We start from the raw sequence: 112,483 nt of genomic DNA on the forward strand, positions 1-112,483 counted from the left end.
AATGCCGGGTTTTTTTGTGCCGCTCCTGGCAACTTTGCGGCCGAACTGAACGCCCACAGCGCTCAAGCGGGACCAGACCGCAATCCATAAGCCTTGCCGTCGAAGAACACGTACTCGGCGCGCACCAGAGCCGCGCCTGCTTCATCGATGAAAGTGAAGCCGACCACAGACATTTCCGTGCCCACAGCCACCTCGGGCATTTTCCACTGGTTGATCCGGAACAGCGGCGCCAGCTCGATTTCCCAGCGCCGATCCCGGCGCGTCGGCAGCACTGCTTTACTCAACAGAGCCGTCCCATCGACGTTGGCGCTTTGGGCAGGCACCGGTCGCTGAGCGAGATCAGCAGGCAAAGCAAGCGATTCAGGCAGCTCAAGAATCAGTTCAACGTGCGGATTGCGCCATTTCACCTCGACGACCTTGCCTTCAAGATAGATGGGCCGGTTCTGGTCAAAACTGCTCCAGCCATGGTGAGCCCACGCTGTGCTGCCTGCAGCAGAAAGGCCAGCCAAGGCGCCAGCATGCAGAAATACTCGTCTTTTCACCTGTCTCTCCTGTTGAGTGTGACCTTTGGCTCACACGTAGGCAATCCAGCGCCCGCAGGTCAATACCAGCAACCAGATCACGGTGGAAGCAACCATCAGGGCTTTCGCCCCGCCGTCCAGCCGCTGCAGCGATCGACGCCCATGGAACCAGCCTGCGTTGCATCCGGCCAGCATCAGCAGCAGCATCTTCGCTGTGAATGCCCTGTTCGCCAACAGTTCCTCAGCCTGGGTCGCAAACATCAACAATCCCGATGCCGTAGCCATTGCGAAGCCCAGGCCTGCAATCGCCAGACTGAGTCGTGCCAGGCTCGCCACCGGCAGATCTGACGCAAAGCCAAACACCCGCAGCTCCAGCAAGACGAGATTCCCCAGCAACAGCCCGATGCCCAGTATGTGGACCACCTCCAGCATGGGATAGGCCCAGGGATGAGCGCCCAGTGCGGCAAACATGTCAGTTGCCCCACCGCGAAGCGCGCGACCGACCACGCATGAAACGGCCCACTCCAGGGGCACCGCCGGGCCGCCCGTCGACAAGCTCAGGACGGACGTCCAGTGCCGCTCCATTGAGGAGGTGACGCAAAGCGACGCGAGGGAGTCTCATTTCAACCCGGCAGCAGGTTCAGCATCAGGGCAAGACGGGCTTTGAGGGGGGGGAGCCCATCCGAATCCGGGATTCCGGTTGGATCGGTAGACACCCACCCCCGCGCGCAGCGCGTGCTTCTGACCACACGCACCCCCGCAGCCATGGCGTCTTCCAGTGCCGACAGCAGCGATCGATGGATCGTGCCATTGCCCGTCCCGGCCACGACGATTCCCTGAAGAGGTGCCGGGGACTGGTTGAGGCCATGATCCAGCAGGCAACGCACCATCAGGCCATCTGCGGCCGCATGGCTCAACACGATTTCGACCCGGGGGAGTCGGGTCGCCTTCAAAAATCGCTTCACGGACGATGCATCGAACACCCCCGTTTCCCGATCCGCTGTATCGGCGAATGCTGGCCACGCCCGAAACAGACGAACCTGCCCATGCTCGACAACTCCGATCGGCCCTGCGTCGCCTGAGTCAAACGCATCCACCTGATAGGTATGAGCCTTGACAACATCAAACGCGCTGTGCACCTTGGCCGCACACACTGCCACCACGCCTTTTGCGCCCGCGCGCCGGGCCAGCAACACCGCATCGCTCAGGTTCTGCGGACCATCGGGCACCAGCGCAGTGGCCGGACGCATGGCGCATGTCAGCACCACGGGCTTGCGGGGCTTGAGCACGGACTGAAGGAGGTAGGCGGTTTCTTCCAGCGTGTCGGTTCCATGGGTGACCACCACACCGACCACCTCAGGCCGCGCCAGATGATGGGCGACACGCGCGACCAACGCCTGCCACACAACCAGGTCCATGTCCTTGCTGTCGACCTGTGCCACCTGCTCCACCTCGAACAAGCCGCTGGCCAATGCAGGAATGTCCCTCACCAGATCGGCCACAGCCACCTGGCCAGCCACGTAACCGCTCAGGTCGTCGGGGCGGGAAGCCCTTCCCGCTATGGTGCCCCCTGTGCCCAGCACCACCACACATCCGTCCATCTTCGACAACAAATCTGCTTCGGTCACTTGCCAAATCCCAAAAACTGATAAAAAATACAGTTACTGGATAGGAAAACAGTGTTTCACCATCCACCCGGTTGCACACCGTCCATCTCCTGAGAACGCCATGATCGAGTCACAGCCCTTTGCGCCCAAGCTGACCGCCCGCCAGCAACAAATTCTGGAGCTCATCCAGTCCGCCATTGCGCGAACCGGGGCACCACCCACTCGGGCTGAAATTGCCAGTGAACTGGGCTTCAAGTCGGCGAACGCGGCAGAAGAACACTTGCAGGCCCTCGCTCGCAAAGGCGTCATCGAGCTGGTGAGCGGCACATCACGCGGCATCCGTTTGCGTAGCGAAGACCTTCAGTCCATCAATGCATCGCGGGGTCGCCAGCTTACACTGCCGCTGCCCAGCCTGACCCAGCTCATGCTGCCATTGATCGGTCGCGTGGCGGCCGGTTCACCCATCCTTGCGCAAGAGCATGTGGACCAGACCTATCAGGTCGAACGCAGCCTGTTTCAGCGCACGCCTGACTACCTGCTGAAGGTCAGAGGCATGTCCATGCGCGACATCGGCATCATGGACGGCGACCTGCTTGCGGTCCAGGCCAGCAAAGACGCCAAAAATGGCCAGATCGTCGTTGCGCGCCTGGGTGACGACGTCACCGTCAAGCGCTTCATGCGGCGCGAGCGTTCGATTGAATTGCACGCTGAAAACCCAGACTACAAAACCATCGTGGTCGAACCGGGTGAGCCTTTTGAGATTGAGGGCCTCGCAGTGGGCCTGATACGCAACAGTTTCCAGTTCTGACGAAACTGGCGTCGCCTCAGCAGGTGGCGGGCGTTTGGCCTGGGGGTCCGCAAGGCCTTCTGGCACATCCCTGCGTTGGCGACTTCATTTCAATCCTGCCTGTGTTCAACCCCTCCAAGGAGTTTCGCATGGGAATCCGCTTCAAATCCAGCACATGGCGCGCGCCATTGCGGCTGATCGACAACTTGCTGCCTTTGTGGTCAACGGCACAAACCGCCAGGCCTCTCCAACCCAACCGCGCGCTTCAACTGTTCGCCCGCGCGGGCTGGCTCAACCCGAGCTCAGGGTCTCGGGAGCGCCCTTCCCCTCCTGCGGCGGATCCAGTTTCAGGTCCCCTGGTCTGTGGTGTTCGCGTGCTGCGATCCACCCATGTGGGCGTTGGCGGCAGGCGCGACATGCGCATGGTGATATCTGGCCGAATTGGCGATGTCTGCGCGGAGCTGGACCGCATGGCCGCGCAGGAACAGGCTTCGCTGATGCGGCAGATGTAACAACCCGGAGGTTGCACGCCAGACGGCCTCGAGGCGATGCGCGTGTGAACAGCGTACGACCTGGTGCCCGATTTCAGATAGGGTTCTCTCGCTGCCGGCGAGAGGAAGTGGCCGGAGTGGCACTTGTCGCGCGGCACTGCTCTCCACGCATTGCAGCCGTTGTGGTTTCGTTTCGCATGGTCCCGGGGCGCTGTGCGGGTCAAGGGCGCGCTTCAGGTCACGAATCGAAACAAGTCGGGTCGGTTGTGCGCAAGCCCAGTGTCGTTATGGAATTTCGTGCGGGCACAATAGCGGCATGAATATTGTGATCCTCGATGACTATCAGGACGCCGTGCGCAAGCTGCGCTGCGCCGAAAAGCTGGAACCCTATCCGGCCAAGGTTTTCACCAACACCGTCAAAGGCGTGGGCCAGCTTGCTGTGCGCTTGAGGGATGCCGACGTGCTGGTGTTGATTCGAGAGCGCACCCACATCACCCGGCAATTGATCGAGAAGCTGCCAAAGCTCAAGCTCGTTGTCCAGACGGGTCGCGTGGGTGCCCATCTCGATGTGAATGCCTGCACGGAACGAGGCATTGCGGTGGCCGAAGGCGTGGGCGCCCCATTCTCGACGGCCGAGCTGACCTGGGCGCTGATCATGGCCTCCATGCGCCGCATCCCCCAATATGTGTCCAGTCTGAAGCACGGCGCCTGGCAGCAGTCCGGGCTCAAATCCTCGGCCATGCCCACCAACTTCGGTATTGGCATGGTGTTGCGGGGCAAGACACTGGGTGTCTGGAGCTACGGAAAGATCGGTCAGCTTGTGGCGGGCTACGGTCGGGCCTTCGGTATGCGCGTGGTCATCTGGGGCAGCGAAGCGTCTCGCGCCCGTGCGGCAGCCGATGGCTTCGATGTCGCAACCTGCAAAGAAGATTTTTTTGAATCTGCCGACGTGTTGTCGGTGCATCTCCGCCTGAGCGAAACCAGCGCTGGCTGCATCACGCTGGATGATCTTGGGCGCATGAAGCCCACCTCGCTGCTGGTGAACACCTCTCGCGCCGAACTGCTCGAGCCAGAGGCACTGCTGGCAGCGCTGAACCGGGGCAGACCGGGCATGGCCGCAGTGGACGTGTTTGAATCGGAGCCTATTCTTCAGGGGCATGCCCTGCTCAGGCTGGAGAACTGCATCTGCACGCCCCATATCGGCTACGTCGAGCAGGACAGCTACGAATCCTATTTCTCTGCGGCCTTTGACAACGTGGTGAACTTCATCAAGGGCACACCGACGAACATCGTGAACCCAGGCGCGCTTCAGGTTAGGCGCTGAGCCGGCAATGCGAGGAAAACCAACGCCAGATTTCACCTGGCGTTGGTTTTCGGAACAAATCAGTTCTTCCCACTGTTGCCGCGATCGGATGGCGCGTCGTCCTCCGACGGTGGCACGAAATCGAGCACCTCGAAATCAATCAGGTTGCTCGCTGGTCCTTGTGTCGATGATTCCCCGGGCTTGACGGGTTTTGACGTGGGCTCGACCGGCGCGGCCACTTCGGGCAGCGAAGCTTCAAACTCCGAATAGGCATCCAGCTCGGTGAGATCCAGGTCCAGACCCAGACGGGGGGAGGCTGGCGGCATGGACTCCATCGGTTCGGTGTGGCGCTCCATGGGTTCTGCCGCATCAGCGGCAGCGATGGTGGTTGCCGCCACCGATGTTCCAGCGACCCCGGCGGCTTTGAGAGGCTGTACCTTGGTGTGCTGAAAGTTGGTGAGCGCGTCGGGTGCGGCTTCGCGCTTGACGATGTCTTTGGCGATGGTGTGAAGAAGAAGCAATTCCCGATACGCTTCAAGATCAAACACCTCACCTTCGCCATCGCCAGCTTCGCGAAATATCGACTGTTCGATCACGTCCAGCACGCGAGCATCGCCCCACAGCGCTTGAATTCGTGTGAAGGCGGTCTCGTAGGATTCGAGTCCGCGGCTTTGATCGGAATAGTGCTCAAACGGTGGCGCGCCCGCATTGAACACCTCGTTGAACTCGGTGCGAAGGCGGTCGTAATCGTCGCGACGGTCCAGCCGGTGGTAGAGCTTGAACAAGTCAAGGTAGGCCAGAGGACTCGGCTCATGGCTGTCTGCCAGGTGGTTCACCAGCACCTGGATGGCTTGCTCATCTTCACCCAGCGAAACGAAAAAATCTGCCTGTTGCTGGACATCGAACAGTTCTTCCGTGGCCACGGAGCGTCCCCCCCCGATCGCGCTGGCAGAAAAGTCCCGCTTGTCGCGTGATGGGATGGAAGGGATGCTGTCGCTCTCCCGAGAGCTCAACCTGGAAGCCAATGCGTCGCCCTGCCGTGGTCCGCCGAAACCGGAGTCTTCCCCCAGATCAAAATCCAGATCCAGATCAACGTCACCGCCTTTTGCGGGGACAGATGGTTCCTTGGTCTTTTGGGCCAGTTCGGCCTTGGAGTCTTCGGACCACCATGCCTTCGATGCTTCGCCGTCCTGCGCCTCCCCTTTTCGGCGCCAGACCACGATCAATGCCAACAATGCCATCAGCAGCAAGGCCGCAAGCAGATAGACCAGCCAGCTCATGTAGCGCGAACGGTCCAGGCTTGACTTCATCTGGGCGATGGTGGCCTGGTTGCGCGCTTCTTCGCTCCTGAGGCCCTGGGCCTCCGCTTCCAGCACCGCGAGCTTTTGTGCGTCACGCAAGATGTCATCGGGCGACGCGTTGATGGCCGCCCACAGACGGGCGGCGGACGCACGAACTTCCTCTGAATCGGTTGGCTCACTGAGCATGGTCATGGACAACCTGAGCGTGGGATCGCGCTCTATGTTCAAGCTGAGATCGACGGGCTCCAGCTGCAGACGCGGCGCTGACGCGGGAGGTTGTGGGGCGGCAGGACGTCGCACCACGCTGGGTGGGGTGGAGGCCTGAGCAGGCGCTCGTACAGCAGAGGCCACGGGCGGCGTGGTACGCGGACGCGAGGCTTGCGTTCCCCCGGCTGCTGCGGAAGCATCAGGCGACGCCACCGCCGGGGCTGCCTGGGACGCGCCTGCCGTAGGCAAGGGAGCAACAGCGACGGGCAGGGGAGGTGCGGCGGGCTGCCGCGCCGACTGGGTTTCAGTAACCAGGTCGGCAAGGAACACATACTGCCGGGCGTGAGAGGCGTTGCACCCGGCTCGCAGGTCGACCATGACAATGGGTTCATCAATGACCCTGGCGGCCTGAACGCGAATGGAGGCCTCGGCGTCGGGGGCCGTCCTTTGAGGAATCAGGCTCACGACGGTGGAGGGCAACAGGGTGTCACCATAGCGCACGTCGGCAGACAGGCAAAGTGCATTCAATTCTTCGCCCGGCGCCAGCAAAACCTGGATCCGCACATCCAGTGGACGACCGATCACCGCAGCGCCACTCTGCCGCCCCAAAGACGCAGCGGCACTGCTCAGCACAGTTGATAGCAAAATACAGCCCAACCAGAACTGGCGCACGTCAGTTTTCCTTTGTTATTCGGTGAATCATTCTGTCATAGGTTCTCACCGAACTTCTTGAGTTAATACCTTGATATGCAAGCCATTTTTGAAACAACGGGAATAGTTGGCACAGGCGCCATGGGCAGAGGCATTGCACAGATGGCGGCACAGGCAGGAAGCCGGGTGATTCTGTTTGACGTTCAACCTGGTGCCGCGGAATCGGCTAGGGACGCGCTCCGTGCGACATGGCAGAAACTGGTGGAAAAAGGAAAGCTGGACGCTGACCGGATGCAGGCATGTGTGGAACGGCTGACGGTGGCTGAAGACCTCGCCGATCTGGCCCCCTGCTCCCTGGTCATTGAGGCCATCGTGGAAAAGCTGGATGTCAAACAACGTTTGTTCCGCGACCTGGAAGCCATCGTGGGCGCCGAAGCGGTGCTCGCAACCAATACGTCTTCCCTTTCGGTGACGGCAATTGGTGCGGGCCTTAGCCGTCCGGCGCAATTCGCGGGCTATCACTTTTTCAATCCTGTTCCGCTGATGCGTGTGGTCGAAGTCATCTCCGGGCTGAAAACCGACCCCGTTGTTTGCAAACAACTTTCCGATTTTGCACGTCAATTCGGACACACCCCGGTGTCGGCGCAAGATACACCGGGATTTATTGTCAACCATGCGGGGCGGGGCTACGGAACAGAGGCGTTGCGAGTGGTCGGCGAAAAGGTGGCCGACTTCGCAACCATCGATCGCATCCTGAAGGATCAGATGGGATTCAAGCTCGGCCCGTTCGAACTCATGGACCTGACCGCGCTGGATGTGTCGCACCCGGTGATGGAGTCCATCTACCACCAGTACTTTGAAGAACCCCGCTACCGCCCGAGTGTGATCACCGCGCAGCGCTTGGCCGGCGGCATGGTGGGCAAGAAGGTGGGCGCAGGCTTTTACGCCTATCAGAATGGCGTGGCGCAGGTGCCCGCAGACCCTCCCGCCCCTGCAGCAGATCCGTTGCCGCCCGTGTGGGTGTCGCCCAAAGCGGCTCGCCGGCCAGAGCTCTACCAGTTGCTCAAGGCGCTGGGTGCAGGCATCGAAACCGGCGCGACACCGTCCGAGGCTGCCCTGATTCTGGTCGCTCCGCTGGGCCTGGACGTCACCACACTCGCAGCAGTCGAGCGGCTTGACGCCACCCGCACCATGGGCATCGACATGATGCTGGAAGACACTGCAACCAAACGGCGTGTTCTGGCAACCAACCCGGCCACCCGTCCCGACATGCGCGACGCCGCACACGCCCTGTTTGCCCGGGATGGCAAAGCCGTGAGTGTGATACGCGACAGTGGTGGATTTGTCTCGCAGCGTGTGGTCGCCACCATCGTCAACATCGCGGCCGACATGTGCCAGCAAGGCATTTGCACGCCGGCCGATCTGGATGTGGCCGTTACTCTCGGGCTGGGGTACCCGATGGGGCCCCTGGCCATGGGCGACCGGATCGGCCCCACCAACTTGCTGGAAATTCTGTTCAACCTCCAGACGGTGTACGGCGATCCGCGCTACCGCCCCTCACCCTGGTTGCGCCGGCGTGGCGCATTGGGACTGAGCCTGACGCACGAAGAAATCTGAAGCCTGAGCCACTGAACGACTACACACATGACCGCCATCCTGAAAAGTCACAGCCATGGCCAGACCATGGTGCTTACGCTGAGCAACCCGGAACACCGCAATGCGCTGGGTCCGGAGATTTACGCTGCGGGGGTCGAGGCGCTGAATGTGGCCGAGGGCAACGCGGACATACGCAGCGTGGTCATCACGGGCGAGGGCAGCCATTTCTGCGCGGGCGGCAATCTTCAGCGCCTGCTGTCCAACCGACAACATGCACCCGAAGTGCAGGCCCAGAGCATCGAAGGCCTGCACAACTGGATCGAGACCATCCGCGCCTTCTCCAAGCCTGTGATCGCTGCCGTGGAAGGTTCGTGTGCCGGTGCGGGCTTTTCGCTGGCGCTGGCCTGTGACCTGATCGTCTCTGCGAACAACAGCGTGTTCGTGATGGCCTACTGCAACGTGGGCCTGTCGCCCGACGGTGGTGCCACCTGGAGCCTGATGCGCTCGATGCCCCGGGCAACCGCCATGCAACTGATGCTCGCAGGGGAACGCATCGATGCCCCACGCCTTCATGCGCTGGGGGTGATCACACAGGTGTGCAGTCAGGGAGATGCATTGAACGAAGCGTTGGCCATGGCCGACAAGCTCAATGCCAAGGCCCCCAATGCACTGGCCAGCATCAAAGAACTGGCCAACGAAGCCCCCACAGGTTCGCTGCATGCCCAGTTGGGTGCCGAGCGCGACCATTTCGTGCGCAACCTGCACCATGCCAATGCTGGTGAAGGGATTACCGCATTCCTGGAAAAGCGCCCTGCCCGCTACCGCTGACACCCGCTTGAGAGTGCTCAGGGGCCGTCAAGACCGCCATCACGACACCTGGGGGACAGTGGCTCGCGCATTCCCTGATGCGCGGCCCGGGTCCCTGTGGCGACAATCCCATCATTTCCAGTCACTCATAAGACAGCCAATGGACGAACCGATTCTGACAATGGAAGAACGCGAAGCGATCAACAGTGGTCGCTGGTTCAGTTCTCTTTCACCGTCCCTGCGACACGACATACTCCGATGCGCCCACGTCAAGCGATTCAAGGATGGCGACCTCATCGTCGCCAGAGGCGATCCGCCCACCGAATGGTCGGCAGTGGCCAAAGGCGCGGTGCGTGTCAGCTCCACTTCACTTTCGGGCAAGCAGATCACACTCACCTATGTGGAGCCAGGCGTATGGTTTGGCGACGTGGCGATGTTCGACGGCGATCAGCGCACACACGACGCATACGCACATGGACCCACCACCCTGCTCTGCGTGGCCCGTACCGATTTTCAGAAGATTCTCAACTCGCACGTGGAGCTGTACGAAGCCTTGATGCGACTGCAGGCGCGGCGCATTCGCACACTCTTCGGGCTGGTGGAAGATCTCAACACCCTGCCCCTGCGCGCTCGGCTGGCCAAGCAGCTTCTGCATCTGGCGCGCAGCTACGGCGTGCCGTGTCTGAGCGACGGCAACGAGACACGCATCGGTCTGCAACTGGCCCAGGAAGAACTGGCGCAATTGCTCGGCGCCTCACGGCAACGCGTGAATCAGGAACTCAAGTCGATGGAGCGCGAGGATGCGATCCGCATCGAACAAGGCGGGCTGGTGGTTCGCAACCGGGAAATGCTCATGCGCATCGCGGAAGCCGAATCCTGAGCTGTACAACGTGGGGCGCCAGGTGCCACGGCACTTGGGCCCGGTCAGGCGCTACCGACCTGTCCGTCATCTGCGGGTATCCAGAATGAGCATCAACAAAAATTTCGTGGGCACCCGGCCCGTTTCAGATCAGCACGCCTTCAATGAAGCCGCGTTGCAAGACTGGCTGACGCCACACTTGCCAGGCTTTGCAGGCCCCATGCAGGTGGAGATGTTCAAGGGCGGACAGTCGAACCCGACCTACAAACTCATCACACCCGGAAGCGCCTATGTGATGCGCGCCAAACCAGGGCCCGTGGCCAAACTGCTGCCTTCGGCACACGCCATCGAGCGCGAATTTCGGGTCATGAGCGCGCTGCAGGACACCGACGTTCCAGTGGCCAGGATGCATGTGCTCTGTGAAGACGAATCGATCATCGGGCGCGCTTTCTACATCATGGAGTGCGTTGACGGTCGGGTGATGTGGGATCAGTCGCTGCCGGAACTGGCCCGCGACCAGCGCGCTGCGATCTACGACGAAATGAACCGAGTGATGGCTGCGCTGCACACGGTGAAGCCATCCGCCGTCGGGCTGGACGGCTATGGCAAGCCGGGCAACTACTTCGAACGCCAGATCGGGCGCTGGAGCAAGCAGTACGTGGCATCCGTGACCCAGCCCATTCCCGAAATGGACCGACTCATGGAATGGCTGCCACAGAACATTCCGGCCATGGCGCGCGATGAAAACATGGTGTCGATCGTGCACGGCGACTACCGGCTCGACAACCTGATGTTTCACAAGACAGAGCCGCGCGTGCTGGCCGTGCTCGACTGGGAACTGTCCACGCTCGGGCACCCGCTGGCCGACTTCAGCTACCACTGCATGTCCTGGCACATTCCACCCGGCTCATTCAGAGGCATTGGCGGACTCGATGTGGATGCCCTGGGCATTCCCCGCGAAGACGCCTACATCTCCCGCTACTGTGAGCGCACCGGGTTTGCCACCCCTGATCAGCTCAAGGCCGACTGGAACTTTTATCTGGCCTACAACATGTTCCGCCTGGCGGCGATCCTGCAAGGCATTGCCAAGCGGGTCGAAACCGGCACCGCATCAAGCCCGCAGGCCGTCAGCTCTGCGGCTGGCGCCCGTCCCATGGCAGAGCTGGCCTGGCGCTTTGCAAGCGCCGCCTGACGGCCAATCCAAACATTGATACACACACCCACAGGAGACCCGATGAACTTCGATTACACCGACAAAGTCAAGGCCATGCGTGAACGCCTTCTCGCGTTCATGGATGAGCACGTCTACCCCAACGAAGCACGATTCTTCGCCGAAATCGCCGCCAACCGTGCCAATGGCAATGCCTGGGTGCCCACCACCCTGATCGAAGAACTCAAACCCAAGGCGCAAGCTGCCGGTTTGTGGAATCTGTTCTTGCCGCGCAGCGTGCGTGCGCCCCAGGGTTTGTCCAACCTGGAATACGCGCCCATGTGTGAAATCATGGGTCGTGTACCGTTTGCGGCCGAGGTGTTCAACTGCTCGGCTCCCGACACCGGCAACATGGAAACGTTCGAGCGCTACGCCAGCGAGGAACTGAAAGACCAGTGGCTGGAGCCGCTGCTGCGCGGCGAGATCCGTTCGGCTTTTCTGATGACGGAGCCTGAAGTGGCCTCCAGCGACGCCACCAACATCCAGTGCCGCATCGAACGCGACGGGGACGAATATGTGATCAACGGCCGCAAGTGGTGGTCGTCCGGCGCCGGCGATCCACGCTGCGCTGTCTACATCGTGATGGGCAAGAGCAACCCCGATGCACCCCGGCATTCACAACAATCGATGATCATCGTGCCGGCCAACAGCAAGGGCATCACCATCGTGCGCCCGCTGTCGGTGTTCGGCTACGACGATGCGCCCCACGGCCACATGGAGGTGATCCTGGAGGACGTGCGGGTGCCGGTGGGCAATCTGCTGCTCGGCGAAGGCCGTGGTTTCGAGATTGCACAAGGCCGGCTTGGCCCTGGTCGCATCCACCACTGCATGCGCTCCATTGGCTCAGCAGAACGCGCAATGGAACTCATGTGCCAGCGCCTCAACAGCCGTGTAGCCTTTGGCAAACCGGTGTCGGCCCAGTCGGTCTGGCATGAGCGCATTGCCGATGCGCGCTGTCGTATCGAAATGGCCCGCCTGCTCACGCTCAAGGCCGCCTACATGATGGACACCGTGGGCAACAAGGTGGCCAAGGCTGAGATCGCCATGATCAAGGTGGTGGCGCCCAACATGGCTTGTGATGTGATCGACATGGCCATCCAGGCCCATGGCGGCGGTGGTGTGAGCGACGATTTCCCGCTGGCCTACGCCTACGCCAATCAGCGCACCCTGCGCCTGGCCGACGGCCCGGACGAAGTGCATCGCCAGTCCATTGCCAAACTTGAACTGGCGCGGCACATGGTCGTGAAGACCGACGTGGACATGCCCGTCACCCGGGGCTGCTGAACCCGCAGCACCAGAGCTTCAGCGCTCGAGCTTCTTGATGGCCCGGGCGCTGAAGTGTTCAAAAACGTCCAGAGCGTGCAGCACGGCGTCGCTGTCTGCCGGGTGGTCAACCTGCAGTCGCAAATAGGTATTGCCCCGCGCCAGCATGAACAGCATGGGCGTGCGATCGCTCACGCCTTCTGGCCAGTCCATGAGCAACTCGATGATCGGCTCATCGAGGCAATCCCGTGCGATTTCCGGCGCATCGGTGAGCACAGCGTAGCGCGCCCAGAAGCTGTCGTCCGGTCCGGGCCAGCCGGCGTCGCGGTACATGGACAACCACCGCACCTCTTCCGGCAGTTGTTTCGCGCTGGTCTGCAACGCGTCGGTGACGTTTTCGTAAAGGCTGTTGGCCTGAGCTTCAAACGTGCGCTTGAGCGCCCGGTTCATCAGGATCAGATGCACCTCGTGCGTGAGTCCAAGTTCGGCCTTGGCCTTCAACTCGAAACCCTCGATGTAGCTGCGTGCTGAAGGAGCGCATTCGGCCCGGAACTGCCGATCCAGCCATTGGCCCGCAATGGCATATCCACCATGTTTGCGCGGCACGTGGGCCAGCATTCGTTCCATGGCCCAGTGGTTCATCCCCTCGTTGGCCGCTGGGGAGGACGGACGTGCTGACCAGGCGTTCTTCAGGCGTTCAAACATGTCTCAATGAAATCTCGTAGAGTTCGACCATTATGAACATTCCTACCCTTTTGAGCCGTTGCCACCATGATTGACGTCTACTCCTGGCCCACGCCCAACGGCCACAAAGTGCACATCATGCTTGAAGAATGCGGCTGGCGGCTGGGGCGCGACTGGCAAGTCCACGCCATCAACATCGGCCAGGGCGACCAGTTTCAACCGGCTTTTCTCAAGATCAGCCCGAACAACAAGATCCCTGCGCTGGTAGACCCCAACGGGCCCGATGGCAAGCCGATCAGCCTGTTCGAGTCGGGTGCGATCCTGCTGTACCTGGCGGCGAAGGCCGGCAGGTTTCTGCCAAAGTCTGATCGACAGAAGTTCGAGGTGCTGCAGTGGTTGATGTTCCAGATGGGCGGGGTCGGACCCATGCTCGGACAGGCGCACCATTTCCGCATTTATGCGCCAGAGAAAATCGAATACGCCTACAACCGCTACACCAACGAAGCCAGGCGTCTGTATGGCGTGATGAACGCACAGGTGGCCAAACAACCCTTCATTGCGGGCAAGCAGTATTCGATTGCCGACATCGCCATCTTCCCCTGGCTCAGAAGCTGGCAAAACCAGGGCATCGACTGGGCGGACTACCCGCACCTGAAAACCTGGTTCGACCGCATTGCGGCGCGCCCGGCGGTACAGCGGGGCGTGGCCGTGCTGGCCGATGCGCGTAAACCGCTGACCGACGACAAGGCCCGCGACACACTGTTTGGGCAAACCCAATACAAAAAACGCTAACCAAAATCTGACCTGCCCGGAACCGGGTGAATCACAGGGTACAATTCACAGCTTAGTCGGAGCGTAGCGCAGCCTGGTAGCGCATCTGCTTTGGGAGCAGAGGGTCGCGAGTTCGAATCCCGCCGCTCCGACCATTTATAAAAACAAAAAGGCCCACAGTGTGGGCCTTTTTTGTATCGATTTCACCCTGTCTGCCCGTAGCTCAACTGGATAGAGCAGCTGCCTTCTAAGCAGCAGGTCGGGGGTTCGAGTCCCTCCGGGCAGGCCAATCCGCTCCAAAGTTCAGGCTGTTTTGCTTGCCTGGGCGCAAAAATCACGGAAAACGCAACGCACAAGCCGATACCGGCGTGCAACACGGGTGACTTGACGCGCACGTGGTGGGCTTGAATTCCCGTGAGTGGTGTTTCGTCAACGCTTCACTGAGCGGTGTCGATGCGCAGCACGACGTTTCCCACGGTTTGACCGCTTTCCACTTTTTCATGTGCCTCCGCAATGTCTGACAAAGGCAACCGCTCGGCGATGTTGTGTTGCAGCACATCCCGACGCAAGAAGCGCGTGAGCGTGGCTTCTGTGCGAGCACGGTCGCTGGGGGTGAGGTGGTAGACGATGAAGAACTTGAGTTGCAGGTTCTTGCCGATGAGCGGGAAGAACGGCAACTGGATGGGGTTGGGGCCGCTGCCGTAGACCACGCACTCGCTGTTGGGCTTGAGCATCTCCAGATTGGCGGCGGCGTTGGTGGCAAAGTCGAGTTCGATGATGCGGTCCACGCCCTGTCCCTGGGTGATCTCGGCCACGCGTTCCACCAGGGGTTCCGTCTTGTAGTTCACCACGTCATCAGCGCCGGCGGCTCGGGCCAGTTCGGCTTTTTGCGTGGTGCTCACCGTGGTGATGACGCGCGCGGCTCCCATCAGGCTCGCCATCTGCACCGCGTAATGCCCCACGGCTCCCGCACCTCCGGCCACCAGCACGGTCTTGCCAGACACGCCACCATCCATGGACACGGCATGCAGCGCGGTGAGCGCCGGGATGCCCAGGCAGGCGCCCACCTCGCCACTCACGTTGTCGGGAAGCGGCACAGCCTGCTGCTGGGGCAGGCACACCAGCTCGCAGGCGGTGCCGTGGGGGCGGCCCCAGGCCGCGTTCCACAGCCACACGCGCTCGCCCACCCGGCTGGCGCTCACGCCCTCACCCACCGCATCGATCACGCCCATGCCGTCGCTGTGCGGGATGATGCGCGGGAACGGCATGAGCTTGCTGCGCAGGCCCATGCGCGACTTCACGTCCGACGGATTGACGCCCGACCACTGAACCCGCACGCGAACCTCGCCAGTGGTGGGTTGGGGATCTGGGAGTTCACCGATTTGCAGGACTTCGCGGGCGGGACCGAGGCTTTCGTAGTAGGCGGCTTTCATAGGGCTGGCGAATGTCCTGTCTGGTGTTGGTCTGTGGTCTCAAGCGGTTTGCGGAGCGCGTGAACACGCGAAATGACTCAGCACATCTCCAGGGTATTGCACCACGGTGCTGACCTCACATAAAAAGACCTTCGGCGCCAAGCCTACATTGCCCAGGGGCTTATGGAAGCACCTGATCGATGAGCACACGCAGTCCCTGCGTGTTGTGCGCAACCACCTGCGTACGACCGGACAGGTCGCCACCTTGCGGCAAGGCGTTGCCGCTGCGGCTGATGCGGGCTTCCACCACCACCTCGGGCTCGCCAGACAGTTTGTGCTGGTCCGACATGGCCTGTTGATCGGTGAGGGTGAATTCGGTGGGCTTGGCGCTGGCGGTCATGCGCAGCACCGCAAGTGGCAGTCGAGGACCCTGCGGCGTGCGTGCGGTGATGTAAAGGGTGTCGCCTTCGCGCAGTTGATCACGCAAGGCGGGTGCCACCTCTACCCTGCCCTGAATGCCTGCAAATGCGGGTGCAATGGTGCCAGTCTCTGCCCCACTGGCCTGCATCCCGCTGCGGGCCGCTTCCAGACTGCGGTCCAGGCCGTTTGCGAAGTCGCTGCCGGGTGTAGCGCGCTGACGGGCGCGTTGCCAGTAGGTCTGAGCGGCGGCAAAGTCTTCGCGGCCGTAGGCCGCGCTGCCGGCCAGCGCCAGGGCTTTGGGGTGGTTGGGGTCGATGGCCAGTGCCCGGGTGATCAGTTGCATGGGTTCGCCTTCGGCGTTTTGTCCCTGCAGCATGGTGAGCAGATCTGCGCGGTCGGCCAGCAGGCGCGGGTTGTCTGGGGCCAGTTCGATGGCGCGCTGGTAGGCGCGGTCGGCGTCGGCGTAGCGTTGCAGGCCTGCTTGTGAGCGCGCCAGCATTTCCCAGGCCGCGGCGTCGGCGGGTTGATCCGCCGGGCGGTTCTCCAGCTGCTGGGCCATCTGCCGCACCATGGCATCCACATCGGCAAGCGTGGCACCGGTGGTGGCTTGCCGGTTGTCTGCGGCCATGCGGATGGCGCCCGGCTCACCCAGGCGGGCGTACAGGCCCACGCTGAACGCGGGCACGATGAGCAACAGCAGGGTCAGCGTGGCTGTGCGGTGGGTGGACTGGCCCACGGGTTCGATGGCGGCGGATTCTTCCAGCACGCGCCGGGCAAGTTCGGTCTGCGCCTGCGCATGTTCGGCGGTACCGATGCGGCCGGCGGCCCGGTCGGCGTCGTTTTGCGCGCGCTGCGCATGCAGCAGGGTCAGGTTGCCGACGCTACCGTGGCCGGCTGTGGTACCCGGTGCAGGCTGGCGCAGCAGCACCCTCGCCAGAGGCCAGAGGGTGATCAGCACCAGTGACACTGCAAGTACAACGAACAACGTCATGAACGGCCTCCTGCTTCGTCCAGCAGCCGCTGGGCACGCTGCAGATCCGCAGCATTGAGTGGTGCAGGCGCTGCCTGCGGATCGCGCCGGCGGATGTTTTGCAAAAGCAGATAAAACGCCAGCAGCAGCAGGGCAAACGGCCCCAGCCACAGCGTCACCGTGCTGGCCTTGAGCGGTGGCCGGTAGAGCACAAAGTCGCCATATCGTTGCTTCATGAAATCGAGAATCTGGCTTTGGCTGCGACCTTCGCTGAGCTGCTCGCGGATCTGCTGGCGCAAGTCCACCGCCAGTTCGGCGTTGGATGCGGCGATGGTTTCGTTCTGGCAGACCAGGCAGCGCAGTTCGTGGGCAATGGCCAAGACGCGTTTTTCAAGCGCGGGATCGGCCGCGGTGGGTGTGGCACGATCCCCGGTGGCCATCTGCGCCGATACCACGAAGGGAAACAAGGCCAAAAGCAAGCCGAGCAGCATTTGACGGATGCCAGCAAAGTAAACGCATGGATACGAGGGGGAGCCCCGTCCAGGGCGCCGTCGGGCCAGCTCTGCCGGACGACCAGTGCCGCCCCCTGGGGGGTAGCGCAAGGCGTTGCGGGTTTGGCTGCGGGGGGTACTCATAGTCTGGCAATCATCGGCAACAAGGTGTCGCGCACCACCTCGGGCGTGACCGGCCCGGTGTGCTTGTGGCGAATCACGCCCTGTCGGTCGATCACATAGGTTTCAGGCACGCCATAGACGCCGAAATCGAGGCCAACCCGGCCATCCGTGTCCGAGAGCGTCGCCTGATAAGGGTCGCCGTGCTGGCGCAACCAGTTCAAGGCCAGGTCGCGCCGGTCCTTGTAGTTCAGGCCGATGACGGTGACAGCGCCCGTGCGGGCCAGATCCACCAGCACCGGATGTTCCAGCTGGCAGGCCACACACCACGAGGCCCACACATTGAGCATCCACACCTGGCCCTGCAGCTGCTCGGGTGCGATGCGCCGATCAGGTGCGGCCAGGGTGGGCAGGTTGAAGGCGGGCACCGGCTGGTTCACCAGCGGCGACGGCACATCGCGTGGGTCCAGCCGCAAGCCGGTGAACAGGAACCCCAGCATCACCACGAACACGCCCAGGGGCAACAGGTAGCGCTTCATGAGCGTAGCTTTCCCGTGGCCAGCGCGGGCAGCACCGCACCACTTGCCGGTGCGGCGGCGGCCGCCTCCTTGCGAGAGCGCCGAACACGATAGCGCCGGTCGGCCACGGCCAGCAAGCCGCCCAGCGACATGAGCAGACAGCCGCCCCAGATCCAGTTGACCAGCGGCTTGTGGTGCAGGCGCACGCTCCAGGCGATTTCGCTGACCGGTTCGCCCAGGGCCACGTACAGATCACGCATGACGCTGCGGTCGATGGCAACCTCGGTCATGGGCATACGGCTCACGGTGTAGATGCGCCGCTCGGGGTGAAGTGTGGCGACCGGCTTGCCGTTGCGGGTGACGCTGATGGTGGCGCGGGCCGAGGTGTAGTTCGGTCCCTGCACCAGGTCCATGTCGTCCAGGCGGAAGCTGTGGCCGCCCACTTCGGCACTCTGCCCCACTTCCATGCGCACATCGTTCTCGCTTTCGAAGCTGCTCACCACGGTGACGCCGGCAATGAACACCGCCACGCCAAAGTGCGCCAGCAGCATGCCAGCGTAGCTGCCCGGCTGCGCGCGCAGGGCCACCCACCACGGGGCCGGGTGTGCCCGCAAGCGCTGCACCAGGTTGAGCACCGCCGTGGCGCCCACCCACACAGCCAGCAGCAAGCCCAGACCCGTCAGTGGCGTCCAGGCCCGCAGCAACAGGGGAGCGATGAGGGCGCTGGCCACGCTCACGCCCACCGCCCAGCGCAACTGCCGGGCCAGATCGCCTGCCTCTGCCTTGCGCCAGCGCGCCAGCGGCCCCACGCCCATGAGGAACAGGGCCGGTGCAATCAAAGGAACGAAGACGGCGTTGAAATACGGTGGTCCTACCGAGAGCTTGCCCATGCCCAGCGCGTCGATCAGCAGCGGGTACAGCGTGCCCAGCAGCACCGCGGCAGCGGCCACCACCAGCAGCACGTTGTTGGCCAGGAGCAGACTCTCGCGCGAGAGCAGCTCGAACTGTCCACCGGCCCCAACCTTGGGAGCGCGCCACGCAAACAGCGTGAGCGAGCCGCCCACCACGATGGCAAAGAACACCAGGATGAACACCCCCCGCGCCGGGTCGGTGGCGAAGGCGTGCACCGAGCTCAGCACACCGGAGCGCACGATGAACGTGCCCAACAGCGATAGCGAGAACGCAAGGATCGCCAGCAGCGCGGTCCAGAGCTTGAATCCGCCGCGCTTTTCAGTGACTGCCAGCGAATGCATCAGCGCTGTGCCCACCAGCCAGGGCATGAACGAGGCGTTTTCCACCGGATCCCAGAACCACCAGCCGCCCCAGCCGAGTTCGTAGTAGGCCCAGAAACTTCCCAGCGCAATGCCGGCGGTGAGAAAGCACCAGGCCAGCGTGGTCCACGGGCGCGACCAGTGTGCCCAGGCGGCATCCAGCCGACCGGCCAGCAAGGCTGCCACCGCAAAGGCAAACGCCACCACGAAGCCCACATAGCCCATGTAGAGCATGGGCGGGTGAATCGCCATCCCCGGATCTTGCAACAGGGGGTTGAGGTCTTTGCCGTCCAGCGGCACCGGGAACACACGTTCGAACGGGTTGGACGTGAGCAGCGTGAACAGCAGGAAGCCGACACTGACCAGGCCCATCACACCCAGCACGCGGGCCAGCATGGGCCGGTCCAGCTGGCTCGAGAGATGCGCCACGGCAAAAGTCCACCCAGACAGGATGAGCGACCACAGCAGGATGGAACCTTCGTGGTTGCCCCACACCGCACTGAAGCGGTACAGCAGGGGCAGCGCGGTGTGTGAATGCTCGGCCGCCAGAAGCACCGAAAAATCGCTGGTGATGAAAGCGTGGGTGAGGCACACATAGGCGAACAGCAGCAGCGCAAACTGTGCGGTGGCGGCCGGCCTGGCCAGCGCCATCCAGTGGGTGCGGCCGGTCTGCGCGCCCGCCAGCGGCAGCACGCTCTGCACCAGCGCCATCACCAGTGCAAGCACGGTCGCAAAATGCCCGAGTTCAGGGATCATGGCCGGGCCACCTGGGATGTGGGTGCCATTGCTTGGCTCGCCCGGGCGCGCTCCAGCGCTTCGGCCGCTTCGGGCGCCATGTAGTTTTCGTCGTGTTTGGCAAGCACCTGGTCGGCACGGAACAGACCGTCCGCGCCAAGCTTGCCCTGCGCGACCACGCCCTTGCCTTCCTGGAACAGATCGGGCAGCAGGCCGGTGTAGCTCACCGGGATGGCCTGGGCGGTGTCGGTCACGCGAAAGTGCACGGTGAGGCTTTGCGGGTCGCGCTGCACGCTGCCCTCTTCCACCAGGCCACCCACCCGGAAGCTGCGCTCGCGCGGGGCTTCGTTGGCCATGACCTGCGTGGGGCTGAAAAAGAACACCAGGTTGCTGCGGAACGCATTGAGCACCAGGGCACTGGCGGCGCCCACGGTGAGCAGCCCCACCAGCAGGGCAACGGCGCGGCGGTTGCGTGCTTTCATGCGGCGTGCTCCCCGGCGTCGTGCGATGTCATGGCGCGTTCATCGCCCGCTTCCTGCACCAGCAGGCGCCGGCGCATGCGCACCATCCCCACTTCGGCCACCACCACGGCAGCGGTCATGCCCAGTGAGCCCCACACGTACAGGCCATAGCCGCCCATGGACAAAAAGTCTTGCAGGTCGATCCAGTTCATGAAGCCTCCAGTGCCTGCCGCGCCCAGGGCGTGTGGCGCTCGCGTTCCAGCATGATCACCCGCACCCGGGCCAGTGCGATGGCAATGCAATACATCCAGCACGCCAGCGCCATCACCAGCATGCCCATGAGCATGGGTGTGGCCATGCTGGGCGCCTTGGTGAGGCTGACCGACGCGCCCTGGTGCAGCGTGTTCCACCACTGCACAGAGAAATAGATGATGGGCAGGTTGACCACGCCCACGATGGCCAGCAGGCCGGCGGCGCGGTCGGCGCGGCGCGGGTCGTCAATGGCGGCGTGCAAGGCCATGAAGCCGATGTAGAGGAACAGCAACACCAGCTCGGACGTCAGCCGCGCGTCCCACACCCACCAGGTGCCCCAGGTGGGTTTGCCCCAGAGCGCGCCGGTCCACAGCGCCAGAAAGGTCATGAGCGCACCGGTGGGTGCCAGTGCGCAGGCCATCATGCTGGACAGGCGCGAGTTGAACACCAGCCCGGCCGCAGCCCACAGCGCCATGGCCAGGTACACCACCATCGACATCCAGGCTGTGGGCACGTGCACGAAGATGATGCGGTAGGCCTCGCCCTGTTGCGCGTCGGTGGGCGCCAACCACAGCCCCAGGTACAGGCCGTACACGGTGAGCACAACGGCCAGCGCACCAAACCACGGAATGAGGCGGCCGGCCAGTGGGTAGAAGCGCTGCGGGGCCGCGTAATGAAACCAGTTGATTTGCGGCATGGTCACTCCATGGGTCACTCAAGGGATATGCGCAAGGCGGCGCTGGTGAGCAGCGGCGCGGCGAAGAGGCTGAGCAACAGCAAGGCGCCCAGCAACGAAAAATGTCCAACCACGTCCAGCCCGGCGTCATGAGCCTGCACGGCACCCGCGCCAAAAATGAGCACCGGAATCACCAGCGGCAGCGTGAGCAATGACATCAGCACACCGCCGCCACGCAGGCCCAGCGTGAGCGCGGCGCCAATGGCACCCACCAGACTGAGCACCGGTGAGCCCACCAGCAGGGTGAGGAACAGCACGCCGGTGGCAGAAGCAGACAGGTCGAACTGCAAGGCCAGCAGCGGCGAGACCAGCACCAGCAGCAGCACCGAACCGCACCAATGCGCGGCGATTTTGCCCAACACCAGCACAGGCAATGGATGCGAAGAGAGCAGCAGTTGCTCCAGCGTGCCGTCGGCATGGTCATCGGAAAACAAGCGGGCCAGCGGCAGCGTGCAGGCCAGCAGCGCTGCGACCCACACCACGCCGGGCGCCATGGTGCGCAGCAGTGCGGGTTCCGGGCCCACGGCCAGCGGGAACAGGCTGACCACCATCACGAAAAACACCAGTGCGGCCAGCGAATCGGTGCGGCGGCGCAAGGCGATGCGCAGGTCGCGCTGGAAGATGCAGCGAAAACCGTCGAACCAGCCGGGGGACTTGCCCTGCAGCGGTGCGTGTGTGGCCACGGTGGTGTTCACAGCTGCAGCACCTGTTGAGGTGCGTCGTCCAGCGCCACGCCCTGGTGGCTGGTGAGCACCACCGAACCACCGCGCATCAGCTGCGAGCGGATCAGGCTTTCGAGCCAGGTGGTGGCGGCGGTGTCGAGCGAGTTGAAGGGTTCGTCGAGCACCCACAGCGGTGCGGCCCGTACGAGCACCAGCCGCGCCAGGCCACAGCGCCGGCGCTGACCCTGGGAGAGGCGGCGCACCGGGGTGCGTTCAAAACCCCGCAGTCCCGCATCGCCCAGCGCATGAAGCACGGCGGCGCGTGGTGCGTGTTGACCACCCAGGCTGCAGGCGACAAGCAGGTTGTCGGTGGGCGAGAGATCGTCTTTCAGCGCAGCGGAATGGCCCAGGTACACCAGTTCACGGCCCCAGCGCTCGCGCTGCTCCGCCAGCGGCTGGCCGCGCCAGCGTACTTCGCCGCTGCTGGGCGCCAGCAGGCCACACACCATGCGCAGCAGACTGGTTTTGCCCGCGCCATTGGCACCCGCCACGCGCAGCAAATGGCCACCAGGCAGCTGAAGGTCGAGTCCGCTGAACAGGGTGCGCTCGCCGCGCACGCAGCTCACGCCGTGGAGCGTGAGGGCGGCGGTCATGTCTTCTGGGCTCCGTCAAACAAACTGGGAGCGCTGTGGAGGGCATTCATGAAGTGCGGCGTCTGCGTATTCAAGGGCTGTGTCGAGGGAACATACGGGGCGGCTGTCAACTGCATATGTCAACTTACTGTGACACTTATATCACCAGACTTTGATTGACACAAACCGGGAAACCCGAACCCGGCGGTTGTCCACACACCACACAAGAGTCCTCCTGCTGACGGTCATACGGGAGCGGGCGTGTCAAGGCAGGGCCGCTTCCTCGTGCTGCAGCGCACAAGCAAATACCTTTTGACAAATTCATGTGTCATGTTAAATTGACACATGTTGATGTCACATTTTGATGACGTCAACGGGTTCACTGAGGGGCTTCCATGGACCTGATGTCACGCATCCAGAGCGCACTTGACCATCAACTGGCTCAAGCCCACCGTCCCAGCGCCCCGCCCCGCCTGCTGGCCGCCATGCGCCACGCCGTGTTCCCCGGTGGCGCACGCATCCGCCCCCAACTGTGTCTTGCCGTCGCCCATGCATGCGGAGAAGACGCCCCCGCCCTCACCGATGCGGTGGCCGTGGCGATCGAGTTGCTGCATTGTGCGTCGCTCGTCCACGACGACATGCCCTGCTTCGATGATGCCGACATCCGGCGTGGCCAGCCCACCGTGCACAAGGCGTACGGCGAACCACTGGCGCTGCTGACCGGCGATGCCTTGATCGTGATGGCCTATCACGCACTGGCACGGGCCGGCGTACACCACCCGGAAAGGTTGGCAGGCCTGATCGACACCGTATGCACCGGCACCGGCGCACCCGACGGCATCGTGGCAGGACAGGCCTGGGAATGCGAGACACACGCCGACCTGGGCCAGTACCAGCGCGCCAAAACCGGCGCGCTCTTCGTGGCATCCACCTGCGCCGGCGCACAGGCAGCGGGCGCCGACCCGGCAGGCTGGCGCTCCCTTGGTGAATGCCTGGGCGAGGCCTACCAGGTGGCCGACGACATTCGCGACGTGATGCTGCAGGCCGAAGAACTGGGCAAGCCCGCCGGTCAGGACGCCAGCCATGGCCGCCCCAGCGCCGCCGCCGACCTGGGCCTGGTGGGTGCCGTGCGGCATTTCCGCCGCTTGATGGACGCGGCCGTGGATTCGGTGCCCCCCTGCGCGAGCCGTGCTGCCATGCGACAGATCGTGCTGCACGAGTCAGAGCGACTCATTCCGCGAACCACCTGCGACCGCATCACCGGCGAACGCCACCTCTGGGCGCCCGCGCGCACCCCGGCTCACCGCGTGGTGGCCTGAACCAAAAAACGCTCATGACCACCCTGCACTCCAGCAAACCCTTGCTGCCTCTGGAAAGCAGCGCCTCGTGGCGTGATCGCCTTGCGACACGCATCGACCGCTGGATGACCAGCCCGGCGCTGTACCAGTGGGTATTGACCAACCCGCTGACGCGCTGGATGGTGCGGCGCCGCTCGAAGCAGTTGTTCGAGGTAATGGCGGGCTTTGTGCATTCGCAGGTGCTGCTGGCCTGTGTGCGTTTGCGTCTGCTGGAACTGGTGCTGGCGCAGCCGCGAACGCTGGTTGAACTCTCGTCCCTCACCCAACTGCCAGCGGCCGGTTTGCAGCGCCTGCTGGACTCGGCGGTTTCCATGCGGCTGCTGGCATTGCGTGGTGGCGACCGCTACGGCCTGGGCAGTCTGGGTGCGCCGGTGGTGGCGCACCCAGGCATTCGAGACATGGTGGAACACAACGCCACCCTGTACGAGGACCTGCGCGACCCGCTGGCTCTGCTGCGCGACCCGGACCAGGCCCGCATGCACGCTTACTGGCCTTACACAGACCACCAGGCCGGTGCGCCCCAACCCAAGGCACCTGAAGCGCAGTTCGCGCGCTACTCGGCGCTCATGGCCACATCGCAACGGTTCGTGATCGATGAACTGCTCGCCGCCTATCCGTTCTCTGAACACCGCTGTGTGCTGGATGTGGGCGGTGGCATGGGCGGCTGGGTCACGGCCCTGGCACGGCATCAGCCCGGCTTGCAGTTGCAGTTGTTTGACCTGCCACCCGTGGCGGACCTGGCGCGCGAACAAATACGACGCCAGGGACTGGCTGCACGCATCACTGCGTTTGGCGGCAGCTTCACCGAAGATCCACTGCCCACAGGCGCCGATCTGGTCACGCTGGTGCGCGTGGCGCACGATCACGACGACGCCACCGTGCTCGCCTTGCTGCGCGCGATCCAGACGGCGCTGCCGATGGGTGGGACCCTGCTGCTGGCCGAACCCATGGCGCAAGGCGACGGCCAGGCATCCAGCACCGACCCGTACTTCCATTTTTACCTGATGGCCATGGGCTCGGGGCGGCTGCGCACGCCGCAAGCCTTGGGCGCCCTGATGACCCGTGCCGGCTTCAACCACATCGAGCTCGCGCCCAACCCCATGCCGCTGCATGCGCAGCTCCTGGTGGGCCGGAAAACTAAGTGTTTTCCCTCAGATTCGACCCGATGCGTCCATTTAGATTGACACTTTAATCTGTCACGTTCTTAATACACATCATGAAAGCTTCAGCCATCGTTTTCAACAGCCCCTGCCAACTGGCGGTGCGGTCCCTGGACCTGCGGGACATGGCCGAAGGCGATGTCGAGGTGGACGTGGAATACAGCGGCATCAGCACCGGTACCGAACGCATGTTGTGGGACGGCAGCATGCCACCCTTCCCCGGCATGGGTTACCCCCTGGTGCCTGGCTACGAAACCGTGGGCCGCGTGGTGCGCACCCAGGGCCAGTGTGGCCTTGGCAAGCATGCGCTGGCGCTGGGCGACCGTGTGTTCGTGCCGGGCTCATACAGCTTCGAGGGCGTGCACAACCTCTTCGGTGGTGCCGGCTCGCAACTGGTGGTGCCCCATGGCCGTGTGGTCAAGCTCGACGAACAGCAAGGACCTGATGCGGTGCTGCTGGCGCTGGCCGCCACGGCCTACCACACCGTGTCTTGTGGCGGCACCCGCGAGCCAGCCACCCCACCCGAACTGATCATTGGCCACGGTGTGATGGGTCGCCTGCTGGCCCGCCTCACGGTCGCTGCAGGCGCACCTGCACCGGTGGTGTGGGAAACGCAGGAACAGCGTCGCACAGGTGGGATGGGCTACAGCGTGATTCACCCCGACGCCGACGAGCGCAAGGACTACCGGGCCATCTACGACGTGAGCGGCGATGCCGACATCCTGCACCGCGTGATTCCCCGCCTGGCCAAGGGCGGCGAAGTGGTGCTGGCCGGTTTCTACAAGAAAGACATTTCTTTCGCCTACACGCCGGCCTTCATGCGCGAAGCACAGATCCGCATCGCCGCCGAATGGAAGCACGCCGACCTGCTGGCCGTGACCGAGCTCATGAACACCGGCCGCCTGAACCTGGACGGCCTGATCACACACACCGAATCCCCCGCGCACGCCACACAGGCGTACGAAGCGGCGTTCGGCGACCCCCAATGTTTGAAGATGGTCCTGGACTGGAGAAACTGATGAGCGCACTACCTGTCAACGTGCAACCGGCCCAGTTCATGGCGCAATTGCGCGCCGAAGCGGCCATTGAACCCTCTCCGGTGCACACCGGCGAGGTGAAAAAGGAAACCCAGATCATCGCCATCTACGGCAAGGGTGGCATCGGCAAGAGCTTCACCCTGGCCAACCTGAGCTACATGATGGCCCAGCAGGGCAAGAAGGTGCTGCTGATCGGATGCGATCCCAAGAGCGACACCACCAGCCTGCTGTTCGGTGGCCGGGCCTGCCCCACCATCATCGAAACCTCATCGAAGAAAAAACTGGCCGGTGAAGCGGTGGCCATCGGCGACGTGTGCTTCAAGCGCGACGGTGTCTACGCCATGGAGCTGGGTGGCCCCGAAGTGGGTCGCGGCTGCGGCGGGCGCGGCATCATCCACGGCTTCGAGCTGCTGGAGAAGCTGGGCTTTCACGAGTGGGGCTTCGACTACGTGCTGCTCGACTTCCTGGGCGACGTGGTGTGCGGCGGCTTTGGCCTGCCGATTGCGCGCGACATGTGCCAGAAGGTCATCGTGGTGGCCAGCAACGACCTGCAATCGCTCTACGTGGCCAACAACGTGTGCAGCGCGGTGGAGTACTTCCGCAAGCTCGGCGGCAATGTGGGTGTGGCCGGCATGGTCATCAACCGCGACGACGGCACCGGCGAGGCCATGGCCTTCGCCGAAGCGGTGGGCATCCCGGTGCTCTCGGTCATCCCGGCCGACGACGACATCCGGCGCAAGAGCGCGAGCTACGAAATCATTGGCCGACCAGATTCCGTCTGGGGCCCCATGTTTGCCCAGCTGGCCGAAAACGTGGGTTCCTCCAGCCCAGTGCGTCCCAAGCCCATGACGCAAGACGGCCTGCTGGGTCTTTTTTCAGCCGCATCCGTCGGTCGCGACGTGGTGCTGGAACCCGCCACGCAGTTCGACATGTGCGGCAAGACCGAAAACACCAGGCCCACCCTGGAAGTCGTCTACGACGAGGTCTGACACCATGAGCAGCGGCACCATTCCCATCATCCCCATTCAGTCGAGCGGGGCCACCACCGCCATCGAGGGTGATGGCATGGGTTGCCACGGCGGCGGCGAAACGCTGCTGGCCGCCGCCAAGCAAGCTGGCAAAAGCGAAGTGCTGGCGCAGTACGCCGCCGACTATCCGAAACGCGACAACGCCGGTCCGCACGACCAGCCGCAGAGCATGTGCCCGGCCTTCGGCTCGCTGCGGGTGGGCCTGCGCATGCGCCGCACCGCCACCATCTTGAGCGGCTCGGCCTGCTGCGTGTACGGCCTCACCTTCACCAGCCACTTCTACGGCGCACGCCGCAGCGTGGGTTATGTGCCCTTCAACAGCGAATCGCTGGTGACCGGCAAGCTGTTCGAAGACATCAGCGAAGCGGTGCACGCCCAGGCCGATCCCGAGAAGCTCGACGCCATCGTCATCATCAACCTGTGCGTGCCCACCGCCAGCGGTGTGCCGCTGCAGATCCTGCCCAAGGCCATCAACGGCGTGCGCATCATCGGCATCGACGTGCCCGGCTTTGGCGTGCCCACCCATGCCGAAGCCAAGGACGTGCTCACCGGCGCCATGCTGAAGTACGCCCGCAGCGAGATCATGGCCGGCCCGGTGCCCGCGCCTCGCCAGGCGCGCAGCGACAAGCCCACCATCACGCTGCTGGGCGAGATGTTCCCGGCCGATCCGATGCTGATCGCCCAGATGATCGCGCCCATGGGCCTGGCTGTGGGCACCGTGGCCCCCACCCGAGAATGGCGCGAGCTGTACACCGCGCTCGACAGCGTGGCCGTGGCCGCCATCCACCCGTTCTACACCGCCAGCATTCGTGAGTTCGAAGCCGCTGGCCGCCCGATCGTCGGCTCGGCCCCGGTGGGCGTGGACGGCACGCACGACTGGCTCGGCGCCATCGGCCAGGCCACGGGTGTGGCCCAAGCGCAGATCGACGCAGCGCGCAACGCCACACTGGCGGCGATTCGCGGCGTGCTGTCGCAACAGAAGATCAACGGTCGCATCACCCTCAGTGGCTACGAAGGCTCCGAGCTGCTGGTGGGCCGCCTGCTGGTGGAATGCGGCGCCGACCTGCGCTACGTAGGCTCGGCCTGCCCGGCCACACCGTGGAATGCGCATGACGCCGCCTGGCTCAAGTCCAAAGGTGTGCAGGTGCAGTTCCGCGCCTCGCTGGAAAACGACCTTGACGCGATGCGTGAATACCAGCCGCAACTGGCCATCGGCACCACGCCAGTGGTGCAGGCAGCCAAGGAAGCCAGCATCCCGTCGCTGTACTACACCAACCTGATTTCCGCCCGGCCCCTGATGGGCGTGGCCGGTGCCGGCTCGCTGATCCAGGTGATCAACGCAGCCATGGGTAACCAGCACCGTTTTGACCAGATGAAGGACTTCTTCGGCAGCGTGGGCCACGGCGACAAGGCCGGGGTCTGGGAAGGCGTTCCGCAGGAATTCCCGAACTTCCGAAAGGAACAGCGGCGCCAGCTGGACAAGCAGGCGAAGAAGCGCAAAGCGGAAGAGATGGGGTGATTCAAATGCACGGCACACCACAAATCCCCGTTCGGACTGAGCCTGTCGAAGGGCTCACCAACACCTGGGTGAAGGCTTCGACAGGCTCAGCCCGAAAGGGTGGAGGCTCCGTCCGAACGGGTGGTGACTCAACCCGAACGGAGTTGGTGACACCCTCACACGACACACATCAGGCACACACATCCGTTCGCCCTGAGCTTGTCGAAGGGCTCACCCACACGTCGGCCTGGCTTCGACAAGCTCAGCCCGAACGGATGTGGGCTCAGCCTGAACGGATGTGGTCACAGTCAAAGCGCATGTGGTCTCCTCATCCCGAACGAGCTTCTCTGGGGAGCCGCACATGCTAGTCCTCGACCACGATCGCGCGGGCGGCTACTGGGGTGCCGTGTATGTCTTCACCGCCATCAAGGGCCTGCAGGTGGTGATCGACGGCCCGGTGGGCTGCGAGAACCTGCCGGTGACTTCGGTGCTGCATTACACCGACGCCCTGCCCCCGCATGAACTGCCGATCGTGGTGACCGGTCTGGCCGAGGAGCAACTGGGCCGCGAAGGCACAGAGGGCTCGATGAAGCGGGCGCACGCGGTGCTCGACCCCGAACTGCCTGCCGTGGTGGTCACGGGATCGATTGCCGAAATGATCGGCGGCGGCGTGACGCCCGAGGGCACCAACCTGATGCGCTTCCTGCCGCGCACCATCGACGAAGACCAGTGGCAGTGCGCCAACCGCGCGATGTTCTGGCTCTGGAGCGAGTTCGGCATGAAGAAGGTGCCGGCCCGCAAGCCGTTTGCCGATCGCCCGGCCGGCGAGAAACCTCGCGTGAACATCATCGGCCCCAGCTACGGCACCTTCAATTCGCCCAGCGACCTGGCCGAGATCCGCCGCCTGGTGCAGGGCATCGGTGCCGAGATCAACATGGTCTTCCCGCTGGGCAGCCACCTCTCGGAGGTGTCGCGACTGGTGGAAGCCGACGTGAACATCTGCATGTACCGCGAGTTCGGTCGCATGCTCTGCGAAGCACTCGACCGGCCCTACCTGCAGGCCCCCATCGGCCTGCACAGCACCACCAAGTTCCTGCGCACGCTGGGCGAACTGCTGGGCCTGGACCCGGAGCCCTTCATCGAGCGCGAGAAGCACACCACCATCAAGCCCGTGTGGGACCTGTGGCGCAGTGTGACCCAAGATTTCTTTGCCACCGCCAGCTTTGCGGTGGTGGCCGGCGAAACGTATGCGCGCGGCATCCAGCACTTCCTGGAAACCGAAATGGGCATGCCCTGCAAGTTCGCGGTGTCGCGCAAGGCGGGCGAAAAGACCGACAACGCCGCAGTACGCGAACTGGTGCGCACCCAGATGCCGCTGATTCTCTTCGGCAGCTACAACGAACGCATGTACCTTGCCGAAGCCGGAAGCCAGGGTCCGATGAAGGCGACCTATATCCCGGCGTCTTTTCCGGGCGCCATCATCCGCCGCCACACCGGCACCCCCTTCATGGGCTACAGCGGTGCCACCTACCTGATCCAGGAGGTGTGCAACTCGCTGTTCGACGCGCTGTTCCACATCCTGCCGCTGGGCACCGACATGGACAAGGTCGACCCCACGCTGGCACGCGGCGAAGTCGCCGGCCTGTCGACCCCTTGGGACGACAAGGCGCAGGCCCGGCTGCATGCGCTCATTTCCAGCCAGCCGGTGCTGGTTCAGATTTCGGCAGCCAAGCGGCTGCGCGACGAATCCGAACGGCATGCGCGCGAAAGCGGCGAGGCTGCCGTGAACGAAACCCATGTGAGCGCAGCAGGCCAGGGCCTGGGACTGGGAGAGCCGGCATGACCGCCGAGACCAACGCCCTTGCCCCCGTGCGACTCACACCCCTTCTCGGTTGCGGCCAGCTGGCCGGACCACCCCCATGTCGTGGCGTCTTGCTGCGGACACCCAGGTTGCGCGGGTCGGGCGCAACACAGGCCGACAGGCCTTACTGAAAAGGAGCATTCGTATGGCAACGCGGACATCGATTTCCGGACTGACCGACGAGGAAGCTCAGGAGTTCCACCAGTACTACATCCAAGGATTCATCGGGTTCACGGCAATCGCCGTGGTGGCCCACATCCTGGTTTGGTTCTGGCGGCCCTGGCTCTAAGTCACACCCGGCCCCCTGCTTTTTTTGATTGGAGAAACCGCCATGCATGACGCATCTTTTGAAGCCCACAAGCCTTCGAGCAAGGGCGACAAGCTTTCGTTTGTGCTGATTTTTGCACCGTGCTTCGTGCTGTTGCTGTCGCTTGCACTTCTTGGCCAGCTGGTCGGGATGCATTGGCAGGAGTGGCTTCCAGGCGCTGAGCACAAGACCAGCATCTTCGGTGGCGTGCACGCGGCGGTCTACACCTTCATGTCTCAACTCATCTAAGGAGAACACATCATGTGGAGAATTTGGCGACTTTTCGACCCCCTTCGGACCATGGTGGCCCAAGCGGTTTTTCTGTTCGCGATCGCTGTGATGATTCACCTCATCCTGCTCAGCACGAACAAGTTCAACTGGCTCGACGGCCCCGCAGCGGCCATGCCAACGGCAGCGATGCCGGCGGCCACGCCAGCAGCGAAGTCCTGACTTCGCAAGAGGCGTGCAGGTGCTGTTGATGAGCGCGGGCCCGCGCAGCATCTGCCTCCTTCAAGGCATTCAATAAATACACGCAGTCCATCCACCTGAGACAGGAGGGCCGATCCATGGCCATGCTCAACTTTGAAAAGAAATACCGGGTCCGAGGCGGCACCCTGGTTGGAGGCGACCTGTTCGATTTCTGGGTGGGTCCGTTCTACGTCGGTTTTTTTGGTGTCACGACGCTCTTCTTTGCGTTCCTGGGCACCGCCATGATTCTCTGGGGCGCCTCGCAAGGGCCGACCTGGAACCTCTGGCAGATCAGCATCGCGCCCCCTGACCTTGCCTACGGCCTGCGCTTTGCGCCGCTGATGGAAGGCGGCCTGTGGCAGCTCATCACGGTGTGCGCCATCGGCTCATTCGTGTCCTGGGCACTGCGAGAAGTGGAGATCTGCCGAAAACTGGGCATGGGCTACCACGTGCCTGCCGCATTCGCGGTGGCCATCCTGGCCTACGTGACGCTGGTGGTGATTCGCCCTGTGCTCATGGGGGCCTGGGGACACGGCTTCCCCTACGGCATCTTCAGCCACCTCGACTGGGTTTCCAACGTGGGCTACCAGTACCTGCACTTCCACTACAACCCCGCACACATGATTGCGGTGAGCTTCTTCTTTGCCACGGTGTTTGCGCTCTCGCTGCACGGCTCGCTCATCTTGTCGGCCACCAACCCCGCCAAGGGGGAAACGGTGAAGACACCCGAGCACGAAGACACCTTCTTCCGCGACACCATCGGCTACTCCATTGGCACCCTGGGCATCCACCGCCTGGGCCTGTTCCTGGCGCTGGCTGCGGTGCTGTTCAGCGCCCTGTGCATCGTGATCAGCGGTCCGTTCTGGAGCCGCGGCTGGCCCGAGTGGTGGGGCTGGTGGCTGAACATGCCCATCTGGAGCTGAACATGAAGCACCCCCCGCGCCGCTTCGCGTCACCCCCCTCCAGGGGGGCGGCACTGGCCGTCTGGCAAAGCCAGCCCGGCGGTGCCTCTGGTCTGGTCTGTGTCAGTCGGTGCGGACTGCGCTCCGGGCCCCTGGCCATCCGAAACACCCAATAAGCCGAGGAGTACCCCATGGCTCAATACCAAAACCTATTCACCACCGTGCAGGCCATCGGTCCGCTGCACCATGGTGTGCCGCTGCCGCACGGCGACAGCCCTCGCACCGGCGAAACGCCCGCATCGTTTCATTTGCTCGGCAGGCTGGGCAATGCGCAGATCGGTCCCATCTACCTGGGCGGCCTGGGCATTGCCTCCCTGATCTTTGGCGTGCTGGCCTTCAACATCATGGGCTTCAACATGCTGGCTTCGGTGAACTGGGACCCCATCCAGTTCCTGCGCCAGCTGTTCTGGTTGTCGCTGGAGCCACCCGGCCCGGAACACGGTCTGGGTCTCGCCCCGCTCAACCAGGGCGGCTGGTGGCAGATTGCAGGCCTGTTCCTCACCATTTCCGTGATGCTCTGGTGGGCACGCACCTACCGACGGGCACGACAGCTGGGCATGGGCACCCACGTGGCCTGGGCATTCGCGGCCGCCATCTGGCTGTTCCTGGTGCTGGGCTTCATTCGCCCTGTGCTGATGGGTTCGTTCAGTGAAGCGGTTCCTTTTGGCATCTTCCCGCACCTGGACTGGACGGCGGCCTTCTCGCTGCGCTACGGCAACCTGTTCTACAACCCGTTCCACGCCCTGTCCATCGCCTTCCTGTATGGCGCCACGTTGTTGTTCGCCATGCACGGCGCCACGATTCTGGCGGTGAGCCGCTTTGGCGGTGAACGCGAGATTGAACAGATCGTGGACCGTGGCACCGCCAGCGAACGTGCTGCCCTGTTCTGGCGTTGGACCATGGGCTTCAACGCCACCATGGAATCCATTCACCGCTGGGCCTGGTGGTTCGCCGTGCTGTGCCCACTGGTGGGTGGCATCGGTATTCTGCTCACCGGCACCGTGGTGGACAACTGGTATCTGTGGGCCATCAAGCACGGTGTGGCGCCGCCCTATCCCGCCGTGTTCCCCGCCGTGATGGACCCGGCCCTGACCCCAGGAGGCAACTGATGAACACCGCCCTCTTCTCCACCTCATCGGCCTGGCTCAAGGCGATCGCGCTCGGCTCCCTGGTGTTGCTGACCGCCTGCGAGCGCCCGCCCATGGAAAGCGTGCAACACGGCTACCGCGGCACCGGCATGGTTCAGGTCTACAACCCTCGCATCCTGGAAGACGTGGTGGCCGCCAACCAGGTGCCCGCTGCTCTGGAGCCGGCTTCGGCGGAAGGCCCCAAGGCCGGTCAGATCTACCAGAACGTGCAGGTGCTGGGCGATCTCAGCATCGGCGAGTTCACGCGGCTCATGGTGGCCATGACCGCATGGGTGTCACCAGAACAAGGCTGCAACTACTGCCACAACCCGGCCAACTTCGCCGACGACAGCCTCTACACCAAGGTGGTGTCGCGCAAGATGGTGGAGATGACCCAGCACATCAACAGCAACTGGAAAACCCACGTGGCCGAGACAGGCGTGACCTGCTACACCTGCCACCGCGGTCAGCCAGTGCCCAAGGAAATCTGGTTCACAGCAGACTCACAGCCACAGGGTTCGAACTTCATCGGCGACAAGGCCGGGCAGAACTCGCCGCACATCAACCAGAAGCTGGGTTCGCTGCCCTACGACCCGTTCACCGCCTACCTGCTGGGCAACGAGCCGATCCGGGTGGGCGCCACCACCGCGCTGCCAGTCAAGGGCGCCAAGGGTGAGAGCATTCAGCGCACCGAGAAGACCTATGCGCTCATGACCCACATGTCGGCCTCGCTGGGCGTGAACTGCACCTACTGCCACAACACACAGAACTTCGCCAAATGGGAAGGCGCACCGCCCCAGCGTGTGACGGCCTACCACGGCATCCAGATGTCGCGCGACCTGAATCTGTCTTACATGGAGCCACTGACCGACACCTTCCCGAGCAACAGAAAAGGTGAACTGGGCGACGTGCCCAAGCTGAACTGCGCCACCTGCCACCAGGGCGCCTACAAACCACTGTTTGGCGCACCCATGGCCAAGGACCACCCGGAACTGCAGGCCTTGCGCGCAGCGGTGGCCGCCACCGCCATGGAGCCGGCAGCAGCCAGCCCAGACGATGCGCCCGCAGCGGCCAGCACCGAGGCGCCCGCTGCCACGGAACCGGCACCAGCCACCGCAGCACCCGCTGCTGCACCTACCCAGTGATCGCGAGTTACGCCGCTGCAATACACACCATGGGAGCACCTGCCACATGCAAATTCTGCTGGCACAACCCCGTGGTTTCTGCGCCGGTGTCACGCGCGCGATAGACATCGTCGATCGCGCGCTGGCCCGGCACGGCGCACCCGTCTATGTCTTTCACGAGATCGTTCACAACCAGTGGGTGGTGAACGACCTGCGCTCTCGGGGCGCGGTGTTCGTGGATTCGCTGCGCCTGGTGCCTCCGGGCGCTCATGTGGTCTTCAGCGCGCACGGGGTTTCTGCCGATGTGGAGACCCAGGCCCGTGCCTTCTTCCTGCACACGGTAGACGCCACCTGCCCGCTTGTGAGCAAGGTGCACCAGCAGGCCCAGCGCTTTGAACGCCTGGGCTACACCCTGCTGATGATCGGTCACGCCGGGCACCAGGAGGTGCGTGGCACCATGGGCCGGGTCAGAGGGTCCATGCACCTGATAAGCCAGGAGAGCGACGTGGCGGCGCTGAACCTGCCCTCCGATGTGCGCATCGCCTATGTGACGCAAACCACCCTGAGCCTGGAAGACACCCGCGACGTGATTGCCGCCCTGAAGCAGCGATTCCCCTTCATCGTGGGACCCGACGTGAACGACATCTGCTACGCCACGCAGAACCGCCAGGTGGCGGTGCGCGCACTGGCCGCGCAGGTGGACATCGTGCTGGTGGTCGGCGCACGCAACAGCTCCAACTCCAACCGCCTGCGTGAAGTGGCGGCCCGCGCTGGCGTGCCGGCCCATCTGGTGCAGGAAGCCAGCGAGATCCAACCCGACTGGCTGGGCAAGAACGATCGCGTGGGCGTGACGTCGGGTGCCTCCACCCCGGAGTTGCTGGTGCAGCAGGTGGTGCAGGCGCTGCAGGCCAGCCACGCAGGGCCGGTGGTGCAGCTGCCAGGCGTGCGCGAAAACGTGATGTTCCGTATGCCTGCCGAAGTGGCAGACGAAACCGCATAGACCAATGCCGGAACACACCCCCGAACTCATCACCCTGTCTGGCGTGGTCGTTGTAGTCCTCGTCAACACCCTGAGCGAGCACAAGACCTGGGCCTGGATGCGCATGGTGCAGGGTCCCGCTGTGCTGAAAGACATCCCAGGCATGTGCTTCGCCAAGGTCATGGGCAGCGGCCATGGGGGTGGCTTTGGCATACGCCCCAGTGCCACCCACCAGGGGCTCATCACCATGTTTGACCACGCCGACCATGCCAAGGCCTTTCTGGCCGGCCCGGTGGTGCAAGGCTACCGCGAGCGCGCGGGGGACTTCTGGACCGGCACGCTCGAAGTGCTGACCGCGCGCGGGCAATGGGACGGCCAGGCCTGGGGCGCCACCTCATCCACCCAGCTGGGTTTTGAGAGCGATGCGGCCAACGACCCCAGCGACCCGCGCCCGCTGGCCGCCCTGACCCGCGCCAGCATCCGTCCGGCCAAAGCCATGGCCTTCTGGCGCAACGCGCCCGCCACACAAGCCGCCATGCAGCAGGCCAGTGGCTGCACGCTGGCCATGGGCCTGGGTGAGGCGCCGCTGGTGCGCCAGTGCACCTTCAGTCTCTGGAAAGATACCCCTTCCATGCTTGAATATGCGCACCAGGGGGCACACCAGCAGGCCATCGAAGCCGCCTACAAACACCGCTATTTCTCCGAATCGCTGTTTGTGCGCATGCGCCTGCTGCAGCAAGATGGGCACTGGCCCGCACCGTCCCAGATAGCCACATCCAACCTCAACGAAGACGCTGCGGATGAGGCCGACACCACCGACAAGTCAGACACACAGGATCGGGCCACAGTCGAAGCTGAACACCTGCACGAGCCCATGCATGGCAAAGGCACGGCTTCATGAACGCACACAGGGTGGTGGTCGTGGGCGCCGGCATGGGCGGTCTGGTGGCCGCCCTTCAACTGGCGCACCAGGGTCTGGACGTGACCGTGGTGGAAGCCGCAGCCACGCCCGGCGGCAAACTGCGCCAGGTGATGGTGGACGGCCAGCCCATCGACAGCGGCCCCACCGTGTTCACCATGCGTTGGGTGTTCGACCAACTGCTGGCCTCTGTGGGCACGCGGCTTGAGAATGAACTGCGCATACAGCCGCTGCCGGTGCTGGCGCGGCACTGGTGGGCTGGTGACGGACAAGGCGAGGGTAGCCAGCTGGACCTGCTGGCCGACCCCGCCCAGGCTTTCGACGCCGTGGCCCGCTTTGCCGGGCCTGATGAAGCACGCCGCTTCCAGGCCTTTTGCGCGGAGGCGCGCAGGGTGTACCAGGCGCTGGAGGCCCCCTACATTCAGCGCGCATCCACCGGCCCGCTCGCCCTCACCATGAACCTGGGCCTGCGCGGCCTGGCCACCCTCAGCGCACTGGGGCCGCTGCGCAGCCTGTGGCACACACTGGGCCGCCATTTCCACGACCCGCGCATGCGACAGCTGTTTGCGCGCTACGCCACCTACACCGGCTCGTCACCCTGGCAGGCCCCGGCCACCTTGATGCTCATTGCCCAGGTGGAGCTGGACGGGGTGTGGTCGGTGGACGGCGGCATGCACGCCCTTGCGCGCTGCCTCGAACGCCTGGCGCGCGAGCGCGGCGCCACCTTCCGCTACCAGAGCCCTTGCGAGCAGATCGAACTCCGACGTGGCCGCGTGGCAGCGGTGCGCCTGACCAGCGGCGAAACACTGACAGCCGACAGCGTGGTCTTCAACGGCGATGCCGCTGCACTGCGCGCCGGCCTGCTGGGCAAGGGCCCGCGCCGCGCGGTGCAGCGCAAGGCCCCTCCCCGCTCGCTCTCGGCCATCACCTGGTCCATCAACGCCCCCACCAGCGGCTTGGCACTGGACCGTCACAACGTGTTCTTCCAGCGCAACTACGCCAACGAGTTCGACGACATCTTTCGCGCCGGGCGCCTGCCCCGGCAACCCACGGTCTATGTGTGCGCGCAAGACCGTGGCATCCCCGACGTTCCCACCGGGGCCGAGCGCCTGCTCTGCCTGGTGAACGCACCCGCCGCAGGTGACTGCGACAGCATCTCACCCGAGGCGATCGAACAATGCGAGAACAACACATGGGCCCTGCTGCGGCGCTGTGGCCTGAACATGCAACCCACGCAGCGGCAGGTGGTGCGCACCACACCGACGGACTTTCACCACCTGTTCCCGGCAACAGGCGGCGCGCTCTACGGACAGGCGAGCCACGGGTGGACATCGGCCTTCGCGAGGTCAGGGGCGAGAACGCCGGTGCCGGGCCTGTACCTGGCGGGGGGCAGCGTGCACCCGGGGCCGGGCGTGCCGATGGCGGCGCTTTCAGGCCTGCGGGCGGTCGAGGCCGTGATGGCGAACCCCGCTTTGACCAGGTGGTGCCCGCCGGTGGCTACCTCTGGTGGTACATCGACGCCCTGAGCGACGACGGCGCATTCGGTCTGTCGATCATCGCTTTTGTGGGCAGCGTGTTTTCGCCCTACTATGCCTGGGCGAGGCGAGGCACCCCGAAGCACCCCATCAACCCGGACAACCACTGCGCACTCAACGTGGCGCTGTACAGCGCGGGCGCGAAGCGCTGGTCCATGACCGAACGCGGCGCATCGCACAACCACCGCAACCGCCACCACTTCCAGATCGGCCCCAGCGAACTGGTCTGGCACAACGACGCACTCACCATCCACATCGACGAGGTGTGTGCCCCCCTGCCCCGCCGCATCCGTGGCACCGTGACGCTGCACCCCAGCCAGCTGTTCAACTTCAGCACACCGCTGGACGCAACCGGTCGCCACCGCTGGGGCCCGCTGGGGCCGCACGCGCGGGTGGAGGTGAACCTCCAACACCCGGCTCAAAAATGGCAAGGGCACGGCTATCTGGACAGCAATGAGGGCGACGAACCGGTGGAGCGCGCCTTCACCGAGTGGGACTGGTCACGCAGCCAGATGAAAGACGGCAGCACGGCGGTGATTTATGACGTGGAACCCGGGAAGGCCACAGGCACGTTGCTGGCGCTTAGATTTGGAACCGATGGTCACGTGAAGCCGTTTGAAGCACCGCCGCTCCAAGGGCTACCCCGCACTGCCTGGCGCTTGCAGCGACGCATGCGCAGCGATGCCCCAGTGTGCATGGTTCAACAACTGGAAGACACGCCGTTCTACCAGCGCGCCATCCTGCAGAGCAGTCTGCTTGGTGAGCAGGTGACGAGTTTTCACGAGACCTTGCACGTACCGCGGCTGGTATCGCCCATGGTGCAGGGGATGTTGCCTTGGCGGATGCCAAGGCGGGCGTAGACGTTTGAATGCTTTCCAACCTCCATGGCTTCGGGATTCATGCTGGTGGGCACGATGGCCATGCTGCGGGTACGAAACTGAGCGAAGTGCAAAGACGCTGTGACCTCCTTGGGGCGAGCCGTCGATACAGTTCACCTGAACAGGTACCGGGGTATCAACCAGACATAAGCCACCATGCCGAACAGTTCCACCAGGGACTGGACCACAATCACCACCGCCGCCACCTCCCAGCCCGCAGGAAGCAACAGGGCCAGGGGCAGCACCACGAAAGAATTGCGTGTGCCCATGCTGAATGCCAGCGTTCGCCCCTGAGGGGTGGGCAAGTGCAGTTGAACCGCAATGCCCTTGGACAGCAACGCGGCTGCGACCAGAAACACCACGAACACAGGCAACACCTTTTGGAGTTCGCCCATGGCATCCAGCACCGTGCCCACCTGTGCGCCCGCAATCAGGAACACCACGAGCGCGAGCAGCGGCACCGACCACCAGGCCAGGGCTTCGCGCAGCCCCTGGGCTCCGGGATGCGTTTCCACCCAACGCTCGGCCAATGCTGCTCCTGTCAGGGGCACGAGCACGATCAGCACGGCGGGTGCCAGCGTGACCCAGTCCCATGAGCCCAGGCTCTGAGCGTCGGCCATCAGCCACAGGTACAGCGGGAGCAGGATCAACTGCAACACCAGATTCAGCGGCGTGATGGCAATGGCTCGGGGCACGTCCCCCTTGCCCAGTTGGCTGAACGTGATGAACCAGTCGGTGCACGGTACCAGCAGAACCAGCAGCACACCCAATCGCAAAACGGGATCGAAACCGAACAGCTCTACCAGCACCCATGCCAGCAAAGGAATTGCGACGAAGTTGCCCAGCAGCACGGCGGTTGCGAAGCGCCGGTCGCGCAACGCAGCTCGCACATGCAGCAGTGGTACCTGGAGGAAGGTGGCAAACAGGAGCGCCGCCAGGACGGGCCACAACAGGGCCTCCATGGCCGGGCCGACCTCCGGCCATGCGGTGCCCGCAGCCAGGCCCAAGCCGATGGCAACCAGATAAGCCCAGACCTGATGGCGTTCCAGCGCGAAACGGCTCACGAACAGTCCCCTGAAGTGTCGGGCGAAGGACCACCGGCACAGCCCTCGCTGCAGGCCCGCACAGCAGTCCGGTGCGCCTGTGCAATCGTGCGTGCCTCCACGCAGTCGCGTTTGCTGCTGGTGGGCAGGGCAACCAGCTCACGCGTTGTCGGTCTTTTCACGCAAGTCCTTGCATCTCAAGTAGCTTGAGATCCTACAGGGGGTTCACGGGAATCAACCCCCACCAATCAACCGGAGGAGTCAAGAAGGCAAGAGGTGAGTCAGAAGCGTCCATCCCTGTCGCCGCCAGTCACCCAGATCTGATGGCCAGGATGCGTGGCGTTCAGGTACACCATGGCGCACACTGAAATCACCAAGCCCGTCATGCCCCAGGCTTCGGCTCGATCTGTACGGTGGCCCACCGACCGTGGCAGAGCCTGGTCGCAAACTGCTTTTACCGGGCTTTGTGCCATGGTTGCCTTTCTTGATCTGTGTCAATTCGACAAGAGCGCCAAGGTTTAGCCTTGGACGATAGCCTTCCCAACCCTGAACGAACATGCACCTGTCCCGCCGCTCACTGCGACACATCACCAGGATGATCCTGGCGATGTGGCTGTTTGCGTTGGGCGCAGGTGTGGCCAACGCCTGCCTGCTGAACACGACAAACGACAGCAATCAGTCATCGTTCTCTGTGGCATCGCCTGGCGCCCCTGGCGCCCACGCTCACCAGAAAGAACTGCCCGACCCCGGCACCGCTGGATGCCTCAAGTTCTGCGATGAACCCAGGCTGGCCATCACGAAGCTGGACCAGCCCATCAGCGATGGTGGTGCGGTCATGGTCGGCACGCTGACCCGGGCACTGGCGCCTGCATCGGCTTCGGCCACTGCCGATCAACTTCCGGTGCTCAGCCACCGACCCGCGCACCTGGCCTTGCCCATTGCTGCGCGACCCCACCGCCTGACGTTATAGGAAGCATCGCGGGCAACCGCGATCTGCGCTCCCGCGTTCTGGCCGGCCCCAGCGGCCCACCCCTTTCCGAGCCTCCCCATCGTGACGCCATCGCTGGCGGCACCCGTATTCATTCACAGGACACCACCATGAAAAAAATCATCACCCTCGTTGCGCTCTCCACCACTGCTTTTCTGACCGCATGCGCGAACCCGACCCCACCGGGCGCGGGCTCCGCGCCGGCGGCAAACGCCGATGCGCACGCCGAGCACCATCCAGCCACTGCAGCGGCAGCTGCACCTTCAGCATCAGCACCCGCAGCACCTGCCGCCATGGACGAACGCATGAAGAACATGCAGGCCATGCGCGACAAGATGATGAACGCCAAGACGCCGGCCGAACGGCAGGCCCTGATGGATGAGCACATGAAATCCATGCACGAAGGCATGGCGATGATGAAGGGCATGAAGGGCATGGGGAACATGAAAGGCATGCAAGGCATGCAAGGCATGCAAGGCATGGGGGGCATGTCGGGAATGAAGGACATGCCCATGAAGGACATGGCCAAGCACCATCAGATGATGGAGATGCGCATGGAAATGATGCAGACCATGATGGAAATGATGATGCAGCGCATGCCGGGTGCTGCCACGCCTCCTGCGGGCAGGTGACGGGCCATCACCGCCCACTTCACAACCCACAACAGGAGTTCTGAATGTCCATATTCACGCGACGGCACTTCATCGGCAGCATCGGCGCGCTGGGTGCGGCCGGTTCTGTACCGGGTGTTCTGGCGGCAAACCCCCGCGCGACGGGCGCCATGACCAAAGAGATCACCGGCATCGAAAAAGAGGCGGCGAGCTTTGCCAACCCGCTGCGGCTGCCGGGGAGCAGCGGCCTCTTCGGCGTGCTCCCGGTGTCCGAGTTCCGGGAAGTGCAGGTGGTGCGCAGCGAGATCGAGGTGCTCCCCGGTCGGCGCACACCGTTTCTGGCCTATGTCGTCGAATCGGGCGGCAAGAAATTCCTGAACCCGGCGATTCTGGCCCGTCGCGGCGACGAGATGCGGGTGCGGATGATCAACCGCATCGATCAACCGACCGTCATCCACTGGCACGGCCTGAGTGTGGATTCGCGCAACGACGGCAACGGTCTCAAGGTGGTGCCACCCGGGCGCAGCATGGACTACGACTTCACCCTGCGCGACCGTTCGTCCATGTACTGGTACCACCCCCATGCGCACGGCTACATCCCGCAGCAGGCCTACCACGGCCTGGCCAGTCTGCTGTTTGTGGAGGACGACGACGAGAGCGCGCTTCGCAAGGAACTGGACCTGGCCCTGGGCGACACAGAAATTCCCCTGGTGCTGCAGGACCGCGAGTTCGACGCACAGGGGCGGTTGCGCTATGCGCCCACGGCTGCCCAGTCCTTTGGTGGCTGGGTGGGGGACCGTTTGCTGGTCAATCTGACGGAGCAGCCCTTCATCGAGGCCGGGCGCCGCATCGTGCGCTTTCGCATTCTCAACGGTAGCAACGCACGCAACTACCGGTTGGCCTTCGTGCAGGGCGGCCGCCCTCTTGGCTTCTTTCTGGCAGGCACCGACGGTGGCTTGCTGGCCCAACCGCTGCGCATCGACCAGACCTTCATCGCCCCCGGCCAGCGCCTGGACGTGCTGGTGGACCTGCGGGAAGCCGACCCTGGCCTGCCTGTGACGCTGGCCTCGCTCACCTTCGACCCGATGCACAACGAGGGGGGGCATGGCATGGGCCACACTGGCCATGCTGCACCACCCATGGCCCACATGGGCCATGGCCAGCACGGCGCCGCGCGCGCGGCAGAACCGTCTCACCCGATGGCCATGGAGGGCGACGCGCGCGCCCTGATGCGCATCGACCTGAAACCGTCCGCCAAATACGAGCGGCGCATGCCCACGGCGCTGTCCAGCCTGCCCGCTGTCACGGCCTCTGCGAACCCGCCTCGGCGCATGCAACTCGGGCACAACGACAAAGGCAACTGGACGATCAATGGTCAAGTCTTCGATCCGAAAGTCGCGGCGCTGAGCGTGCAGCGCGGCGCCCGCGAGAACTGGCTGATCGAAAACGCCGAACGCAGCATGCCCCACCCCATGCACCTTCACGGCTTTCTGTTCCGGGTGATCGAGCGTCTGGGCAGCCCTGCAACCGTGCGCGAGCTGGCGGGCGCAAAGGGGCTGCTGCCGCAGGACCTGGGCGTCATCGATACCGTGCACGTCTGGCCCGGTGAATCGGTGCGGATCGCCATCGACTTCGCTCACCCGCACGCGGGCGATCAGGACTACGTCTTTCACTGCCACACGCTGGAACATGCGGAAGCGGGAATGATGCTGCGCTACACCGTGAAAGCATGAAATGAAACACCCCCGCGCCGCTTCGCGTCACCCCCTCGAGGGGGCGGCACTGGCCGTCCGGCAACGCCGGCCCGGCGGTGCCTCTGGATCGGACCGTTTCATGCGTCGTGGGTCGCGCGCTGCGCGTTGGAGTAACCAGGATGAAAAACACTACTTCCCCCAAAGCGACCCCACCCATGAACCTCTGGCGCACACGCTATGGCGTCGGCCTGATGGTGATGGGTGCGGTCGCGGCATTCTTTCTGTTGGTCGAGCACCGGGCACACATCTTTGGCGCACTGTCATTTCTGTTGATCCTGGCCTGTCCGTTGATGCATCTGTTCATGCACCGAGGCCATGGTGCTCATGGTCATCACAAGGGTGCGGATCGACCGCGGACCGGGGCGCATGAGTCAGAGAAGACAAACCAGGGGAACGGCCATGAATCACGGTGAAACGGCCTATGGCCTCTGGTATCTGGTGGCCCTCAATTCAGCCGTCCTTTTCCTGTTCGCCTTCAGCTTCTTCAAGCCGGTCAACACGCGCAACTGGCGCAGCAGTGGCCGACCCTGCTGACCTTGCTCATGTTTCCAGTCTTGCTCCTGATGTACGGGCGGCTCGCCATCACCGAAGAAAACGAAATGCGCCAGCAGTTCGGCGCGGACTAAGACGCGTACGCCCAGTCCATACCCCGATTCTTCCCGCGCCTGCGCAAGACACAGCCGATGGCGAATGCTGAGTCAAGGAAATGACCTGGGCCATGAGTTGCCTTTGCGACGCGACTGGCCATCACGCCGCAGTTCGACTTTTTTCAACCGTATTTCTCAACAAGGATGTCTCATGATTGCAAGAAAAAACAAGTGGCTTTTGACCGGAGTGCAGATGGCCCTTCTGGTCTGGTCCGGCACCACCTTCGCCGCGGACAAGGTCTATGTGGCCAACGAGGGCGCTGACCTGGTCAGCGTGCACGACGCCGTTTCTTTCGAGAAGCTGGCAAGCGTGCCCGTCGGCCAGGCGCCGCACAACGTGCAGGTATCCCCCGACGGCAAGTTCGCATGGGTGACCAACAATGGTGAGCCTGGTCCGGTGGCCGGCCAAGCTGCGCACAAGGGTGCGGCTCATGGTGCACACGGGGCACAACCTGGGGCTGTCTGGGTCATCGACACCAGCACCCACGCAGTCGTCGACAAGGTGCCGGTCGGAGCGCACCCGGCCCATGTGGTGGTGACACCAGACGGCCGCCTTGCCTACGTCACCAACGGCGGTGGCAACTCGGTCAGTGTGATCGACACCTCAGCGCGAACCCTCGTGGTGACCATTCCGGTGGGCCAGTTTCCCCATGGCCTTCGCGTCAGCCCGGATGGCAAAGAGGTCTATGTGGCCAACCTGAAGGGGGGTACGGTGTCGGTCATCGACACGGCCAGCCAGAAGGAGGTGGCACAGGTGCCGGTTGGCAAGGGGCCGGCGCAGACGGGTTTTACGCCAGATGGTCGCTTCGCGTTTGTTTCGCTGTCGCAGGAAAACGCCGTCGCTCTGATCGACCCAACCACGCGCAAAGTCATTCGCAAGATCGCTGTGGGAACCGTGCCCATCCAGCTGTATGCCACACCGGACTCGCGCACGCTGCTGGTGGCCAACCAGGGCACGCGCAAGGCGCCTGGCAAGACGGTCAGTCTGATTGACCTGGCGTCTTTCAAGGTCGTCAAGACCCTTGAAACCGGTAACGGCGCCCATGGCGTGGTGGTGGATCGCGACGGGCGCCTGGCCTATGTGACCAACATCTACGCCAACTCGGTTTCCGTGGTGGACCTCAAAGACCGCAGCGTCACGAAGACCATCCCGGTGGGCAAGGAGCCCAACGGCATCAGCATCGCGCCTTGACATGGGCGGCTTCGCTTGGATGCCATGCGAAGCACCCGGACAAGTTCACAGACCATCCGCAGCCACAAGAGGTCCGCTCATGACCAATGAAAAATCCGCCTCACCGGGTTCAATCACTGAACTGATCGTCCCGGGCATGGGTTCAGACCATTGCGCCGGGATCATCCGGACCACTCTGCAGCGGCTGGATGGCATTCTTGAAATCACCACCAACATCGCCAACCATCGCGTGAACGTGAGCACGTCCGATGGCGGTCCGGACGCCGAAGCGCTACGGCGCGCGGTGGAAGGCGCGGGATACGAGGTGGCATCGGTCTCACAAGCGCCGGGTTCGGATGGCGAAGCAGAGACTGTGGCAGAGCAGAACTACCTGTCACAGGCACGCCAACGCCTCTGGATCGCGGGTGTGCCCACCACGCTGATCATGTTGCTGATGATTCCCCACATGTTCTGGCAGCCCGTGCCTGGCTACCTGGCCATCGTTGTTCTGCTGGCATTTCCCGTGGTGTTTCTCTATGGCGGTGCAGCCACGCACCGGGCGTCGTGGCGTTCACTGAAGAATCGAACGTTCAACATGGATGTGTTGATCTCGTTGGGAAGCATTCCGCCGTATCTGATCGGCCTGGCTGGCTTTGTCTACCCAATGACCTCCTTTGTTGAAATGGCCGCCACGATCACCACGTTTCATCTGCTGGGTCGTTTTCTGGAGGCAAAAGCCAAGGGCCGTGCATCCGAAGCCATTCGCCGTTTGCTGACCCTGGGCGCCAAAACCGCCCGGATTGAACGTGACGGTGCTGAAGTGGAAATCCCGGTGAAGGAATTGCAGCCAGGCGATGTGATGGTGCTGCGACCCGGCGACAAGATCCCCACCGATGGCGAGGTGATCGATGGTGAAAGCCATGTGGATGAATCGCTGGCGACCGGTGAGTCTGTGCCGGTGTTCAAGGCCGCAGGTGACGCGGTCATTGGTGCGACCATCAACAAGGAAGGGCGCTTGCGGGTCAGAGCATCACGGGTCGGCAGCGATACGTTTCTTGCTCAGGTGATCCGCCTGATTGACCAGGCACAGGGTTCCCGCGTTCCCATTCAGGAATTCGCTGATCGCATGACGGGCCGGTTTGTTCCGGTCGTGATTCTGATTTCCCTGGCGAGCCTTTTCGCGTGGCTGCTGTTTGGTGAAAGCCTGCGACCAATTCTGGTCTGGGGTGCCGGCTTTCTACCCTGGGTCAACCCGGCTGCAGACACCGGCGTATTGGCCATACTGGCCGCGATCGCCGTGCTGGTCATTGCCTGCCCTTGCGCACTGGGACTGGCAACGCCCACGGCACTGATGGTGGGCTCCGGCATTGGCGCAGAGCGCGGCATTCTGATCCGCTCCGGGGAGGCGATTCAGACCTTCAAGGACATCAAGGTCATGGTGCTGGACAAAACCGGCACGATCACCAAGGGCGAGCCGAAGATGACGGAAGTGGTGGCGGCGTCCGGTGTGGATGAAGCCCATTTGCTGCTGATGGCTGCCAGCATTGAAAACGCCTCTGAACACCCGATTGCCCGTGCGATTGTGGACGGCGCCCGCGCCCAGGGGATAGACCCCCTGGAAGTCACCGAATTTCAATCCACCGGTGCGCGTGGCGTGTCAGGTGTTGCCGACAACAGGCGGGTGCTGATTGGCAACTACCGTCTGCTGGAAGAAGCCGGTGTGGAAGGGCTGGCATCGCTGCAGACGGCGCTGGCTGAGCTGGAGGGCAAGGGGCGCACAGCCGTGATCGTGGCTGAAAACAATCATGCACTGGGCATTGTTGCCGTGGCCGACACCATCAAAGAGGAGTCGGTGGCCGCCATCAAGGCCATGCATGAACTGGGTCTGCATGTGGTGATGGTGACTGGCGACAACCCGCGTGCAGCGCAGGCGGTGGCGGCCGAAGTGGGCATTGATGAAGTGCAGGCTGGCGTGCTGCCTGAGGGCAAGGTCGATGCCATTCGTGCCCTGCAGGAAAAGTACGGCAATCACGTGGCCATGGTGGGCGATGGCATCAACGACGCACCCGCCCTGAAGCAGGCCAATGTGGGTATCGCCATTGGCGCTGGCGCCGATGTGGCCATTGAAGCCGCAGACGTCACGCTGGTGCGCGGTGAACTGACCGGGGTGGTGGAAGCCATGCAACTGTCGCGCGCCACGTTCAGCAAGATCGTGCAGAACCTGCTGTGGGCCAGTGGTTACAACATCATCGCCATCCCCATCGCTGCCGCCGGGCTGTTGCACCCCATGATCGGCGTCATTGCGATGACCGCCAGCTCTTTGTCCGTGATCGGCAACTCTTTGCTGATGAAGCGGAGCTACCGAAAGAACCTTCGATAGGAACGTGTCGTTGGCCCTCACGACGTGTAGGCCAGCAGCATGCAAGAAATTTAAAGAACAGGTGCCAGGAGGTAAGCGGCTCGCGACGCCAAACGGAACCACCAAGGGCGGTCATGGACATCACTGGCGGTCATGAGGTGAGCGCTGGAAAAGTCGTGCTGGTATTTCGCCGCCATCTCTTCAGCAAAGCCACGGTCGTACACCCACGTGGTGATTTCAAAGTTGAGCCTGAAAGAACGGTTGTCCAGGTTGACTGTGCCTACCGCTGCCGCCTTGTCGTCCACCAGAATGGTCTTACAATGCAGGAATCCACCATGGTACCGGTAGACATTGACACCGGCTTCCAGAAGGGGCCCCAGGAATGCGTACGCCGCAAAATACAGCAGCGGGTTGTCCGGTTTTTCTGGAATGAGGATTCGCACATCCACACCGCGTAACGCTGCCAGTTTCATCGCAGCCTGAACACCCTCGTCAGGCACGAAATAAGGGCTTGCAATCCAGATGCGGCTCTGGGCGTTGGACAGCGCCAGCTGCACCATCAGACTGGCGGTTTCGAAGCGGTCCGCTGGCCCACTGGGCAACACGAGAACAGGGAGGTTGCGCCCGTTGGCCTCTGCTGGTTTCCAGTCGTATTCAAGGGCTTCGCCGGTGGCCCAATGCCAGTCCTCCAGAAAAGACAACTGCAGGCCAAACACGGCCGGACCCATCAGCTTCAGGTGCGTATCGCGCCACGCACCGATTTTGGGATCCTTACCAAGGTACTCGTCTCCCACATTGTGGCCGCCCACCCATCCAACCCTGCCGTCTGCGATCACGATCTTGCGGTGGTTGCGAAAGTTCATCTGAAACCGGTTTCCGCTGCCACGCGTGGAATGAAAAGGCCTGACGTGAACACCGGCGGAGCGAAGCTCGTTCAGGTAGCTCTGCGGCAACTGGTAGCTTCCGATCTCGTCGTACAGGAAGTGCACCGCCACGCCGGCGCGGGCACGCGCTTGCAGATGTTTGCTGAGCTCTGCACCGACAACATCGTCGCGGACGATGTAGAACTGAACCAGCAGGTACTCGTTGGCGCTTTGAATGCCGTCGAAGATGCTTTGAAAGGTGGCCTCTCCGTCTGTCAGCAATTCAACATCGTTCCCTTCGAGGGTGGGGAGCTTGGCCAGACGCTCCATCGCCGTCATATCCAGATGCGATGAAAAATCCTTGACAGAAAAAGACTCCACCAGCGCCATCTTCTTTGCGAGGGCATGATGAAGTTGACTGTCAGTGTCCCGCCGGCCTATGACATATCCATTGAACTTCGCACGACCAAACACCCAGTACGCTGGAACCGACACCACAGGAAAGGTGTTCAGCGAAATGATCCACGCGACAGCGCCAGGCGCCGTGCGCGTATCCATCAATGCATCAACGGAAGAAAATAGTCCCAGCAGGTGGGCAGCAGCAAAGCTTGAGGCAATCCAATGCCTTTTGATCGACTCGACCCAGTGACGCCACTTGAAGACCTTCATGTTGAGTAGCGCATCATTGCAGGGGCTATCTGTCTGGGGGTCATGTGAACGCTTTGATGATTGCTCGGGATATCCACAGCGGAAGCCATTGTCCGAGCCCACCCAAGGTTTCAGCGGCGTTGATGGCTATGACCTGGGTGAAGGTTGCAGGACACCCTGCCGCGCCGTCACACCTGTGACGATACACCGGGTTCGAGGTTCGCTGCACTTCTGGCTGGACGGGCCCGCGCCGGCAGTCCTGGCCCACCCAGGCTGGGTGCCGGTTCCAGATTCAATCAATCACTCAAGTCCTCAATCGTCACCCCATGTTGATTCATCAAGACTTTGATCTCCTCGATCACCCGCTGACGTTGGGCGGCCGTGAGTGCTTCCGTATCGCGTTCAGTTTCCAGGAACAAGTGATTCAAGCTGCGAATGAGATCCTGATACCGCGGCTCCCCCATGGCCTCCCTCGGTCGGTTGCGAGACGGCTCGGTATTGCTGCGTCCACGGTGTTTCTGATGATTCATGTATGCATGGCCACCACGGCCGGTCCAGGTCTCTAAACGCTCATATCGAATGGGCCATGTTTTCTATTCTGGCGCTCCAGCGATGCCTCAAATGCACCGATGGCTCCTTTGTCGCACGATTGCACCCATGTCAATGCAACCTGTCGGCAAAGACCAACACCACCAGTTCGTGTGCAGAAAACCGCACTGGCCGCGCAAAAGATGGGATGTGGAAAACCTTCATCTGTGTTGACATTCAGGCGCCGCGACCTCTCAACGCCTGCTCGCTCCGCTGCTCAAGGGCCTGGATGAGGCCCCGCCATTTCTAGTCGCCAAAGGAGGTGAGCACTGCGAACGACAACAATGCCACGACCAACAAGATGGCCAGTGTGATCTACAGGAAGCCGATGGATGTGCCTCTTCATGTGATCCGCTGGCAGTCAGAGCCGGGAAGACAGGGTCGCGAGACAGGTTCATCGTGGGTCCATCGATCTGAGCAGGGTAAGAACGGCGTCGCGCACGGTATCGTCATGCCCCACCAGCAGGTGGCCACCCCGCTCGAAACCGAGGAACTTCGCACCAGCAATCTGGCTGGCTGTGTACGCGGCGGGGGCGAAGGTACCAAAGCCGTCATCGCGCGCACTCACCACCAGCGTGGGCGCCTGGATGGACGCCAGCGCATAGGGCCTGAGCCCCTTGCCCAGCTTCGTGTCGTCGCGCAACCCTGCAGCGCGGGCAGACACCGGCAGGATGCGGTCGGCCAGTTCGTTCACACGGGTGCGCTCGGCTGCGCTGGCTGCGGCCACCAACTCGGGTGGCGTGGCCAGCACATGGCGGAAGACCTTGTCGCGTGCCAGCTGCAGGCCGGCCCAGAACAGAAAGTCCGATCCCAGCAGGCGCAGCAGCATCGCGTCTTTGCGGTCTGAAATGGCCGGCGCTGTGGTTGCAAGGTCGCCGGGCTTCCATGCGATCGGCACCGCCAGCACCAGCGCAGCCACGCGATCCGGGTGGCGGATGGCGATCTGCATCGCCGAGGGCCCTCCGGCCGATACGCCCATCACGGCCGCGCGCTGGATGCCCAGTGCGTCGATCAGGCACACATGGGCATCGGCCTGCGCTTCGGGCGAAGCGTCGGCCGGCCGAGGCGTGCGCAGATAACCGAAACGCGACATCGCGATCACGCGCACACCCTGTTGCGTCAGCGGCTGCGCCCACGCCATGCCCTGGTCATGACCCCCTCCGCTGCCGTGGATCATCAGCAACGGAATGCCCTGCCCCGCCTGCTGCACTTCGATTGGTCCGCATCGGGTGTCCACCATCTCGCTGCCGGTTGCAGCCAATGTGGTGGCCCTTTCGATGTCGTGCCGGAAACGCGTGCCGGTCCACAAGGCCGTAACCAGCAGAGCCAGGGCGATGGGCGCGATCCAGGCGGTGGGCTTCATGGGGCTCTCTTCTTGCAGTCGGTACGGTGGCCCCCCAGCCAGACCGGCATGGCTCTCACACCAGCACCGCCTGTACCGGCCGGCGCAACGAAGGTGGCATGGTGGGTCCTCGTCCGAACCGGATCACGAGGTCCGGCCGCTGGTTGCCCAGGCCGATGGCGCTGGCGAACCGCGGGCGCAGCGACGCGAGCTCGACCGGCATGTTGAGGTGGGCATGGCGAACGCCCATCACGGTGCCCTGCAAGGCGAAGCGTTCATAGGCCCGGCCCACGTCCACCCAGTGCGACTTGTCCTCCTGGGCGGCCACGAACACCGCGACGCCGGCCGAGTTGCGCAGTTGCCGGGTGTACTTCTGGTTCTCTGACTTGGCCGTGACCACGAAATCAAACATCAGATCGCCCAGCCAGGACGGAATCGTGGGGTTGCCCGACGACTTCCCAAACAGGCCGTCGCCGCGCGCCACCGCATCCGAGGCGCTGTAGCGTATCCACGATTTCAGTTCGTTGATGAAGGCCTTGTCATTCAGTTGTGCTGTGTTGCCCTGCACCACGAAGTCCAGCACCCTTTCGATGGCCGACTTTTCAGTGAGCAGGAGCAGGCGCACCCGGTCGTTGCTGCCTGCGCGTTCAAGCAGGTTCAGGTCCTGGGCGCTCAGGGGTTTGCCGTCGTAGTCCCCGCGTGTGCACTGGCGCTCGGGGATGGCATTGAACAGCGGGGTCGCAACGGCGGGTGCGGTCGACAGCGTGACCACGACCGCGTCGTGCGCCGAATCAAAGCGAACCTCGCTGCCCAGGCCCCATGCCTGCGCCGCAAGCACCAGGTTCTCGGCCGCACAACCCAGCGATACGTAGAGATGGTGGTCGTCCGGGTCCACCACCGGGCATCGGCGTGCAAAGTCGGGCAGGATGGTGATGCTCTGTCCGTCCAGCGCGAACTTCCAGCACTGCGTGTTGTGGCTCGAAGGCGCCAGGGTCGCGTAGCGCACCAGCTCCTGGCTCAGGGCTGCGCCCGACAGGCCCTTCAAAGGGCCCGCGCGCCAGATGCGTGCGGTGGCCGCTTCGTAGCTCTCGGCGGCCCAGGCCGACGGGCTTGCACTGAACGCTGCGGCACCACCGAGCATCCCAGGTGCAGCCGCCAACCATTTTCTGCGCGTCAGCTTGTTCACCATCGCTTTCTCCGAACAGTTCTTTTTTTTCATCACATGATGAGCGACGAGCGGGGGCGAGGATCCGCGCATGCTCATCCTCATGCCTGCCTGTGTCCAGCGCGCGGCTTCATGTATATCAATGAGATTTTTCCTGGCGCACCGCCCGCGTCCGTTGATCCATGTCAAGCAGGCCAGAGAGCGGTTTCACCGTGCTGACGGATGGTGCACCACGAACGCACAGAAGCGCCCCGCCCGGCCCAGATCCCAGGGGTGTGCTGTCGCACAGACGAGTCAACGCTTCGTCCCATAGGCTCGCAAGAGTTGCCTTTCGCCATGCTTTCGCCCCTTTCGAGCAGACAAATACTGGCATCACCGGTTTCGACGACATCAGCGGTGGCAGTCTGCCTACGGGGCGGGCGACGCTGCCCGTGGGCAGGCCGGGTGCCGGGAAGTCGCTTCATGCCATGCCTGGTTCATGGCGCACTGCCGGCTCCCGGTGGAACAGAAAGACAAGAGTCGTGAAATCGATGCCATCCGTGAATGAACTCAGCCGTCAGATACGCATCGATGCGCTGATCAAAACCCTGCACGAGACCGAACGAGCGCTCGAAGCACTCAACGTCGGTCAAGTCGACACCGTGGCCAACCAGGCCGACCACATCTTCCCTCTGAAAAGCACCGAGGATCGACTGCATCAGCACGAAGCCAGCAAGCAGATGGCGCTGCTCAATGCGTTGCCCGCGCACATTGCCGTGCTGGACGCCGATGGCGTGATCATCGCCGTGAACGCGGCCTGGCGCCGCTTTGGCAACGAGAACGGCCTGCGCAACGTGAACCACTGCGTCGGTTTGAAATACCTTGACGCCTGCGGCCAAGAAGACGGCGGCGGCGCATCTGACACCGAGACCGATTCCGAAAAAGGGGTCGTGGCTGCAGGCCTGCGCGCTGTGCTGGCGGGAGAGCGAGCCAATTTCTCGATCGAATACCCCTGTGATTCGTCCACAGAGCAGCGGTGGTTCATGCTGATGGTGACACCGCTGGCGACCGGGCCTCTGGCCGGTGCTGTGGTGATGCACATCGATATCAGTGCACGAGCGCGGGCCGAGCAGTCGCTTCGCGACAGCAAGGCCATGCTCGACATGGCGGGCCGCAGCGCCAAGGTCGGCGGCTGGACCTTCGATCTGGAACATCGCAGACTCAATTGGTCCGACATGGTGACCTCCTTGCACGACGAACCGGCTGGCTACTCACCCTCGATGGAGCAGGGCCTCGCATCCTTTGTTACGGAGTACCGCGCAGCCATCCAGGAAGCTGTCGAATGCTGCGCCCAGTTCGGCGTGTCTTACGACGTGGAAGCAGAGAAAATTTCAGCCACGGGGCGGCGCTTCTGGGTGCGCACCATCGGCGAAGCGGTGCGCGACGTTGATGGCCGGATCGTGCGCATCCAGGGCGCACTGCAGGACATCACCGAACGCAAGCTGGCAGCGCTGCAGACGCAAAAGCTGGCTCAGCAACTCAGCAACACGCTGGAGAGCATCAGCGACGCCTTCTTCGCACTCGGCCACGACTGGCGGATCACCTACTTCAACCGCGAAGCCGAGCGGCTGTTGGGGCGCACGCGCGACACGGCGTTGGGGTGCGTGCTCTGGGAGATCTTCCCCGAGGCGGTGGGAACGGTCTTCCACACCGCCTACCAGCGCGCCATGGACGGCGAAACTGGCGTCACGTTCGAGGCCTTCTACGCGCCCTTGAACGAATGGTTCGGGGTTGACTGCCATCCATCAGATGATGGGCTGTCGGTGTATTTTCGAACCGTCACCGAAGCACGCGCGGCGCGTCAGCAGTTGAAGCTGCTCGAGGCCAGCGTGGCCCAGCTGACCGACATCGTCATCATCACCGAGCCGGCGCCAGAGCTGGCGCACGGCAGGCGCATCGTGTTCGTCAACGACGCCTTCGAGCGTCTGACCGGCTACGCACGTGCGGAGGTGCTGGGTCGATCACCCGCGCTGTTTGTCGGCCCCGTGATGGATGCCGCCGAACTGGACCGTATCCGCTTCGCGGTCGAGCGCTTCGAGCCGGTGCACGCCGAGTTGACGGCTTGCGCGAAGGGCGGCCGGCAGTACCCGATCGAAATCGACATCACGCCCATTGCCGCAGCCGGCGAGGGCGTCACACACGGCGTTGTCGTCATACGCGACATCAGCGAGCGACGCCGCAATGTGCAGGCTTTGCGCGAACTGAATGCCGGACTTGAGGAACGGGTGCGCCAACGCACCGAAGAACTGGAACGTGCGCGTGAACTCGCGGAGCAAGCCAACCGCGCAAAGTCCTCGTTCCTGGCAACGATGAGCCACGAGATCCGCACGCCGATGAATGGCGTTATCGGCATGATCGAGGTGCTGGAGGAAAGCCATCTCCGGGAAGACCAGCGCGACATGGCAAAGACCGTGCGCGAATCTGCCTATGCCTTGCTGAGCGTTGTCGACGACGTGCTCGACTTCTCCAAGATCGAGGCCGGGCAGTTCATGGTCGATCATGCACCGATGGATGTCACGGCGGTGGTCGAAGGCGTTGGCGACGCATTGCGCCAGGTCGCCAAGAACAAGGGCGTCGGGTTGCGTCTGTACACGGATCCACGGCTGCCTGCTCACACACTGGGCGATGCGGGACGGCTGCGGCAGGTGCTCATGAACCTGGTCGGCAACGCAATCAAGTTCAGCAGCGGCCAGGGGTACCAGGGCTCGGTGTCGTTGCGGGCTCAACGCGTCGTCACCGATGCCGGCGTTGACACCCTGGCACTGGTGGTGACCGACAACGGTGTCGGCATGGACGCCGACACACTGGACCGCCTCTTCTCACCTTTCACGCAGGCCGACGCCAGCACGACGCGCCGATTCGGCGGCACCGGGCTGGGTCTCAGCATCTCGCATCGCCTCGTGGCAATGATGGGCGGCGAGATCACCGTCAGCAGCGTGGTCGATCAGGGTTCGACATTCACGGTGCGACTCCCGATAGCCGCTGCGGCCGACGTGGCACGCCCGGAGCAGCCGCTGTCTGGACTGCCCTGCCTGCTGCTGGGTGCGGGCGACCTGGTTCCCGATCTGGCCGACTACCTTGCACACGCCGGCTGCAAGGCGCAATGTGAGCCGACCCTGAGCGAGGGATTGACTTGGCTGCAAGGCGTCACCCTGGGCCGATGTGTCGCCGTTGTGGCAGGACCGCCCGAGGGCATTGAACCGGTTCTCACAGCCTGCCGAGCCGTCGCAATGCAACGTCCCGGGATGCGGCTGGGCTTCGTCGTGATCAAAGCGGGGCGGCGCCGCCAGCCGCGACGGCTGCAACCAGACCAGGTGGACATCGACGGCGACTACCTGCACCGTGCAGCCTTCCTTCACAGCGTCGCACTCGCGGCCAGACTCATGCTGACCCAGGAAACTGCGGAAATCCCTGCGCCAGTCAACGCTGCTGCCGTACTGCCCTTGACAGAGCGACTGACGGATGCAGGCCTGACGATCCTGGTGGCAGAAGACAATGAAATCAATCAGCAGGTGCTCGCGAAACAGCTCGGGTTGCTCGGCTACCGCGCCGAGATGGTCGGAGACGGCATGCAGGCCCTGGCCCGCTGGCGCTGCGGTGGGCACGCCTTGCTGTTGACCGATCTGCACATGCCGAACATGGACGGCTACACGCTGGCCGCAGCGGTGCGCCGCGAGGAGGGAAAGGGACCTCGCCTGCCCATCATCGCGTTGACTGCCAACGCTTTGCGAGACGAGGAAATCCGTTGCCGACAAGCTGGCATGGACGCCTACCTGACCAAACCGGTGCGTCTGGCACAGCTCAAGTCGGCCATCGATGCGTGGCTGCGACCCACGCCAACGCAGTCGAGCATGGTCGAGCTCAACGATGTCGCATCCGGTGCGATGCCACCGGTGAATCTCAGCGTGCTCGCCGATCTGCTCGGTGACGACGCGCAGGTGATGCAGGAAGTGTTGACGGCCTTTCGCGCAAGCACCCGAAGATCAGCGCTGGCAATGGAAAAAGCCCATGAAGAAGGCGGGGTGCAGGCCATGTCCGATGTCGCCCACAAGTTGAAGTCGGCGGCCAGATCAATCGGTGCAGCGCGTCTTGCACAGCTCTGCGCCGACATAGAAGAGAATGCCGCCTGCAAGCCACATGCCGCAACGCTGGAACCCCTGATGGCCGGTTTCAAGATCGAGCTGCTCGCCGTTCAAAACTTTCTCGACAAGCACCAGGGCCTGTTCACGCCCTAGGAGCCTGCGATGCCACCGAATGAAAACCGCAGCGTGTCGGTCGCAGCACGTTGCCGCCCACCACCCGCCTCCTTCGGCGCTGATCACTCAACACCACGAGGCGAAGTTCCACTGCCCTGACCCGCCATTCCGGGGCAAGCCCAGACCCTTGGGGATGCGCGCGCCACGCGTGTCCTGGTCGGCAGTGTCCTATGCAGGGCCGGATTCGACGATGCGCACAGCCAGTTGCCACAGGGCCTGACGGTGTGCAGCGGCCAGCGCATCCACAGAGGTATCGGTGAGCGCAATGTCGACATCGGCCTGCCCCAGTGCGGGGGCGGCGCCACCAGCGCGCGTGTCGCCCAGCCACCAGCGCGCCTGCAGGCGAAGTTTCTGGCGCCCTGCGTCGGCAATCAATGTAACGATCTCCACCCGCAAGCGCCGTGTCACCTCCACGCCGGACGGTACGGGTGCCCGCCAGACCAGGCCTGGCCCGCGCAACGCAGCCAGGTCGGCCACGAGCAGGCGCGGAATGGCGTCGCGCAACGGTTCCACCCAGCGGTGGCCCGGTAGCGGTTCAAGACTGGCCGCGCCACTGGCCACCACCAGGGTTTCGCGCTCCAGCGCACCGGGCAGGCCCACGGCGCTGGCCACTTCCCACAGGGCGCCGTCGCCCGGGCGCACGGGCGGCACTGCTGCCGGCGGCGGGCTGCGCAATTCGTACCACCGCGTGGCCACCTGAGGTCGCGCACAGGCAGACAACAACCAGGGCGCGGCCACCAGGCCTGCCAGTGTGAGCCTGCGCTTCATGGCCTGGCCTCCCGGCCGCGCAGCAGCGCATCGGGCTGTTGCTCCAGCGTCTCGGCCAGGTCGCGCAGCGAGCGCGCCGCGCGCGACAGATCTTCCAACGCACGGTCGGCCCCCTGCATGAGGTTGGAATCGCCCGAGGTGGCTTCGCGCAAGGCGGCGGCGGTGTGCCCCACCTCAGCAGCTGCGCGCTGCAGGTTCTGCACCAGCGGCGCGTCCGGCGCCAGCAGCTTGCCCACCTGGTCCGATGTGCGACCCACGCCATCGGCCGTCTGGTTGACCGACTTCGCCGCCTGCTGCATGCCTTCCATGGCTTCGCGCGTGGCTTGCAGCGATCGCTGCAGTTCATCTGCGAGCGGGTCGACCCGCTTGTCCAGGCGGTCCGACATGCGCTTGACCGAAGCCGTGATGGCAACCAGGTCATCCATGGCCTGCTTGAGCTGCGGGCCCGACACCACGGCGCGGGCAGAGGCAGCGATGGCCGAGAGGTCGTCGGCAATCGCACGGAAATCCATGCCCTCGAACTGGTCCCTGAGGTTCTGTATCGCAGTGACCGTTGTGGGGATTTCGATCATGCCCTCGTAGGTCCCACGGACACTGCTCTCGCGCTGAGGCCGCAGATCAATGTCCACGTAAAGCATGCCCGTGAGCAGGCTCTGTGTCGCCAGTTGCCCGCTCAGACCGCGCTCGATCAGCGCGGGCAGGGCCAGCCCCACGTCCATGTTGGCGCGCTTGCCATCGAGACCGCTCACCACGTTGCTGTCGAGCCCCACCACCACAGGAATGGAAAAATCGTCTGTGGCGCGGTCGTAGAACACTTCCACGGACTCCACGCTGCCCACCCGAACGCCCCGGAACACCACCGGCGCCCCCACCTGCAGGCCATAGACCGAACCACTGAAATGCATGACCGCACGCTCCTTGCTGGTGAATAGGGTGTTGCCCGCCAAGGCAATGATGGCAACAGCGATCAAGGCCGCGCCCGCCATGACAAAAACGCCGATCAGTGTGGCGCTGGCTTTTCGTTTCATGTGTGCACCTCCATGCCAGGCGCAACGCCACGCCGCAGAAAGTTCTGTACACCTTCGGGCCCATCGCTCAGCAGATCTTGCGGCGGCCCCAGCGCGGTCATGGTCTTGGTCTGCGCATCCAGAAACAGCAACCGGTCGGCCAGCGCAAAAATGCTGGCCAGCTCGTGGCTGACCATCACCACGCTGGTGCCCAGGTCGTCACGCAGGTGCATGATCAGATCGTCCAGGTTGGCCGATGACAGGGGGTCCAGACCGGCCGACGGTTCGTCAAGGAACACCAGCGCCGGGTTCAAGGCCAGCGCCCGCGCGATCGCAGCCCGCTTCTTCATGCCACCGCTCAGCGCAGCGGGCTCCGCATCGAAACTGCCAGCCAGGCCCACCAGCGCCAGCTTGAAGCGCGCTTCCTGTTCGCACTGCTGCGGGCTCATGTCGGTGAACACCTGCATCGGCAGCATCAGGTTTTCGCCCACCGTCATGCTGCTCCACAAGGCCCCGGCCTGAAAGGCCACACCAAAGGTCTGCATCAGGGTGCGCCGCACATCGGGCTGCGCGGCGTAAAGATCGTGTTCGCCATACAGCACCTGCCCTTTGGCTGGCACCTGCAGGCCAATGAGGTGGCGCAGCAGCGTGCTCTTGCCACAACCACTGCCACCCGCAACGGCCAGCACCTCGCCGGACAGCACGTCGAAGCTGAGATCGCGTTGAACGACGTTGTCGCCAAACGCCATGGTGAGGTCGCGCACCTGCACCAGCGGCGCGGGTGCATGGACAGCCGGGCTCGATGTGCGCTCTGCGGTTGGGGGGGAATCCATCAGTTCGGTCATCAGAAATTCAGGCGTTGGAACATCACCGTGAGCACGGAAGCGGCCACGACGATCCAGACAATGGCTTGTACCACCGATGCGGTGGTGGCGTCGCCCACCGCCTGCGCGCTGCGGCCTGCGGCCATGCCCTGCAGGCAACCCGCCAGCGCCACCAGCACCGAGTACACCGTGCCCTTGATCAGCCCCACCAGCACGTGCGGCAGGGTCAATGCCTTCACACTGGCGTACACATACTCCAGCGGTGTGACACCATAAATGCCCACAGCCACCAGCCAGCCCACACCCATGCCCACCAGGGCACCAAAGGCGGTGAGCATGGGCCCCACGATCAGCAGCGCCAGCACGCGCGGCAGCACCAGAAAGTCAAACGGGTTCACCCCCATGGTGGTCAGGGCATCGACTTCTTCGTTGGCGCGCATGCTGCCGATCTGCGCCGCAAAAGCCGCACCCACGCGGCCAGCCAGCACGATGCCCACCAGCAGCGCAGCCACCTCCCGCACCACACCCACCGTGACCAGGTCGGCAATGAAGTTCTGTGCGCCAAAGCGCTGCAGCTGCGCCGCACCCATGTAGGCCACGATCAGGCCCACCAGAAAGCTCACCAGCGCCACGATGGGCAGGCTGCGCGGCCCGGTCTGCTCGATCTGCCACATCAGGTCCTGGGTTCGCATGTCGCTCTTGCCACGCAGCCATCGGCCCAGCGAAAGCAACACCTCGCCCACGAAGGTCAGCGTCTTGCGGTGCTCGGACCACCACGCCTGGGTGCGCTCCCCCAGGCGCTCGAGCGGGCCGGGTGCAGGTGCGGGGGCAGATTCTGCGGCAGGTGGAGCGGCAGGCAGCGCCAGGGCCAGCACCTCCTGCAGGCCCTGTGGCAAGCCTTGCAGGTTCAGTGTCACCGAACGGCGGGCGAGCGGATCGAGCTGTTGCCACAGCTGTGCGGCCAGGCCAGCGTCCCAGGACGCCAGGGCCTGGGCCTGCACCACCACGGTGCCGTCAAAGTCTTGTGCAGGAAAGTCAGGCAGCGCGCGGGCGTGACCGCGCCAGGCACCGCTGAGCCGAAGCACCCAGCCACCGTCGTCGGGCATCCAGCTGGCATCCGGGGTCTGTGTCCCATCACTCGGCCCCATCGTGTCCGACAAGGCATTTCCACTCGAAGCATCGCGCATGGAAGAACCCATTCATCCTCGGAATTTGGATTCTATCGACCGCTCCGTCTGTTCGATGTCGCACGCTGGGTAGAAAAGCTGCACTTCTTTTTCAGGAGTGGAACTCCGTTTGCCCATGCCTGTTCCAATGGGGCGTGACCACACGGCCCGACACTCCCCCCCCTGCACAGGCACCCCCGGCATGGAAAGCCTTCGCCCGGCGGCGTGGCGTCTGGGTGGCCGGCGGCGGAGTGGCGGTGGTGCTCGCGCTGGTGCTGATCAGCGAGGCGGCCGGCTGGCCTTTCCTGCGTCAGCCCCTTGAACGATCACTCGCCCGCAGCGCAGCGGCACAGGTGCAACTGCAGGGCGATGTGAAGCTGCACCTGATCTGGCGCCCGCGCTTGCTCGTCGAAAGCCTGCACGTTGCATCCGATCCGCGCTTCGAGGTGCCGCACCTTCTGAAGGCCGGACGGGTTGCGCTGGCATGGCGCTGGTCCGACATCTGGCGCTGGCAGCGTGGCGGCCCCCTGCGGCTGCGGGCGCTGGGCGCAGAGGTGCTGGATGCCCATCTGGTGCGAGACGCCGACGGCAACGCCAACTGGCAACTGGGCGCCACCGAGCCGGACCCCGAGAACCCGGCCTTTGCAGGCCTGCCCCGGCTGGGATCACTGACCGTGGGCCAGGGGGACATCACCTGGGTCGATGCCCTGCAGGACGTGGACCTGGCGGTTCGGCTGCGCGGCAGCGAAGGCGAAACCACCGCGGCCGAGCCACGGCCTGGCTACGAAGCCACCCTCACCGGGCGCTACCGTGCCCTGCCCCTGGACCTGCAGGTACTGGCGGGCAGCACCCTGCCCTTGCTGCACGACGCCGACGCCTCCGCCAACGCCCCCTGGGTGCCGGTGCGGGTCAAAGGCACGGTCGCCTCCACCCGCGTGCTGTTCGATGGCGACGCGGCCGCCCTGCTGGGCACACCGCGCCTCCAGGGCAAGGTGGAAGTGGCAGGGCCCTCGCTGGCGAACGTGGGCGAACCCCTGGGCCTGACGCTGCCACAGACACCCCCTTTCGATATGCGCGGCGAGCTGCAGCAGGACGGCGGCGTGTGGCATTTGCAGACCACTCGGGCCCATGTGGGCAGCAGCCAGCTCAAGGGAGACCTGCGCTTTGAACAGCTTACCCAGCCACCGCGCCTCACGGGCAAGCTCACCGGACCCAAGCTCGCACTGGCCGACCTGGGCCCAGCGATCGGCACGCGCGGCGGGGGAGCAACAGACAAGGGCGACGACAAAGCCCAGGCCGGACGTGTGCTGCCTCAGCGGCGCTTCGATCTGCCTTCGCTCAAGGCGATGGACGCCGATGTGCAGGTGGCCATCGACACACTGGACTTCGGCACCACCGCCATGGCGCCACTGCGCAACCTGCAGACCCGGCTGAAGCTGGACGCCGGAACCTTGCGGCTGGAGGACCTGAGCGCGGCGGTGTCTGGCGGCCAGGTCAAGGGCATGACCACGCTGGACAGCAAGGCCGACCCGGCGAAATGGGAAGCACGGCTGGAGTTCACCGGCATCGACCTCGCCGGCTGGTTGCGCGGCCTGAGGGCCGGTTCGGCCGAGGGTACCGCACCCGCCGCCACCCAGACAGCGGCCCTCAAGCGCGAGCGCGACCAGGCCCGACAGGGAGGCGACCAGGCGGTGCAGTCGTACCTCACAGGTGCGCTGTCTGGCAGCCTGCACCTGCAAGGCCAGGGCTACTCCACTGCAGAAATCCTCAGCACGGCGTACGGTCCGGTGCGGCTGAACCTCAGGGACGGCAGCATGTCCTACCTGACCACCGAACTCATGGGGCTCGATGTGGCACAAGCCCTGGGCGCGTTGATCACCGGCGACCGCCCGCTGCCGCTGCGCTGTGCCCGCTTCGATCTGTTCGCCCGCGACGGCGTGGTCAAGCCGACACTGGCGGTGGTGGACAACGAAGACAGCACGATCTGGATCACGGGCCAGGTGAGCTTCGTCGACGAATCGCTGGACCTGCACTTGATCACCCGGCCCAAGGACTTCTCTCTGCTGTCGCTGCGCACCCCCATCACCGTGACCGGCACGCTGGCCAAGCCCGCCGTGGGGATCGAACCCCAGCGATTGATCGCGCGTGCGCTGGGCGCGCTGGCGCTGGGCGCGGTGGCCGGACCGGTCGCCGCCATCCTGCCGCTGATTGAACAGGGCAGCGAGAAGGGTGCCGACCCTTGCAACCCGAACCTGGCCAGCGCGTCGCCCGGCGCCCAGCCGTCGCCGCCTGCGCCTGCCCCGCCTTCAACACCGCCACCCGCTGCGCCAGTCCAGCAAGGTCAGCCCGCCCAACCCGACTCCCGGAACTGATCCGGGGTGTCAAACATCTGGTTGTGCCGCGCGGTGAGTGGCCCTCCACCCGGGATGACTGCTCCATGACAGGTATAGCCCACCGCCTTGAACTTCCACCGCCCGCCGATGAGTTTCAGATTGCCAACGTGCTGTGCCTTTGCATCCACCACGCGGCAAACGCCTTCGTTGACGGGTTCGAGCGAGAGTGGTGCGTTGGGCATGGTGCGTGAGCGAGCGGATGGACAGGCTGTATTGTCCGCCTGCGCTCAGACGCGCTGAGAACTGACGCAGATCAACGAGGATGTAAGCGCAGGTATCGCCAGCCTGAAACGAACAGAACACCGCACCGCCCGGTGTTACGCTGAGACATCGAGAGCAACGGGTATGCTGACCACCGACCAGTGGCGCACCCACTTCCCCCGGCCCCCGCGCCGGTACATCAACAGAAAGGCAGAACATGCAAGTACAAGTGAACACCGACGACCACATCCACGGCGGCGAGTCTCTGGCCAAATGGGTCAACGACGAAGCCATCAGCCGCCTGAGCCGGTTCCGTGATCACATCACCCGCGTGGAGGTGTTCATGACCGACCTCGACGGCAGCAAATCGGGCGTGAAAGACAAACGCTGCCGCCTCGAAGCCCGCGTGGCCAACCGCCAGCCGGTCAACGTCACCGCCGACGCCGACAAGATGGCTGCTGCCTTTGTCGATGCGGTGGACAAGCTCATCCGCGCCCTGGACACCGAACTGGGCCGCGTCAAAGACCGCAACGGTCGCGACACCATCCGCAACGCGGATCAGAGCGGCGACTGAACCTGCTCTTCGCCGCCGGTTCAAGCAGGGCTGGCGGCCTCCCCGGTGCGGCCGTCTCCGGCCCCGGCACCGGACGCCCCCTCCAGCGCCACCTCGGCCCGCTGGCGCGGCAGAAACTGCGGGTACTCCCGCTGCATGAAATCCACCAGGTATTCGCGCACGTGGCAGCGCAGGTCCCAGCCGGCCGGCGCGGATGCCGAGGTGACCAGGCAGCGCAGTTGCATGGCGCGCTCGCCGGCCTCTGTCACCTGCAGCAGGGCAAAGCGCTTGTCCCAGTGTTCAGACGTTTCGCAGGCGCGTTGCAAGGCTTCGCGAAGCGGCGCCAGCGGCATGCGGTAGTCCACCCAGAGGAACACGGTGCCGATGAGTTCGGAGGTGTTGCGGGTCCAGTTCTGGAAGGGCTTCTCGATCCAGTATTGCAGCGGCACCACCAGCCGGCGCTGGTCCCAGATGCGCACCACCACATAGGTGCCGGTGATTTCCTCGATCACACCCCATTCGCCTTCCACGATCACCACGTCGTCGATGCGGATGGGCTGGCTGATGCCGATCTGCAGGCCCGCGATCAGGTTGCCCAGCACAGGCCGCGCGGCAAAGCCCGCCACCAGCCCCAGCACCCCGGCCGAAGCCAGCAGGCTCGTTCCCACCTGCCGCACCGCCGGGAAGGTCATGAGCATCAGCGACACGCCGATCAACACCACCAGGCCCTGCAGCACCCGCGAGAGCACCAGAGTCTGGGTGCGGATGCGGCGCGCGGCCAGGTTGTCGGCCACCGACACCGGGTTCGCGTCCATCACGCCACGGGCCGCCCCGTGCACCACACGCGCCAGCAGCCAGGTCAGCGTGGCCATCAGGAACAGCCCAATCCAGTGTTGCAGGGTGGCCACCCAGCTCACGTCGGCCGATACCGGGTGCCACACGAAATTCAGCGCCAGAAGCAGCAGAGCCAGCCGGGCCGGCGCACGGATGGCAGAACCCACGGCAGCGGCCACGGGCGCCTTGCGTGTGGCGCGCAGGTAGACGCGCTTGCCGAAGCGGTACGCCAGATCGGCGATCAGCAGGGCCAGCAGTGAGGCCCCCAGTGTGGGCAGCCAGGCCTGCCACGCAGGGTCGATCCAGGTCGGGTAGGTCATGGCCTGATTTAGCCATATTCGTGCCAGGCGACTGTTCGAACGAAGCCTCCTGAGCCCTGGAACACGGCACCAGGGCAAGACGGCACGAATTGCCCGAGGACAGATGCTGGCGAGGATGAGAACAACCGGCCAGGCCCCACATCAGCCAGGACTGGTCTCCATTCCGGTCCTTACGTCGTCATCAACCTCCCAGTCTGCGAAGCTTTTCGCGCGCGATGGCAAGCTCCTGCTCCAGTTCGGCAACCAGTGATGCCAGTTCCGGCACCGCGTCAAAATCGCGTTCCAGACTGGCCATGCGTCTCACCCGTCGAATGTCACTGGCATTGAAGTGCGGTGTTTCGCCAGACGCCGGCATCTCCGGTGCCAGCAGCCCTTCCTCCATGCGCTGGCACACCCACACCTCGCTCACGCCGGTCATGCGGCACAGCTGATCCAGATCCAGCCAGGTTTCGTCCAGAACCACTTCCACACGACAGATTTCCTGTTTCATCTTGAAGCTCCTTCAGACTGTCGCTCCTGCTCCGCTGCGTGAACTTTGCGGGCGTCAAAGTCGGACAGGGTGCTGGCCATCTGTTCGTAGAAGTCCTTGGCGCGGGGGTCGTACGCGCTGGGCAGAACCACCCGCACCTTCAGGTCCAGATCGCCCGGCGCCTTCGCTGGCAGCCCCTTGCCACGCACCGTGATCGTCTGCCCGCTCTGTGTCCCGGCCGGCACCCGGACCTTGAGCGAGCTGCCATCGGGCAAGCCCACCGCCACCACCGCACCCAGCGCGGCCTCCCATGGCGCCAGCGGCAGCGTCATGACCAGGTCAGCACCCTCGACCTGAAAGCGCGGATGCGGCTGGAAATGCACCTCCAGAAACAGATCGCCTGCTGGCGCACCCCCGTGCCCGGGTGATCCCTGTCCCGCCAGGCGAATCAACTGCCCCGCCTTCACACCCGGCGGTATGGCGACCTCAAGGGTTCGTTCAACCAGCTCCACGCGGCCTTGTGCATCGATCTGTGGCGACTTGAGCGTCAGCAGGCGCTTCGCGCCCCGCCAGGCGTCTTCGATGTCGAGCAAAATCTTGGCGTGGTGATCCTCACCGCGAGCCTTGAACCCGGCCGATCCCTGGGCGCCACGGCCTTGCTGTCGAGCCTGTCGTCCCATCCGACCGAACAGTTCTTCAAAAAAGTCGCTGTGGTCGGCACCGCCCGCGCCATCTGCGCTTCGGCCCCTGAACTCGAAGCCTGCGTCCCAGTCGGGTGGCGGTGTGAAGTTTTCACCGGCATGGTGGCCTGTGCCGATGGCGTCGTAAGCGGCGCGCTTTTCAACATCGGACAGCACGTCGTTGGCCTCGTTGACCTCACTCATGCGGTCGGAAGCATCCGGCTCCTTGCTCACGTCCGGATGGTACTTTCGAGCCAGTTTTCGATAGGCCTTCTTGATGTCCTCGGCACTGGCGTCGCGTGCCACCCCCAGCGTCGCGTAGTAGTCCTTGAATTTCACTCGTTACCCCTTTGCTGACAGGTCAGATCACTTCCAGGGCAAGGGCCAGGAAAGCGCCTTGCGCGCCCTCGCTGCGCAGTGGAGCCATTGACCCCCCAAGGTGGCCACCATGCGGCTCACGGACGAAGCATGGGAGCTGGTGGTGGCGAACGACTGGTTGTGCATGAAGGCGCTGTCTCAGCCGCGAGAAGAGCCATTGTCCACGCATTCCGTGCCGCCCCTCGAGTTGTCGCTGATCAAGCCTCACCCTTGGCCCCGCGCAGCTGCCACAGTATGGCCGCGCTACATAGAGGGCCTGCATCCCGTCAGGTGCGGAACCGCACAGACATCGCCTCGCCAGAAAGAGAAGATATGCGAATGCGCATACGTCATGCGCAGTCAATTCAAGGAGTCACTCATGAACTGGGACACGATACAAGGCAACTGGAAGCAACTCACCGGCCAGGCCAAACAGAAGTGGGGCAAGCTCACCGATGACGACCTGCAAGTGGTGGCCGGCCACCGTGACCAGCTCGCCGGCAAGATTCAGGAGCGTTATGGCATCGCCAAAGACGAAGCCGAAGCACAGATCAAGGACTGGGAATCCAAGTCCAGCGACGACTGGTTGAAGTGACAAACCGCCACGCCACCAAGGACCGATCATGACCTGGGAAACCATTCAGCGTCACTGGCCCCATCTGGCCGGTCAAGCCAAGTTCCGCTGGGGCATGCTCTCGGGTGCCGACATCCGCAACGTGGCAGGTGACCGTGGCGAACTCTCCGCGCGCATTCAGGAGCGCTATGGCGTGTCGTCTGAAGAGGCGCACGCCCAGGTACAAAACTGGGAAGACTCGGCGCACAGCAGCTGGTTGTATTAAGGACACCCCCGCCGCGCTTTGCGCGCCCCCCTCCAGGGGGCACACCTTCGGACTAGGAGCCTGGGTATCGCTGGATTTGAGGCACTGCACGCCGGACACGCCATCCAGATTTCCCCACTCCTCACATTGAATGCTCCATGAGCAGTTACAGAGTGAGATGTCTCCTTCCAGAGATACCGCCGGGCCGGCTCCGCCGGACGACTGGTATCGCCCCCTCGAGGGGGTCGCGCAAAGCGCGGCGGGGGTGCCTCTCTACCCCCTGCGTTCGGGCATCGGCCCACCCATGAGATCGCGGTAAATCAACTTGTCTGCGGCGTAGCAGTTGCAGGCCCGGCTTTCGAGTTGTGTTCTGTCAAGCACGGTCAGGTGGCCGCGGTGGTACTCGATCAGACCACCGTCCTGCAACTCGCCTGCAGCCAGGGTCACGCCCACTCGGCGCACGCCCAGCATCATGGCCATGAATTCCTGGGTCACGTCAAACGAATCTGACTCGGCACGGTCCTGGCTCATCAGCATCCAGCGCGCCAATCGTGGACCAATCATGTGAAAGCGTTCGCACACGGTCGCCAGTGACTGCTGGTGCAGCCGCACCAGCAGCGTGCGATTGAGCAGGTCATGCAATTCGGGAATGGCTTCGCTGCAAGTGCGCAGGGTGTCAGCCGCCATGCGCCAGCAGGTGCCATGCCCTTGCACCACGGCGCGCCAGGGGGTCTTGGACAGCCCCAGAATCAGTTCAGCGCCCAGCATGGACTCATACCCAACCATACCCACCTCCAGGGTGGGATGGCTGGGCACGTCAATCACCTGTGAAATGAAACCATCGCGCGGAAAGTAGGCATGGGTGAGCGTCGTCTCTCTCTCGCTCAGTTGAGCAGACAACACCAGATCGAACGGTTCGCACTGCGCCATGAAGTGCTTGCGAGCAGATTGGGGCAGTTGCAGCAGCAGGTGGTTTTCGCGGGTGGACACGGGGGGTTCAAGGTTGGTGAAGTGCGGAATCTGGTCTTCGTCATTCCACCCACTGCAGCGTCAAAGGGGGAAGCAAGCCAGTGTGGGCAGCCCTCACCGCTCGCACAGTCTGCCAACCCACACAACACCAAAAAAAAGCGCTGTTCAGCAAAAAAAAGTCTGCCCTCCGCACCCGCCCGCAAGCGTGATCACGCCATGCGTTCGGGCACTTCCACCAGAGTCAGGTCGCGGCGGTGGGTCTTGCGGTACATCGCCATGCGCTGCCCCAGGGCCAGGGTGTCCAGGCCGGCAGAGCGCGCCGCTTCAAACAGCACCGCCTGCTCCTGGTCCATGCTGGGCAACACGCAGTCACCGATCAGGCGCACCAGTCGGTCGTAGTCGGGGTGGTCGGGTTCCAGCTCGTCCAGCCAGGAAATCAGGTCAAGCAGGCGTTTGTGGTTGCAGAACGCCGCACTGGCGTCGGTGTCTTGTGGAATCACCGAGCGCACCAGCGGGTAAAAGATCTCTTCTTCCAGGCGGGCATGCAGCGTGAGTGTGTCGCAAAGGCTGTCCACAATGGCCGCCTTTTCGCCATACCCTCTGGTCCCTAGCGCACGCGCCCGCTCGAATGCGCGCAACAACTGCTTGATGGACCGGTGTTCGCCGTGGAGCTGGTCGAGCCCGTCGCGCAGACGGGCCACGGAAATGCATCTCATGTCAATGTCCTCTGTTGTGGCTGCGCGTTCAGGACCGGCATCCGAAGGAGGTCAGCGGCTTGGACTGCACCCGCAAAGGCGCACGCGCCGGGGCGACCGGAACGTTGCGCTCGGGCACCACGGCAGTCTGGCCATCCAAGGGCGGCGGCTTGACATCAGAAAGAGGTTTTGGTTTTGGGGCGTTGGCGAGTTCGATCATGGTCGTTTTCCTTGGGACTTGTGGCGGCACAGCGCCAGCGCCTCTATGTGTAACCGCCTCCCGCCTGCTGGTCTGTTCGTTTTCGCACAAAGCAACATGGCGTTCGGCCTTCACGTGGCCTGCAAGTCAGGCAGCAGCCTGTCGTACTCGTTTTTCACAACCTGGTAACACTCGCAGGTCCGACTTTCAAGGCCCGCGCGGTCCAGTACGGTGATGTGGCCTCGCGCGTACTTGATCAGGCCGGTGTTTTGCAGCTTGAGCGCGGCCTCGGTGACGCCTTCTCGGCGCACGCCGAGCATGTTGGAAATCAGTTCCTGCGTCATCACCAGCTCGACGCCGTACATTCGGTCCAGGCTCAGCAGCAGCCAGCGGCAGAGTTGCTGGTCCAGCGTGTGGTGGCGGTTGCACACGGCGGTCTGGCTCATCTGGGTGATGAGCGCCTGGATGAAGCGCAGCATGAGGTGCATCACCGGTCCGGAACGATCGAACTCGCCTTTCATGGCCTCGGCCCGCAGGCGGTAGCCCTTGCCGGCGCTTTGCACCACCGCCCGGGTGGGTGTGGTGCCGCCACCCATCATGATGGATATGCCCACCACCCCTTCAAAGCCGACCACAGCGATTTCCGCCGAGGCGCCGTCTTCCAGCACGTACAGGAGGGAAACAATTGCGCTGGTGGGAAAATACACGTAAGACATGGATGCGCCGGACTCGTGCAGCACCTTGCCCAGCGGCAGGTCGATCAGCTCCAGTTGGGACGACCAGCGGTCCCACTCAGCGGGGGGCAAGGCGGCCAGCAACTGGTTCTGCCTCGGATCGGGTTTGAGATCTGTCTCCACGGTGGCCAAGGGTGCGGGCATGCTGGGTGCGTGGGGCATGGTCTCGTTGCTCCTTAGGGGCCATGAATCCTTTTCATGGAATCTTGGCCGTGACATGCCTATGCAAGGCAAAGTGACATGCTCGCCGGATTCTGCGAGCTTGTATGTTCGGAACCGAACATAGCTTACGCCCTTGCACTGGTCTTGTCCGGCTTTCTTCAAATTTCAGGCAATGTCACCACCAGACAGCTTTCTGGCGCCAGCGAGGGCCAATGCAGGCGCTCGCCCACGGCCAGTGCCTGCGCCCCCTCGGGCACCGGCAGGGCAATGGCTGAACCGCCATCCTGCCCCGCGCGCACCAGCAGCACGCGCAGCTGGCGCTGGTCGCGGCGCAGGGTGATTTCGGCCCCAGGCCAATGCGACGGCAGACAAGGCGTGAAAAACACCTCATCACCCTCCACCTGCAGCCCGAGCAGCGACCCCACGGCGGCGCGGTGCAGCCAGCCCGCCGCACCGGTGTACCAGCTCCAGCCGCCGCGGCCCTCATACGGCGGCTGGCTGTACACATCGGCGGCCACGGCGTAGGGTTCGGTGCCATAGACAAGGCCCCACTGCTTGTGTTGTGCACGGTGCGCCGGGCTCAGAAAGGTGAAGTAGCGGTAGGCGGTGTCGGCATGCGGCGAACCGGGCGGTTCCCGCGCCGCCAGTGCGGCGGCGGCCATCAGCGCCCACACCCCCGCGTGGGCGTACTGACCACCGTTCTCGCGCACGCCCGGCGGATAGGCCTGGATGTAGCCGGCGCTCGGTTCGGCGCTCACCAGCGGCGGCGCCAGCAGTTGGATCAGGCCGGCCTCGCGGTTCACCAGATGGGTTTCCACCGCCTCCATGGCCATGCGCTGTCGGGAAAGCGGGGTTTCGCCCGACAACACCGACCAGGCCTGCGCGATCAGGTCGATGCGCCCCTCCGACATGAACGCCGAACCCAGCGCACTGCCGTCGTCAAAAAAGGCGCGCCGGTACCAGCGACCATCCCAGGCCGGGCCGTGCAGCGCCCCCAGCCAGCCGTGCAAGGCTTGGGTCCAGCGGTCGGCACGCGCGGTTTCGCCGCGCTCGATGGCGAGCGGAATCCACTCGCGCACGATGGTGCACAGGAACCAACCCAGCCAGACCGACTCGCCCCGCCCTTCGTGGCCCACACGGTTCATGCCGTCGTTCCAGTCGCCACCGCCCATGAGCGGCAGGCCGTGTTCGCCCACCTTCAGGCTGCGATCAATGGTGCGTGCTGCGTGTTCGAACACCGATGCGCAGTCGGTGCCCACCGCTGGTGTGGTGTAGGCGTCTTCGGCGCCTTCGGGAATCGGCTCGGCCTGCAGGAAGGGCACCGTTTCATCAAGCACGCTGCGGTCCTGCGTGGTCTTCAGGTAGTGGGCGCAGGCGTAAGGCAGCCAGAGCAGGTCGTCGGAAAAATGGGTGCGCACGCCGGCGCCGCCGGGGCTGTGCCACCAATGCTGCACATCGCCCGCTTCAAACTGGCGCGAAGCACACAGCACGATCTGTTCGCGCAGCCAGGCGGGACGCGCCCAGCTCAGTGCCATGGTGTCCTGCAGCTGGTCGCGGTAGCCAGTGGCGCCGCCTGCCTGGTAGTAGCCGGCCTTGGCCCACAGGCGCGACGACACGGTCTGGTACAGCAGCCAGCGGTTGACCATGGCGTCGAACAGCGGGTCGGGTGTGTGCACCTCGGTGGCACCGAGCAGGTCGTCCCAGCGCGCGGCGTTGGTCTCTTCGCGCGCCAGCGCCGGCTGTGCCCTGCTTTGGCGCATGAGCGACCGCGCCGAGCCGGCGGAAGCGGCGTAGCCGATGAGATAGACCTGTTCCAGCGTCGCACCCGGGCGCAAGGTCACCATGCGGGACAATGCCGCGCAGGGATCCAGGCCATAACCGCTGCGCTGCCCCAGTTGCCGGGGCAGCACCAGTTCGCCTTCCTCGCCGAAGAAGGCACTGCGGTCGCAGGTCCAGTCGAGTCCCGCCGGGCTGTCGTGCACGACGTGCCCGGTATCGGCCTCGCAAAAGAAGGCCGTGCCACCGCCAAAACCCGCCGCCGCTTCGCGCTGGGTACACAGCAGGCCGGTGAGCACGTCGGTGCCGCCGGCTTCAAAGCAGGCACGCGTTTCCAGGGTGGCGCGGTCGGTGCGCTTTTCGCCCATGACCCACTCCACCATGCCCACCAGGCGCAGATGGGCCATGGCCGTGCCCCGGTTGACCAGGGTGATGCGCACCTGCTTGACCGACGTGTCGGCGTCCACGCACCAGTTGACAGACACCTCCAGCGGACCGCGGCGATGGCTGATCGTGGTGAGGCCCTGGCCATGCTCGACCCGGTAGTTCAAGCGGTCCTCGCCCCAGGCTGAAGGGCTCACGCTCCACACTTCCCGGGTGCGCCGGTCCTGCAGCAGGAACCATTCGCCCGGCGGGTCGCCCACCGGGTCGTTGGCCCAGGCCGTGAGCTGGTTCAGGCGGCTGTTCAGGGCCCAGGTGTTGCCGCCACCGCTTTCAGACAGCATGGCGCCGAAACCCGGGTTGGCCAGCACATTGACCCAGGGCCGCGCCGGCCGCAGCGCGCTGCCCACTTCAAACGAAAACACCGATCCGTCTGGCGAAAACTCGCCCCGGGAACCCAGTGCGGGCAGCACCGCCTCGCGCGTTGGCACCGGGTCGCTGGCAGCGGCGGCCGCGTCAGGCCGCAGGGCTTCAAAGCGCGCGCGCCAGTCCCTCACCTGATGCAGCCAGGCTCTGCCGTCCGCATGCAGGTGCAGGCGGGCCAGGTGCTCCAGCGTGTGCAGTTGCTCTTCTGACAAGACTTCCGCGCGCAGCAGGTGCAATTCAGCGGTGGCGGGAGAAGGTTCCGAGCGATGGTGGGCCGTCTGCTGTTCCTGCAGGTGCGCGAGCTCGCTTTGCAATGGCATGTGGTACGAATGGGCTTCGTTGCTGATCACCACCACGTCGCAGGTCACACCGCAGCGCGACCACTCCCGCAAAGCCTGCGCCAGGATGCGCAGCAGGCCCATGCCTTGCACGGTGCCCGCGCTGACCAGCAGCAGCGGCCGGTCGCCCGAAATGCCCAGCGGCCACAGCAAACGCCGGTCGCAGACCCAGGCACCGGTGCGGCCGCTGTCGGTGGTGTCCGGATCGATCCACGGCAGCGTCATGACCAGCGCGGTGGTGATGGCCTGCAACGCCGGCAGGTATTCCGGGCGCGGCCGGTGCGACACCGACTGGATGCCCGCCAGCGTGGCCGACATCACGGACGCCCGCTCCGCGTAGACGGGCTGCCGGTACTTGTCGATCACCGCAAGCAGGGTGGCCGCATCGTCGCTGGCGGCCGTTCCGAAGGTGACACTGCTGGTGCGGCCCGGTGGCAGTCGCAGGCGCACGCCCAGCACGGCCACGGGGTCCAGCCCGGTGTCGAGTGCTTGCGAGGCCTCGGGCGCCCGGCGCAGCCGCGCCAGGGGCTGGCTGGGCGTGTGGTTGCGGCCCAGCCACTGATGCCGGTCGGTCTGGCAGTTCAGCCCCAGCATTTGCCCCTCCACGGCCGCCACGAAATGCGCGGCCTGCACCGTGCGCTCGGTCGCCAGGCGTGGCGTGCGCTCCAGTTGCAGGGCCTGGTGCTCGGCCAGCCAGCGTGCCTTGACGAACAGGTTGGAGAAAGCTGGATGGGCTTCGTCGGCCGCCGGCGTGGCCAGGGTCACGTCCAGAGCCGAGATCAGCTCCACATCCATGGGCTGGTCGCTCAGGTTGACCAGCACCACCTTGCGCAGCTCGATGTCGTCTTCAGGACTGACCCAGACGGTGGTGGTGATGCGCAGCTCCGGCCACAAAGCCTCGAACTCCATGCGGTCGGCGTGGAAAGTGCTCTGATAACGGGCTGATGGGTCTGGCGCCGGGTGCCGCGTGACCGAAACGGGAGGCCCCTTGGACCCCAGGCGCAAGTAGATGAAGTGGCCGCTGGCGTCACGCAGCGCATCGTCGCGCCAGCGGGTGATGCCAATGCCGGCCCAGCGACTCCAGCCCGCACCGTTGGATCGCAACGTCACGCCGTAGCGGCCATTGGCCAGCATGTGGGTGGGCTCCAGCGCCTGTTCGCCCGGGCGCACGGTGTGAATGAGATCGGGGGCTCGCGGTTGCAGCGCCTGCAACGGCAAGCGCTGTGCCAGCAGCGGCGCCGGCGGCGGCACCACGCGCGGTGTGCGTTCGTGCAACAGCGAGAGCATGGCTTCGATGCGCGGATGGGCCATGCCCCAGCGGCGGGCCACATTGCCCTGCAGCACATTGCACAGAGCCACGATGGTCATGCCCTGGTGGTGCGCCATGTAGGTGCTGACCAGGGCCACACCGCCGACTTGCGCCGGTCGACCCGGGGTGTAGTCCAGCGCCTCCATGAAGCCGTAGGGCCCGCGGGCCGACAACGATTCCAGCCGGCGCAGGTTGCGGCAGGCGGCGGTGGCATCCACCTGGGTGGCCAGCGCGGTGGCGTACGGTGCGACCACGCGTTCATTCAGCGGCGTGCGGCGCAGCGCCAGCCGTGGCACGCCTTGCGGCGAATACTGGTAGGCCAGGGTGTGGTCCCGCCCGGCGTACGCGCTTTCGGACACCCCCCAGGGCAGATGCAGGTGGTGCCCGAAGGCGATCTGCTCGCGCACGGCGGCGGCGGCGGCGTCAAACAGCACGCTGCCGCGCGGCTCCGCCAGCACCAGCGAGGGCATCAGGTATTCAAACATTGAGCCCGACCATGACCGCAGCACGGCGTGCACGCCACTGGCAAAAAACGGCCGCCCCAGCGCGGCCCAGTGGCGCACCGGCACATCGCCCTTGGCAATGGCCAGCAGGCTGGTGGTGCGTGATTCCGATGCCAGCAGATCGTAAAACGACCCGTCCAGCTGCTGTTCGTCCAGGCGGTAGCCGATGTGCAGCAGCTCACGCTGCGGGTGGTACAGAAACCCGAATTCGGCGGACCAGGCCATCTGTTCGAACGCACACGCCAGGCTTTTCAGCCGGGTGCTGTCGCGTTCGCCGCGGCCTTCCATGGCGGCCACGGCGTCCTGCTCGGCCCCGCGCCAGGTGGCCAGGTGGTCGGCCAGCAGCCAACGCAGTTCGTCGCTGGCAAGGTGGTCGCCGGGGGGTTCTGGCCACAGGGCCTGAAACTCGCGCGTGGCGTCATAGAGCATCAGGTGCTGTGTGGCCAGTGCTTCGATGTTCAGCGTGCCGACCGGGGCCGCCTGGAGCAACTGACCCAGCGCGGTGTCGCGCCAGGGCCGGCGGGCCACCTTCTGCAGCGCGGGCAGGTGCGGCTGGATGCGAGCAAACGAGCGCTCGATGGCCTGCACCGAAGACACCCCTTGGTGCGGATGAAATGCAAAGTCCCGGCAAGCCTGTGCGGTCGCCAGCAGGTGGGCGCACAGGTTGCCACTGTCCACGGTGGAGACATAACGTGGCAACAGGGGCGCCAGGGTCAGGGTGTCGTACCAGTTCAGGAAATGGCCCCGATGGCGCTCCATGGCGTGCAGCGTGTCCAGTGTGGCTTCGAGCCGTGCGAGCAGGTCCTGGGTACCGATCCAGCCCATCTGCCGCGCACAGGCGGTGCTCAACAGGTACAGGCCGATGTTGGTGGGCGAGGTGCGATGTGCCACGGCATCGAAAGGCTGTGTCTGCAGGTTGTCGGGCGGCAGAAAATGGTTCTGCGCGTCCACGCAGCGTTCGAACAGCCGCCAGGTGTCGCGGGCCACACCGTCGAGCCAGGCCCGGTCCGCCGGCCGCAGCGATTCACGCACCGGCAATCGCCAGGGCTGGTTGGCCACCCACGACACCAGCGGCCCCAGCGCCCAGAGCACCAGCACCGCCACCGCGAGGGCCTGCGGCTGTGGCACCCACCACCAAAGGAACGCCAACATCAGCAGGGCCACCGCAGAACTCCCGCCATGGCGACGCACGGCGCCTTGCATGCCGCGGTGCTGGCTCGCGGTCACCGCTTCGGCGGTGGTCCATTCCAGGAGGCGGCGCTGGCTCACCAGCAACCGGTGCAGCGTACGCACCAGCGCATCCACGAGCAGCAGCGTCTGCTGCAACAGGGTGGCCAGATGCCAAAGGCCACCCCCCACGGCCCGCAGCACATCCACCAGCACCGCGCGCCCGAAGCGCAGACCCACCAGCCCGATGCGCTGCGGCACCGCCCCGGCCAACGCGCCCATCAGGGGTGCGGCCGCCTGTGCGGCGATGCCGAGAAGCAAGGCCACCGGCAGCGAAACGCCGTGGCCGAGCATGGACAGGCCAATCAGGGCCAGCGAGGCCGGCGCCACCAGCGAACGGCGCAGGTTGTCAAACAGCTTCCAGCGGTTGATGGCCTCCATCGGCCAGCGCCTGGGCTGCAACAGAAAGGGCAGCAACTGCCAGTCACCGCGGGTCCAGCGGTGCAGGCGGGTGGCGACCACGTCGGCGTGGGTGGGATCGGCTTCCAGCACGGTGATGTCGGTGACCACGGCGCAGCGCGCCAGCGAGCCTTCGATCAGATCGTGGCTGAGCACCTGGCCGGCAGGAAGGCGACCGCCCAGCACGGCATGCACCGTGGCCACGTGCAACAAGCCCTTGCCGGTGAAGCTGCCTTCGCCGAACAGGTCCTGGTACACATCGGAACTCATGGCGCTGTAGGGGTCAAGCCCGCGCTGGCCGTGGTGCAACCATTCGTAGGGGGTCACGGTTTCACGCTCGGACAGGGGCGGCACCACCTGGGGCTGGAGAATCCCGTAACCACGGCTCACGCGTTGACCGCTGGCGTCCAGCACGGGTGTGTTCTCCGGGTGCTCGGCCACGCCCACCAGCGCCCGCAGTCGCCCGGGTGGCAGGTGGGTGTCGCTGTCGAGCGTGAGCAGGTAGCGGGTACCGGGTTCGATGCGGGAGAGCTCGCCCAGCGGGAGAAACGGTCCGGGCGTGTCGGTGGCCAGTGCAGCCACCAGCTGCTCCAGCTTGCCGCGCTTGCGCTCCCAGCCAATCCACTGGCCCTGTGTGGCGCAGTGGCTGCGCGCCCGGTGCAGCAACAGAAAGCGCGGCGCCGCGCCCGGCGCAGCCGGGTACCTCAGGTTCAACAAGGCCACCTGCTGCGTGGCCATGGTCAGCAGCGCCGTGTCGTCGGCCTGTTCGGGCTCGTCGGCGTCGGCCCAGTCGGTGAGCAACGCGAACTGGGCCATGGGCTCCGGGTTGGCCAGGTGGTGCAGCAAAAGGCGGTGCACCAGCGGCGCAATGACGTCGGCATGGCTGAGCAGCGCCGGCACCACGACCATCACGCGCGCGCTGGCCGGAATGCCACCGGCGAGCAGGTAGCGCGGCAACTGCACAGGCTGGATCGATTCGCTGATGAGCCGGTTGACCAGGGCCACCACCGCTTCGGACGCGGGCAGAACGGCCAGCAACGCCGCCAGCGCCCACCACACGGTGGACATCGCCATCCCATCCTCTGTCTGCCAGGCCGGCGGCCACACCAGCAGGCCCACCAGCGCCAGCGTGCCGCAGAGCAAGGCACCGAAATACAAAGGGAGGCGTGCGCTGCGCAGGGCACGTGGCGCACCCTGAAACAGCGAACGGTTCATCCCAAGCGCCTGGGCCAATGCCGGCTGGCCGGCACCCTGGAGCCAGTGCCTGGCCAGCGCGGTGTCGCCCTTGCCAGATGACATGGCGCTCAACAGCGCCAGGGCCACGGCGGCCTCGCTGCGCCCACTGCGGGCCGAGAGTCGTTCAATCCCATGCAGGGTGATGGTGCGGCTGGCACTGTCTTCTGCCTGGAACACGGGCGAGCTGAGCATCACCCGCATCACCCGGCTGGTCTGAGCCACAATGCCCGACCAGTCGGCACCGCCGATCAACCGCAGCGCGGTCACAGCGTTGCCCATGCTGATCTGGTCGGCCGCCTGATCGGCATGGTGCTGGGCCTGCAGCGCGGCCAGATCGGGCAATGTCAGCGCCATCCACTGCCGCAGCAGGGGCAGCGCCTTGGACTGGCTGGAGGGTCGATGCCCGGCGATCTGCTGGGCCAGGTGGAACAGGAACACCCCGTCGAGCCCGCGCTGGGCGGCTTGGGCCCGCAGGATTTCCACTTCACCCAGCGACAGGGTGTCCAGCCGGCTGCCACACTGGCTGGCCAGTTCACGGGCGGCGCGGTGCCCGGCGATGCGGTCCGAGAGACGGCGCAGGTTTTCAATCAGCACCACGCGCAGCGTGGTGGGCAGCGCCCAGAGTTCGCCCTGGCTGAGTTCGCGGCTGTCCTGGTAGGCATTGAGAAAGGCCACGAGCATGCTGGCGTCGAAGGCACTGTCGGTGTGGGCCACAAACGCCCAGGCCAGGCCATAGACGCGCGGCAGGCCGCTCAGGGGTGCATCCAGCAGCACGGGCAAAGACCGGTAGTAGCGCCCGGGCAAACCCTCGCGGATCTCCCGCAGCTGGTCTTCAATCAGGTGGAAGTTGTCGAACAGCCATTCGGCCGATGGGCTGATGTCGTGGCCCTCGTGCGCCTGGGCTGCGATGTCGCGATAGGCTTGGCGCAGGCAGCCGATGTTGTTGTGCAGGCGCGGGTAGAACGTGGTCTGCCCGAAAGCGGCCCGTTCGGCGCGGTGCGATGCACCCAGCCCGCGCCCATGCTCTTCAAAACGCGTCAGCCCGAAAATCTCTGACCGTATGGGCGCCAGCAGCGGGCCCTCGCCCACGCGCATCCTGCGCACAATGTCCGCAGGTGCCCAGGCCGGCGGGGCTTGTGTGATGGTCGTGGGCACTCAGGCACCCCCGCGGGCGCCGCCGGACCCGAGCCGGCCGCCGGAACGCACCGACCGACTCAAAGGGCCAGCCAGGAACCACCGATGAGAAAGCCGAGCACGACGGCCGATGTGACCACGCGGGACACCATCATCCCCTGGAGCCGGTCGGCACCGCTGCGCAACACGTGCAGGGGCCTTCGCTGCTCACCGCAGTGCGCGAGGTGGGCGCTCAGCTCGGAACGTTCGGACGAGAGCCATTCGGCGGGGTGGCCGAACGACGATGTGGTCCACGAGGGTGTGACAGCACTGTTCTTGGGCATGGGACTCTCCTGAAAAGGGCGAAGGCGAGTGCCTTCATGAAACTGAATGCCTTTTTACCGTCTGGGCCGTTCGAAGTCTGTGCGCTTGCGTACGCAAGGCATTGCTTTTGACCCGAAGCCCTCGAGGTGTCACAAAGGGAACCCGGGTCGGGTGCCCTCTGATGCGAGACGTTCAGAAAATCAGGGCGATCAGGATGATCACCGGGATAGGGATACCAAGAAAAAGGAGAAGCAGTGAGCGCATGTCGGGCTTTCGTTGATGGGGTTGTGGGAGGTTTTCAGGTGTCGCGCTGACGCCCACCAACGGTGGCAGCGAGACTGGCGACGAAGGCGCCGATCAGCAGCGAAATGAAGATCCAGAGCGCGGTGTAGGCAGAAGCCTTGCGCGCCGCGTCTGCCGCCTCCCGTGTGGCGGTTTCTGCCTCAAGGAACTGGGCCTGTGCCCGCGCGTAGGTGTCTGTGACCCGCTTCTCTGCGTCTGCCTGCGACAGGCCGGTGCGCTGGGCGATCAGTTGTCCGACATGGCGCACGTCATCCACTGGCAGGGGTTCGGTCAGGCTGAGATTCGTGAAAATGCGACCGATTTCTGCGGCCTCGCGTACGCTGCTGCGTTCCTGGTCGGCGCTGCCGACAAACGGTCCGTTGGTGGTCGCCGGCATACCGGCCTGGGCAGCATCACGGCGAAACAGCGAGTCGACAAAGTACGCCATCGACCCGCTCTCGTCGTCCTTCGCCATACCTGCCGTGGCGGTGGTGGCCGCACCGGCCGCGACAGTGGAACCGGCCTGAATGCCACCGCCCACGATGGATCCGATCACCGAAGAGAGCATTGCAGCGGTGGCCAGCGAAGCCACGGCCCAGGCGAGAAAGCCGTGCGCGGTGTCACGGAAGAAGACCTCGTCGGGATGCACTTCCGTCCACTTGGTGCGCAAACGGCCTGCCAGATAGCCGCCCATGCCGGAAGCCAGCAACTGGGTCACCGTCAACCACACGATGGTGGATATGCCCAAGGTTGCCGCACCCACGCCCGCATGGGACCACGGGGAAACCGACGACAAACCCAGACCCAGGCCCAGAATAAGCAAGATCAGCGAAAGTGCCGCCGCAGCCGCCGCCCCCGCTGCAATGGCACCCCACGAAACCGCACTCATGGTGCCGGTGGAACGTTCGATCAAGTTGCCGCCAGGTACGCGACCGTACGCTGCCTGTTCAAGGCTCAATGCGCCTGGATTTGCCATGTTCACTCCTGTTGTCGAACCACACCCAGGACCGGAAATTCGGTCATCGGAAAAGCTCGTAGAGGGGTGACCGTAAAGGCGCCGCGGCTGAAAGTCTGTGCGATTTCGAACGGATAAGCCCTGACGTGAAACAGCGCATCGAGAAGTCTGTGGACCGTCTGTGTGCCAATCAGACAACGGCGGTGCAGGCCTGGCGGACCAGGTGCCCGGCGGTGTCGTGACCGGGTTGCCCGTCGTTCGCCCAGGTGCTCACAACCCCATCGTCCCGCTGCAACAGCGACATCATCCGCTCCAGCAAGGTGTTGCTCTGGTTTCGAATGTGTCCGTTTTTCAGCGCCAGAGGCAGCCCCGCCGGCTGCAACAGGCCGAGGGGGCCAAGGCCCGGCAGGCGCTCGCTGAGGCCGCAGCGAGGATGGGTCTCTCCGACCCAGCACCGGGCCAGCACAAGAAACGCGGGGAATGGCTGTGCGTTGCCTGCCACTCTTGCTGACAGACGGTCGCTTGTACGGTCTTCTTTGGGCATAAAGTGCGGTATCGAACAAAGAGTCGCGACGGGAAACGGTTTGGTGGAGGGCCGATTCATGGAACCATACGATGCACGCCAGAACAGGCTGCTGGCGTCCTTGCCAGATGCCGAGTGGCAACGCTGGAAATCCCGGCTGGAGCCGGTGGACCTGCCGCAAGGCACGGTGGTCCACGAAGCCGGTGCGAAGCGGAGCTTCGTTTACTTCCCCACCAGTGCGATCTTCTCGATGCTCTACGTGCTGTCCGACGGTTCTTCGGTGGAGATCGCGGTGGTCGGCTTCGAGGGCCTGCTGGGCGGCTGTACTTTTCTGGGCGACGGGACCACACCCACCAGCGCCGTGGTGCTGAGTGCCGGCATGGCTTACCGGCTACCAGCCGAATTGCTCAAGGCTGAATTTGAAAGGTCTTGCGCGGTCCGACACCTGATGTTGCGTTACTCGCAAGCACTTATCACGCAAATGAGCCAGACGGCGGTGTGCAACCGCCACCACAAGCTGGAAAATCAGCTGAGCCGATGGCTGCTGCTCTGCCTGGACCGCTCGATCACCGACGAGTTGGTGGTGACGCAGAAGCTGATTGCCGACATGCTGGGCGTGCGCCGCGAGGGCGTCACCGAGGCAGCGCACAAACTGCAGGCCGCCGGCCTGATCCGCTATGCGCGTGGCCACATCTGGGTGCTGGACCGACCCGGCCTGGAGCGCCACACGTGCGAGTGCTACCAGATCGTGAAGGATGAATACGACCGCCTTCTGCCCGCCCTGGAAGCGGTCTGATCCGCAACTTCTCCATTTGTGTGCAGTGACGCATCGTCAGACGACTTGAGGCCGCACAGAGCCTGATGACCCGCCGTTGCACGCCGGCGTGGTCTCGGGTTCATGAAACCGGTGCGCTGCCGCGACCCGATCGCTTCTGTCTGCTGGCGTACAGACCCACCCCGGCCGCAGCGCCGATGCTCTGGCCGCATGTACACCTCACCCGCACCGCTGCCAAAAGAACACAACCCCTCACCAGCGCTGCGTGGCATGGCCTGGCGCCTGTTGCAGGTGCTGGCTGCCGTTCTGCTCCTGCTGGGACTGGTGATGGCGGGACTGGGAGCCTGGCTGGTCACGCTGGGCGGCTCGCTGTACTTTGTGCTGGCCGGAATCGCGATGGTGGCAGCGGCCGCTCTGGTGCTGGGTGGACGCGCCGTGGCCGGTGTGGCGCTGTTCGCTGCGGTCGTCGCTGGCACGGTGGCCTGGGCACTTTGGGAAATCGCGTCCAAGGGCTGGATGCCGGTCTGGGGTGTGGACCTCGCCAGCCGCTCGGGGGTGTTGCTCGGTCTGCTGGCACTGATGGCCGTGGCGCTGGCACTGATGCCGCGCCCGCCCCACCCGACCCGCACCGGGCACGTGCCCCGCAGCCAACGTGGCCCGGTGATGGTCGGCCTGGCCCTGCTCGGCCTGGCGGTGGCCGTACCGATGGGCCTGACGCGGTGGGCGCCGGCCTTTGCCCAACCGGCAATACACCTGACCCAGGCACCACCGCCGGCCGTCGCCCCCGATGCCGTGGCCACGACCACATTCGGTCGAGCCGCTTCAGCTCCGGGTGCCGAAGAATGGACGGCTTATGGAGGCTCCAACCTGGGCCAGCGTTTCGCGCAGGCCTCACAGATCACGCGCGACAACGTGGGCCAGCTCGAGCCTGCATGGACCTTCCGCACGGGTGACATGGCACCGAACGAGCGCGTGTTCTTTGCCTTTCAGAACACGCCGCTGAAGATCGGGGACAGCCTGTACGTCTGTTCGAGCAGCGGGCAGGTGTTTGCGCTTCACCCGGCCACCGGCACGCAGCAGTGGCACTTTGATCCTGCCGTGCCTCTGGAGGCAATGGGACCGTTGTTCAGCGTGGCCTGCCGAGCCGTGGCCTACCATGAAACACCGCCTGCGGCCGCGGGCCAGGGGATGGCGACGGATACGGCACCGCCGCCCGAATGCCCGCGCCGCATCCTGCTGGCCACTGTGGATAGCCGGCTGATCGCGCTGGACGCCGCCACCGGCCAAACCTGCCCCAGCTTCGGCATGGCGGGCACGGTGGACCTGGGCGAAGGCATGGGCAATCAGGCACCCGGTCTGTCGTCCAACACTTCAGGCCCTGTCGTCGTGGGCAACCGTGTGATCGTGGGCCAGCAGGTCAGCGACAACCAGCGCCGCGACGCCCCCTCGGGCGTGGTGCGGGCCTACGACGTGCAGACAGGCGCCCTGGTCTGGGCATGGGATGCCACCCGCACCGACCGCCCCCAGCAGGCCCTGGCGGCGGGCGAGATCTGGCCGCGCGGCACACCCAACGTGTGGACGGTGATCTCGGCCGACGAATCGCTGGGCCTTGTCTACCTGCCCACCGGCAACTCGGCCAACGACCACTACGGTGCCGACCGCAACGCCGAGGAGGACCGCTACACCTCGGCGGTGGTGGCCGTGGACGCCGCCACAGGCCAGGCGCGATGGCACTACCGCACGGTGGACCACGACCTCTGGGACTATGACCTGGGCGCACAGCCCACGCTGATGGACATGGAAATCGACGGGCGCATGCGGCGTGTGCTGCTGCAGGGCACCAAGACCGGCTCGATCTTCGTGCTCGATGCGGCCACAGGCGAGCCACTGCGCCCGGTCGAGCAACGCAGCGCACCACAGGGCGCCACCCCGGGCGATCGCACTGCGCCGACGCAACCGCAATCGGTGGCGCTGCCGAACTTCGCCGGCGCGCCCCAGCCCCCCGGCGCAGAGCCAGAACGGCTCACCGAAGCGCACCTGTTCGGCATGACACCGATCGACGCGCTGATGTGCCGCATCAGGTTCCGCCAGATGCGCTACGAGGGTATCTACACCCCGCCCACCGAAGAGCCTGGCGGCATGCTGCTGTTCCCGGGCACCATTGGCGGACTGAACTGGGGCGGACTCGCAGTCAACCCCGATCTGCAGATACTCGTCACCAACCACAGCCGCCTGCCCAACGTGGTCACCCTGATTCCGCGGGCGCAGGTGACCGACCAGCCCGTGGGCAGCGGTGGCCAGCGTGTGGACCAGGATGTCGCGCCGCAGGCGGGCTCACCCTATGGCGTGACGCGGCCCATCTGGCTGTCGATGCTCGATGTGCCCTGCATCGCGCCGCCCTGGGGGTACCTTGCCGCCACCGATCTGCGCACCGGCCAGTTGCTGTGGAGCCAGCCACTGGGCACGGGCTACGACTCAGGGCCGCTGGGGATTCCCACGCGGCTGAAAATCACAATGGGCACGACCAACATCGGTGGGGCCGTCAATACCGCCAGCGGACTGACCTTCATTGCTGCCGCGCAGGACGACTTCCTGCGCGCCTTCGACACCCGAAATGGCGAGCTGCTGTGGGAGGCGCGGCTGCCTGCCGGCGGGCAGGCCTCGCCCATGACCTACATGCACGACGGCCGGCAATACGTGGCCATCGCCGCCGGCGGCCACGCCCGGCTGAAGACCACGCTCGGCGACAGCGTCGTGGTCTACGCGCTGCCGCGTTGATCTACCCCACAGGCGCCTGGGGTTCTGCGTCTGTTTCGACAGGCACGGCAGGCAGGCGGGGACGGGCGCGGCGACCCCAGCGCGACCCGAAGATGCCTGCATAGGCATGGGTGAACTCGGCACCCACCAGCAGGATCTGCGCCGAGAAATACACCCACAGCAAGACCACCACCAGCGAGCCCGCCGCGCCATAGGCCGACGCCATGCCGCTGCGGCCAATGTAGATGCCGATCAATACCTTGCCGAGTGTGAACAGCAGCGCAGCCAGCAAGGCCCCCAGCCAGACGTCGCCCCAGGCCACACGCGCACGTGGCATGACCTTGTAAATCAGGCCGAACATGAGCGCGACCAGAAGGAACCCGCCGACGGCGTTGGCCAGGTCGACGACCGTCTGCCACGCGCCAAAGGCCGATTCCCAGCGCCGGCTGATCGCACCCAGGATCGCGCTGGCGAGCAGGGAGACGACGAGCAGGAAGCCCACCGCCATGATCATCCCGAACGACAGCAGACGTGCGCGCATGAGCCAGTAGAAGCCGCTTTTTTCATTGCGCCGGCCGACACGCCAGATCCGGTCCAGCGCGCCCTGCAGTTCTGCGAACACCGTCGTTGCGCCGACCAGCAGCAGCACAACACCCAGGACCGTGGCCGACAAGCTCTGGGCAGGCTCGCTAGCGCTGACCAGCAGGCCCTGCACCACGCCGGCGGCACTTTCGCCCATCAGGCCCTGCAACTGGGCCTGGATTTCGCCGCGGGCGGCCTCGGCTCCGAAAACCAGCCCAGCCACTGAAATCACGATCAGCAACAACGGCGCCATCGAGAACACGGTGTAGTACGCCAGCGCCGCGCCCATGCTCGGCACGTAATCTTCTAGAGACGAGTTGACCACCTGCTTGGCCAGGCGCCACCAGGCCGCCGGTGTGTGGCGGGGTCTCGGCCGTGTGGCGTCCTGATGCGGCTGGCTCACTGGACCACCCTCCGTGCTGCGCACTGCGGGGCTGAGCGCCTTCGGAGCGGCCGTGCGGCGCTCACTGGACTACCCTCCGTGCTGCGCACTGCGGGGCTGAGCGCCTTCGGAGCGGCCGTGCGTCGCTCATGCAGACTCCCGCACGCGGGGCACTCGCAAGGTCGACAGCTTTTCAAGGGGCAGCAGGCGGCGCCCGCAAGCAAGGGGAATCGGTGGCATGGGCAGCATTTCAAAAGGGGCCAAAGGCACCGGCGTCGAGCGGAGCTTTGCGAGAGCGGTGAACGGATCATGATGCCAGCAGGACCGCATCGCTGCCGTCGGACCAAGCCTAACCTGCCGCCGGTGGATATTTCTGTGCGGTGTCGAACATGGAACGGCACATCCTTCACCAGCGAAGTTGCCGAGCAACAGGCCGAGCGCACCCCGATGGACGCTGTGATGTGAGCTATGTACGTAGCCGAACAGACCACACACGCCTGCACAAACCAGACTGAACCGCAATCTTTCTGTATCGGGACGCCATGAATACCACCACAACTTTGCTTATCCTGGCTGGCCTGCTTTTGCTGGCTGGGTTCTTTGTCGTTGCCTTGTACAACAAGCTGGTGACGCTGCGCAACCGCTTCAGGAACGCCTATGCGCAGATCGACGTGCAGCTCAAACGGCGCTACGACCTGATTCCGAACCTGGTAGAGACCGCCCGGGCTTACCTGCAGCACGAACGCGGCACCCTGGAGGCCGTGATCGCTGCGCGCAACACCGCATCCACGGCCCGCACGACAGCGGCCACCCAGCCCGGCGACCCCACGGCGATGAAGGCGCTGTCCGGCGCCGAAGGCGCGCTGTCCGGCACGCTGGGCCGCCTGTTTGCACTGTCTGAAGCCTATCCCGACCTGAAGGCCAACACCACCATGCAAGGGCTGATGGAAGAGCTGAGCTCGACCGAAAACAAGGTGGCGTTCTCGCGCCAGGCCTACAACGACGCGGTGATGGCCTACAACACGCAGCGCGAAGTCTTTCCGAGCAGCATCGTCAGCAGTGGGTTCAACTTCTCCGCCGCCGAGCTGTTTGTGATCGAGGAACCCGCGCAGCGCGAGCCGCCGCAGGTGGCCTTCGCCTGAAGCCGCTGCAGCGTACCTGAACATCGCCATGGACTTCTTCGGCCAGCAAGACCGGGCACGTACCAAGACCACCGCTCTGGTGCTTTACTTCGTGCTGGCGATCGTGTTCATCATCGGCTCGGTGTATGCAGCCAGCCTGCTGATCCTGCACTTCACGCAGGTACAGACAGACCCGGGAACTCCTGTGGCCCTGGCGTCGTGGGGCAGCATTGCGCCCTGGGACCTGCAGCTGTTTGGCTGGGTCGTTGCCGGGACACTGGGTGTGGTGACGGTGGGCGCAGCCTACAAATTTCTACGCCTGTCGCGCGGCGGCAGCGAGGTGGCAGAAGAACTGGGCGGGCGGCTGCTGGCCGCCGAACCGACCGATGCTGACGAGCGCAGGCTGCGCAACGTCGTCGAGGAAATGGCGCTGGCCGCCAATGTGCCCGTACCCAAGGTGTACGTGCTGGACAACGATGCGGGCATCAACGCCTTTGCCGCCGGTCACAGCGCCAAGGACGCCGCCATCGGCATCACCCGCGGTGGCATGACCCTGCTCACGCGAGACGAGTTGCAAGGTGTCATCGGGCACGAGTTCAGCCACCTGCTCAATGGCGACATGCGCCTGAACATCCGCATCATGGGCGTGCTGTTCGGCATCGTGTGCCTGACCGTGATCGGGCGGGTGTTGCTGTACTCGCGTGGCGGCGGCAACCGGGGCCGCGCGCCCATGATGCTGCTGGGCGTGGCGCTGCTGGCCATTGGTGCGCTGGGGGTTCTGTTCGGCCGCCTGATCCAGGCCGCCCTGAGCCGTCAGCGCGAGATGCTGGCCGATGCATCAGCGGTGCAGTTCACGCGCAACCCGGCCGGGCTGGCCGGCGCGCTGCGCAAGATTGGCAGCGTCGGCGCACGCATCGATTCCCCCCATGCCGGAGAGGCCAGCCACATGTTCTTCGAAAACGGCCTGGGCAAGCCGGTCTTCGGCTGGTTGGCCACCCACCCGCCGCTGGCCGAACGTATCCGGGCCATCGACCCCAGCTGGGACGGGCGCTTTGACGCCATCGACCCCCCACACGCCGTAGACGCCGCAGACGCACCCGCCTGACGGGCCTGTCCCAACAAGGCAGTGGCACGCGTCACAACAAGGCGACCTGCTGATGCTGAAGTTCCAGTAATGGGGCGCTTGCTGCGTCTTCAGGCCATCGTTGCATGCTTGCAGATCCCGGAACGCGGGGGTCATGCAGAACACATGATGTACGGCGCCGAACAGACTGGTCGCCCACAGATTTCTAGTATTCGGCACGTTCTGCTCACCCCGTCTGGTGGCCTCCAATGGCCACCTGGCAATGTGTGCTGAAGCACGGATGTTGTGCTGGCCAGGACCACCCATTCATTTTTGAAGGACCACCATGTTTTTTCAGCGTGTGAAGACACCCGGCCTGGGGCACAACGCCTACCTGCTGGGGTGCGGAGACGGTCTTGCCATCGTGATCGATCCGCGACGCGATGTGGACGAGTATCTGTGTCTGGCCCGGGAAAACAACCTGTCCATTGCCTACGTGCTGGAAACACATCGGCAGGAGGACTTCGAATTCGGGTCGCGCACCCTGTCCCAGATGACGGGTGCCCAGATTGTCAGCGGCAGCCACGCGTTGTTCGGCGAGACCGACGTGAAACTCGGCGACGGCGAAGAATTTCTGGTGAGCACCACCCGTATCGTCGGGCTCGAGACACCTGGCCACACACCTGAAAGCATGTCCTATGCGGTTTATGTGAAGGATGCCGGCGACAAATGCTGGGGCGTGTTCACCGGCGATGCACTGTTCGTCGGCGACACCGGCCGCACCGACCTCCCCGATCCAGGAAAAACCGGCGAGAACGCGGGCATCCTGTACGACGCCATCCACCGCAAAATTGCGCCGCTGGGCGACCAGACACTGCTCTTTCCGGCGCACGGTGCAGGCTCTGCCTGCGGTGGCAACATCTCGGAGCGCGACGACTCGACCCTGGGGATTGAAAAGGAGACGAACCCTGTTTTCAGCAAAAGCCGCCAGGACTTCGTGGAAACAAAGCTGACCGAAAAAATGGCGCGGCCACCCTATTTCCAGCACATGGAAAAAGTGAACTTGCTCCCCGGAAGGCCGCTCAAGTGGCCGTCCACCGTCAGGGTGCTGCAGCCCGCTGAATTCAATTCCCGAATGAAAGAAGGTTTGGTGATCGACTCACGCTCACCGGAGGCCTTCGCTGCGGCACACATTCCCTGCGCCTACAACATCTGGCTTGAAGGGTTGCCCGCTTTCGGCGGCTGGGTCTGCAACGAAAACACCCGGATATTCCTTGTCACGCACGGACCGGAAGATTCGAAAACCGCGGTGCTGTCTCTGGCGCGCATTGGCATCGATACGGTGGATGGCATTCTGGCCAACGGGATGGAGAGCTGGCGCGACAAGGGGCTGCCATTGGAATCCATCACGACCACAAATGCCGCAGAAACGGCAAGCTGGATGCAGCAGGGCCTTGTCCACATCCTCGACGTACGGGACGAATACGAGTGGGACGAGAAGCGCATACCGGGCGCAGTGCATGCCTATGTCGGCCATCTGGAGGAGCAGCTTCCGTCGCTCCCCAAAGACAGCAAGATCGTCGTGCATTGCAACGTGGGGCACCGCTCGGGCCTTGCCGCGAGCATCCTGAAGCGCAACGGTTTCACGTATATCCACAACATGCTCGGTGGCATCACTGCGTGGGAAAAGCTGGGTCTTCCGCTTGAGGGGCCCGGCACATCGAAAAAGGCAGACTGATCATGCAACTCGAATCGGGTGCATGGTCGCCCTACCTCGTCGGCACTTTGATCGGACTGCTGTCGATGGCGACATTTTATTTTTCCAACAAGCCGCTGAGCGTGTCGACCGCTTACGCCCGGCTGGCTGGCATGGTCGGAACGCTGTTTTCCAAGGGCCATACGGAAAACCTGAAGTACTACCAGGACACCAGGCCAAAAATCGAATGGGGGGTGATGCTGGTGTTCGGCATGCTCCTGGGTGCCTTCATCTCCGCCGTCACCGGCGGCGAATTCTCTTCAACCTGGGTGCCCGCTCTGTGGGAACAGCGGTTCGGACCTGATGTCATATTGCGCCTCGGTGTCGCGTTCCTGGGCGGCGCGATCTCGGCCTACGGGGCCAGGCTCGCGGGCGGCTGCACGAGCGGCCATGGCATCAGTGGCGCACTGCAACTTTCGGTCGGCTCGTGGGTAGCGCTGGTGTGTTTCTTCGTCGGTGCCGTCGCCACCTCCCACCTGCTGTACCGGCTATGAAGAACGCGATGCATGCACGTGCGAACCCCCTGCCTGACAACGCGCCACCCGTGCTCGTTCTCCCGCCGCAGGCGCTCGAAAGCGATGAGGCTCACGACCTTGACAAGCCAGATTCAGTGCGCCAGCTTGCACTCGGTCTCCTGTTCGGTGTCGCTTTCGGCTTCCTTCTGCAGAAGAGCGGGGTGGCCCGCTACGAAGTGCTGATGGGGCAATTCTTTCTCACCGATTTCACAGTCATCAAGGTCATGCTCACCGCGATCATCGTTGGCATGGCGGGCATTTTTGCGATGCGCGGCCTGGGCCTGGTCAAGTTGCACGTGAAGCCCACGCGCTATGCCAGCAACATTGCAGGCGGCCTGCTTTTCGGCGTCGGTCTCGGGCTGCTCGGCTACTGCCCTGGTACCGGCATCGCTGCGCTGGGGCAGGGAAATCTTGACGCGATTGCCGGCATCGTCGGCCTGTTGGTCGGCAGCTACCTCTATGCCGAAACCTCTGCCTCCGTCGGTTCGAGGATGGCGAAAATCGGCAGCCGCGGACGCATCATGTTGCCGGATCTGCTGGGCATGCGGCTGGTGGGTTTCATCGCGTTGTTCGTCCCCCTTCTCATTCTGTGCCTGATCGTCACGGCGCAACTGGCACCTTAAAGGAACCCCAATGTACAAATTCAATGTCACCCTCCATTTTTCGTTCGGAGAGGCCATTGAGCGCGTCACGGCTGCGCTCAAAAAGGAGGGCTTCGGTGTGCTCAGCGATATCGACGTGCAGGGCACGATGAAGGAAAAGCTCGGTACCGATATGCCGCCCTACCGTATTCTGGGTGCGTGCAATCCTCCGCTGGCGTACACGGCCTTGCAGGCGGAGCCCGACATCGGCTTGCTGCTGCCGTGCAACGTGGTCGTCCGCCAGGAAGACGAAGGCCGGGTCACTGTGGCTTTCATCGACCCCTTGGTGATGATGGCGATGGTTGAAACGCGCGATGTTCAGGCTGTCGCAGCAGATGCCGAGCAACGACTGCGGCGGGTTTGCAAGGACCTGGCGCAGTGAAATCCGAGAGCTTGACCCGATGCCTGTTTCACACCCCGTGTTCTGATTGCATGGTTTGCCCTCTTTTGTTCGCTATCAGACGGTGGGAAACCTTCATGTATCGCATAGTGCGACAGGGATTGCCGGGCACTGTGTTCGAGCGACCCGCATGTGGACCCTAAACGGGCGGTGCTTGTGCATCGGACGAACACCATGTCAGACATCGAAAACCACCTCATCGATCTGCTCCCACAGACAGTCAAAAAGCAGTTCATCGCACTCTGCGAGCCGTTTGAACTGGTGCTTTCGGCAGATCTCATCGAAAGTGGCAAAGAGTTGACGCACGCCTACTTTCCTCGCACCGGCTTCATCTCCCTGGTGGTTGACATCGACAGCCACCCCCCGCTGGAGGTCGGCATGATCGGTCGTGAGGGCATGCTGGGCTCTGAACTCATCCTTGGGCTCACCAAGACTCCCTGGCGCGCCGTGGTACAGGGTGCTGGCTCCTGCTTGCGCATCGCCGTCAAGACCTTTCAGAAGGCCATGGAAGACATGCCAGCGCTGCAGGCAGTGGTGCAACGGTCACTCATGACACGTCTGCATCAGCAGTCGTTGGCATCGGCGTGTGAACGTTTCCACCCCATCGGCCCCAGGCTGGCGCGCTGGTTGCTCATGAGCCAGGACCGAGCGGATTCCGACCAGTTCCACGTGACGCAGGAATTCATTTCGCTGATGCTGGGCGTTCGGCGCGTGGGTGTGACCCAGTCGGCGAGCGACTTCCAGAAAAATGGCCTCATCGAGTACCGGCGGGGCGAACTGAAGGTATTGGACCGGGCTGGACTCGAGGAAGAAGCCTGCAGCTGCTATGAGGCCGACAAGTTGCTCTACACCGAAATGATGGCCGTCAAGTTCTGATCTTTCTGGTACCGAGACCACTCCGGCTTTGCAAGGGAGGGTCGGTAGGCTGACGCAGGGGGCCGCAGCCCCGCTCCCTTTCAGGCAATGGCAAGGCGTCTGTCTCGGCGGGCCGCCTGGATGACCAGATCGGGATCCGAACGCATGGCATCGGCCGGTACCCGGCCCTCCAGAGCAGAACTCGGATGGGCAAACCACAGCGCCGTTTCCCATTTGTCGTAAACACCCGCCAGTTCTGTGGCCACGAGGCCCACCTCTGCCAGTGGCGCTTTGGTGACCATGTCGAACTGGAATCTTGGCAGCCAGGTCAGGCATTGCCATTCGAAGTGAATCACCTCGTTCCTGTCCATCCACTTGTCCACGGTGCCTGCGGTGTGACGGCCGCGGCCTTCGAGCAAGGCGTTGACATCGCCCCCCCGATACAGCCCCCCGCTTCCACGGTAGGCCTCCAGCATGTGAAGGAACAATTCGTCGCGATCCTGCTTGCGCGAACCGGGCTCGTTGTCGCCAACCGAGTCGAGGAACTGGAAGGCAGACGACCCCCTGGTGGAAATGCTGGGCTTGCTCATCAGATGGTTCATGGGAACTCCGTTCGGCAAGGTTCAGGAAGCAAAGCGAGCGCGCTTGCCAACGACGCTGTGTTCATACATTGGGACAGGCGTCGAATGGAGCGTCTGTGCGTCACCGAACCTTGTGGTGACTGCATTGCATGACTCCCACGGCGCCGGACCAACGACGGTTGATCCGTCAGGCTGACAGGCCAGATTTCGGGTGAAGACTGGTCTTCGTATGTACGCCACAGCACCGACGAGCGCAGGCCGCCAGCCCCATGCTCGATCCGTGGACCAACGTGGTACCCCAACGTGGCACCCATCAACCAGAAGCTCCCTTCAACGAACTTCACGTTCGCGTTCCGCATACCCACCATCCGCCTGGAGAACCCCATGAACGAACCTGTCAAACCACTCGACATCAAGGCCTTGCGCAACAGCGCACGCCAGCGCATCGAGGAAGGCGCCGTCACCGCAGGCTACAGCGCAGACCGCGAGGGCGTCATTGCCCTGCTGAACGAAGCCCTGGCCACCGAACTGGTGTGCGTGCTCCGCTACCGCCGCCACCATTTCATGGCCAGCGGCATTCATTCACACGCCACGGCGGCCGAGTTCCTGGTGCATTCCAATGAAGAACTCGCCCACGCCGACCAGTTGGCCGAGCGCATCGTGCAACTGGGTGGTGAACCGGATTTTTCTCCCGACTCGCTCACCCAGCGCAGCCATGCCGAGTACGTGGAAGGCGCCACGCTGACCGAAATGATCCGCGAGAACCTGGTGGCCGAGCGCATCGCCATCGACAGCTACCGCCATGCGATCGAGTCCGTGGGTGCCGATGACCCGACCACGCGCCGCCTTTTCGAATCCATCCTCGCAGTGGAAGAAGAGCACGCCGACGAACTGGCCGATCTGTTGACGCAAGTGCCCGCCAAATCCAACTGAAAGGGACCCAACATGAAAAAAAAGCAACCCCACGACGCACTCTTGGGCACTGGCGGCGAACTGCACCAGCAGGCGAATGCCGAACATCCACCACTGACCACGCAGCAGGGCATGGTGATCTCGGACAACCAGAACTCACTGCGCGCCCACCCGCAGGGCCCCACCCTGCTGGAAGACTTCGTGCTGCGCGAGAAGATCACACACTTCGACCACGAACGCATTCCCGAGCGGGTGGTGCACGCACGCGGCTCGGGCGCACATGGGTTCTTTGAACTCACCCGTTCGCTGGAGGCTTACACCACGGCCAAGGTGCTGACAGAAGTCGGCGAAAAGACGCCCGTGTTCTCACGCATCTCAACGGTGGCCGGTGGTTCGGGCTCCTCCGACACACCGCGCGACGTGCGGGGATTCGCGGTGAAGCTCTACACCAAGGAGGGCAACTGGGATCTGGTGGGCAACAACATTCCGGTCTTTTTCATTCAGGACGCGATCAAGTTTCCCGATCTGGTGCACGCCGTGAAAATGGAACCTGATCGGGGCTTTCCGCAGGCTGCCACAGCCCACGACACGTTCTGGGACTTCATCTCGCTCACACCTGAGTCCATGCACATGGTGATGTGGATCATGTCGGACCGCACGCTGCCACGTTCGCTGCGCATGATCGAAGGTTTCGGTGTGCACAGCTTCCGGCTGATCAACGCTGCCGGCGATTCGACTTTCGTGAAATTCCACTGGCGCCCCAAGCTGGGCATGCAGTCCACCGTGTGGGATGAAACGGTGAAGATCGCGGGCGCCGACCCGGACTTCCACCGCCGCGAACTGTTCGACGTGCTGGGTGCGGGTGAAGTGGCCGAATGGGAGTTCGCGGTGCAGCTGTTCACGCAGGCCGAGGCCGACCAGTTCCCCTTCAACCACCTGGATGCGACCAAGCTCATTCCCGAAGAGCTGGTGCCCCTGCAAGTGATCGGCCGCCTGGTGCTGGACCGCTGGCCAGACAATTTCTTCGCAGAGACCGAGCAGGTGGCGTTCTGCCCCACGCACCTGGTGCCCGGAATCGACTTTTCAAACGACCCGCTGCTGCAGGGCCGCCTGTTCTCGTACCGGGACACGCAGCTCTCGCGCCTCGGATCGGTGAACTTCGAGCAGATCCCGATCAATGCGCCCAAGTGCCCGTTCGCGAACCATCAGCGCGACGGTCACATGCAGATGGCACAACCCCCCGGGCGCGTGGCCTACGAGCCGAACACGCTGTCGCCTGACTCCCCACGCAGCGACCGCGCAAATGGTTTTGTGAGCGTGGCGCTTGACGAGGGTGGCGAGCGTGGCCGCGTGCGCGACGCCAGCTTTGCCGACCACTACAGCCAGGCCCGCCAGTTCTTCATCAGCCAGACGCCCACCGAACAGGCCCACATGGCGTCGGCGCTGGTGTTCGAGCTGTCCAAGGTTGAACACCCGCACGTTCGCGAAGCCATGGTGTCGCACCTGCTGGTGATTGACCAGATGCTGGGGCAGCGCGTGGCCGATGGTCTGGGCATGGAGGCGCTGCCGGCCATGGCAGCAACCGTGCAGCCGTTGAAGGAACTGCCACCATCGGCCGCCTTGAGCATCATCGCCAATGCCACGCACACACTGGAAGGCCGATGCGTGGGTATTCTGGTGGACAACGGCTCAGACGGCGCCACCGTTGCAGCACTGAAGAAAGCCGCGATGGCGGCAGGTGCCCGCGTGAAGATCGTTGCGCCCAAGGTGGGCGGCGTCACATTGGCCAGTGGCAAAAAGCTGGCGGCCGACGGACAGCTTGCGGGTACGCCTTCGGTGCTGTTCGATGCGGTGGCGCTGGTGCTCTCAGAGTCTGCCGGCAAGGCCTTGTGCCGCGAGGCGGCGGCGGTGGACTTCGTTCGTGATGCCTTCGGCCATCTCAAGGCCATCGCCACCGATGCGGGCGCACAGGCACTGCTGATGGCAGCGGGCATCAAGCCCGACGCTGGCGTGCTGGGCGCCGACGATCCCAAGGCATTTGTCGATGCCGCATGCACGCGCCAGTGGGCACGCGAACCTTCGGTCCGCCTGCTGGCCTGAAGCGCCATCCGAACGGGGCCCTTGCTCCAGACACGCTCGCCATGCCGGGACGTGAGGGCACGTTCCGGTCAGGGAGCCACTTGCGCCACCGGCTGGTGCGGTGGCGCACAGACGGCCAGACAGATTGGGCCTATCTTGAACAAGCAGCATCTTGCTGACACTCAGGAGTTCTCCATGAAAACATCGACCCCACGCAGCCTGAAGGCTTGGTTGCCTGGCGCACTCACCGCCGTGGCCGTGCTGGCACTGGCCGGCTGCGCCGCGCCCTACCCCTACCCGGTGTACGAACAGCCAGCGGCCCAGCCACCTCCGCGGGTCTACACCTATCCGGCACCGCAGGCGCCGCAGGTGCAACAACCACAGGAAACCCGACGCGACTTCCGGCGCCGCGACCGCGAGCGCCTGTTTGACGTGCCCGTGACATCGGTGCGCGCCGTCATGGGCGAAAGAGGCCAGCGCTGCTGGATCGAACGCGAAAACGTGCCCACATCCCGTGGACCGGCCAACATGCCTGGCGCCATCGTGGGCGGAGTGATTGGCGGCATTCTGGGTCACCAGGTCGGCGGCGGCAGTGGCCGTGACATCGCCACCGCTGGCGGCGTGGTGGCGGGTGCGGTGATCGGTTCCAACGTGGGCCGTGGTGGCGCCTTTGGCGGCCAACAGACCCAGGACGTGCAGCGCTGCACCGCCGACCACAGCCGCAACACGCCGGACTACTGGGACGTGACCTACATCTTCCGCGGCGTTGAACACCGCGTGCAGATGACCGAACCACCCGGACGCACCATCACAGTGAACGACGAAGGCGAGCCACGGATCTGACACGCGGCACTTTTCAGAACACTTCGGCTTGACCGAAACGGATCTCCACCCCCCCTTTGGACCTGCGATGCAGGTCTTTTTTTGCATCCAATCGGGGGGTGTCGGACAGAAAGGCTCCGGGTGGCTTGCGAACATCGGTTTGAACGACCCGATGAAGGAAAGCAGCCAGTCAGCCTGTCACGCAGACGACCAAAAGCCTGGCATCCCCTGTAGGGATCCCAGGCTCAGGCAACCTGCAAGGGCCAGTTGCCAGATGCGACCACGGCCTGCTTCCCCTTCCGGTTCGCAACTGTGCGAGCCGGTTCGCGGGTTTCAGGCCGTCTGCATCACAACGGGCTGCGCCCCGTGATCACGCGCAACAGCACCATGATCACAGCCACCACCAGCAGCACATGGATCAGACCGCCCATGGTGGTGGAGGTCACCAGACCCAGGAGCCAGAGAACGAGCAGGACAACAGCGATGGTGTAAAGCATGGAAATCTCCTTGTATGGAAAGGGAGAAGTTGAAGAGAGGCAGTGCAAACGACCGATGTGGTCCCTGCCCTCTCACCCACAGCCGGGGGCACAAACGCCCCCAAGCCGATCTGGTCAGATCAGATCAGTGGTGACGGGGGCGGCTGAACATCGTCAGCAAGCCCATGACCGCAGCGCCCACGGCAGCGGCGATCAGCACCGATTTGATCGGCTCGTGTTCGATGTAGGCAGCAGCCGAATCACGGGTGCGCAATGAGCGCTCACGCAGGTGGTCCACGCCTTCACGCAGGGCTTCCTTGCTGTGCTGGGCAAGCATTTCGGTGTCGCGGGCCAGGTGCTTGAAGGCAGCGCCGGACTGCGCCCGCACCTCGTTCACGCCATCGGCCACGCGGTTTGCGCCTTGCTGCGCCAGACGCATGGCGCCCTCTGCGGTTTGCGAGGCGGTGTTGGCCAGGGCGGAGACGTCTTTGCCAAGTTCGTTGACTGCGGTGTTCATGTGATCCTTTCGGTGATGGGGGAGGAAACCGGGTGAAGCTGGTGATGACGTGAAAACACGATCCATCACTTCTGCAGCTGCGCAACAACCAGCGACACCAAGGAACCGGCAATGCCGGACCTCAGGTGCCGACTCCCTACCGTACAAGGCGAGAGAGGGAAGCCGCGCAGCGGCGCAGGAGCTGCGTTTACTTCAAACGCATGTCGTTCTTGACCGAGGCCACGCCATCCACGCTGCGGGCAACAGAGGTTGCCTTCTGGATGTCGGCCTGCGAGCTCACGAAGCCGCTGAGCTGGACCACGCGTTTGAAGGTTTCCACGTTGACTTCGGCCGACTTCAACGTTGGCTCGTTGAAGATCGCTGCCTTCACCTTGGCGGTGATGGCGGTGTCGTCCAGATACTGGCCTGTGCTCTCCTTGGTGGAGGTGGCAGCACAGCCCACCATGGTGGTGAAGGCGGCTGCGGCGAGCACGAGGACGGAAAGGCGTTGGATGGTTTTCATTGGGGCTCCTTTAAGGATGGTTAGCAGGTGCGGAGGTGCGGGGTGTTCGGAACGAAAACCTCAAGCACCATCAGCGCCTTGCCCGCGAGATTAGGCCTGCGCTGCTCGAATGTCTGTGCGGTGTCGCACCTTGTCAGCGATGACTGCTAAACTCTTGAGCGTCATTGGGGAGTAGCCGCTCTTCACCGCTTCACGGCGGCACCTGCAAGAGGCTTGCGTCAACACACTTGGCCGGGAAATCACCATCCGGCCATGGCGCCAGCAGCTCACCGCCTGGCAAGACCTTTGACCACCATGCCTCCGCGTTGGCCGGGGAAGCGTGGTGGTCATCCGTCTTTTGCTCCGGCCTCAAGGATCTCCCCTCTCATGGAAGCCCTGTTCGTCTCCACCGGCGTCGTTGCCCTTGCCGAAATTGGCGACAAGACCCAGCTGCTCGCCTTCATCCTGGCCGCACGCTTCAAGAAACCCCTGCCCATCATTGCCGGCATTCTGGTGGCCACCCTGGTCAACCATGGCCTGGCGGGTGCGCTGGGTGTGTGGATCACCACCGTGCTCACGCCCGAGGTGCTGCGCTGGGTGCTGGGCCTGTCGTTTCTGGCCATGGCGGTGTGGACGCTGATTCCCGACAAGATCGAAGAGGACGAAACCCACGTGGCCACGCGTTTTGGCGTGTTCGGCGCCACGCTCATCACCTTTTTCCTGGCCGAGATGGGCGACAAGACCCAGATCGCCACCGTGGCACTGGCCGCGCACTACGCCGCCCCGCTGCTGGTGGTGGTGGGGACCACGCTGGGCATGCTCATTGCCGACGTACCCGCGGTGTTCGTGGGTAACAAGCTGGCCGAAAAGATCCCCATGAAGCTGGTGCACGGCGTGGCCGCCGCCATCTTTGCGTTGCTGGGCGTGGCCACCTTGTGGGGTGCAGGGGAACGACTGGGGTTCTGAGTCCCTGCGCGCCACTCGGTCATGGTGGCACTGCGATCATCCACGCATGCCTGATCGCTGCCCGACCCCGTTCCCTGCACGAACCGCACTGGCCGGTGCCGCAACCCTTGCCGTTACCGCAGGCCTTGGCCTTCTGGCAGAAATTCCTGCTGCCCATGCCCAGACGCCCACGTCTGAGCCGCAGCGCGTGCGGGTGGGCTCGCTGCTGTTCGACCGCACCGAAGTCACCATCGCGCAGTTCGCCCGTTTTGCTGATGCCACCGGCACAGTGACGCGCGCCGAGCGCGAAGGCGGCGGGTTTGAATACGCTGGCGGCTGGCAGCGCCGCCCCGGCTGGACCTGGCGCACGCCCGACGGTGCGGCCCCCGCTTCGGCCCAGTTGCCCGCCGTGCACCTCACCCACGCAGAGGCCGAAGCCTATTGCCGCTGGGCCGGTGGCCGCCTGCCCACCGCCGCCGAATGGATCAGCGCGGCCTACACCGAACAGCGCGCCGCACCACCCGCCCCTTTTGCGCGCGGCACCACCTACCCCTACCCCACCGGACTCAGCACGCAAGGCGCCAACACCAGTGGCACCGACCCCTGGCCGCGTGCCGCCCCCGCTGGTGCCACGGCCGCAGGCGTGAACGGCCTGTACGACATGGGCGCCAACGTATGGGAATGGGTGAGCGACGCCCAAGGCGGCGACCGCCGAACCATGGGTGGTTCGTGGTGGTACGGAGCCGAGCAGATGCGGGCTGAGGTGAACGCCTGGAAGGCGGCCGACTTCTACGCGGTGTACATCGGGTTTCGGTGTGTCGCCCAGGCGGACTGAGGCGGCCTCGCTTCCTGGACCGCCGTTTATTCATCCTGTTCGAATGTCGGTATCCCGGCCGACACAGGCACTTGCCTGGCTGGCAAGCTGCCTTGCGCTTCCACAATGATCGCGGGACAGCGCATCCGGGATCTGCGCAAGCGACAACTGCCTGTGGATGCCCCTCCAGTTCCGGGGCTTCGGTCTTCGTCGACCGTGTAGCCTCGGAGGCGTCAGGTCATTGGGTTGCGGCGCTCACGATGGGAGTGCAAGTCCTCTGTAGATGGGGTTGCAGCAGTGCACGCGTGACAGGTTCCAAAACGCCTTCCACTGGAAATCTGTACTCCATGAACCACATCTATTCGATTGTGTGCGCCCATCCACAAAGCGCCAGTCAAGTGGCACCTGAAACGGCCAAGCGGCGAGGCAAGAGCGGCGTTGCCGTGGGCCAGCGCACCAAACTGCACGCCGTTTCAGCTGCGGTGGCGGCGGTCGTGGCACTGATGGGGGGGCACATGGTGTCAGCGTACGCGGGTACAGGTTCCTGTTCAGAAGCGAATGGCGGACTCAATGTTTCCAACAGCAGAACGGGTACCTGCTATCCAGGAAATGGCGATGAACTCTCCATCGATTCTGGCGGGAGCATTGCCACAGGTTTTCAAAACACTGTTCAAGTAAGCAGCGGGATAACAGGCGTTTCAATTCAAAACGCAGGCACGCTACATTCTAATGAAAATGTAATCTATAACCTTGGCAGCATTTCAAATATAACAAACAGCATCACCGGCCAGATTGGAAGCCCTTCCACCTACTACGGAATCATCAACGAAGGGACATTGACGACCCTTGACAACACTGGATCAATAAATGCTTTTGGCTACGCCATTTACAATGGCGAACTACGCACCATTGGATTAATTCAGAACAGATCTGATGGACGGATTGGCGATAGCTCCACCTATTTTGCTGGAGTTGAAAACCTTGGGACTCTGACCACCCTTGACAACGCTGGATCCATCAGTGCCATAGTTGACGTCATTCGCAATGGAGTGCAAGGCAATATTGGGTTGATCCGCAACAGACCTGGCGGCATTATTGGTGACTCTTCGGCCTCTACGGCAATTATGAATGATGGCACCCTGACAACCATCACCAATGAATCAGGCGCAACCATTCAAGGCTCAATCGCTGCTATCTCCAGCCACGGTACGCTCGGTGAATTGAACAATTCGGGTGAAATCTTAGGCAGTATTTATATAAGCTCCGTCACACCCATCAACATCCTGGGCGATCAATCGCGCATAGCCGGAGCCGTAGACAACCAAAGCGGGTCCGTGAACGTTCGCAATGGCGCAAGGTTCACGCCACAAAATACATTTGATTCGAGCACCTTCCTGATCGAAGACGGCGGCACTTTGCGGGTCAGGGAAACCTCCTATGCGCTGCGAGCGCGCAGCTCAGCCCCAGATGCTTTCCACAACGCCGGTACCCTGGACGTGGCCGAAGGCCTGGTGGCCAATATTCAGGGCAACTACACCCAAAGCGGCACCTTGCGCATAGCCGCGAGCAGCGCCTCCAGCTTTGGGCGTGTGGCAGTGAATGGCCACGTCACATTGACCAACACAGCAGCGTTTGATGTGGACGTGAACAGCACCAACACCCTGGCCGTGGGCCAGACGCTGGCGGGCGTGATCACGGCAAGCTCGGGCCACACGTTAACCAACAACGCCCCCAGCACCAACGTCAGCGACAACAGCTACCTGTTCGACTTTGAATCGGTGACCCATGGCAACGCGGTGGACCTGCAGATCGTGGCCGCAGCTCCAGCTCCAGCTCCAGCTCCAGCTCCAGCACCCTCGCCTGCGCCGGCTCCCGCGCCTTCCCCAGCACCGGCACCTGTTCCGGCGCCAGCACCGCCGCCCCCCATCGGTATCGTGCCCGCAGTCATGCAGAACAGTCTGCCCAGCGGAGCGCCTGCCGCCGGCGTGCTCAACAGCTTCATCCGCGGTGGCGCCACCGGCACCGACTTCGACAATGTGGTCACCGCCCTGGGCCGTCTGCCCAACAGCCGCTCCGTGGCGCTGGCGGTGGGCCAGAGCATGCCGTCCATGCACGGCAATGCACCGGCCACGCTGATGGCGCTGGGCGGCAGCACCGGGGCGGTCATCCAGCAGCAACTTCAGGGCGGTCCTGTGGCCAGCCTGCAGTCGCCCAACGGCGGCGGCGGTGGTGGCGCGGGTGGCGTGGGCACCAGTGGCAAAGGCCTGTGGGTGAAGACCCTGGGCAACCGGGTCAATCAAGACGAGGTGGACGGAGCCAGCGGCTACAAGCTGGCCACCTACGGCCTCATCGGCGGTGTGCAGTCTGAGCTGAACGCAACCACCACGCTGGGCCTTGGTCTGGGGTACCTCAGCAGCGAGGTGAAAGGGCAGGACTTTGCCGCCAGCCATGGCAGCGACATCGAGAGCGTGCAGGTGGTGGGCTACGGTCAGTATGCGCTGGGCAGCGCCGGCTGGCAGTTCAACTGGCAGGGCGACTTCACGCGCAGCCGGGTGGAGTCAGAGCGCCATCTGGGTTTCATTGGCCGCACCGCAAAGGCCAGATACAACGGCGACGCATGGCACCTGGGTGTGGGCGTGAGCAAGGCTTACGCCGTGAGCGCAGAGACCACCATCCAGCCGATGGTGGCGCTCGACTGGCGCAGCTTCAAGGCCAAGGGCTACACCGAAACCGGCGCTGGTGCGCTGAACCTGCAGGTGAATGCACAGACCGCGCAAGAAGCGGTTCTGAAAGTGGGTGCACTGTTGCAGCAGCAGATCACGCCTCAAACCCAATGGGTGGCCAGTGCCGCGCTGGGCCACGACCTGCGCAACCAGCGCAATGCAGTGACCGCCCGTTTCACTGGCGGCGGTGTGGCCTTCACCACCGAAGGCCTGCCGCAATCAAGATCAATGGGTGAACTGGGCGTGGGCATTCACCACCAGGCCAGCGACAGCATGGAACTGGTCGCACGCTACGACCTGCGCCTGCGCAAGGGCCTGCGTGATCAGACCGCTTCTGTTCGAATGAGCTGGGCCTTCTGACTAGCGGGCGGGGCGCACCGTGGTGCGCCCCGCCCTGGCACGGCTTTCAGGACTCGATCTTCTCGGGCCCATCGAGTTTGATTTTTCCCTCGTTTACAAAGCGATGGAAATCGTCAATGGGAATGGCAGCCAGGCCATGGGCGTCTTCGTCCACCCAGCTGAGGGTGACGTCGGCTTCCGTGATCGTCACTTCGACGGGGCCTTCAGGAATTTCGGCGACGGGACCATCACCGACCCGGTATTCGACATTGCCAACGATGTGTGCGGTTTGAGCCATCAGGGTCCTTTTCCATGAAACGCGAGCTTGACGCTCCAGCATAAGCGAGCTGGTGCGCTAATGCACCCAGAGCCCCCTGTAAACGCAAAGTCTTACACCTGCGGGACGAACTGTGTTCGCCTGCGAACAGACCCTGACTGACCCCGGACTTACGCTGCAACTCAGTCGGGGTTTCCGACTGTGTTCGAACCCATGCTGCTTGCAGCTGAAAGGAAAATCCCATGACCGTTTCTAAAATTCTCACCGCTTCATTGACAGCACTTGCCGTGGTTGGTTCTGCCAGCCTCGTCTACGCTCAGACGTCTTCCACCAGCCCAGGCCCGGGCGATGTCAACAGCCAGAACCGCAGCACAGATACCCTGAATCAAGGCACCGGCACCGGCACCGGCACCGGCACCCTCAACCAGGGCACGGGCACGGGCACAGGTACAACCTCTGGCACCGGCAGCAGCACGCTGGGTCAAAGTACCGGCACCCCGAGCCAGGACCGCAGCACGCTGGGTCAAGGCACCGACTCCTCCAACCAGCGCAGCACCGGCACCCTGGGTCAGGACCGCACCACCATGGGCAGCGGCAACATGAACCAGGACCGTTCGGCAGACGAACGCCTGGCCCGTCGCGCTGACCGCAACTGATCGGCACGCCCTCACGGCCTGACCCTTCCCCATCGTGCAAGCGAAGGGTCGGGGTCGGGCCGTTTTTTCTTTTTTGTTCAAACGAGCTGCACTCATCATGAGATCCCCTTCCAGCCAAGCGAACGATCCTCGCTGCGCGGGTGCAGCGACGCCTTTTCCCTCGTCGGGTAAAGCCATTCCACGCCTGATCCGCGACATGCGCATCGGCCTCGTTGCAGGTCTGGGTGCCCTGGCGCTGACCCTGCCCGGTGGATCGCTGCCGCATGCAAGTTCCCTCCAGGAGGCTGCCCCCGGCACCTCATCGTTTCACATTCCGTCGCTACCACGTGCTGCGTGGGGCGACACAGAAGTTTCAGACCCCGTCAGAAAGATCGCGAACTGGAGTGCCGCCACGCAGGACCACGCCGGCATGCCTTTTTTCGTCGTCGACAAGGAGTCAGCGCGCCTTTACGTGTTTGACTCATCTGCCCGTCTGGTGGCCGACACGGCCGTGCTGCTGGGCCTGGCGATTGGCGACCACACTGTGCCCGGTATTGGCGAAAAAGCCATCGCAGATGTGCTGCCACACGAGCGCACCACGCCAGCGGGACGTTTCAACGGCCTGGTAGGTGAAAACCTTTCAGGCGAAGACGTGGTCTGGGTGGACTACGACGCCGCTGTCTCCATGCACCGCGTGCGCCCACACCGTGCCAGCGAACGGCGGCTGGAAAGGCTGGCTTCTGAAACGGTTGAAGACAACCGCATTTCCTATGGGTGCATCAACGTGCCAGTCGCATTTTTCGAAACCCACGTCCTTCCCGTGTTCTCCCATATGTCGGCAGCCATCTATGTGCTGCCCGAAAAAATGACATTGGCGGAGGTGTTCAGTTCAGCGCCCGAGGTGATCAGTTCAGCGCCTTGAGCGAAAAAAATCCGCGCAGCGAGATGCCTGCGCGGACCAACCTTGTGAGACCACCGCCAACTGCCGTGCAGCTGGCTTTAGATTGGCGCTATCCGCAACCCATTCGCACTTGGAAAAATGGTGTCAACAGGCCCTGGTGGATTGCACCCTGCGATGCTGGGTTTTCGTTCGCTGCGCGTCAAAGCCGTGACGCACAGGTGCCCACTCAGTTACCGCGCTGACCCACGTACGGCTGCGTGCCGTAGAACTCGTGCACACCCTTTTCCCAGGTCGTGTCGGCCATGTCGGGCCAGTCGTTCTTGTCGAAGCCGGGTGCGTTTTCCAGGCGGTCCTTGCTGGCATCGAGCACGAAGTTCTTGTTCACGGTGTCCAGCTTCAGTGCGTCCCACGGTACGGCAAACAGCTTTTCACCCATGCCCAGGAAGCCACCAAACGACAGCACGGCGTAGCTCACATGGCCGGTGCGCATGTCGAGCATGATTTCCTTGATGTCGCCCAGGTTTTCGTTGCTGGTGTTCACGACGTCGTTGCCCAACAAGGTGTCGGCACCCATCAGGTAGGGGCCAGGTCCGCGGTTGCGCTCAGGGACGGTGTCATCGACCGCGGCGATGGTGGGATTGGTGGCGTAAATGCCAAAAGAATCGCGTTCTTCATAGTTCATGAGGTGGCTCCCAGATAGTGAGGATTGAATGGAGGGACGGTTTCTGCGAGCGACAGCGTGTCTTGTGAACAGCTGGCGTGTGCAGGGGGGATGCGGGTGGCGCACGGTGCCGTTGGGCACAGCAGGCGCCGACCGCGCAAAATTCAATAGACGGCTGCCATGGGCTGTCGATGCACCACCACCGTGGACATGCCCAGATCGGGCATCGACAGCAATCGGTGGCGCGCGCTGTGTGAACAGGACAAGCGGTCGTAGGCCTTGCGAACCACGCCGTAGCACTCGCAGCTTCGTGCTTCCAGCGCCGGGCGGTCAAGCACCGTGATTCGGCCACGCCGGTAAGCGATCAGGCCGGCCTTCTGCAGCTTGAGCGCGGCACAGGTGACACCTTCGCGCCGCACGCCCAGCAAGCGGGACATGCGCTCCTGGGTGATCTGCAGCTCGTTGCCCTCCTGGCGATCCAGATGCTGCAGCATCCAGCGGCAAACCTGCTCGTCCAGCGCATGGTGACGGTTGCAGGCGGTGGCCTGAGCGACCTGGGTGAACAGGGCCTGGGTATAGCCCAGCAACTGCTGCATGAAATCGGGCGAGCGGCGGGTATGGTGCAGCACGGCGGCGGTGCTCATGCGCCAGGCGTGGCCAGGGCGCTGCACCACGGCATCGTTCAATGCACTGGTGTCGCCCATGAACGCGCAGACACCCACCATACCCTCACAACCCACCACCGCCACTTCGGAGGCAGAGCCGTCGGCCAGAGAGGAAACCAGTGACACCGTGGCGGTGCCCGGAAAGTACACATGCCTCAGCGTCGATCCGCTGGCGTGCAGCACAGAGCCGACCGCCAGCTCGACCTGCTCGAGGTCTTGCTCGAGCCACAGCGATTCGGCGCTGGACACATGGGCCAGCAGCTGGTTCGTCTGGAACCGTGAAACGGAAGTAGTCATGGCGGCCTTTATCGGCATTGCGTTGTGTCGCTGCCCCGGCCGATCTAACGGGCCTTGAGGCAGATGACTACCCTGCGGGCCTTGAGGGCCAGAAAGCAGGGATGACGCAATGTAGGTCGCGGCTGAGCCTGCAGGTATGTACTAAGACATGAAACCGAACAAATATGTATCGGTTTGTCAATACTGCTTTACGAGAATGGTCGGGTAATCGGGTGGCGCGCAGCCGCCCAAGGGCAGGAAAGCCTCACACCAGAGGGCGGATGGGTGGTCGACCGTCACCGTAAAGGTCGGCCAGACGGGCCAGCGCCTTTACATCGCGCATGAACAATCGGCCGTCTTCGAGGTGGTGCAAGCCGCGCTTCTCCAGCTTGCGCAGCGTCTTGTTGGTGTGCACCAGTGAGAGGCCCAGTGCGTCGGCCACGTGTTGCTGTGTCAGGGGAAAAGGAACGCCTTTGGTGGCCGCGTCTTGCTGCAGCGCCGCTGCTCGCTTGTACAGCAGGATCAGCAGCGTGGCGATGCGCTCTTCGGCACTGCGCCGTCCCACCGACAGCAGCGTGTCATCCACCAGCGACTCTTCGTGGGCGGTGAGCCAGGTGACATTGAATCCCATGGATGGGGACCGGCGGTGAATTTCCCACAACGAATCGCGCTGGAACACACAAAACACCGAATCGGTCAGCGTTTCCACGCCATGGGGAGCAGCGTCGCCCATCTTTTGCTGTACCCCGATGAAGTCGCCCGCGAGCAGGAAGTTCAGAATCTGCCGGCGACCGTCGCTCAGCGTCTTGAAGCGAAACGCCCAGCCTCTTTGCAGGGTGTACAGCGGCGCGTCAACCTGACCTTCCTGGATCAAGGCTTTGCCCGCTGCCAGCATCATGTCGCGCCGCTTGAGCGACTGAACAAGCTCCAACTCGGCAGGCTCAAGCGCCTGAAACAGCTCCAGCGGCCGCAAATCGCACTGGGCGCAAGACAACGCGGCGGCGGGCTGACGTGCGGATGGCAGAGAGGCAGCGAGTTTTTTGCTCATGCGCGATTGTGGCCCATGGCAGGTCTGGCCACCTTGCCATCTGCCCGGCCGACAGGGCTGTCAAGCAGGCCCTTTGAAGCGTTCGGTGCGAACGGAGGCTTGACTCAAGCCGGCACCTGCCCAAATTTCCCGCTGTTGAAATCTGCAATCGCCTGGTGAATCTCGGCTTCGCTGTTCATCACGAACGGTCCGTAGCCCACCACCGGTTCGTCGATGGGTTCGCCCGAGAGCCAGAGCACAGTAGCGTCGCCATTGGCTTCGATGCGCACATCGCTGCCCGATCGGTCCAGGTGCACCAGTTGCCCCTCGCGCACCACATGCTCTGCGTTCACCATGACCGTGCCCTTGAGCACCACCAGCACCAGCGTGTGGCCCTCGGGTGACTTCAGCTCGGCGCGGCCATTCTGCTGCAGGCGGATGTCCCACACGTCAATGGGTGTGAACGTGCGCGCCGGTCCCTGATGCCCGGCGAACGCACCAGCGATCACCCGCACCCGCCCCGCTCCGCTGGCCAGGTCCACCGAAGGAATCTGTGCATCGAGCAGCGTCTGGTAACCCGGCGCGGCCAGTTTGTCTTTCGCGGGCAGGTTCACCCACAACTGCACCATCTCCATGGTGCCGCCGGTTTCGGTGAAGGCTTGCGAATGGAATTCTTCGTGCACGATGCCGCCGGCTGCGGTCATCCACTGCACGTCGCCGGGGCCGATCTTGCCGCCCGCGCCAGTGGAATCGCGGTGTGCCAGCTCACCCTGGTAGACGATGGTCACGGTCTCGAACCCGCGGTGCGGGTGCTGCCCCACTCCGCGTGGCCTGGGTGCCGGATCAAAGTGCGTGGGTGCCGCGTGGTCGAGCATGAGGAACGGACTGAGCCGGAGGCCCAGGCCGGTGTAGCTGAACAGCGAACGAACCGGAAAGCCATCCCCCACCCAGTGGCGGGGTGGCGCACTGTGAACGCCGAGCACTTTTTTCATGGGGTCTCCTTTGATGGGCCAGACAGTCGACAGGCCGAACATAGAGGATATGGGGATGCCCAAAAATCCGGTAGTGGGCGAATTTCACACGCTGCGTTCCACCAGTGGAACGATGCAGCCGCACAGAAAAACCAAAGTCGGCTTGCCACACAAGGTTGGTCGTAGAGTGCGTGGTACCCGAGGTCCTTTCGAACACACGCCAACCCTCACCAGCCTCACACAAATGAACCGCCAACGTATCAGCTCAGGCTCCACTTTCGAAACACAAATTGGCTACAGCCGCGCCATGGTTGCCGACCCCTGGGTGTTCGTTTCCGGCACGACCGGATTCGACTATTCGACGATGACGATCTCGGCCGACATCGTCGAGCAGGCCGAACAGTGCATGCAAAACATCGGGACCGCCCTCACCCAGGCCGGCGCATGCTGGGCCGATGTGGTGCGCGTGACCTACGTGCTGCCCGACGCGGGCGAGTTCGAAGCCTGCTGGCCGGTGCTGCGCAAGTACCTGGACGAAGTTCGCCCGGCAGCCATGATGATTTCCGCCGGGCTGGCGGATCCGCGCATGAAGATCGAGGTGGAGGTGACCGCGTTGAAGGCGCCCCGGTAGGTCAGCGACGCGTCGGTGTCAGGCAAGGGTGGCCAGCAACCACCCCGCACCCGCAATGTGTGAGAGCGTCACCAGGACCGACAAGCCGTGCAGCCACTTGAAGCGCTTGCGCTGACCCGCGTCGGTGGCGCGATTGATCGCCGGCATCAGCAACTGCCGCACCAGCCCGGTGGAGACAGTCACGGCCAGCATGATCAAAGCAGCCCCAGGGTCGTTCGGCCACCAGAACAAAGCGGCCATGGCCGACGTGGCGATCACGAACGCGTAAAACCAGGGAAATGCCCGCCGCAGTGTGGCGCCTGCGGTGGGCGCCGGCAGCGCGTTGAACACGAACGCGGCAAAGCCGAACGAATACAGCGTCATGCCGCCAAACAGCAGAGCGGTGCTCAGAATGGCAAGAGCGTGAATCATGGCGATGACCTGTGGGTTGAATCCTGGTGGATATCAGGGCAGCACCCGGCCCTCTGCGATGGCCACGCGCTCCAGCGCCGCTTCGAACAGCACCCGCGCAGCCCCCGCCACACGGTGCAGGTAGGCGTGCAGTTCGGCATCGGCCGGACTGCGATGGCTGCAGTCGGCGCTGTAGGCCTCGAAGCTGGCGATCTGCATCAGCAGCTCTGCCACGTGGCTGGGGCATTCGCAGGCCATGTCTGACGACATGCCGGCGAAGTCCGTCAGCGTCGCATCGTCGAACCGGCGCGGCGGCGGGGCATGTTCGGTCAGGCCCAGCGTATCGGGTGACCAGGGCTGAGTCCCTGAAGGCTCGGCGGCGCCCACGTCAGCCCTCAACGGACCAAGCGCCTCGGAGTCACCGAAAAGGGTCGACTCCAGCGACCACAGCCATGCCCCCAGCGCCTCGTCGTCGGCCGGTTCGCGTGTCATTGCAGCGCCGGCACCCACCAGCGCGTCGCGCGCAGCGACACCCGCAAACCGGTAGACCACCGCCACGGCACCGGGGCTCCACGCATCCCGCGCGGCCGTCAGCTGAGGCATCGCAGTTGCTTCCTGCAAGCTCGCGGTCTGCCAAAGCAGCAGGTCCACCGGCGCGGTGCTCTGCCCGGCAGCGGCTCGAGCGGCATCGGCCAGCGAATCGAACACACCCACCACCTGCGGCGGAGTCGCCCAGCGCCGAAACACCGCGGCGCGCTGCAGCCTGCGTGCCATGGCTTGCCCGACCACGACGATCCGCATGGGCGCTCGGCGGGGTGAAACCGCCGTGCCCGTGGGCGCTTCACCAGGGGCCGGCGTGACGGCCAGGTTGCGCAACTGCTCCATGCGCAGCGCCGCCAGCGAGCCAATGGCGTGACCGTGCGCGGTGAGTTGGCGCAACAGCATCACGCGCTCCACGTCGGCAGTGGAGTACAGCCGGTGCCCCGACGGCGAGGTGGTGGGGTCCACCGCCTGATGACGCTGTTCCCAGATGCGCAGCGTGGACACGGGCATGCCCACCATGCGTGCCACGGCGCTGCTGCGGAAACTGGGCTGGGACGCTGGTTCGAATTGCGTGGAGATGGGCATTGCTGGAGCTGCTGAATCGCTTTTGAGTCGTTTTTGAGTTGCTTTGTCTGGAGTATTTGACGGGTATTCAGTAGATGAGTTGCTTATGAATCGTTTCATCCTATCATTTGCCCATGCAAAACACAACTCAATGCAACGCAACCGTGTATTTTGACGGCGGCTGCCCGGTGTGCTCACGCGAGATCGCGATGTACCAGCGCCAGCCCGGCGCGGACAACGTGCGCTGGGTGGACGTGGCCCACTGCGACGCTGCCGAACTGGGCACCGATCTTTCGCGCGACGCCGCGATGGCACGCCTGCACCTGCGCCGCGCCGACGGCAGCCTGGTCAGCGGCGCTGAAGCCTTCACCAGCATGTGGCGGGCGCTCCCGCGCTGGGCCTGGCTGGGCCGTTTGCTCAGCAACCGCCCCACGCTGTGGCTGCTGGAAGGCGGCTACCGGTTTTTCCTGCTGGTGCGCCGAGGCTGGCGCAGGGCTTGATCGCGATCCGCACCGAACCACAACCATTTCCCCCACCGATCACGCCGCGACCGCAAGCCCTCGGCCGTGAACCCATTCCTTCAACGGCTTGCAAGAACCAGACGACCACCCCATGAACCAGACCCCCAACACCCGCCGCACCTTCCTGATGACCCTGGCCGCCGGTAGCGCCGCCCTCTCCACCGCCACCCAGGTGCAGGCCCAGGCCGCAAGACTCGACGAAAAAAGCCCCCAGGCGGTTGCGCTGGGCTATTTTGAAGACGCCACCAAGACCGACGCCAAGAAATTTCCCAAGTACGCCGCCGGGCAGCTCTGCAACAACTGCGCCCTGTACCAGGGCAAAGAAACCGACGCATGGGGCGGCTGCCCGCTGTTTGCAGGCAAGCAGGTGGCCGGCAAGGGCTGGTGCAACGCCTGGGTCAAGAAAGGCTGATGGTGTCCGACCTGGCGGCTGCCACCCAGGCAGGCAGTGGCCCTGCGCACCCTGGCAGCCCCACCGGTTCGGCTGCGGCGTCAGGGCACACCTTGCCGGCCGCGGTGGTGGCCGATCTGCGCACCGATCACGCCGGCGAAACCGGCGCGGTTTGCATCTACCGGGGGGTACTGCGCTTCGCCCGCGAACCCGCCCTGCGCGCTTTTGCCGAGCGGCACATGGCCACAGAGCGGGCGCACCTGCAACAGATCGAATCGTGGTTACCGCAGGCCGACCGCAGCCGCCTTCTGCCTTTGTGGCGACTGGCCGGCTGGCTCACCGGCGCCCTGCCAGCCCTTGTGGGGCCACGTACGGTCTACGCCACCATCGAAGCGGTCGAGCAGTTCGTGGACCAGCACTACCAGGAACAGATTCAGTGGCTCGACGCACACCCTGCCCTGCGCCCCTTGCAACTGACCTTGCTGGAATGTCAGGGCGACGAAGTGGCCCATCGAAACGAAGCCGCCGCCGCGCGCGGCGCAACCCCACCGGGCCTGCTGCTGCGCGCCTGGTGCCGGGTGGTGGACGCCGGCTCGCGCGGGGCCGTGGCCGTTTGCCGCCACATCTGATGGGCTTTGCCATGACCGCCATTGCATCCGAGATCGAACGCTTCAACCAGCTCAGCGCCACCTGGTGGAACAGCAAAGGGCCCATGCGACCGCTGCACGTGGTGAACGCCCTGCGACTGGACCACGTCGTCGAACAAATCACGCTGCACTTCGGGCTCGATGCCGACCCACAACCGCTGGCAGGCCTGCGCATTCTGGACGTGGGCTGCGGCGGTGGCCTGCTGGCCGAGCCACTGGCGCGCATGGGTGCTCACGTGGTGGGGGTGGACGCATCGCCCGGCAACGTGGCCGCTGCGCGCCTGCACGCAGCCACCCACGGCGTGGAGGTGGACTACCGGCTGGGCGAGCCGGGCGAAGTGATGGGCAGCGATGAGCAATTCGATGTGGTGCTGGCGCTGGAAGTGGTGGAGCACGTGAGTGATGTGCCCGCGTTCATGGACACCGTGGCGCGTGGCGTCGCGCCCGGCGGATTGCTGTTCGCATCCACCATCGACCGCACCTGGAAGAGCTTCGTCTTCGCGATTGTGGGCGCCGAATACGTGCTGCGCGTATTGCCGCGCGGCACGCACCAATGGCGGCAGTTCGTGCGGCCGGCCGAGCTGGCGATGGCCGTGAGCCGATCCGGCCTGCAGCAGGTTGACCTGAGGGGCATGCGCTACAACCCGTTCCGGCACACAGCCGCGTGGTGCAGCGACACGAAGGTGAATTACATCGCGGTGTTTGAAAGCAGCGAACCCGCTTCGGGCTCGTGCCCTGCCAGGGGGGCCTGACACAGCGGGACACCGCCATCGGTGCAATTGCGTCGCTCGGTTCGCCCGACCACCGAACAACCTTGGCTTCGTTATGGCGAGCGAGTGTCTCCATTCAGAAGCGATGGTGCCGGGGCTTGTCTTGCTGGCCCTCCCCGGCCAAAGCCTGCGGAGGAGGGAAAAAGCGGGCGAAGCATGTGGAAGTGGCGATGCCCGCCCGGGTCACACGGGTCATGAGCGTCGCCGCCTTCGTGGCGATCAGCTCGACTCTGGATCAAGGGCTGCCATCGCAATGAACCGCCTGGAACCTGCGAGGGTCCAGCTTCTTCAATGCGCCACCCGCCCCCGCGCCTTCTGTTCCGCCTTCTGCATCTCCAACCGTTCAATGAGCTCGAGCATCCACTCCACCCGCTGGGTGACACTGCGGGGGGTGGAATCTTCTTCAACCTCACTGGTAGCCGACAGCTCCGGGCATTTTCCCCCGCAGTGCGCCACCAGGTAGGCCACGGCGGCCAATGGCGGTGTGTGTCCCAATGGTTTTCCTACCCAGGCCGACTGCACCCCGGCACAGGCCAGCAGCACCAGCTTGCGTGATGTGGGTACCACGGCGCGCCGGTTCACCGGGTCCAGACCATCGCGGCGCAGTTGCTGGCCGATTTCGGCGTAAATGTGGCGGGCGGCCAGGATGGCCGAGCGGCAGTCCCGCGGCAGCATGGCCACGC

General features: G+C 64.1%; 108 protein-coding genes, 2 tRNA genes, 1 pseudogene and 1 riboswitch (1 of these 112 only partly in view). Of the genes and pseudogenes, 62 read left to right on the top strand and 49 right to left on the bottom strand.

Features of this window, described 5'->3' with window-relative positions:
- Positions 1-62: 62 nt before the first annotated feature.
- From Q7V46_RS19135 to Q7V46_RS19145, 3 genes are all read right to left on the bottom strand, one after another.
- On the bottom strand, positions 63-542 hold the full coding sequence (locus Q7V46_RS19135) for a DUF6152 family protein (protein WP_304915163.1): 480 nt from the start codon (positions 540-542) through the stop codon (positions 63-65).
- A 30-nt stretch (positions 543-572) separates the two neighbouring features.
- Positions 573-992 (bottom strand): hypothetical protein, encoded by a 420-nt coding sequence (locus Q7V46_RS19140; RefSeq protein WP_304915164.1) that lies wholly within the window; start codon positions 990-992, stop codon positions 573-575.
- Positions 993-1,144: 152 nt separating this feature from the next.
- Complete coding sequence (locus Q7V46_RS19145) at positions 1,145-2,149, bottom strand: asparaginase (RefSeq protein WP_370690390.1); 1,005 nt, start codon at positions 2,147-2,149, stop codon at positions 1,145-1,147.
- Positions 2,150-2,249: 100 nt separating this feature from the next.
- Between Q7V46_RS19145 and lexA the strand changes: the two genes are divergently transcribed.
- From lexA to Q7V46_RS19160, 3 genes are all read left to right on the top strand, one after another.
- Positions 2,250-2,936 (top strand): transcriptional repressor LexA, encoded by a 687-nt coding sequence (gene lexA, locus Q7V46_RS19150; RefSeq protein ID WP_304915165.1) that lies wholly within the window; start codon positions 2,250-2,252, stop codon positions 2,934-2,936.
- Positions 2,937-3,064: 128 nt separating this feature from the next.
- Positions 3,065-3,427, top strand: a complete 363-nt coding sequence (locus Q7V46_RS19155) for a hypothetical protein (RefSeq protein ID WP_304915166.1) — start codon at positions 3,065-3,067, stop codon at positions 3,425-3,427.
- A 295-nt stretch (positions 3,428-3,722) separates the two neighbouring features.
- Positions 3,723-4,730 (top strand): D-2-hydroxyacid dehydrogenase family protein, encoded by a 1,008-nt coding sequence (locus tag Q7V46_RS19160; RefSeq protein WP_304915167.1) that lies wholly within the window; start codon positions 3,723-3,725, stop codon positions 4,728-4,730.
- 59 nt (positions 4,731-4,789) lie between these two features.
- Here the strand turns inward: Q7V46_RS19160 and Q7V46_RS19165 are convergent, their stop codons facing one another.
- Positions 4,790-6,889: a FimV family protein gene (locus tag Q7V46_RS19165; protein WP_304915168.1), complete on the bottom strand. Its 2,100-nt coding sequence runs from the start codon at positions 6,887-6,889 to the stop codon at positions 4,790-4,792.
- 75 nt (positions 6,890-6,964) lie between these two features.
- On the opposite strand from Q7V46_RS19165, the gene Q7V46_RS19170 reads away from it, so the two are divergent.
- The 5 genes from Q7V46_RS19170 to Q7V46_RS19190 all read left to right on the top strand — a co-directional run bounded on the left by Q7V46_RS19170 (position 6,965) and on the right by Q7V46_RS19190 (position 12,624).
- A complete protein-coding gene (locus Q7V46_RS19170) occupies positions 6,965-8,485 on the top strand; it encodes a 3-hydroxyacyl-CoA dehydrogenase (protein ID WP_304915169.1) in 1,521 nt (506 codons plus the stop codon).
- Positions 8,486-8,512: 27 nt separating this feature from the next.
- Positions 8,513-9,292: an oxepin-CoA hydrolase, alternative type gene (locus tag Q7V46_RS19175; protein ID WP_304915170.1), complete on the top strand. Its 780-nt coding sequence runs from the start codon at positions 8,513-8,515 to the stop codon at positions 9,290-9,292.
- A 139-nt stretch (positions 9,293-9,431) separates the two neighbouring features.
- The gene (locus Q7V46_RS19180; RefSeq protein WP_304915171.1) at positions 9,432-10,151 is read left to right on the top strand and encodes a Crp/Fnr family transcriptional regulator; all 720 of its coding nucleotides are present in this window, start codon (positions 9,432-9,434) and stop codon (positions 10,149-10,151) included.
- Between the two features lie 85 nt (positions 10,152-10,236).
- Positions 10,237-11,322, top strand: coding sequence for a phosphotransferase family protein (locus Q7V46_RS19185; RefSeq protein WP_304915172.1), 1,086 nt, complete (start codon positions 10,237-10,239; stop codon positions 11,320-11,322).
- A gap of 42 nt (positions 11,323-11,364) precedes the next feature.
- Positions 11,365-12,624, top strand: a complete 1,260-nt coding sequence (locus Q7V46_RS19190) for an acyl-CoA dehydrogenase family protein (protein WP_304915173.1) — start codon at positions 11,365-11,367, stop codon at positions 12,622-12,624.
- Between the two features lie 18 nt (positions 12,625-12,642).
- Here the strand turns inward: Q7V46_RS19190 and Q7V46_RS19195 are convergent, their stop codons facing one another.
- Positions 12,643-13,308 carry a hypothetical protein gene (locus Q7V46_RS19195; protein ID WP_304915174.1) on the bottom strand — a complete coding sequence of 222 codons (666 nt, stop codon included), beginning with the start codon at positions 13,306-13,308 and terminating at the stop codon, positions 12,643-12,645.
- 66 nt (positions 13,309-13,374) lie between these two features.
- Between Q7V46_RS19195 and Q7V46_RS19200 the strand changes: the two genes are divergently transcribed.
- The 3 genes from Q7V46_RS19200 to Q7V46_RS19210 all read left to right on the top strand — a co-directional run bounded on the left by Q7V46_RS19200 (position 13,375) and on the right by Q7V46_RS19210 (position 14,347).
- Positions 13,375-14,079 carry a glutathione binding-like protein gene (locus Q7V46_RS19200; RefSeq protein WP_304915175.1) on the top strand — a complete coding sequence of 235 codons (705 nt, stop codon included), beginning with the start codon at positions 13,375-13,377 and terminating at the stop codon, positions 14,077-14,079.
- Positions 14,080-14,136: 57 nt separating this feature from the next.
- A tRNA-Pro gene (locus Q7V46_RS19205) sits at positions 14,137-14,213 on the top strand.
- A 57-nt stretch (positions 14,214-14,270) separates the two neighbouring features.
- A tRNA-Arg gene (locus tag Q7V46_RS19210) sits at positions 14,271-14,347 on the top strand.
- 148 nt (positions 14,348-14,495) lie between these two features.
- Here Q7V46_RS19210 and Q7V46_RS19215 read toward each other — a convergent pair.
- The 10 genes from Q7V46_RS19215 to ccmA form a co-directional block, all read right to left on the bottom strand.
- Positions 14,496-15,491 carry an NADPH:quinone reductase gene (locus tag Q7V46_RS19215; protein WP_304915176.1) on the bottom strand — a complete coding sequence of 332 codons (996 nt, stop codon included), beginning with the start codon at positions 15,489-15,491 and terminating at the stop codon, positions 14,496-14,498.
- A gap of 160 nt (positions 15,492-15,651) precedes the next feature.
- The gene (ccmI, locus tag Q7V46_RS19220; protein ID WP_304915177.1) at positions 15,652-16,881 is read right to left on the bottom strand and encodes a c-type cytochrome biogenesis protein CcmI; all 1,230 of its coding nucleotides are present in this window, start codon (positions 16,879-16,881) and stop codon (positions 15,652-15,654) included.
- Positions 16,878-17,351 carry a cytochrome c-type biogenesis protein CcmH gene (locus tag Q7V46_RS19225; protein ID WP_370690391.1) on the bottom strand — a complete coding sequence of 158 codons (474 nt, stop codon included), beginning with the start codon at positions 17,349-17,351 and terminating at the stop codon, positions 16,878-16,880. Before Q7V46_RS19225 ends, ccmI begins: the two co-directional genes overlap by 4 nt.
- Before the next feature lie 140 nt (positions 17,352-17,491).
- On the bottom strand, positions 17,492-18,010 hold the full coding sequence (locus Q7V46_RS19230) for a DsbE family thiol:disulfide interchange protein (RefSeq protein WP_304915178.1): 519 nt from the start codon (positions 18,008-18,010) through the stop codon (positions 17,492-17,494).
- Positions 18,007-20,016 carry a heme lyase CcmF/NrfE family subunit gene (locus Q7V46_RS19235; protein ID WP_304915179.1) on the bottom strand — a complete coding sequence of 670 codons (2,010 nt, stop codon included), beginning with the start codon at positions 20,014-20,016 and terminating at the stop codon, positions 18,007-18,009. Before Q7V46_RS19235 ends, Q7V46_RS19230 begins: the two co-directional genes overlap by 4 nt.
- Complete coding sequence (ccmE, locus tag Q7V46_RS19240; protein WP_304915180.1) at positions 20,013-20,477, bottom strand: cytochrome c maturation protein CcmE; 465 nt, start codon at positions 20,475-20,477, stop codon at positions 20,013-20,015. The genes Q7V46_RS19235 and ccmE overlap by 4 nt, the downstream gene beginning before the upstream one ends.
- Positions 20,474-20,668, bottom strand: a complete 195-nt coding sequence (gene ccmD / locus Q7V46_RS19245) for a heme exporter protein CcmD (protein WP_304915181.1) — start codon at positions 20,666-20,668, stop codon at positions 20,474-20,476. Before ccmD ends, ccmE begins: the two co-directional genes overlap by 4 nt.
- Entirely contained in the window at positions 20,665-21,405 is a 741-nt protein-coding gene (gene ccmC / locus Q7V46_RS19250; RefSeq protein ID WP_304915182.1) for a heme ABC transporter permease CcmC, read from the bottom strand. The genes ccmD and ccmC overlap by 4 nt, the downstream gene beginning before the upstream one ends.
- A 14-nt stretch (positions 21,406-21,419) precedes the next feature.
- Positions 21,420-22,109 (bottom strand): heme exporter protein CcmB, encoded by a 690-nt coding sequence (gene ccmB, locus Q7V46_RS19255; protein WP_370690401.1) that lies wholly within the window; start codon positions 22,107-22,109, stop codon positions 21,420-21,422.
- 26 nt (positions 22,110-22,135) lie between these two features.
- Complete coding sequence (gene ccmA, locus Q7V46_RS19260) at positions 22,136-22,759, bottom strand: cytochrome c biogenesis heme-transporting ATPase CcmA (RefSeq protein ID WP_304915183.1); 624 nt, start codon at positions 22,757-22,759, stop codon at positions 22,136-22,138.
- Positions 22,760-23,133: 374 nt separating this feature from the next.
- Here ccmA and Q7V46_RS19265 point away from each other — a divergent pair, with 374 nt between their 5' ends.
- The 16 genes from Q7V46_RS19265 to Q7V46_RS19340 all read left to right on the top strand — a co-directional run bounded on the left by Q7V46_RS19265 (position 23,134) and on the right by Q7V46_RS19340 (position 38,961).
- Entirely contained in the window at positions 23,134-24,057 is a 924-nt protein-coding gene (locus tag Q7V46_RS19265) for a polyprenyl synthetase family protein (RefSeq protein ID WP_304915184.1), read from the top strand.
- A gap of 14 nt (positions 24,058-24,071) precedes the next feature.
- Positions 24,072-25,280: a methyltransferase gene (locus Q7V46_RS19270; protein ID WP_304915185.1), complete on the top strand. Its 1,209-nt coding sequence runs from the start codon at positions 24,072-24,074 to the stop codon at positions 25,278-25,280.
- 32 nt (positions 25,281-25,312) lie between these two features.
- Positions 25,313-26,275, top strand: coding sequence for a chlorophyll synthesis pathway protein BchC (bchC, locus tag Q7V46_RS19275; protein WP_304915186.1), 963 nt, complete (start codon positions 25,313-25,315; stop codon positions 26,273-26,275).
- Positions 26,275-27,282, top strand: coding sequence for a chlorophyllide a reductase iron protein subunit X (locus Q7V46_RS19280; RefSeq protein ID WP_304915187.1), 1,008 nt, complete (start codon positions 26,275-26,277; stop codon positions 27,280-27,282). Before bchC ends, Q7V46_RS19280 begins: the two co-directional genes overlap by 1 nt.
- Positions 27,283-27,286: 4 nt before the next feature.
- Positions 27,287-28,840: a chlorophyllide a reductase subunit Y gene (bchY, locus tag Q7V46_RS19285; protein ID WP_304915188.1), complete on the top strand. Its 1,554-nt coding sequence runs from the start codon at positions 27,287-27,289 to the stop codon at positions 28,838-28,840.
- Positions 28,841-29,180: 340 nt separating this feature from the next.
- On the top strand, positions 29,181-30,662 hold the full coding sequence (bchZ, locus tag Q7V46_RS19290; RefSeq protein ID WP_304915189.1) for a chlorophyllide a reductase subunit Z: 1,482 nt from the start codon (positions 29,181-29,183) through the stop codon (positions 30,660-30,662).
- A gap of 163 nt (positions 30,663-30,825) precedes the next feature.
- Positions 30,826-30,969 (top strand): light-harvesting antenna LH1, beta subunit, encoded by a 144-nt coding sequence (gene pufB, locus Q7V46_RS19295; RefSeq protein WP_304915190.1) that lies wholly within the window; start codon positions 30,826-30,828, stop codon positions 30,967-30,969.
- Between the two features lie 42 nt (positions 30,970-31,011).
- Positions 31,012-31,236, top strand: coding sequence for a hypothetical protein (locus Q7V46_RS19300; RefSeq protein WP_304915191.1), 225 nt, complete (start codon positions 31,012-31,014; stop codon positions 31,234-31,236).
- A gap of 12 nt (positions 31,237-31,248) precedes the next feature.
- Positions 31,249-31,437 (top strand): light-harvesting antenna LH1, alpha subunit, encoded by a 189-nt coding sequence (gene pufA, locus Q7V46_RS19305; protein WP_304915192.1) that lies wholly within the window; start codon positions 31,249-31,251, stop codon positions 31,435-31,437.
- A 116-nt stretch (positions 31,438-31,553) separates the two neighbouring features.
- Positions 31,554-32,378, top strand: coding sequence for a photosynthetic reaction center subunit L (pufL, locus tag Q7V46_RS19310; RefSeq protein WP_304915193.1), 825 nt, complete (start codon positions 31,554-31,556; stop codon positions 32,376-32,378).
- A gap of 170 nt (positions 32,379-32,548) precedes the next feature.
- Positions 32,549-33,526, top strand: coding sequence for a photosynthetic reaction center subunit M (pufM, locus tag Q7V46_RS19315; protein ID WP_304915194.1), 978 nt, complete (start codon positions 32,549-32,551; stop codon positions 33,524-33,526).
- A complete protein-coding gene (gene pufC / locus Q7V46_RS19320) occupies positions 33,526-34,689 on the top strand; it encodes a photosynthetic reaction center cytochrome PufC (RefSeq protein ID WP_304915195.1) in 1,164 nt (387 codons plus the stop codon). Before pufM ends, pufC begins: the two co-directional genes overlap by 1 nt.
- Before the next feature lie 46 nt (positions 34,690-34,735).
- Positions 34,736-35,668, top strand: a complete 933-nt coding sequence (gene ispH, locus Q7V46_RS19325; RefSeq protein WP_304915196.1) for a 4-hydroxy-3-methylbut-2-enyl diphosphate reductase — start codon at positions 34,736-34,738, stop codon at positions 35,666-35,668.
- 4 nt (positions 35,669-35,672) lie between these two features.
- Entirely contained in the window at positions 35,673-36,548 is an 876-nt protein-coding gene (locus Q7V46_RS19330; RefSeq protein WP_304915197.1) for a hypothetical protein, read from the top strand.
- Entirely contained in the window at positions 36,545-38,092 is a 1,548-nt protein-coding gene (gene crtD, locus Q7V46_RS19335) for a 1-hydroxycarotenoid 3,4-desaturase CrtD (RefSeq protein WP_304915198.1), read from the top strand. Before Q7V46_RS19330 ends, crtD begins: the two co-directional genes overlap by 4 nt.
- Positions 38,050-38,961: a carotenoid 1,2-hydratase gene (locus tag Q7V46_RS19340; RefSeq protein WP_304915199.1), complete on the top strand. Its 912-nt coding sequence runs from the start codon at positions 38,050-38,052 to the stop codon at positions 38,959-38,961. The genes crtD and Q7V46_RS19340 overlap by 43 nt, the downstream gene beginning before the upstream one ends.
- Before the next feature lie 131 nt (positions 38,962-39,092).
- Here the strand turns inward: Q7V46_RS19340 and Q7V46_RS19345 are convergent, their stop codons facing one another.
- Positions 39,093-40,043: an arsenic resistance protein gene (locus Q7V46_RS19345; protein ID WP_304915200.1), complete on the bottom strand. Its 951-nt coding sequence runs from the start codon at positions 40,041-40,043 to the stop codon at positions 39,093-39,095.
- Positions 40,044-40,578: 535 nt separating this feature from the next.
- On the opposite strand from Q7V46_RS19345, the gene Q7V46_RS19350 reads away from it, so the two are divergent.
- The 8 genes and pseudogenes from Q7V46_RS19350 (at position 40,579) to Q7V46_RS19380 (ending at position 47,573) form a co-directional block, all read left to right on the top strand.
- Entirely contained in the window at positions 40,579-40,992 is a 414-nt protein-coding gene (locus tag Q7V46_RS19350) for a hypothetical protein (RefSeq protein ID WP_304915201.1), read from the top strand.
- Positions 40,993-41,120: 128 nt separating this feature from the next.
- Positions 41,121-41,642, top strand: a complete 522-nt coding sequence (locus Q7V46_RS19355) for a hypothetical protein (RefSeq protein WP_304915202.1) — start codon at positions 41,121-41,123, stop codon at positions 41,640-41,642.
- Positions 41,643-41,686: 44 nt separating this feature from the next.
- The gene (locus tag Q7V46_RS19360) at positions 41,687-43,354 is read left to right on the top strand and encodes a multicopper oxidase family protein (protein WP_304915203.1); all 1,668 of its coding nucleotides are present in this window, start codon (positions 41,687-41,689) and stop codon (positions 43,352-43,354) included.
- Positions 43,355-43,530: 176 nt separating this feature from the next.
- The gene (locus Q7V46_RS19365; RefSeq protein ID WP_304915204.1) at positions 43,531-43,788 is read left to right on the top strand and encodes a DUF2933 domain-containing protein; all 258 of its coding nucleotides are present in this window, start codon (positions 43,531-43,533) and stop codon (positions 43,786-43,788) included.
- Positions 43,775-43,909, top strand: coding sequence for a hypothetical protein (locus Q7V46_RS20040; RefSeq protein WP_370690392.1), 135 nt, complete (start codon positions 43,775-43,777; stop codon positions 43,907-43,909). Before Q7V46_RS19365 ends, Q7V46_RS20040 begins: the two co-directional genes overlap by 14 nt.
- Positions 43,891-44,085: pseudogene (locus Q7V46_RS20045) on the top strand (isoprenylcysteine carboxylmethyltransferase family protein); the annotation flags it as partial. The gene Q7V46_RS20040 and the pseudogene Q7V46_RS20045, both read left to right, overlap by 19 nt.
- An 88-nt stretch (positions 44,086-44,173) precedes the next feature.
- Positions 44,174-45,214, top strand: a complete 1,041-nt coding sequence (locus Q7V46_RS19375; protein WP_304915205.1) for a cytochrome D1 domain-containing protein — start codon at positions 44,174-44,176, stop codon at positions 45,212-45,214.
- Positions 45,215-45,293: 79 nt separating this feature from the next.
- Positions 45,294-47,573: a cation-translocating P-type ATPase gene (locus Q7V46_RS19380; RefSeq protein ID WP_304915206.1), complete on the top strand. Its 2,280-nt coding sequence runs from the start codon at positions 45,294-45,296 to the stop codon at positions 47,571-47,573.
- A gap of 50 nt (positions 47,574-47,623) precedes the next feature.
- Here the strand turns inward: Q7V46_RS19380 and cls are convergent, their stop codons facing one another.
- The 4 genes from cls to Q7V46_RS19400 all read right to left on the bottom strand — a co-directional run bounded on the left by cls (position 47,624) and on the right by Q7V46_RS19400 (position 52,182).
- The gene (gene cls / locus Q7V46_RS19385; protein ID WP_304915207.1) at positions 47,624-49,186 is read right to left on the bottom strand and encodes a cardiolipin synthase; all 1,563 of its coding nucleotides are present in this window, start codon (positions 49,184-49,186) and stop codon (positions 47,624-47,626) included.
- A gap of 173 nt (positions 49,187-49,359) precedes the next feature.
- Positions 49,360-49,593, bottom strand: a complete 234-nt coding sequence (locus Q7V46_RS19390) for a hypothetical protein (RefSeq protein WP_304915208.1) — start codon at positions 49,591-49,593, stop codon at positions 49,360-49,362.
- 452 nt (positions 49,594-50,045) lie between these two features.
- Entirely contained in the window at positions 50,046-51,014 is a 969-nt protein-coding gene (locus tag Q7V46_RS19395; protein WP_304915209.1) for an alpha/beta fold hydrolase, read from the bottom strand.
- Between the two features lie 55 nt (positions 51,015-51,069).
- The gene (locus Q7V46_RS19400) at positions 51,070-52,182 is read right to left on the bottom strand and encodes a Tat pathway signal protein (RefSeq protein WP_304915210.1); all 1,113 of its coding nucleotides are present in this window, start codon (positions 52,180-52,182) and stop codon (positions 51,070-51,072) included.
- A gap of 506 nt (positions 52,183-52,688) precedes the next feature.
- On the opposite strand from Q7V46_RS19400, the gene Q7V46_RS19405 reads away from it, so the two are divergent.
- The gene (locus Q7V46_RS19405; RefSeq protein ID WP_304915326.1) at positions 52,689-56,432 is read left to right on the top strand and encodes a PAS domain-containing protein; all 3,744 of its coding nucleotides are present in this window, start codon (positions 52,689-52,691) and stop codon (positions 56,430-56,432) included.
- A 189-nt stretch (positions 56,433-56,621) separates the two neighbouring features.
- Here Q7V46_RS19405 and Q7V46_RS19410 read toward each other — a convergent pair whose 3' ends face one another.
- Genes Q7V46_RS19410 through Q7V46_RS19425 form a run of 4 tightly spaced genes read right to left on the bottom strand, consistent with a single transcriptional unit; the run spans position 56,622 to position 60,239 of the window.
- Positions 56,622-57,221 (bottom strand): membrane integrity-associated transporter subunit PqiC, encoded by a 600-nt coding sequence (locus tag Q7V46_RS19410; protein ID WP_304915211.1) that lies wholly within the window; start codon positions 57,219-57,221, stop codon positions 56,622-56,624.
- Positions 57,218-58,249, bottom strand: coding sequence for an MlaD family protein (locus Q7V46_RS19415; RefSeq protein ID WP_304915212.1), 1,032 nt, complete (start codon positions 58,247-58,249; stop codon positions 57,218-57,220). The genes Q7V46_RS19410 and Q7V46_RS19415 overlap by 4 nt, the downstream gene beginning before the upstream one ends.
- Complete coding sequence (locus Q7V46_RS19420; RefSeq protein WP_304915213.1) at positions 58,246-59,073, bottom strand: ABC transporter ATP-binding protein; 828 nt, start codon at positions 59,071-59,073, stop codon at positions 58,246-58,248. The genes Q7V46_RS19415 and Q7V46_RS19420 overlap by 4 nt, the downstream gene beginning before the upstream one ends.
- Complete coding sequence (locus Q7V46_RS19425; RefSeq protein WP_304915214.1) at positions 59,073-60,239, bottom strand: ABC transporter permease; 1,167 nt, start codon at positions 60,237-60,239, stop codon at positions 59,073-59,075. The genes Q7V46_RS19420 and Q7V46_RS19425 overlap by 1 nt, the downstream gene beginning before the upstream one ends.
- A gap of 134 nt (positions 60,240-60,373) precedes the next feature.
- On the opposite strand from Q7V46_RS19425, the gene Q7V46_RS19430 reads away from it, so the two are divergent.
- Positions 60,374-62,590 (top strand): AsmA family protein, encoded by a 2,217-nt coding sequence (locus Q7V46_RS19430; protein ID WP_304915215.1) that lies wholly within the window; start codon positions 60,374-60,376, stop codon positions 62,588-62,590.
- On the opposite strand, the gene Q7V46_RS19435 is transcribed toward Q7V46_RS19430, so the two are convergent.
- Complete coding sequence (locus Q7V46_RS19435; protein WP_304915216.1) at positions 62,560-62,793, bottom strand: hypothetical protein; 234 nt, start codon at positions 62,791-62,793, stop codon at positions 62,560-62,562. The genes Q7V46_RS19430 and Q7V46_RS19435 overlap by 31 nt on opposite strands.
- 236 nt (positions 62,794-63,029) lie before the next feature.
- Here Q7V46_RS19435 and Q7V46_RS19440 point away from each other — a divergent pair, with 236 nt between their 5' ends.
- On the top strand, positions 63,030-63,386 hold the full coding sequence (locus Q7V46_RS19440; RefSeq protein WP_304915217.1) for an HPF/RaiA family ribosome-associated protein: 357 nt from the start codon (positions 63,030-63,032) through the stop codon (positions 63,384-63,386).
- A gap of 20 nt (positions 63,387-63,406) precedes the next feature.
- On the opposite strand, the gene Q7V46_RS19445 is transcribed toward Q7V46_RS19440, so the two are convergent.
- The 3 genes from Q7V46_RS19445 to Q7V46_RS19455 form a co-directional block, all read right to left on the bottom strand.
- Entirely contained in the window at positions 63,407-64,519 is a 1,113-nt protein-coding gene (locus Q7V46_RS19445) for a mechanosensitive ion channel family protein (RefSeq protein ID WP_304915218.1), read from the bottom strand.
- 181 nt (positions 64,520-64,700) lie between these two features.
- Complete coding sequence (locus Q7V46_RS19450) at positions 64,701-65,009, bottom strand: chaperone modulator CbpM (protein WP_304915219.1); 309 nt, start codon at positions 65,007-65,009, stop codon at positions 64,701-64,703.
- On the bottom strand, positions 65,006-66,007 hold the full coding sequence (locus tag Q7V46_RS19455) for a DnaJ C-terminal domain-containing protein (RefSeq protein ID WP_304915220.1): 1,002 nt from the start codon (positions 66,005-66,007) through the stop codon (positions 65,006-65,008). Before Q7V46_RS19455 ends, Q7V46_RS19450 begins: the two co-directional genes overlap by 4 nt.
- A 397-nt stretch (positions 66,008-66,404) precedes the next feature.
- Here Q7V46_RS19455 and Q7V46_RS19460 point away from each other — a divergent pair, with 397 nt between their 5' ends.
- Positions 66,405-66,620 (top strand): CsbD family protein, encoded by a 216-nt coding sequence (locus Q7V46_RS19460; protein WP_304915221.1) that lies wholly within the window; start codon positions 66,405-66,407, stop codon positions 66,618-66,620.
- Positions 66,621-66,648: 28 nt separating this feature from the next.
- Complete coding sequence (locus Q7V46_RS19465; RefSeq protein ID WP_304915222.1) at positions 66,649-66,864, top strand: general stress protein CsbD; 216 nt, start codon at positions 66,649-66,651, stop codon at positions 66,862-66,864.
- A gap of 252 nt (positions 66,865-67,116) precedes the next feature.
- On the opposite strand, the gene Q7V46_RS19470 is transcribed toward Q7V46_RS19465, so the two are convergent.
- The 8 genes from Q7V46_RS19470 to Q7V46_RS19505 form a co-directional block, all read right to left on the bottom strand.
- A complete protein-coding gene (locus tag Q7V46_RS19470) occupies positions 67,117-67,833 on the bottom strand; it encodes a Crp/Fnr family transcriptional regulator (protein ID WP_304915223.1) in 717 nt (238 codons plus the stop codon).
- Positions 67,834-68,021: 188 nt separating this feature from the next.
- On the bottom strand, positions 68,022-68,528 hold the full coding sequence (locus tag Q7V46_RS19475; protein ID WP_304915224.1) for a hemerythrin domain-containing protein: 507 nt from the start codon (positions 68,526-68,528) through the stop codon (positions 68,022-68,024).
- A gap of 28 nt (positions 68,529-68,556) precedes the next feature.
- The gene (locus Q7V46_RS19480; RefSeq protein WP_304915225.1) at positions 68,557-68,727 is read right to left on the bottom strand and encodes a hypothetical protein; all 171 of its coding nucleotides are present in this window, start codon (positions 68,725-68,727) and stop codon (positions 68,557-68,559) included.
- Positions 68,728-68,837: 110 nt separating this feature from the next.
- Complete coding sequence (locus Q7V46_RS19485) at positions 68,838-69,584, bottom strand: Crp/Fnr family transcriptional regulator (protein ID WP_304915327.1); 747 nt, start codon at positions 69,582-69,584, stop codon at positions 68,838-68,840.
- A 176-nt stretch (positions 69,585-69,760) separates the two neighbouring features.
- Entirely contained in the window at positions 69,761-78,352 is an 8,592-nt protein-coding gene (locus Q7V46_RS19490) for a GH36-type glycosyl hydrolase domain-containing protein (RefSeq protein WP_370690393.1), read from the bottom strand.
- A gap of 59 nt (positions 78,353-78,411) precedes the next feature.
- The gene (locus Q7V46_RS19495; protein WP_304915226.1) at positions 78,412-78,654 is read right to left on the bottom strand and encodes a hypothetical protein; all 243 of its coding nucleotides are present in this window, start codon (positions 78,652-78,654) and stop codon (positions 78,412-78,414) included.
- A 278-nt stretch (positions 78,655-78,932) separates the two neighbouring features.
- On the bottom strand, positions 78,933-79,892 hold the full coding sequence (locus tag Q7V46_RS19500; protein WP_304915227.1) for a hypothetical protein: 960 nt from the start codon (positions 79,890-79,892) through the stop codon (positions 78,933-78,935).
- A gap of 169 nt (positions 79,893-80,061) precedes the next feature.
- Positions 80,062-80,415 carry a hypothetical protein gene (locus tag Q7V46_RS19505; RefSeq protein ID WP_304915228.1) on the bottom strand — a complete coding sequence of 118 codons (354 nt, stop codon included), beginning with the start codon at positions 80,413-80,415 and terminating at the stop codon, positions 80,062-80,064.
- Between the two features lie 58 nt (positions 80,416-80,473).
- Between Q7V46_RS19505 and Q7V46_RS19510 the strand changes: the two genes are divergently transcribed.
- Entirely contained in the window at positions 80,474-81,190 is a 717-nt protein-coding gene (locus tag Q7V46_RS19510; RefSeq protein WP_304915229.1) for a Crp/Fnr family transcriptional regulator, read from the top strand.
- A gap of 189 nt (positions 81,191-81,379) precedes the next feature.
- Entirely contained in the window at positions 81,380-83,947 is a 2,568-nt protein-coding gene (locus tag Q7V46_RS19515) for a membrane-bound PQQ-dependent dehydrogenase, glucose/quinate/shikimate family (RefSeq protein WP_304915230.1), read from the top strand.
- 1 nt (position 83,948) lies between these two features.
- Here the strand turns inward: Q7V46_RS19515 and Q7V46_RS19520 are convergent, their stop codons facing one another.
- A complete protein-coding gene (locus tag Q7V46_RS19520) occupies positions 83,949-84,911 on the bottom strand; it encodes a YihY/virulence factor BrkB family protein (RefSeq protein WP_370690394.1) in 963 nt (320 codons plus the stop codon).
- Between the two features lie 521 nt (positions 84,912-85,432).
- Between Q7V46_RS19520 and Q7V46_RS19525 the strand changes: the two genes are divergently transcribed.
- The 7 genes from Q7V46_RS19525 to Q7V46_RS19555 all read left to right on the top strand — a co-directional run bounded on the left by Q7V46_RS19525 (position 85,433) and on the right by Q7V46_RS19555 (position 91,262).
- Positions 85,433-86,032, top strand: coding sequence for a LemA family protein (locus Q7V46_RS19525; protein ID WP_304915231.1), 600 nt, complete (start codon positions 85,433-85,435; stop codon positions 86,030-86,032).
- A 28-nt stretch (positions 86,033-86,060) separates the two neighbouring features.
- Entirely contained in the window at positions 86,061-87,116 is a 1,056-nt protein-coding gene (locus Q7V46_RS19530; protein WP_304915232.1) for a M48 family metallopeptidase, read from the top strand.
- Positions 87,117-87,681: 565 nt separating this feature from the next.
- Positions 87,682-88,812: a rhodanese-like domain-containing protein gene (locus tag Q7V46_RS19535; protein ID WP_304915233.1), complete on the top strand. Its 1,131-nt coding sequence runs from the start codon at positions 87,682-87,684 to the stop codon at positions 88,810-88,812.
- A gap of 2 nt (positions 88,813-88,814) precedes the next feature.
- Positions 88,815-89,324, top strand: coding sequence for a YeeE/YedE thiosulfate transporter family protein (locus Q7V46_RS19540; protein ID WP_304915234.1), 510 nt, complete (start codon positions 88,815-88,817; stop codon positions 89,322-89,324).
- Positions 89,325-89,332: 8 nt separating this feature from the next.
- Positions 89,333-89,968, top strand: coding sequence for a YeeE/YedE thiosulfate transporter family protein (locus Q7V46_RS19545; RefSeq protein WP_304915235.1), 636 nt, complete (start codon positions 89,333-89,335; stop codon positions 89,966-89,968).
- Positions 89,969-89,978: 10 nt separating this feature from the next.
- Positions 89,979-90,368 carry a DUF302 domain-containing protein gene (locus Q7V46_RS19550; protein ID WP_304915236.1) on the top strand — a complete coding sequence of 130 codons (390 nt, stop codon included), beginning with the start codon at positions 89,979-89,981 and terminating at the stop codon, positions 90,366-90,368.
- 192 nt (positions 90,369-90,560) lie between these two features.
- Positions 90,561-91,262, top strand: coding sequence for a Crp/Fnr family transcriptional regulator (locus Q7V46_RS19555; protein WP_304915237.1), 702 nt, complete (start codon positions 90,561-90,563; stop codon positions 91,260-91,262).
- An 80-nt stretch (positions 91,263-91,342) separates the two neighbouring features.
- Here the strand turns inward: Q7V46_RS19555 and Q7V46_RS19560 are convergent, their stop codons facing one another.
- Positions 91,343-91,843: a hypothetical protein gene (locus Q7V46_RS19560; protein WP_304915238.1), complete on the bottom strand. Its 501-nt coding sequence runs from the start codon at positions 91,841-91,843 to the stop codon at positions 91,343-91,345.
- Between the two features lie 363 nt (positions 91,844-92,206).
- Between Q7V46_RS19560 and Q7V46_RS19565 the strand changes: the two genes are divergently transcribed.
- From Q7V46_RS19565 to Q7V46_RS19575, 3 genes are all read left to right on the top strand, one after another.
- A complete protein-coding gene (locus Q7V46_RS19565) occupies positions 92,207-92,755 on the top strand; it encodes a bacterioferritin (RefSeq protein ID WP_304915239.1) in 549 nt (182 codons plus the stop codon).
- A gap of 12 nt (positions 92,756-92,767) precedes the next feature.
- Positions 92,768-94,834 (top strand): catalase, encoded by a 2,067-nt coding sequence (locus Q7V46_RS19570; RefSeq protein WP_304915240.1) that lies wholly within the window; start codon positions 92,768-92,770, stop codon positions 94,832-94,834.
- 174 nt (positions 94,835-95,008) lie between these two features.
- Positions 95,009-95,656 (top strand): glycine zipper 2TM domain-containing protein, encoded by a 648-nt coding sequence (locus Q7V46_RS19575; protein ID WP_304915241.1) that lies wholly within the window; start codon positions 95,009-95,011, stop codon positions 95,654-95,656.
- Positions 95,657-95,982: 326 nt separating this feature from the next.
- On the opposite strand, the gene Q7V46_RS19580 is transcribed toward Q7V46_RS19575, so the two are convergent.
- The 3 genes from Q7V46_RS19580 to Q7V46_RS19590 form a co-directional block, all read right to left on the bottom strand.
- Positions 95,983-96,132: a lmo0937 family membrane protein gene (locus tag Q7V46_RS19580; protein ID WP_304915242.1), complete on the bottom strand. Its 150-nt coding sequence runs from the start codon at positions 96,130-96,132 to the stop codon at positions 95,983-95,985.
- Positions 96,133-96,256: 124 nt separating this feature from the next.
- Positions 96,257-96,628 carry a hypothetical protein gene (locus Q7V46_RS19585; RefSeq protein WP_304915243.1) on the bottom strand — a complete coding sequence of 124 codons (372 nt, stop codon included), beginning with the start codon at positions 96,626-96,628 and terminating at the stop codon, positions 96,257-96,259.
- Positions 96,629-96,815: 187 nt separating this feature from the next.
- A complete protein-coding gene (locus Q7V46_RS19590) occupies positions 96,816-97,130 on the bottom strand; it encodes a BON domain-containing protein (protein WP_304915244.1) in 315 nt (104 codons plus the stop codon).
- 154 nt (positions 97,131-97,284) lie between these two features.
- Positions 97,285-97,483, top strand: a riboswitch (yybP-ykoY riboswitch).
- Positions 97,484-97,496: 13 nt separating this feature from the next.
- Here Q7V46_RS19590 and Q7V46_RS19595 point away from each other — a divergent pair.
- From Q7V46_RS19595 to Q7V46_RS19605, 3 genes are all read left to right on the top strand, one after another.
- Positions 97,497-98,075, top strand: coding sequence for a TMEM165/GDT1 family protein (locus Q7V46_RS19595; RefSeq protein ID WP_304915245.1), 579 nt, complete (start codon positions 97,497-97,499; stop codon positions 98,073-98,075).
- Between the two features lie 46 nt (positions 98,076-98,121).
- Entirely contained in the window at positions 98,122-98,889 is a 768-nt protein-coding gene (locus tag Q7V46_RS19600; RefSeq protein WP_304915246.1) for a formylglycine-generating enzyme family protein, read from the top strand.
- 1,313 nt (positions 98,890-100,202) lie between these two features.
- Positions 100,203-101,951 (top strand): autotransporter outer membrane beta-barrel domain-containing protein, encoded by a 1,749-nt coding sequence (locus tag Q7V46_RS19605; RefSeq protein WP_304915247.1) that lies wholly within the window; start codon positions 100,203-100,205, stop codon positions 101,949-101,951.
- 46 nt (positions 101,952-101,997) lie between these two features.
- Here the strand turns inward: Q7V46_RS19605 and Q7V46_RS19610 are convergent, their stop codons facing one another.
- Entirely contained in the window at positions 101,998-102,228 is a 231-nt protein-coding gene (locus Q7V46_RS19610; RefSeq protein ID WP_304915248.1) for a hypothetical protein, read from the bottom strand.
- Positions 102,229-102,449: 221 nt separating this feature from the next.
- On the opposite strand from Q7V46_RS19610, the gene Q7V46_RS19615 reads away from it, so the two are divergent.
- Positions 102,450-102,863 (top strand): hypothetical protein, encoded by a 414-nt coding sequence (locus tag Q7V46_RS19615; protein ID WP_304915249.1) that lies wholly within the window; start codon positions 102,450-102,452, stop codon positions 102,861-102,863.
- A gap of 97 nt (positions 102,864-102,960) precedes the next feature.
- A complete protein-coding gene (locus tag Q7V46_RS19620) occupies positions 102,961-103,764 on the top strand; it encodes a hypothetical protein (RefSeq protein WP_304915250.1) in 804 nt (267 codons plus the stop codon).
- A gap of 205 nt (positions 103,765-103,969) precedes the next feature.
- Here Q7V46_RS19620 and Q7V46_RS19625 read toward each other — a convergent pair whose 3' ends face one another.
- The 4 genes from Q7V46_RS19625 to Q7V46_RS19640 form a co-directional block, all read right to left on the bottom strand.
- Complete coding sequence (locus Q7V46_RS19625) at positions 103,970-104,425, bottom strand: PRC-barrel domain-containing protein (protein WP_304915251.1); 456 nt, start codon at positions 104,423-104,425, stop codon at positions 103,970-103,972.
- Between the two features lie 143 nt (positions 104,426-104,568).
- Positions 104,569-105,366 carry a Crp/Fnr family transcriptional regulator gene (locus Q7V46_RS19630; RefSeq protein ID WP_304915252.1) on the bottom strand — a complete coding sequence of 266 codons (798 nt, stop codon included), beginning with the start codon at positions 105,364-105,366 and terminating at the stop codon, positions 104,569-104,571.
- 244 nt (positions 105,367-105,610) lie between these two features.
- Positions 105,611-106,393: a Crp/Fnr family transcriptional regulator gene (locus tag Q7V46_RS19635; RefSeq protein WP_304915253.1), complete on the bottom strand. Its 783-nt coding sequence runs from the start codon at positions 106,391-106,393 to the stop codon at positions 105,611-105,613.
- 104 nt (positions 106,394-106,497) lie between these two features.
- Positions 106,498-107,364 (bottom strand): pirin family protein, encoded by an 867-nt coding sequence (locus Q7V46_RS19640; RefSeq protein WP_304915254.1) that lies wholly within the window; start codon positions 107,362-107,364, stop codon positions 106,498-106,500.
- A 223-nt stretch (positions 107,365-107,587) separates the two neighbouring features.
- Here Q7V46_RS19640 and Q7V46_RS19645 point away from each other — a divergent pair, with 223 nt between their 5' ends.
- Positions 107,588-107,974, top strand: coding sequence for a RidA family protein (locus tag Q7V46_RS19645; RefSeq protein ID WP_304915255.1), 387 nt, complete (start codon positions 107,588-107,590; stop codon positions 107,972-107,974).
- An 18-nt stretch (positions 107,975-107,992) separates the two neighbouring features.
- Here the strand turns inward: Q7V46_RS19645 and Q7V46_RS19650 are convergent, their stop codons facing one another.
- Positions 107,993-108,385 carry a DUF4149 domain-containing protein gene (locus tag Q7V46_RS19650; RefSeq protein ID WP_304915256.1) on the bottom strand — a complete coding sequence of 131 codons (393 nt, stop codon included), beginning with the start codon at positions 108,383-108,385 and terminating at the stop codon, positions 107,993-107,995.
- A 33-nt stretch (positions 108,386-108,418) separates the two neighbouring features.
- On the bottom strand, positions 108,419-109,492 hold the full coding sequence (locus Q7V46_RS19655) for a MerR family transcriptional regulator (RefSeq protein WP_304915257.1): 1,074 nt from the start codon (positions 109,490-109,492) through the stop codon (positions 108,419-108,421).
- 113 nt (positions 109,493-109,605) lie between these two features.
- Here Q7V46_RS19655 and Q7V46_RS19660 point away from each other — a divergent pair, with 113 nt between their 5' ends.
- From Q7V46_RS19660 to ubiG, 4 genes are all read left to right on the top strand, one after another.
- A complete protein-coding gene (locus Q7V46_RS19660; RefSeq protein WP_304915258.1) occupies positions 109,606-109,971 on the top strand; it encodes a thiol-disulfide oxidoreductase DCC family protein in 366 nt (121 codons plus the stop codon).
- A gap of 112 nt (positions 109,972-110,083) precedes the next feature.
- Entirely contained in the window at positions 110,084-110,404 is a 321-nt protein-coding gene (locus tag Q7V46_RS19665; RefSeq protein ID WP_304915259.1) for a high-potential iron-sulfur protein, read from the top strand.
- Positions 110,404-111,012, top strand: a complete 609-nt coding sequence (locus Q7V46_RS19670; RefSeq protein WP_304915260.1) for a demethoxyubiquinone hydroxylase family protein — start codon at positions 110,404-110,406, stop codon at positions 111,010-111,012. The genes Q7V46_RS19665 and Q7V46_RS19670 overlap by 1 nt, the downstream gene beginning before the upstream one ends.
- A gap of 11 nt (positions 111,013-111,023) precedes the next feature.
- Positions 111,024-111,782, top strand: a complete 759-nt coding sequence (gene ubiG / locus Q7V46_RS19675; RefSeq protein ID WP_304915261.1) for a bifunctional 2-polyprenyl-6-hydroxyphenol methylase/3-demethylubiquinol 3-O-methyltransferase UbiG — start codon at positions 111,024-111,026, stop codon at positions 111,780-111,782.
- 306 nt (positions 111,783-112,088) lie between these two features.
- Here ubiG and Q7V46_RS19680 read toward each other — a convergent pair whose 3' ends face one another.
- A protein-coding gene (locus Q7V46_RS19680) for a phytoene/squalene synthase family protein (protein ID WP_304915262.1) crosses the window boundary here: on the bottom strand, positions 112,089-112,483 show its end. The gene runs 787 nt beyond the window's last position; only the last 395 of its 1,182 coding nucleotides appear in the window; its start codon lies beyond the right edge, outside the window — the gene reads right to left on this strand; its stop codon occupies positions 112,089-112,091.

The organism is Hydrogenophaga sp., assembly GCF_030651625.1.
Taxonomy (GTDB): domain Bacteria; phylum Pseudomonadota; class Gammaproteobacteria; order Burkholderiales; family Burkholderiaceae_C; genus Hydrogenophaga.

Bases quoted from the DNA above. Each gene is read 5' to 3' on its own strand.
- bchY (WP_304915188.1), top strand. From the start codon at position 27,287: ATGAGCAGCGGCACCATTCCCATCATCCCCATTCAGTCGAGCGGGGCC.
- Q7V46_RS19560 (WP_304915238.1), bottom strand. From the start codon at position 91,843: ATGAACCATCTGATGAGCAAGCCCAGCATTTCCACCAGGGGGTCGTCT.
- Q7V46_RS19195 (WP_304915174.1), bottom strand. From the start codon at position 13,308: ATGTTTGAACGCCTGAAGAACGCCTGGTCAGCACGTCCGTCCTCCCCA.
- Q7V46_RS19185 (WP_304915172.1), top strand. From the start codon at position 10,237: ATGAGCATCAACAAAAATTTCGTGGGCACCCGGCCCGTTTCAGATCAG.
- Q7V46_RS19595 (WP_304915245.1), top strand. From the start codon at position 97,497: ATGGAAGCCCTGTTCGTCTCCACCGGCGTCGTTGCCCTTGCCGAAATT.
- Q7V46_RS19615 (WP_304915249.1), top strand. From the start codon at position 102,450: ATGACCGTTTCTAAAATTCTCACCGCTTCATTGACAGCACTTGCCGTG.
- Q7V46_RS19660 (WP_304915258.1), top strand. From the start codon at position 109,606: ATGCAAAACACAACTCAATGCAACGCAACCGTGTATTTTGACGGCGGC.
- Q7V46_RS19450 (WP_304915219.1), bottom strand. From the start codon at position 65,009: ATGAAACAGGAAATCTGTCGTGTGGAAGTGGTTCTGGACGAAACCTGG.
- Q7V46_RS19375 (WP_304915205.1), top strand. From the start codon at position 44,174: ATGATTGCAAGAAAAAACAAGTGGCTTTTGACCGGAGTGCAGATGGCC.
- Q7V46_RS19655 (WP_304915257.1), bottom strand. From the start codon at position 109,492: ATGCCCATCTCCACGCAATTCGAACCAGCGTCCCAGCCCAGTTTCCGC.
- Q7V46_RS19525 (WP_304915231.1), top strand. From the start codon at position 85,433: ATGAATACCACCACAACTTTGCTTATCCTGGCTGGCCTGCTTTTGCTG.
- Q7V46_RS19230 (WP_304915178.1), bottom strand. From the start codon at position 18,010: ATGAAGCGCTACCTGTTGCCCCTGGGCGTGTTCGTGGTGATGCTGGGG.
- crtD (WP_304915198.1), top strand. From the start codon at position 36,545: ATGAACGCACACAGGGTGGTGGTCGTGGGCGCCGGCATGGGCGGTCTG.
- ubiG (WP_304915261.1), top strand. From the start codon at position 111,024: ATGACCGCCATTGCATCCGAGATCGAACGCTTCAACCAGCTCAGCGCC.
- Q7V46_RS19555 (WP_304915237.1), top strand. From the start codon at position 90,561: ATGTCAGACATCGAAAACCACCTCATCGATCTGCTCCCACAGACAGTC.
- pufL (WP_304915193.1), top strand. From the start codon at position 31,554: ATGGCCATGCTCAACTTTGAAAAGAAATACCGGGTCCGAGGCGGCACC.
- Q7V46_RS19330 (WP_304915197.1), top strand. From the start codon at position 35,673: ATGCCGGAACACACCCCCGAACTCATCACCCTGTCTGGCGTGGTCGTT.
- pufM (WP_304915194.1), top strand. From the start codon at position 32,549: ATGGCTCAATACCAAAACCTATTCACCACCGTGCAGGCCATCGGTCCG.
- Q7V46_RS19565 (WP_304915239.1), top strand. From the start codon at position 92,207: ATGAACGAACCTGTCAAACCACTCGACATCAAGGCCTTGCGCAACAGC.
- Q7V46_RS19635 (WP_304915253.1), bottom strand. From the start codon at position 106,393: ATGAGCAAAAAACTCGCTGCCTCTCTGCCATCCGCACGTCAGCCCGCC.
- pufB (WP_304915190.1), top strand. From the start codon at position 30,826: ATGGCAACGCGGACATCGATTTCCGGACTGACCGACGAGGAAGCTCAG.
- Q7V46_RS19170 (WP_304915169.1), top strand. From the start codon at position 6,965: ATGCAAGCCATTTTTGAAACAACGGGAATAGTTGGCACAGGCGCCATG.
- Q7V46_RS19530 (WP_304915232.1), top strand. From the start codon at position 86,061: ATGGACTTCTTCGGCCAGCAAGACCGGGCACGTACCAAGACCACCGCT.
- Q7V46_RS19440 (WP_304915217.1), top strand. From the start codon at position 63,030: ATGCAAGTACAAGTGAACACCGACGACCACATCCACGGCGGCGAGTCT.
- Q7V46_RS20040 (WP_370690392.1), top strand. From the start codon at position 43,775: ATGAATCACGGTGAAACGGCCTATGGCCTCTGGTATCTGGTGGCCCTC.
- Q7V46_RS19585 (WP_304915243.1), bottom strand. From the start codon at position 96,628: ATGAACACCGCAGTCAACGAACTTGGCAAAGACGTCTCCGCCCTGGCC.
- Q7V46_RS19415 (WP_304915212.1), bottom strand. From the start codon at position 58,249: ATGAAACGAAAAGCCAGCGCCACACTGATCGGCGTTTTTGTCATGGCG.
- Q7V46_RS19630 (WP_304915252.1), bottom strand. From the start codon at position 105,366: ATGACTACTTCCGTTTCACGGTTCCAGACGAACCAGCTGCTGGCCCAT.
- Q7V46_RS19610 (WP_304915248.1), bottom strand. From the start codon at position 102,228: ATGGCTCAAACCGCACACATCGTTGGCAATGTCGAATACCGGGTCGGT.
- Q7V46_RS19510 (WP_304915229.1), top strand. From the start codon at position 80,474: ATGGAACCATACGATGCACGCCAGAACAGGCTGCTGGCGTCCTTGCCA.
- Q7V46_RS19270 (WP_304915185.1), top strand. From the start codon at position 24,072: ATGACCACCCTGCACTCCAGCAAACCCTTGCTGCCTCTGGAAAGCAGC.
- Q7V46_RS19380 (WP_304915206.1), top strand. From the start codon at position 45,294: ATGACCAATGAAAAATCCGCCTCACCGGGTTCAATCACTGAACTGATC.
- Q7V46_RS19550 (WP_304915236.1), top strand. From the start codon at position 89,979: ATGTACAAATTCAATGTCACCCTCCATTTTTCGTTCGGAGAGGCCATT.
- ccmI (WP_304915177.1), bottom strand. From the start codon at position 16,881: ATGACGTTGTTCGTTGTACTTGCAGTGTCACTGGTGCTGATCACCCTC.
- Q7V46_RS19420 (WP_304915213.1), bottom strand. From the start codon at position 59,073: ATGACCGAACTGATGGATTCCCCCCCAACCGCAGAGCGCACATCGAGC.
- Q7V46_RS19190 (WP_304915173.1), top strand. From the start codon at position 11,365: ATGAACTTCGATTACACCGACAAAGTCAAGGCCATGCGTGAACGCCTT.
- Q7V46_RS19280 (WP_304915187.1), top strand. From the start codon at position 26,275: ATGAGCGCACTACCTGTCAACGTGCAACCGGCCCAGTTCATGGCGCAA.
- Q7V46_RS19545 (WP_304915235.1), top strand. From the start codon at position 89,333: ATGCATGCACGTGCGAACCCCCTGCCTGACAACGCGCCACCCGTGCTC.
- Q7V46_RS19175 (WP_304915170.1), top strand. From the start codon at position 8,513: ATGACCGCCATCCTGAAAAGTCACAGCCATGGCCAGACCATGGTGCTT.
- pufA (WP_304915192.1), top strand. From the start codon at position 31,249: ATGTGGAGAATTTGGCGACTTTTCGACCCCCTTCGGACCATGGTGGCC.
- Q7V46_RS19400 (WP_304915210.1), bottom strand. From the start codon at position 52,182: ATGGTGAACAAGCTGACGCGCAGAAAATGGTTGGCGGCTGCACCTGGG.
- Q7V46_RS19500 (WP_304915227.1), bottom strand. From the start codon at position 79,892: ATGGCAAATCCAGGCGCATTGAGCCTTGAACAGGCAGCGTACGGTCGC.
- Q7V46_RS19235 (WP_304915179.1), bottom strand. From the start codon at position 20,016: ATGATCCCTGAACTCGGGCATTTTGCGACCGTGCTTGCACTGGTGATG.
- Q7V46_RS19395 (WP_304915209.1), bottom strand. From the start codon at position 51,014: ATGAAGCCCACCGCCTGGATCGCGCCCATCGCCCTGGCTCTGCTGGTT.
- Q7V46_RS19435 (WP_304915216.1), bottom strand. From the start codon at position 62,793: ATGCCCAACGCACCACTCTCGCTCGAACCCGTCAACGAAGGCGTTTGC.
- Q7V46_RS19620 (WP_304915250.1), top strand. From the start codon at position 102,961: ATGAGATCCCCTTCCAGCCAAGCGAACGATCCTCGCTGCGCGGGTGCA.
- Q7V46_RS19265 (WP_304915184.1), top strand. From the start codon at position 23,134: ATGGACCTGATGTCACGCATCCAGAGCGCACTTGACCATCAACTGGCT.
- Q7V46_RS19225 (WP_370690391.1), bottom strand. From the start codon at position 17,351: ATGCTGCTCGGCTTGCTTTTGGCCTTGTTTCCCTTCGTGGTATCGGCG.
- ccmA (WP_304915183.1), bottom strand. From the start codon at position 22,759: ATGACCGCCGCCCTCACGCTCCACGGCGTGAGCTGCGTGCGCGGCGAG.
- Q7V46_RS19200 (WP_304915175.1), top strand. From the start codon at position 13,375: ATGATTGACGTCTACTCCTGGCCCACGCCCAACGGCCACAAAGTGCAC.
- Q7V46_RS19625 (WP_304915251.1), bottom strand. From the start codon at position 104,425: ATGAACTATGAAGAACGCGATTCTTTTGGCATTTACGCCACCAATCCC.
- Q7V46_RS19465 (WP_304915222.1), top strand. From the start codon at position 66,649: ATGACCTGGGAAACCATTCAGCGTCACTGGCCCCATCTGGCCGGTCAA.
- Q7V46_RS19365 (WP_304915204.1), top strand. From the start codon at position 43,531: ATGAACCTCTGGCGCACACGCTATGGCGTCGGCCTGATGGTGATGGGT.
- Q7V46_RS19640 (WP_304915254.1), bottom strand. From the start codon at position 107,364: ATGAAAAAAGTGCTCGGCGTTCACAGTGCGCCACCCCGCCACTGGGTG.
- Q7V46_RS19355 (WP_304915202.1), top strand. From the start codon at position 41,121: ATGAAAAAAATCATCACCCTCGTTGCGCTCTCCACCACTGCTTTTCTG.
- Q7V46_RS19160 (WP_304915167.1), top strand. From the start codon at position 3,723: ATGAATATTGTGATCCTCGATGACTATCAGGACGCCGTGCGCAAGCTG.
- Q7V46_RS19350 (WP_304915201.1), top strand. From the start codon at position 40,579: ATGCACCTGTCCCGCCGCTCACTGCGACACATCACCAGGATGATCCTG.
- Q7V46_RS19460 (WP_304915221.1), top strand. From the start codon at position 66,405: ATGAACTGGGACACGATACAAGGCAACTGGAAGCAACTCACCGGCCAG.
- Q7V46_RS19590 (WP_304915244.1), bottom strand. From the start codon at position 97,130: ATGAAAACCATCCAACGCCTTTCCGTCCTCGTGCTCGCCGCAGCCGCC.
- Q7V46_RS19180 (WP_304915171.1), top strand. From the start codon at position 9,432: ATGGACGAACCGATTCTGACAATGGAAGAACGCGAAGCGATCAACAGT.
- Q7V46_RS19155 (WP_304915166.1), top strand. From the start codon at position 3,065: ATGGGAATCCGCTTCAAATCCAGCACATGGCGCGCGCCATTGCGGCTG.
- Q7V46_RS19495 (WP_304915226.1), bottom strand. From the start codon at position 78,654: ATGCCCAAGAACAGTGCTGTCACACCCTCGTGGACCACATCGTCGTTC.
- Q7V46_RS19405 (WP_304915326.1), top strand. From the start codon at position 52,689: ATGCCATCCGTGAATGAACTCAGCCGTCAGATACGCATCGATGCGCTG.
- Q7V46_RS19425 (WP_304915214.1), bottom strand. From the start codon at position 60,239: ATGCGCGATGCTTCGAGTGGAAATGCCTTGTCGGACACGATGGGGCCG.
- ccmD (WP_304915181.1), bottom strand. From the start codon at position 20,668: ATGAACTGGATCGACCTGCAAGACTTTTTGTCCATGGGCGGCTATGGC.
- Q7V46_RS19515 (WP_304915230.1), top strand. From the start codon at position 81,380: ATGTACACCTCACCCGCACCGCTGCCAAAAGAACACAACCCCTCACCA.
- Q7V46_RS19645 (WP_304915255.1), top strand. From the start codon at position 107,588: ATGAACCGCCAACGTATCAGCTCAGGCTCCACTTTCGAAACACAAATT.
- Q7V46_RS19570 (WP_304915240.1), top strand. From the start codon at position 92,768: ATGAAAAAAAAGCAACCCCACGACGCACTCTTGGGCACTGGCGGCGAA.
- Q7V46_RS19480 (WP_304915225.1), bottom strand. From the start codon at position 68,727: ATGATCGAACTCGCCAACGCCCCAAAACCAAAACCTCTTTCTGATGTC.
- Q7V46_RS19140 (WP_304915164.1), bottom strand. From the start codon at position 992: ATGTTTGCCGCACTGGGCGCTCATCCCTGGGCCTATCCCATGCTGGAG.
- Q7V46_RS19360 (WP_304915203.1), top strand. From the start codon at position 41,687: ATGTCCATATTCACGCGACGGCACTTCATCGGCAGCATCGGCGCGCTG.
- lexA (WP_304915165.1), top strand. From the start codon at position 2,250: ATGATCGAGTCACAGCCCTTTGCGCCCAAGCTGACCGCCCGCCAGCAA.
- Q7V46_RS19650 (WP_304915256.1), bottom strand. From the start codon at position 108,385: ATGATTCACGCTCTTGCCATTCTGAGCACCGCTCTGCTGTTTGGCGGC.
- Q7V46_RS19575 (WP_304915241.1), top strand. From the start codon at position 95,009: ATGAAAACATCGACCCCACGCAGCCTGAAGGCTTGGTTGCCTGGCGCA.
- pufC (WP_304915195.1), top strand. From the start codon at position 33,526: ATGAACACCGCCCTCTTCTCCACCTCATCGGCCTGGCTCAAGGCGATC.
- Q7V46_RS19410 (WP_304915211.1), bottom strand. From the start codon at position 57,221: ATGAAGCGCAGGCTCACACTGGCAGGCCTGGTGGCCGCGCCCTGGTTG.
- ccmC (WP_304915182.1), bottom strand. From the start codon at position 21,405: ATGCCGCAAATCAACTGGTTTCATTACGCGGCCCCGCAGCGCTTCTAC.
- Q7V46_RS19445 (WP_304915218.1), bottom strand. From the start codon at position 64,519: ATGACCTACCCGACCTGGATCGACCCTGCGTGGCAGGCCTGGCTGCCC.
- Q7V46_RS19300 (WP_304915191.1), top strand. From the start codon at position 31,012: ATGCATGACGCATCTTTTGAAGCCCACAAGCCTTCGAGCAAGGGCGAC.
- Q7V46_RS19670 (WP_304915260.1), top strand. From the start codon at position 110,404: ATGGTGTCCGACCTGGCGGCTGCCACCCAGGCAGGCAGTGGCCCTGCG.
- Q7V46_RS19665 (WP_304915259.1), top strand. From the start codon at position 110,084: ATGAACCAGACCCCCAACACCCGCCGCACCTTCCTGATGACCCTGGCC.
- Q7V46_RS19580 (WP_304915242.1), bottom strand. From the start codon at position 96,132: ATGCTTTACACCATCGCTGTTGTCCTGCTCGTTCTCTGGCTCCTGGGT.
- bchZ (WP_304915189.1), top strand. From the start codon at position 29,181: ATGCTAGTCCTCGACCACGATCGCGCGGGCGGCTACTGGGGTGCCGTG.
- Q7V46_RS19600 (WP_304915246.1), top strand. From the start codon at position 98,122: ATGCCTGATCGCTGCCCGACCCCGTTCCCTGCACGAACCGCACTGGCC.
- ispH (WP_304915196.1), top strand. From the start codon at position 34,736: ATGCAAATTCTGCTGGCACAACCCCGTGGTTTCTGCGCCGGTGTCACG.
- Q7V46_RS19540 (WP_304915234.1), top strand. From the start codon at position 88,815: ATGCAACTCGAATCGGGTGCATGGTCGCCCTACCTCGTCGGCACTTTG.
- Q7V46_RS19215 (WP_304915176.1), bottom strand. From the start codon at position 15,491: ATGAAAGCCGCCTACTACGAAAGCCTCGGTCCCGCCCGCGAAGTCCTG.
- Q7V46_RS19485 (WP_304915327.1), bottom strand. From the start codon at position 69,584: ATGCCCGCACCCTTGGCCACCGTGGAGACAGATCTCAAACCCGATCCG.
- ccmE (WP_304915180.1), bottom strand. From the start codon at position 20,477: ATGAAAGCACGCAACCGCCGCGCCGTTGCCCTGCTGGTGGGGCTGCTC.
- bchC (WP_304915186.1), top strand. From the start codon at position 25,313: ATGAAAGCTTCAGCCATCGTTTTCAACAGCCCCTGCCAACTGGCGGTG.
- Q7V46_RS19390 (WP_304915208.1), bottom strand. From the start codon at position 49,593: ATGAATCATCAGAAACACCGTGGACGCAGCAATACCGAGCCGTCTCGC.
- Q7V46_RS19505 (WP_304915228.1), bottom strand. From the start codon at position 80,415: ATGCCCAAAGAAGACCGTACAAGCGACCGTCTGTCAGCAAGAGTGGCA.
- Q7V46_RS19475 (WP_304915224.1), bottom strand. From the start codon at position 68,528: ATGAGATGCATTTCCGTGGCCCGTCTGCGCGACGGGCTCGACCAGCTC.